This is a genomic window from Bradyrhizobium sp. OK095, assembly GCF_900109945.1.
GTDB lineage: Bacteria > Pseudomonadota > Alphaproteobacteria > Rhizobiales > Xanthobacteraceae > Bradyrhizobium.
In genome coordinates, this window is sequence record NZ_FOBX01000001.1 from 115,343 (window position 1) to 226,608 (window position 111,266).

Genomic DNA, 111,266 nt, shown 5'->3' on the forward strand with positions numbered 1-111,266 from the left:
ATCAGGATCGGGCGGAAGCGGGCGCGCGCCGCCTCGATCGCGGATTCCAGCACCGGCTTGCCGTCGCGGCCGTGCAGCTCGAGCCCGACCTCGACGATCAGGATGGCGTTCTTGGCCGACAGCGCGATCAGCAGGATCAGGCCGATCTGGCAATAGAGGTTGTTGTCGATCTTGAGGGCGGAGAGGATCAGCATCGGCCCGAGCAGCGACAGCGGCACTGCGAGGATCACCGAGATCGGCGCGTACCAGCTCTCGTACTGACCGGCCAACACCATGTAGACCAGCAGCATCGCGAGCCCGAACACCCAGTAGATCTGGTTACTGACTGCCTTCTCCTGATATGACATCGCCGTCCATTCGAAGCCGGTGCCCGGCGGCAGAGTCTTTGCCGCAATATCTTCCATCAGCGTCAGCGACTGGCCGGAGGAATAGCCCTGCGCCGGCAGGCCGATGATGGTCGAGGAGGGATAGAGGTTGTAGAGGCTGATCAGCGACGGGCCGGTGGCCGGCGTGATCTTGGCGACAGTGCCGATCGGGATCATGTCGCCGTTCGAGTTGCGTACCTGCATGTTGGCGATGTCGCGCTCGGTGATGCGGAACGCCGGATCGGCTTGTGTATAGACCTGGAACACGCGGCCGAATTTGTTGAACTGGTTGACATAGGACGAGCCGAGATAGGTCGACAGCGCCGAGAACACCTGATCCGTCGTCACATGCAGCGTCTGGGTCTTGATGCGGTCGATCTCGATGTCGAACTGCGGCACCGACGAGCGGAACGAGGACTGCACGCGCTGGAGCGCGCTCTGGCTCTGGCCGTTGGAGACCATCGCGCCGGTGATCGCCTGGAGTTTTGCGAAATCGCTGTTGCCGTCGCGCAGCTCGACCTGCATCGAGAAACCGGCGGCGTTGCCGATGCCTTGAATAGGCGGTGGCGGCAGCACGATGGTGCGCGCCTCCATGATGACAGCGAGCTTGTCGTTCAGTCCGTAGACCAGCGAGCGCAAATCCTCGCCGGGGCCCTTGCGCGCCTCCCAGTCTTTCAGGATGATGTAGGCGACGCCGGCATTGGCAAGGCTGGCGCTGCTGTCGAGCGCGGAGATGCCGGCGATGGTGATGACCTGCGCTACGCCCGGCGTTTCCTTGATGATGCCGCTGGCCCTGTCGAGCACCTTCTGGGTCCGCTCGAGCGAGGCGCCGTCGGGCAGCTGGATGGCGGCGATCAGATAGCCTTGATCTTCGATCGGCAGGAAGCCGGTCGGCACCCGCGACAGGCCGTAGCCGCTGAGCCCGATCACCACCAGCGCGAATGCGACCGAGACCGTCGCGTGCCTGCACAGGAAGGTGATCAGCCGGGTATAGCCACGCTCGACGCGGTTATAGACGTTGTTGAAACCGCGATAGAAGAAGTTGCGCTGCTCCGGCGGCACCGTCGGCCGCAGCCACAGCGCGCACTGCGTCGGTTTCAAGGTCGCCGCGTTGATGGCGGACAGCAACGCGGTCGCCGCGATCACCAGCGCGAATTGAGAATAGATGCGTCCCGTGAGGCCGGCGAGGAACGAGGCCGGCAGAAACACCGAGATCAGCACCAGGGTGATGCCGACGATCGGCGCGAACAGCTGGTCCATCGCCTTGATCGCGGCGTCGTGGCCGTTCATGCCCTGCTCGATGTTGTGCGCGGCACCTTCGACCACGACGATGGCGTCGTCGACGACGATGCCGATCGCCAGCACGATCGCGAACAGCGTCGACATGTTGATGGTGAAGCCGAGCGCCGCCATCGCCGCGAAGGCGCCGATGATGGTGACGGGCACGGTCGTCGCCGGCACCAGCATCGCGCGCCAGTCCTGCAAGAACACCAGGATCACGACCAGCACCAGCAGGCCGGCCTCGATCAGCGTCATATATACCTCGTGCACCGAGGCCTCGACGAATTTGGTGGTGTCGAACGGCGTGTCGTATTTGATGCCTTCGGGGAATCGCTTGGCGATCTCCACCATCTTCTTCTCGACGGCCTTCTCGACCTCAAGCGCATTGGCGCCGGGCGACTGGAACACGCCGATGCCGGTGGCGGGCTGCTTGTTCAGCGAGAAGATCTGGCTGTAGGTCTGCGCGCCCAGCTCGACCGAGCCGACGTCGCGCACGCGCGTGACGTCGCCGCTGGTGCCGGTCTTGACGATGATGTTGTCGAACTGGCTGGTGTCGTCGAGCCGGCCGTTGACGTTGAGCGTGTACTGGAACGCCTGGCCCGGCGGCGTCGGCGGCGCGCCGACCTGGCCGGCCGAGACCTGCTGGCTCTGCTGCTGGATCGCCTGGATGACGTCCTGCGGCATCAATCCGCGGGCCTGGAGCTTGTTCGGGTCGAGCCAGATGCGCATCGAATACTGACCGGCGCCGAACACGGTGACGTTGCCGACGCCGGGCAAACGCGAAAGCTCGTCGCGGATGTTGATGGTGGCGTAGTTGCTCAAATAGAGGCTGTCGAACCGGGAGTCCGGCGAGGTCAGCGTCACGAACAAAAGGATCGAGGTCGATTTCTTCTGGACGGTGACGCCCTGGTTCTGCACCGAGGACGGCAGTTGGGACAGCGCGCTGGAGACGCGGTTCTGCACCAGCACCTGCGCGAAATTGAGGTCGGTGCCGATCTTGAAGGTCACGGTCAGCGTATAGGTGCCGTCGGAGGCGCTGTAGGACTGCATGTAGAGCATGTCCTCGACGCCGTTGACCTGTTGCTCGATCGGCAAGGCAACCGTGTCGATCACGGTCTTGGCGCTGGCGCCGGGATAGCGCGTGGTGACCTGCACCGTCGGCGGCACCACGTCGGGATATTGCGCGATCGCGAGGTTGAACAGCGCGACGCCGCCGATCAGGATCATCAGCAGTGCGATGACGTTCGAGAGGACCGGCCGCTCGATGAAGAATTTTGAGATCATGGCGGCCGCTCCCTACTTCGCAGACGCCTGGGGCTGCTCGATCTTCGTCACCTGCGGGTCGATCTTCTGACCCGGGATCACGCGCAAGAGCCCGGCGGTCACCACGCGGTCTTCAGGCTTCAAGCCGCTTTCAATCACGCGCAGGCCGTTGTCGACGGGACCGATCTGCACTTTGCGCTGCTCGACGACATTGTCGGCGTTGGCGACGAGGAGATAGCGGCCGCCCTGATCGCTGCCGAGCGCGGTATCGGGGACGAGGAGGGCGTTCTTCTCCTGGCTGAAGGGCACGCGGACGCGGACGAAATAGCCGGGCAGCAGCACCCGCTTGTCGTTGGGTACGAGGCCGCGCACCGCGAGCGTGCCGGTCGACTGGGTAATGGTCGGCGCGACGTAGTCGAGCTTGCCCTCATGCGGATAGCCCGTCTCGGTCTGGAGACCCACCTCGATCGGGAATTGCTTGAGGTCAGCGGCCGTGAGACCGCGGCGGGCGGCCTCTGCGCGGATGCGCAGCACGTCCTGCTCGTTGACGGTGAAGTTCACATAGATCGGGTCCATTGCGACGATGGTCGCAAGCTGGGTCGGGGAAGAGACGCCGACGAGTTCGCCGATCGAGACCATGTGCGCGCTGACGATGCCGTCGAACGGCGCGCTCACCTTGGTGTAACCGTAGTTGACCTCGGCGAGCCTGGTGTTGGCCTGGGCCTGCTGGAGATTGGCCTGGGCGTTGTCGCGGGTCGATGTTGAGCTGTCGAGCGTGGCTTGCGAGACCGCCTGGCGCTGCACGAGATCGGACTGCCGCCTGAAATCCGCTTCCGCCTGCTTGAGCGACGCCTGCGCGCCGGCCTCGGCCGCCTGGGCCTGGTCGAGCTTGAGCTTGTAGGTCTCGGGCTCGATCGTGAACAGCTGGGTGCCCTGCTTGACGAAGGTGCCGTCCTGATAGTCGATCGATTGCAGAAAACCCTGCACGCGCGCGACCAGGTCGACATTCTTGATCGGCGCGGTGTTGCCGGTGGCTTCGACAAAGCGCGTCACCGGGCGCTGCACCGGCGTCGCCACGTCCACCTTGGGCGGCGGCGGGGCCACGAAGGTGTTCTTGTCCTCGCAGCCTGCGAGGACGGCCACGGCCGCCAAGGCGGTCAGCGCCCGCCCGATCTGTCTCCACTCTCCATTGCGATGTGCGAGAGATGCGGGATTCGCGCAGGTCATTCGATGGCCCCCGATTGCAGTCTGTCGGTGCGGCAGGCTATCAACAAACGCCCGGCCGTGGAACACCATAGCCATGGCAGTCTCTTGGCAGTCAACGGCCCTTGCACTGCAAACAACCCCGTGGCCTTTGGCAGGTTTGTCATGACAAACCGCTTTTCATCGGGCGCACGATCGACCAAGATTATGTCAAAGACCGTGTGACGGCGCGCGAAGCGGTCTGAAGAAGAAAAGGTGAGGAGAACATGACATGCCCACGTCCGTCCACTCGGCCCTTGTCGGTCTCGTTCTCGCAGCGGCCCTCGCCATGCCCGCGCTAGCCGATGGCCTGAAGGACGAGATCGCACCGACCGGCAAGCTGCGGGTCGCGATTGCGATCAGCCCCGCGGGCGGGGCGTTCTGGTCCACCAAGACCGAAGCCGGCTATGCCGGCGTGCCGGTCGATCTCGGCAAGGAGATGGCGGCGCAGCTCGGCGTGCCCGTCGACTATGTCGTGCACCAGAATTCCGGGCAGATCACCGACGCGGCCGGGAAGGGCACTCTTGAAAAAGGTGCTTGGGACGTCGCCTGGCTCCCGAAGGATCCCGAGCGCGAGGCCAAAATGATGTTCGGCCCGATCTACGAGGTCGCGGACGCCACTTACATCGTGAAGCCGGGCTCGAGCGTCACCAATTTCGCCACGCTCGACCAGGCCGGGATCAAGGTCGCAGCCGTCAACGCCACCACCACCATGCGCGGCGCGATCGCGCATCTGAAGAACGCGAAGGTCACGGGCTACCAGACCTATGACGAGATCTTCGGCCTGTTGAAGAGCGGCGAGATCGACGCCTTCGCACTGTCGCGCGACCAGCTCAACAAGATGGCGCAGAGGATTCCGGGGACAAAGGTGCTGGACGAGACCTTCAAGAAGACGGTGACCGCGGTCGCCGTGCCGCTCGGTCATCCCCAGGCGTTGACCTTCGTCACAAAGTTCATGACCGAGGCGGTGACGAACGGCACCTTGCGCAAGGCCTATGACGACAACGGCCTGAAGGACACGCCGATCCGCACCGAGTAAGACAGGCGGCGCAGCATGACCGCGCCGCGCGGTCGCCTCACGGCTCCGCGGTGCGAATACCCGCGGGGCTCACCTGCATCTTGAGCGTGGACGTCCTGGTCAGCGCCTTGCCGTCGAACGAGAAGGCGATCAGCTCGTTCTCGACCATGCACTGCGCCACGACGTGCTTGGAGTCCTTCGACCACACCATGCCCTGGCACCAATGGCCGATCCTGGCCTCCGCCACCGGCGCGAGCTCGGTGCCAGAAATCTTGTAGACCTTCAACAAGCCAAAGTCGTTGAAGAAGGGCGAGGCCGACGGCTTGTTCGAGCCGTTCATCACGGTCACGGCGACGTAATTTCCGTCCGGCGACATCTTCACGCCCTCGGGCGTCTGCCCGACGGTAACAGTCGTGACGATTCGGATCGGCTTTGCGGTCATGTCGATCAGGCTGATCGTATCGCCGTCGCCGCTGCTGGCGCCGACATTGCCGACGATCGCTACCGCACTGCCGGTGAGATCGATGTCGTAGGGGCGGATGCCTGCGGAGAGATCGCGCTTGGCGTATTCGACCTTGCTCCCGTCCACGGTCAGAAGCGAGATCTTGCTGTCACCGTCGCGGGTGACCAGGGCGGTTGCGCCGTCGCGCGAGAACACGGCGTGGCTCGGGCCCGACTTGGCATCACCAAGCTGGATCTTGCCGGCCGGCGTCAGCGTGCCCCCGCTGATCGCAAAGACCGAGACCGTGCCTTCGCTGCGGTTCGCGACAAGTGCCAGCGTGCCCGCACGGTTGATCGAGACGCCGGCCGCGCCCGCGCCGGCCTGATGGGTCGCAAGCACTTTTGGCGGAGACGATTTGAGATCGATGACCGAGAGCTTGTCGTCGGGCACAGCCTTGGTCGCATCCGCCGGATCGATCTTCATGGCGCCCGTGACCAGCGCAAACGCGCCGTCCGGCGCGATCGCCACGCTCGGCGGCGGCCCGACGACGCTGGCGGGCGCCGGCACCTCGCCGAGAAGTTTCAGCGCGCCGTCGGTGAGATCGATGACGCTGACCGTGTCCGGCAGCGGCTGCTTGCGCACGACCGCGTTGCCATTCTCCAGCACCATCTTGCCGTCATTGGCGGTGACGACGATCTCGGCACGGCTTGCTGAGGCAGCAAGGCCGGCCAGCGACGCTGCAATCAGCGTTGACACGACGTGACACACTCTCATTTGACCCTCCCATTGTGGCAGACCTCTTTCGGGCCTCGCCTGATCAGATTGTAACATCAGTTCGCGGGCTTCGCGCGGCTCCCCTCCAGGAAGGCACCAACCTCGCGGTTGAGAAATTCCACATCCGCTGGAATGAAGCCGCCAGCCGATGCGTGACCGGTGACGGTCCCCGGGCTGATCGTTTCCATCTTCACGTTGCGGATGTTCCTGCCCATCTCTGTCGGCTCGAACTCCGGATTGAGCAAATCCTTGGTGCCGGTCAGAATCAAGGTCTTCGCCTTGATCGAGGCCAGCGCCTTTGCGGTGTCGCCGTTGAACCCCGGCGACGTGCCGACGTCATGACGCTCATAGGCCCATGTCTGGTAGATCCAGTCGTTGGCGTCGAATGCCTTCAACGCGGCGTCTTCCTGCTCCTTCATCCAGGGCAGCGCATCCATGCCGTTCTTGAACTGCGCCTGATACATGTCCGGGGTGCGTGCTGCCAACAGGTTGAGGATATCGCGCCAGAGACGAACGCCTTTCTCGGGCGGCGCATCATAGTTGCCGCCGTTCCACGCGGCATCGTTCATGATTGCCTTGCGCGAGGCTTCGACCACGGCGACGCTCCAGGCTGGCGTCTTGGCCAGTGGCACCATCGCGACCAGCGCATCCATGTCGTCAGGATGACTAACGCCCCATTGCAACGTCTGCATTCCGCCCATTGACGGACCGATCACCGCCACCAGGTGATTGATGCCGAATTTCTCCTTCACGAGGCGATGTTGCGATTCGACCATGTCGCGCATCGTGAATTTCGGGAATTGCATCCGGGGCTGCATCTTGGAATTGCTTGGCGAGGTCGTCAGGCCATTCCCGATCGCGTCAGTGCAGATGATGAAATATTTGTCGGGGTCGAGGGCCTTGCCGGGACCGATCATGAAATCGATCCGGTGATGGTTGCCGCCGATCGCCGTCACCATCAGGACGGCGTTGGACTTGTCGGCGTTCAGCGTCCCGTGGGTCACATAGGAGATCGAGAAGTCCTTGATCGTCTCGCCACTCTCCAGCTTGAGGTCGCCTTCGCTGAAGAGCTGGTGAGGCGGCTGCTGCGGCGTGTGCGCCACGGCGGGTGCAGACATAAGAAGGCTCAGGATTGCAACACGCGTCAGTCTTTTCATTGCCGCTCCCATTGCGATGGCCGATTGATTTTATTGGTTGCTACTTGGCGAGATGCTTGTCGAAGAACAGCGCGATCTCTTCGAAAGCGTCCTTGGCTTCAGGCGACGTATCGTCCCGGTAATATTGCGCGTGCGATTGCGCCTCGAACACCTGAAGCTGGGCTTCGACATGCGCCGCACGGAGCTTGCGGTGGACACGTACGGTATTGCTCAGCAGCAGCGGGCACCGGGACGGATTTCGCTGGTACCTGAAGCATATCGCTTTGCGCGCGTGCTGACGTCGAGAACGAAATTGCTGCAAGTGCGATCAGGCCGAGCCATGCAAGACGGCGTGTGCCGCCGACACCGGATTCGATCATGGTATCTCCCTTCAACGGTCGTTTCTTGTTTGGTTCGTTCGTGTAGTCGCCAAGCGGAATTCAATAGGCAATTCAACGTGAGACGGCGCGCGCCGCGAGTCCGCATCTCTCCGGTCTCTGAATGATGCAGGTTGAGCGGCAAGTGACCGGTGCGGGCGCTGTCCGGACGATGCCGACAGGCTCAGCGCGCGCCGCAGCACGGCTTCTGTGTTTCTCCCCGTAACGCTTTTGCTTTGTTCTGCTTAGCTAAAAGCAATCAGAGAATTTCCGCAACGATCTGGAGGCTACGATTTTTTGCTCGGCGGCAGGGAATAAACGCCGTTGTCCCGGTCTGCTCAAATTGATCGCACCGCGAAGTCGCGCTCGGACGCCTGCGTAAAAAATTGCGTCTCAACCACTGCGCAGATTGCCTCGTGCGTCAAACTGACACAGCTCTGTCACCACCGGTGTTTAGAATATTTCTGATCGTAAACATCCTTACTTTCCGGGGCGTCAAAAAATGAAATCCAGACTGCTGACGACGGTGGCGATTTTCGCCGCCGCGAGTGCGCTCGCGTGCACGCTTCCCGTCCTCGCGGACGATTTCGGCCGCGACCGCGATCACGGGCATGATCAGGACGATCATCACCGTCATCCGCATGACATCCATACCGAGACGCCGATCAAGCATCTCGTGATCATCTTCAACGAGAACCGTTCGTTCGATCATTACTTCGCGACTTATCCGAACGCGGCCAATCCGTCCGGCTCGATCCCGTTCGTGCCAAAGCCGCATACGCCGAAGGTCAACAACCTCGCCAACGCGAATTTTCTGGTGAACAACCCGAACAACAGCGCGGCCAACGGCACCGGCGCAACTGACCCGTTCCGCCTCGACCGCACCCAGGCCAACACGCGCTCGCAAAACCACGCCTACACGCCCGAGCAGCAGGCCGTGGACAACGGCAAGGATGATCTGTTCCCGAAATTCACCGGCCGCGGCACCGCCGGCGGCGCCGGCGCGTTCGGCACCAATGGTCAGGTGATGGGCTATTTCGACGGCAACACCACCACCGCGCTCTGGAACTATGCCCAGCACTTCTCCATGAGCGACAATGCCTGGACCGATACTTTCGGTCCGTCGACGCCGGGCATGCTCGAAGTGATCTCCGGCCAGACCGACGGCGTGCAGAACATCGTCGGCACCTCGACCCAGACCGTCCCCAACGGCCAGGGCGGCCTGACGCTGATCGGCGACACCGATCCGGGCAACGATCCCTGCTCGAGCACGACCAGCACGATCCTGATGGATGGCAAGAACATCGGCGACCTGCTCAATGCCGAGCACATCAGCTGGGGCAGCTTCATGGGCGGCTTCGACCTGACGCTCAAGAACGCCAACGGCACCACTGGCTGCACCCGCAGCACGTTCTCGAGCAACGTCAACGGCACCATCGTGGACTACATCCCGCACCACGCCTGGTTCCAGTACTACAAGTCGACCGCCAACCCGACCCATGCGCGGCCGAGCTCGATCCGCGCGATCGGCCACACCCATGACTTCAACGGCAAGGTCGATCCGGCCAATCACGGCTACGATCTCGAAGACTTCTACGCCGCGGTGAAGGCCGGCAATTTCCCGGCCGTCTCCTATATCAAGATGCCGGCCTTCCAGGACGGTCATGCCGGCAACTCCGATCCGCTCGACGAGCAGGCCGGCAATGTCGAGCTGATCAACTTCCTCCAGAAGCAGCCGGAATGGCGCGAGACTGCCGTCATCATCACCTATGACGACTCCGACGGCTGGTACGATCACCAGTATGTCGCGCCGAAGAGCGCCTCGTATGATCCGACGGCCGACCAGGTCAACGGTCCGGGCCTGTGCGGCCCGGGCGCCAACAAGCAGCCTGCGCCGAAGGGTCTGGTCGGTAAGCCGGTGAACGGCCGCTGCGGTCCGGGCACGCGCGTGCCCTTCATCGTGGTCTCGCCCTACGCGAGGACCAACCACGTGAGCAGCACCTACATCTCGCAGGCATCCGTGGTGCGGTTCATCGAGGACAATTGGCTGCGCGGCCAGCGTCTCGGCGGCGGCTCGTTCGATGCGAGCTCCGGCTCGATCATGGACCTGTTCGACTTCGATCAGGATCATCGCCACGATCTCCGGGTCGATGCGCTGTTCCTCGACCCGACTGCCGGCACGGTCATCACCAGCCCGCCGGACGAGCATCACCACCACTAGTCCGACAAGGACGTCCTATGCACAGCCGCACTCTGTGGCTCCTCGGCGCCGGCCTGCTCTCGCTGGCCGGCGCTGTCTTTGCGGTCGAGACGCAAGGACTGGCCGAGGCGATCCCGTCGGGCCTCAACCCGAATCCAGTTCATCTCTATCGCCCGCCGGTCGCGCCGTTGTCGGCGATGGCGCAGCTCGGCAAAGCGATCTTCTTCGACGCGACGTTGTCCTCGTCCGGCGCGCTGTCGTGTGGGTCTTGCCACAGCCCGGATCATGCTTACGGTCCACCCAATGACGGGCCGGTCATGCTTGGCGGCGCCAACCTGTCGCGCCAGGGGGCGCGCGCGGTGCCGTCGCTGACCTATCTCGACCGCCACCCGAATTTCAGCATCGGCCCTGACAAGGGTGACGACGACAATATCATCGACCTCGCGCAGATGGCCGCGCTCGGTCAGCAGGCGGCGCGTACGACGAAGACCGCGGGCGGCACCGGCGCGTCGGCGAACATCGTGCCGCAGGGCGGCCTGTTCTGGGACGGCCGCGCCGACACCTTGCAGGATCAGGCGCTGTTTCCGCTGCTCGATCCCAACGAGATGGACGGCGGCAGCGCCGAGATCGTCGCGGACAAGCTGCGCCGCGCGCCCTATGTCAATCGTTTCGTCGAGCTGTTCGGTGCCGGCGTGCTGAGGAATCAGCGGCTGCTGATCGCGGAGGCGATGTTTGCGGTCGCGCGCTATCAGGTGGAGGACGTCAGCTTCCATCCCTACACCAGCAAGTACGATCACTGGCTCGAAGGCAAGGCGCGGCTGTCCGAGAGCGAATTGCGCGGGCTGCAATTGTTCAACGACCCTGATAAGGCCAATTGCGCCGGCTGCCACACCTCGGCGCCGACCCGCGACGGCCTGCCGCCGCTGTTCACCGATCACCAATACGAGGCGCTCGGCGCACCGCGCAATGCCGCGGTTGCGGACAATCGCGACCCCGATCATTTCGACCTCGGCGTCTGCGGTCCGCATCGCACCGACATCTCCGAGCAGACGCAATATTGCGGCATGTTCCTGACGCCGACGCTGCGCAACACCGCCACGCGCCACGCCTTCTTCCACAACGGTGTCTTCAGCACGCTCGAACAGGTGATGGATTTCTACAACTTTCGCGATACGAATCCGGAGAAGGTTTTTCCGCGCGCGGCCGACGGCACGGTGCTGAAGTACGACGACCTGCCGCAAAAATATCACGCCAATGTCGACGTCATCGATCCGCCGTTCGATCGTCACCCCGGTGACAAGCCGGCGATGACCGATCAGGACGAGGCCGACATCATCGCCTTCCTGAAGACGCTGACGGACGGCTACAAGGTGAAGAACTAGCGCGGTTTGAGTTCCGAATATTTCACCATCGCCTTCTCGAACTTCCGCTTGAACAGCCACATCGCAGCGAGAATCTCGCGGAAGCTCGCCGAGCTTCGCGCGCGGTCGGCCTGTCCGAACGCAAAAATGCTGTTGTTGCGCAAATGTTTCATGATGGTGGCACTGGACACCCTGTAGTTCAGGAGGTCGCCTGATTTGAGCGCGGACCGCGTCGGTGTCGGGATGATCTGAATCAGCTCGAACAGCTTCATCTGGTCGATCGGGTCGGGCAGCGTCTTCACGATTCCCGGGATTTCGCGGAAGACATCCGCATGCGCGTTCATCAGGCCGTCGCGCACATTGGTCCAGTGATTGAAGCGGCGATCGGTGCCGCGGGAGCGCGCCTCTTCCTTGTCGTCGCGCGCGCTCAATGCGGGATCAGCGGCCGCGATCGCGCCCTTGATCGCCTCCCATTTGCGTTGGCCGTTGCGGTCCTCGGACGCGCCGGTCTGCAGGCTGCCCATGTAGGTGTTCGAGCGCCCATTGCGGACGTTTTGCTTGCCGTTCGTCTCCGCAAAGAACAGTCCCAGGCTGATGCGACCGGCGGCGTTGGCGTCAGCCGGCGCAAGCCCCTTGGCGCGCGCAATCGCGGCGGCGAGATTGACGACGTCCTCGAACGGCGTCGCCGAATTCTGTGCGCTTGCGGGCGGCGCCTCCATGATCTCAAACAGGTTCGCATATTCGTCGACCAGCGGCTCGATCGCTGCGTCGAAATAGGCGGGTGGAATCCCGAACTTGTTCGGCTTGCCGATCCGCGACGGCACGGCGTCGGTAAGATCCTTGTAAGTGCTGATCATCGCGACGCGGGCAAGATAAAGCGCCTGGCCCGGCAGGTTCGGCAGCGGCTGCTTCGCCTCGATCTGGCTGCGCCGCTCGGCAAGGATGGATTTGAAATCGCCGAGCGCGCGATCGTAGGCCGCAACCGCATCCGATTGCTTCGCCGTGAGCGTTTGCGCGTGGCCCACAGCGAACGAGAGAATCAGTCCAAGCGCTGCAATGGCTGCGATGGCATGACGTCGTGCAGGCATGGTCAGTTCCCCCAAACGATTCGTCGTTCGGGGGATCGTAGCCTAGTCGTTGGCCTCCGGCGGCAGGAAGTCGACCTCGTGCAGGGCCGAGATGCGCACGACTTCGGCGGGGTCGGCAAGATTGTGGAGCTGATTGAACAGCGCCTCCAGCTTCTGCATCGGCGAGACCCAGAACAGTGCGCGGGCCGGCTTGTCGGACTTGTTGAAATAGCCGTGCGGGATGCCGCGAGGCAAGCGCACGAGATCGCCGGCATGGGCCTTGACCCATTTGCCGTCGAGCTTGAGGTCGAGCGTGCCTTCCTGCACCAGGATGAACTCGTCCTGGGTCGGGTGGATGTGCACCGGCACGAACTGGCCGGGATCGCTGTTGGTCTCGAATGCGAAGGTGGAGTCGGTGACGGCCTTGGGGAAATAGACCTGGCCCAGGATGTTCCAGGTCTTGCCGCCATAGCCGGTGCCGTTCGCGGTGATGCCCTTTTCGAGTGCAGTCATGGCTCGCCTCCAATGAATTCTGGCTGTGCCGGAGTTTTGCGCAAGCGGCGAGCGGAGTCCATCCGCCGCACCAGCACTAACGGTCGTCGCGCTCGGACTTGCGCAAAAAGCCTTCGACGTCGGCCTGGACCGAATAGGGCGTCGGGATCGGATCGCCGGCGGCGTCGACGGCGGTGTCGAGCGAGCGGCGCAGCATGCGCGCGAGCTCGGCCTTGCGGTAGGGTTTTGCCAGAAGCGGCGCGCCCATGGTGGCGTGTCCCGGCCCATGCGGGACGTCGTGGGCATAGCCCGACGTGAACAGCACCCGCAGCGAGGGACGCGCCGCCACCATCTCGTCGGCGAGCTCCCGCCCATTCAAGGCTCCGGCCATCACGATATCGGTGAAGAGCAGATCGAACGGCGTGCCCTCGGCCGCGATGGCGAGCGCCTCGGCCGCGTTGACGGCGGGAATGACCCTGTAGCCGAGGCTTTCGAGTTGGACCGTGACGTAGTGGCGGACGTCGCGATCATCCTCGACGCACAGGATGGTTTCCGTTCCGCCTACGACCTTACGCTCGTCAAAGCCGGTCGGGCGAAGCGTGCTGGTCTCGGCCTTCGGCAGGTAGATCGTGAACGTCGTGCCGCGGCCTTCGACGGAGTTGACCTTGATGCCGCCGCCGGACTGCTTGACGAAACCGAACACCATGCTGAGCCCGAGCCCCGTCCCCTTGCCGACATCCTTGGTCGAGAAGAACGGATCGAAGATGCGCTCGAGGATGGCCTGCGGGATGCCGGTGCCGCTGTCGGCGATCTCGATCTCGACATAGTCGCCGGCATAGCCGGCGCCGACCGCGACCGCCTCGCGCACGCCGAACACGACGTTGCGCGTCGTCAGCGTCAGCCTTCCGCCGTCGAGCAACGCATCGCGGGCGTTGATCGCGAGGTTGAGCAGCGCCGAGCTCAACTGGCCGCGATCGGCGAAGGCAAGCCAGGCGTTGCCGTCGAGCCTGGTCACGATCTCGATCTTCTTGTCGAAGGTCGCCAGCAGCAGCTTTGACAGTTCTTCGAGCAACTCGTTGACGTCGATCTCGGCCGGCTGGAGCGCCTGCTTGCGGGCAAAGGACAACAGGCTCGATGTCAGCGCGGCGCCGCGATCGGCGGCCTCGCTGATCAGCTTGGTGATGGTCGCAAGCGGCGGGTTGTCCTTCACCGCGTCGGCGAGGATCTCGATCGTGCCCGTGATCACGGTGAGCATGTTGTTGAATTCGTGCGCGATGCCGCCGGTGAGCTGCCCGACCGCCTCCATTTTCTGGGCCTGGATCAGCTGCTCCTCGGCGGCACGCTTCTGGGTGACGTCCTTGACGAAATTGTTGATGATGGTGCGGCCTTCGAGGTGGAGCGCCGTGCTCGACGCCTCGATCAGGATCTCGTCGCCTTCCCGGTGCAGCAGGGTCGCCTCGAACCGGATGCCGATCGGCGTGTTCGACAGTTCCGGCAGCAGTCGCATCATGCGTTGCCGAAAACCGTCGCGGAGCGGCTCGGCGATGAGGAGGTCGACGACGTCGACGCCCAGCGCTTCCTTGCGCGTCCATCCGGTCAGCGCCTCAGCCTGAACGCTCCACTCGAGGACGATACCCCTTTCGTCGGTCTGAACGAAGGCATCGAGCGCGGTCTTGATGACGGCTTGCGTGATCTGTGCGCTGGCCTGCGCCTGCTCGGCGAGTTGCGCGGCAACGCGCTTGTCTTGCGCCGTCTCGATCTCGCGCGTGCAGAACCGTGCGAGCAGCACCGCGACGGCGCCGCTCGCAAGCAGCGCGACGATCTGGGCCATGCCGAACCCGGCTCCGGCTACGGCATAGGAGGCGAGGAGGGCGGCCGCGGTCACGACGACCTGCGCGGTCATCGCCAGTGTCAGAAGCCCCCTGAGTTTCATGCTCTCATACCAAAGGCGCCGGCCGCGGATTGCCCCCGGCAGCCCTGTCGAGGAGTCCGGCATCATGTGAGCTACCGATTCCGCGCCACTCCGTCGAGGGGCAATTTCCGGAACGGATGGTCGGGGGCTTCAACCTGCCGGCGAATCGGTCTGGCTCAGCGTCGTCACCCAGATCACACGCGCCGCCTGCTGGGTCGGGTTGTCGAACATGTGCGGCACGGTGCTCGGGAAACGAAAACTGTCGCCGGCTTCCAGCACATGGGCCTGGTTGTCGAGCCATAGCCGCAGGCTGCCGGACAGGATGTAGCCGGCCTTCTCGCCGGTGTGCTGGAGGAAGTCGGTGCCCGAGGAGGCGCCGGGATTGAGCGTGAGCTCGTAGAGCTCGAGCTGGCCTTTGCCGTCCGGCGTGAGGGCTTCCTTGACGACGCCGCTGGCGGTCAGGCGCAGCAGGCGCCGGCTGTTCTTGCGCACGATGTAGCGCTGCAAATCGGTGGAATCGGTGGTCTCGAAGAAATAGGAGATGGGAACGTCGAGCGCGATGCTCAGCAGGCGCAGCGTCCGGATCGACGGCATCGCGCGGGCGCGCTCGAGCTGGCTGATCATGCCGTTGGAGAGGCCGGTCTTGGTGGCGACGTCCTGGATCGAGAGGCCGGCGCGCTGCCGCAGCAGCCGGACGGTCTCGCCGAGGCGCTGGTCGACCGCATCGTCGGTCCCGATCGGCGGGGCGTCCTTGGTGCCGTTCGTATCGCCGCGACCATCCATGTCGCTCTCCCATGCATCGTCTCAGCCCCGGACCACATCGGTTCGAGGCTCACTCAGAGTGAAAACGTCGCGCATCCTAGCAATGTGATTGACAGCTGTATTTAGTCATGATGAACTTTTGATCGAAAAATATAGAAGCACTAAAGCCCACTCCTGTCCCTTTGCCGGGGTCTCGGGGCGCGGGAGAGGTGCCGCGTGCGGGAACGGAGACTGGTCATGGCAGACAGCACCGGCAAGTTCGGCACTGGCGGACTGCATCACCTCGGCATTCCGAATCGCCGACAATTCTTCCAGCTCGGCGCCGGCGCTGCGGCGGGATGGAGCCTCGCAGGCAACGCCTTCGCGCAGACCGAACGTCCGGGTAATCCGCCGGACAAGCCGCGCGGGCAGGTGATCGCGGCGCTGTCGCAGGAGCCGACCGTCTTTCATCCGCTGATGCCCGGCATCGAGGTCGATCAGGGCATCTGGTGGCAGGTGTTCTCGCCGCTCTGGTTCATCGATCCCGACGGCAAGTTCATCCCCGATCTCGCCCGCGAAGTCCCGACCATCGAGAACGGCGGCTTGTCGGCCGACGGCCTGACCTGGAAGATCAAGCTGCGCAGCGACGTGAAGTGGCACGACGGTACGCCGTTCACGGCGGAGGACGTCAAGTTCTCGCTCGATCTGATCAACGATTCCAACTTCCGCGCGCGAAGCCGCGTCGGCCACAGCCTCGTCAAGGACATCAAGGTCGTCGCGGCGGACGAAATCCACTGGCGCATGGAAGCGCCCTATTCGCCGTACATGTCGATCCTGGGCTCGCTGACCTTCATCGTGCCAAAACATATCCTGGAGAAGGTGTCCGATCCGAACGCCTCGCCGTTCCACAACGCGCCTGTCGGCACCGGACCGTTCCGCTGGGGCGAGCGCGTGCCCGGCGACCACATCCTGCTCAATGCCCACACCGGCTATCACGGCAAGGGGCCGTACGTCGAACGCGTGGTCTTCAAATATATCCCCGACCTCACCGTGCTCTACACCCAGTTCCGCACCGGCCAGGTCGACTACACCGGCCTGCAAGGCATCCTGCCGAACTTCGTGCAGGAGGCGAAGACGCTGAAGGGGCGCAAGATCGTCGTCTCCTCGACGTCATCGGTCGAGCACATCGCGCCCAATCTGGACTTCGGTCCCTTCACCGACCGCACTGTACGGGAGGCGCTGTATCTCGCGATCAACAAGCAGGCAATCATCGATGCGCTCAACTACGGCCTGCCGGCGCAGACCGAGAGTTTTGTGCCGCAGCAGGCGTGGTCGTTCCAGCAGGGCCTGCCGCAGCACAAATACGATCCTGCCAAGGCCAATGCTCTGCTCGATGCCGCTGGGTGGACCCGCGGTGCGGGCGGCGTGCGCGAGAAGGGCGGCGTCAAGCTCGAATTCACCAATTCGACGACATCAGGCAACGCCGTGCGGGAGCAGACCCAGCAACTCCTGATCCAGGATTGGCGTGCGATCGGTGCGGCGATGCGCGTCAACAACATGCCGGCTGCGGTGATCTGGGGCGACTTCTGGCAGCAGTCGAAGTTCAACTCGGTGATCGTTGGGGTGAACTTCATGCTGGGCAGCGACCCCGATGTGACGCCGCGCTTCGGCTCCGGCGCCATTCCCGCCAAGGGCGGTCGCGGCTACAACACCTATCAATACCAGAGCGCGGAAGCCGACCGGCTGCTTGCCGAAGGCGCCAAGCAGTTCGATCTCGCGCAGCGCAAGACCACCTATGGCGATCTGCAAAAGCTCGTCCGCAACGACCTCGCGATCCTGCCGCTGTTCCAGGGCTTCATCGCCGAAGGCGTGAAGGAGGGGCTCCAGGGTTTCCGCCCCAACATCAATATGTCGATCAACTGCTGGAACATCCGCGAGTGGTATTGGGCCTGATGCATCCGGTCGGCTGGATCGCCTGACATGGCCCGTTACGTCGCCAATCGCCTGGCGCAGGCGATCATGCTGCTTGTGATCGTCTCTGCGATCGGCTTCGCCATCCTGCACATGGCGCCGGGCGGTCCGCTCTCGCAGTTTGCCGTCTCCGGGCAAATGACGCAGGAGGATCTCGATCGCGTCACCAGGCAGCTCGGCCTCGATCGTCCGCTGCCGATCCAGTATCTCGATTGGTTCGGCCGCATGTTGAAAGGCGATTGGGGCCGCTCCTATCGCGACGGTGAAGCGGTGCTGTCGGTGATCTCGTCGCATCTCGGCGCCACCTTGGAGCTGATGGCGACGGCGACCGTCATCGCGGTGCTGCTCGGCTGCTGGATCGGCGTGCTGGGTGCGTTGCGCCGCTATTCGCTGTTCGATTCGCTCGCGACCGTCGGCGCCATGATTGCGCTGTCGATCCCGACCTTCTGGTTCGGCCTCGTCACCATCTACGTGTTCTCGGTGAAGCTCGGCTGGCTGCCGGCCGGTAACCGCGAGACCATCGGCGACGGCTCCTTCCTCGATCTCTTGCATCATCTGATTGCGCCGTCGCTGGTGCTGGCGCTGGTCGAGACCGCGATGTGGGGCCGCTTCATGCGTTCCTCGATGCTCGAGGTGATCAACCAGGACTACATCCGCACCGCGCGCGCCAAGGGCATGCCGGAATGGCGCATTCTCACGGTGCACGCGCTGCGCAACGCGCTATTGCCGATGATCACGGTGGCCGGACTCCAGCTGCCGACGTTGCTCGGCGGTGCGCTGGTCGCCGAGACCGTGTTCACCTGGCCCGGCATGGGTCGGCTGTTCCTCGATTCCATCGGCTATCGCGACTATCCGGTTGTGATGGGCATCCTGATGTTCTCGGCGACCATTGTGCTGATCGGCTCGCTGCTTGCCGACATCCTCTATGCCGTCGTCGATCCGCGTATCCGGGTGGGCTAGGAATGGCAATCGCGGCTCTCTCCAATGTTCAGCTCGCGCCCGGCCAGGCTGCGTGGCGGCGTTTCCGCCGGCATCGCCTCGCGCTCGCGGGCGCTGTGATCATCCTCGTTCTCGTCCTCGGTTCGGCGTTCGGTCCTTATCTGCTGCCGTTCGACGACACCTATATCGACATCATGAAGCGGTTCGCGCCGCCGCTGTCGGGAGCGCATATCCTCGGCACCGACGAACTCGGCCGCGACGTGCTGGCGCGCCTGATGATGGGCGGGCGTGTCTCGCTCTCGATCGGCATCGTCGCGATGGTGATGGCGACGGTGGTCGGCATCGTCGTCGGCGCCTTTGCCGGCTTCTATGGCGGCGTGATCGGCGCTGTCCTGATGCGGCTCGTCGATGCCGTGCTTTGTTTTCCGACGATCTTCTTGCTGCTCACGCTGGCGGCGCTCACCGAGCCCGGTCTCGTCACCACCACCGTGCTGATTGCGGCGACCGCCTGGATGTGGGTGGCCCGCGTCGTCGAGGCCCAGGTCCGTTCGCTGCGTGAACGCGAGTTTGCGGTGGCCGCGCTCGCCTTCGGCTCGTCGAACCTGCGGATCATGTTCCACGAGCTCGTGCCCAATGCGATCGCGCCGATCGTGGTGGCCGCGACGCTGAACGTCGCCAAGGCGATCCTGCTGGAATCCTATCTCAGCTATCTCGGCTACGGCATCCAGCCGCCGGCCGCGAGCCTGGGCAACATGCTCAACAACGCGCAGATCTATCTGACCAGCGCGCCGTGGCTCGCGATCGCGCCGGGCGTCGCCATCACGCTGGCGGTGACGAGCTTCAACTTCCTCGGTGACGGCCTGCGCGACGCGCTCGATCCGCGAATGAACATCCCATGAAACGTCACATGACGAGCAAGCTCTCGATCGAACTGAAGTCCAACCTGACGTACAGGAGTGCATCATGTCCCCGCCGCTCACCCGTATAAACAGCGACGAACGCCTGCCGGCGCAGGTGGACGTCGTCGTCATCGGCGGCGGCGTGATCGGCGTCTCGGCGGCCTATCATCTCGCGAAGAAGGGTCTTTCCGTCGCGCTGGTCGAGAAGGGCCATGTCGGCGGCGAGCAGTCGAGCCGCAATTGGGGCTGGTGTCGTCAGCAGGGGCGCGCGCGCGAGGAGATCCCGCTCGCCCGTGAAGCTCTGAGGTTGTGGGAAGACATGCAGAACGATGCCGGCGTCGATGCCGGCTTCCGCCGCACCGGCGTCTTGTTTCTGACCAAGAACAAGGACGAGCTTGCCAGCTGGGAGCGATGGGCCGCGACGGCGCGCGAGATGCAAGTCCACTCGACCGTGCTGACGCCGGCAGAAGTCGCCGAGCGTCTGCCCGGCAATGCCGACAAATGGGTCGGCGGCCTGCACACGCCGAGCGACGGGCGCGCCGAGCCGTCGATGGCCGTTCCCGCGCTTGCGACCGCCGCGCGAAAACATGGCGTCACCATCCATCAGGGCTGCGCTGCGCGCGGGCTGGAGACTTCAGGCGGAAAGGTCAGCGCCGTCGTCACCGAGAAGGGCACCATTCGCACGCAAGCTGTGCTGCTGTCGGGCGGCGCGTGGTCGTCGCTGTTCTGCCGCCGCCACGGCATCGAGCTGCCGATCGGTCTCGTCAACGCCACCGCGTGCCGGACCACGCCGGCACCTGAGATCACCTCGGGCGCGCTTGGCACCGATTTCTACTGCATCCGCCGCCGCCTCGACGGCGGTTTCACGCTGGCGCTGCGCAACCGCGGCACGGTGGAATTGTCACCCGACCTGTTCCGCTACGCGTGGAGCTTCTGGCCGACCTATCTGCATCGCCGCAACGGTTTGAAGATGTCGTTCGGCAAGTCGTTCTTCGATCAGCTCACGCGCGGCACGAACTGGAGCTTTGACAAGCCGTCGCCGTTCGAGACCGAGCGCGTGCGCGATCCCGCGCCCGACATGTCGCTGGTCAATGCGGCGCTGGCCGCGTTGATCAAGTCTAACCCCGAGCTGAAGGACATCGAGGTCGCGGAGGCCTGGGGCGGCACGATCGACTGCACGCCGGACACCATCCCGGTGATCTCGCCGGTCGACGCTCTGCCAGGCTTCTTCCTCGCCACCGGTTTCTCCGGCCACGGTTTTGGCATCGGCCCCGCGGCGGGCAAGCTTGCGGCCGACCTCGTGACCGGCGCGACGCCGCTGGTCGATCCCGCCGCCTACAGCCACAAGCGCATGATCGACGGCCGCCGGCTCGCGCCGGTCAGCCCGTTCTAACCGCGGCGGCCCCGATGACATTCCTCTACAAGGCCAATCTGGTTCGCGGTGCCGAATGGGCGCGCCTCTTCGCCGAACGCGCGCCGGATCTGCCGTTCCGGCTCTGGCCCGATATCGGAGATCCCCACGCGGCGCGCTATCTGGTGGCCTGGCAACCGCCGGACGACATCGCAACGACCCTTCCCAATCTCGAACTCGTCTTCTCGGTCGGCGCCGGTGTCGATCAGTTCGACATCACAAAACTTCCGCCGCATGTGCCGCTGATCCGCATGCTGGAGCCTGGAATCACCGAGCGCATGGTCGAATATGCCTGCATGTCCGTGCTCGCGCTGCATCGGGATCTCGTGCAGTTCATCGCCCAGCAGCGCGAGCAGGTCTGGCGCGAGCTTCCCGCCACGTACACTGCGGAGCGGCGTGTCGGGGTGATGGGGCTCGGCCTGCTCGGGCAGGCCCTGCTCGAGCGACTCACATCATTCGGCTTTCCGCTGCTCGGCTGGAATCGTTCGCCGCGCAGCATCGAGGGCGTCACCTGCTATGCGGGCGCGGACGCCTTGCCGGATTTCCTCGGGCAGACCGACATTCTGGTCTGCCTGCTGCCGTTGACGTCGGAGACGCGCGGCATCCTCGATGCCAAGCTATTCGCAGGTCTGCCGCGCGGCGCGCGGCTGCTCAATGTCGGGCGGGGCGGGCATCTGGTCGAGGCCGACCTGATTGCGGCGCTCGATAGCGGTGTGCTCTCGGCTGCCGTGCTCGATGTCGCTGATCCCGAGCCGGTGCCTGCGGGCCATCCGTTCTGGAGTCATCCGCGGATTCTCCTGACGCCGCACATCGCGAGCACGACGAAGCCCGAGACGGCCGTCGACTACGTGCTCGACACCATCGCGCGCCACCGCCGTGGCGAGCCCCTGCCGGGGCGTGTCGACCGTGATCGCGGCTATTAGGGTCATCGTATGAGCATCGGCGCAAACGCATCCGACCAGATCGATGCCGAGGCGCAGGCGCCGGTGCTGTCGGTCGCGGGCCTGACAACGTCCTTCTTGCGCGAGCGGCAGTGGCTCCCCGTCGTTCGCAACGTCTCGTTCGATATCGCGCCACGCGAAACCGTGGCGATCGTCGGCGAGTCCGGGTCCGGCAAGAGCGTCACTGCCCTCTCGATCATGCGGCTGATTCCGAAGGAGAGCGGGCGTGTCGAGGGCCGCGTCATGCTCGCCGGCCGCGATCTGCTGGCGCTGCCCGAAGCCAGCATGACGGATATCCGTGGCAACGATGTCGCGATGATCTTCCAGGAACCGATGACGAGCCTCAATCCGGTGCTCACCATCGGTTTCCAGATCGCGGAGGCGCTGATCCAGCATCGCGGCCTGTCGCGTGCTGCGGCGGAGGCCGAAACCATCCGCCTGCTCGATCGCGTCCGCATCCCCGCGGCAAAAGCGCGTTTCCATGAGCACCCGCACCGCTTCTCCGGCGGCATGCGCCAGCGCGTGATGATCGCGATGGCGCTGGCCTGCAGGCCGAAGCTGCTGATCGCGGACGAGCCGACCACCGCGCTCGACGTCACCATTCAGGCCCAGATCCTGGAGCTGCTGAAGGAGCTTCAGAACGAAGAGGGGATGTCGATCCTCTTCATCACCCACGACATGGGCGTGGTCGCCGAAATCGCCGACCGCACCGTGGTGATGTATGGCGGGCAGGCGGTGGAAACCGATGCGACGTCGCGCATCTTCGCAACCCCCTCGCATCCCTACACAAGCGCGCTGCTCGCAGCGGTGCCGCGCCTCGGCTCCATGGACGGGCGCACCCGGCCGATGCGTTTCCCGATCGTCGACAAGGTGACGGGCACCTCGGACGAGCCGGCGGAGACGCCCGATACGGTCTCTCCCGCCGAGCGCCCGCTGCTCGAAGTGTCCAATCTCACGACGCGCTTTCCGATCCGCTCCGGCTTGTTCGGCAAGGTCTCGGGCCGCGTGCACGCCGTCGAAAACATCTCCTTCACCCTGCGCGCCGGCGAGACGCTGGCGCTGGTCGGCGAATCCGGCTGCGGCAAGTCGACGACGGGCCGGTCCATTCTCAAGCTGACGGAGCCGGATTCGGGGACGGTTCTCATCGACGGCAAGGATGTGCTGGCGATGAACGGGCGCACCTTGCGCGACTTTCGCAAGCACATGCAGATCGTGTTCCAGGACCCGTTCGCGAGCCTCAATCCGCGCATGTCGGTGGGAACGGCGATCGCGGCTCCCTTGCTTGCCAACGGCCTCGCCTCGGCGTCGCAGGCGCGCGACAAGGTCGCCGACCTGCTCGTCCGCGTCGGTCTGACTGCGGACATGGCTGCGCGCTTCCCGCACGAATTCTCCGGCGGCCAGCGCCAGCGCATCTGCATCGCGCGTGCGCTCGCGCTCGGACCAAAGCTGATCGTCGCGGATGAGGCGGTCTCCGCGCTCGACGTCTCGGTCAAGGCGCAGGTCGTCAATTTGATGCTCGACCTTCAGGCCAGCATGGGCCTTGCGTACCTCTTCATTTCTCACGACATCGCGGTGGTCGAACGCATGAGCCACCGCGTCGCGGTGATGTATCTCGGCGAGATCGTCGAGACCGGCCCGCGCGCGGCAGTGTTCGGAAATCCGCAGCATCCCTACACGAAGAAGCTGATGGCCGCCGTGCCGGTGCCCGATCCGTCGCGCCGCGGCACCAAGCGCGAGGTCGCCAACGACGAGATCAGAAGCCCGGTGCGAGCGCCGGACTACCAGCCGCCGGTCCGGCAATATCGCGAAGTGTCGCCGGGGCATGTCGTGCAGGTCTGGGGCGAGGAGTGGTCGGCCTGAGGCGGGCGCCCCTCACGAATTGACGTGCACGAAATCCCGCAGCAGCGGATAGATCTCGTTGTTCCAGCGCTTGCCCGAGAACACGCCGTAATGGCCGACGCCGGCCTGCATGTGATGGACGCGGCGATAGGCGCGGACGCCGGTGCATAGGTCTTGCGCGGCGAGCGTCTGGCCGATCGAGCAGATATCGTCCTTCTCGCCCTCGACCGTCATCAGTCCCATACGGCCGACGGCCTTGGTGTCCACGGGACGTCCGCGGTGCATCAGCTTGCCCTGCGGCAGCAGATGTTCCTGGAACACGTCGCGCACGGTCTCGATGTAGAACTCGGCCGGAAGGTCCATCACCGCGAAATATTCGTCGTAGAAGGTCTTGATGCTCGCGGCCTTCTCCTTCTCGCCCTTGGCGAGGTGGTTGGCGAGATCCATGTGCTGCTTGATGTGGCGCTCGAGATTCATCGAGACGAACGCCGTGAGCTGCACGAAGCCCGGATAGACTTTGCGCAACGCGCCGCGGCACTGCATCGGCACGTAGTTGATCAGATTGCTTTCGAACCAGTCGATCGGCTTGCTCTTGGCGAAGTCGTTGACCCTGGTCGGGAGGATCCGCGTGTCGATCGGACCCGCCATCAGCGTCAGCGTCGCAGGTCGCGAGGGATGGTTGCCCTCGCACATGACAGCCGCGGCCGCGAGCGCGGAGACCGACGGCTGGCAGATCGCGACCATGTGCGGACGCGGGCCGAGCTGTCCGAGGAAGTCGATGAGGTGATCGGTGTAGTCTTCGAGCCCGAAGCGGCCCTCGCTGAGGGGAATGTCGCGCGGATTGTGCCAGTCGGTGATGTAGACATCGTGGTCCTGGAGCAGCGTCTTGGCGGTGCCGCGCAGCAGTGTCGCGAAATGGCCGGACATCGGCGCCACCAGCAGCATGCGCGGCTGCTCAGCCACGCCTTCCTTCTTGAAATGCAGCAGCGAGCCGAACGGCGTCGCGTAGGCGATCTCCTCGGTGACGGCGACCTCGCGATTGCCCACCATGACGCTGTCGATGCCATAGGCCGGGCGGTGATGGGTGAGGGTGGAGCGCGAGATCATCTCCAGCGCGGCCGAGAGCCGGCCAACCACCTGATCCGACATCCCCTGCGGCACGAGATTCATGAATCTGAGCGCGGACGAGGCTCCCGCCCGAAATGGTGCCGTCAAATCCATGTGGTTCTGAAAGGCCTGATAATTCATCGACATCATACTAAGCGCCCACCTGTCCCGTGCTGCTATGCAATATCGAAGCCAAACGAGAGTCAAATCGCCCTGAAAATTGGCACGTTGCTTGCTGTTGAAGCGGGTGAATGAACGGGTGAATCTGGGAAGCACAGGGTGTGGGCACCTCCGTCGGACCGGGGCGGGGTGCCAGTATCGGGCGTGAGGGAAGGGCCATATGGCAAAGGCGACACTGACCATCAGCAGCAAGAACTATTCGTCCTGGTCGCTGCGTGGCTGGCTGCTGACGAAATTTTCCGGGCTCGATTTCGACGAGCTCGTGACCGCGCCCGACGACGCGTCGGCGCGCGCGGAAATCCTGCTGCTGTCGTCGTCGATCCTGGTGCCATGCCTGCGGCACGACGGCGCCACCGTCTGGGATACGCTGGCGATCGCCGAATATCTCAACGAGGCGATGCCGGACGCAGGCCTGTTGCCTGCGGACCGCGTCCAGCGCGCCCATTGCCGCTCGATTTGCGGCGAAATCCATTCCGGCTTCACCACGCTGCGCGCTTCGCTGCCGGTCAATCTGAAGGGGCACTTCCCCGGCTTCAAGATCTGGTCGCGGGCGCAGGCCGACATCGACCGCGTCTGGGCGATCTGGAGCGACTGCCTGGAGAAGTCGGGCGGACCCTTCCTGTTCGGCGAGAAGCGCACCATGGCGGACGCAATGTACGCGCCGGTGGTGACGCGCTTCGTGACCTACAATGTCAAGCTCGAGCCGCGGCTGCAGGCCTATGCCGATACCATCATGGCCATGCCAGAGATGAAGGAATGGGTCGCGGCGGCCAAGGACGAGCCGGCCGAGATTGAGGAGCTCGAGGTCGAATATTAGGCAGGCCTGCCTCCGCCCTGCCTGTTTCGGGGGCGGGGATCGCCTGGGGCGGCGGTGAGAGCCATGCCTTTTCCGGCCATGACTTTTCCAACCAGGCCTTTCCGCCGTTAACTTTTGGCGCCGGCTCCAGGGCCGGGCCGGCCCGCCGCTCTCGTAGATATTGTGCGGGCCAGAGGGCGCGCGCCGACATCTAGCCGTGAACAACCGCGTACAGGGCCACGCCGCTGATTCGGACGCGATTCGTTCGGGCCGCGTTCCCAAGGTTAAGGCGGAGCGCGGCCCCGTTGCATTTTGAGACAGAAACGGCCGTCAGCTCAGGCGACGCTGGTGTGCTTCAGGCGCGGCAGGCGCCAGCCGATCACGGTCGCTTCGACTGCGACGCCGGCTGCGTCGTTCTGCCAGCGTCCCCCGACATAGCGGCAGGCGAACGGCAGCTGATACGTTCCGCTGTGGTCCTCGCACAAAACTTCGACCGGCAGGCCGGGTGGCGGCTCTCCGGCGCCATCGAATTCCGCCAGACGTCTATCGCGCGTTGCCATTCCAAAAATCTCCCCTAAACAAAGCCGCGGAAAGAGCGCCCATTTCTCCCGCGTGCGGATCATCGTTCCCCGTCCGAGGGAACACGCCAAGCTCAACGCGAGAATGCGGTGCGAGTGTGGTAGCCTTTGGCGGCTGCGCGCAAACAGCGCACTTTGCCGTGATTGATTTGGTGAGGAACCTGCATGCAAGTTCGAAGCGTGGGCGGTTGTGTCGTGATGTTGCTGCTCGCGACGCTGGCGCCGGTCCGTGCGCAGGACGTGCCCGGCATCGAGATATGCACCGTCGAGAAGACTATGGAGCGGCGCACGAGCTGTCTCCAGAGCAATGTCGACTTCCTGCAAAAGACGATCACCAAGCTGAACCTCGATCACCAGCAGAAGCTGGATGCCGCGGCTCGCCAGATCGACGCGCTGAAGGTGACGCTTGTCGGCTTGCAGAAGACAATCGGCGATCTCCAGACCGCGCAGACGAAGATCGCGGAGGATGTGAAGAAGAAGCAGGGCGCGCCGCCGCCGAAGGATGCGAAGTAGGTTTCGTAGGGTGGGCAAAGCGAAGCGTGCCCACCATCCTTAGCGACGCATGCGGATCGATGGTGGGCACGGCGCAAGCGCGCCTTTGCCCACCCTACGGATTTTGTCGTGTCGCGAAGACCGGTGCGGCAGCAGCGCGCAACGCTGGCATACCTGCCCGCTTGCTTGGCAAGCCCCGGTGACTTTGTCATAACCACAGGCAAATCTTGCGTGTGGGGCCCGTGCCGGACATCCCGTGCAAGCCATAACAAGCAGCCGGGAGGGTCTCACATGTCCAACGTCCGCGTTCTCGCCACCGACCTCGAATTTCCCGAAGGACCTGTGGTGATGCCGGACGGCTCGGTCGTGCTGGTGGAGATCCGCGGCCAACGGCTGACCCGAATCTATCCCGACGGCCGCAAGGAGATCGTGGCCAAGGTCCCCGGCGGCCCGAATGGCGCAGCGCTGGGCCCTGACGGCAAGATCTACATCTGCAACAATGGCGGCTTCTCCTGGATCCCGACCGGCCAGATGATCATGCCGGGCCCGCAGCCGGACGATTATCTCGGCGGCTCGATCCAGCGCATCGACCTGCAATCCGGCAAGATCGAGACCGTCGTCACGACATGCGGCGAGCACGATCTGCGCGGGCCGAACGACCTCGTCTTCGACAAGCATGGCGGCCTCTGGTTCTCCGATCTCGGCAAACGCCGCCCCCGCGAGATGGATGTCGGGGGCATGTACTATCTCAAGCCCGGCATGAAGGAGATCGTGGAGGTCGTGCACGGCGTGCTGCCGGCCAACGGCATTGGTCTGTCGCCGGACGAGAGCATTGTCTACATCGCGGAGACGCCGACGGGACGGCTCTGGGCCTATGAGCTGTCCGCGCCGGGCACGCTCAAGCCGCGCGAAGTGATCTATCGCGGCGAGCGGGGCAAGCCGATCTGCGGCCTCGGCGGCTACCAGATGTTCGACTCGCTCGCGGTCGAAGCCAACGGCAATGTCTGCGTCGCCACCCTCGTCTCCGGCTGCATCTCGGTGATCGCGCCCGACGGCACCCTGGTCGAGCAGGTCCCGACCGGCGACCGCGTCACCACCAACATCGCCTTCGGCGGCCCCGAACTGAAAACCGCCTACATCACTCTGTCGGGCAAGGGCGAGCTGATCGCCATGGACTGGCCGCGCGGCGGTTTGCCGCTCAATTTCCTAAACAAGTAAACGGTGCTAGTTACGGTCCTAACGAGCGAGGCAAAGCAACCAGCAGACCCTCACCCTGAGGAGCGCGCATCTCGCGCGCGTCTCGAAGGGCGAGGCCACCAGCCGGGCCTTCATCCTTCGAGACGCGCGTTCCGCGCTCCTCAGGATGAGGAGTTGGCGGTCTGGATTGCTTCGTCGCTTCGCTCCTCGCAATGACAAAAGAGAGATGCTCAAATGCCCTGGCCTGATCCCATCACCCTGCGCGGACAGCACGCCCGTCTCGAGCCGCTGTCGCACCAGCATCGCGAGGGGCTGACGGAGGCCGTGAAGGACGGCGAGCTGTCAAAGCTCTGGTACACCGCGATCCCGCTGCCGGAAAACATGGGCAAGGAGATCGACCGCCGCCTCGGCTTGCAGAGCGCGGGCTCGATGCTGCCGTTCACCGTGTTCGATGCCGGCGGCGCGATCGTCGGCATGACCACCTACATGAACATCGATGCCGCCAACCGCCGCGTCGAGATCGGCTCGACCTGGTATGGCAAGGGCGCCCAGCGCGGGCCGCTCAACACCCAGTGCAAGCTGTTGCTGCTCCGGCATGCCTTCGAGACGCTGAATTGCATCGCGGTCGAGTTCCGCACGCATTTCTTCAATCACCAGAGCCGCCGCGCCATCGAGCGCCTCGGCGCCAAGCAGGACGGTATCCTGCGCAGCCACCAGGTCACGCCGAACGGCACGTTGCGCGACACGGTGGTGTACAGCATCACCGCGGCCGAATGGCCGACGGTGCAGACGCATCTCGAATATCAACTCAACGACAAGCCGCGCTAAAGGCGGCCGAGGCACCATGGACAGATTTGATTATGTGATCGTCGGCGCGGGTTCGGCGGGTTGCGTGCTCACCAGCCGGCTCAGCGAAGATCCCAACACCAGCGTCTGCGTGCTTGAGGCAGGGCCCAGCGACTGGCATCCCTACATCCATCTGCCGGCGGGTTTCATCAAAACCTTCCACATGAAGAGCATCAACTGGGCCTACCAGCAGGAGGTGGGACCTTACACCGGCGGACGCAGCATCTACGCGCCGCGCGGCAAAACACTCGGCGGCTCGTCCTCGATCAACGGCCACATCTACAACCGTGGCCAGCGGATGGATTTCGACACCTGGGCGCAGATGGGTAATCGCGGCTGGGGCTACGCCGACGTGCTGCCCTACTTCAAGCGGCTGGAGAAGCGGGTCGGCGAGGGCGAGGACACGTTCCGCGGCCGCGACGGCAACCTGACCGTCACCACGATGAACTGGCGCGACCCACTCTGCGAAGCCTTCATGGAAGGGGCGGTCTCGCTCGGCATTCCCCGCAACCCAGACTACAACGGCAGGATCCAGGAGGGCGTCTCCTACTGCCAGCGCACCATCGACAAGGGTTTGCGCGTCTCCGGCTCGACCGCATTCCTGAAACCGGCGATGAAGCGACCGAACGTGCATGTGCAAACGCACGCGCACGCGACCGAGATCATCTTCGAAGGCAAGCGCGCCGTCGGCGTGCGCTACACCAAGGGCGGCAAGGGTGGCACGCCAGTGGAGATTCGCGCCAACAAGGAAGTGATCCTGTCCGGCGGCACTTACAATTCGCCGCAGCTGCTCCAGTTGTCCGGAATCGGCTCTCCTGAGCTGTTGCAGGCTCACGGCATCGCGGTGCGCCAAGCGCTACCCGTTGGCGAGGGCTTGCAAGACCATTACGCCCCCCGCACGGTGGCGCGCGTCAAAGACATCAGGACCATCAACGAGCTTCGCCGCGGCGTCTCGCTCTGGATCGAGGCGTTGAAATGGGCGACAACGCGCGGCGGCCTGCTGTCGCTGTCGCCGACCATGGTCTATTGCTTCTGGCATTCCGGCGAGAGCGCCGATAGTTCCGACCTCCAGCTCACCTTCACGCCCGCGTCCTACAAGGAAGGCGTGCAGGGCCAGCTCGAAGACGAGCCCGGCATGACCGTCGCCTCCTGGCAGCAGCGCCCCGAAAGCCGCGGCTATGTCCGCATCCGCTCATCTGATCCGTTCGCGCCGCCGATCATCCAGACCAACTATCTCGACGCCGAGCTCGACCGCCGCGTCATCGTCGGCGGCATGAAGCTCGCGCGCAACCTGCTGAAGTCCGCGCCGCTCTCGCCCTACTACGCCTACGAGGATTTCCCGGGCCCCAACATCAACACCGACGACGAGTTTCTGGCCTCGGCGACCGAGCGCGGCACCACCACCTTCCACCCCGGCTGCACCTGCCGCATGGGCCCGGCGGACAGCACGTGGGCCGTCGTCGACGATCAGCTCCGCGTCCATGGGTTGGAGGGCCTGCGCGTCATCGATGCCTCCGTCATGCCGCGCATGATCTCGGCGAATTTGAATGCGTCCACCATGATGATCGCCGACCGCGCCTCGGACCTGATCCGCGGCAAGCAGCCGATGGAAGCCGCGCGGATACCGGACGCGGCGGTGGCGTGATCTGCGTAGGGTGGGTTAGCGGAGCGGCGGCGCGAAGCGCAGTCCGCTCGGCGTAACCCACCATTTCTCTCGACGCGGAATCAGAAGAGGTGGGTTACGCTGACGCTAACCCGAACCCACCCTATGGTTTTTCCGGAGATTCGACGCCATGCAAACGAGGTCCGAACTGATCGACCGATGCCAGGAAATGGTCGTCGCCGGGAATGGCAAAGAAGACCTGATAGCCTATCTTCGAGCCGAGGGAGGCGACAAGATTGAGAGCATCGCGGTTCTGCGCGAAGCCTTGAACGTCAATCTGGGTGAGGCAAAACGCCTGGTGCATTGCAGTCCAACATGGGCCGATGTTCGGCAGCGAGATGACGAGTTTCATGATCAGTTCTCGACGATTCCTGGGACACAGGAAGGGCAGTGAGATGAGCAGGAAGTGGAGGCTTTCGGCTTACGAGGCAAACGAGAAGATCGAGTTCGAGAACCAGGGAAGCTTCGATGAACTCGTCGTCGGCGACTGGCTGCACGTCGAGCAGATGGACGATAAGGTCTGGTGGCTTCGCCTCGGGGATGCTCGTGTTTTTGTGACGTTGCGGGGCGGCGAAGAGCCGAGGGTCGACGTCGAGCGCGGGTTCTATGGACCGGCGAACGGAATTACCAAAGTTCCGTAGCCCGGATGGAGCGAAGCGCAGTCCGCCTGGCGTAACCCACCACGTCTCTCGACGCGGAGACAGAAGAGGTGGGTTACGCTGACGCTAACCCACCCTACGATTTTCGCTCATCGTACGAGTCACAATCCATGGAAGATCATCCGCTTCTTGACACTGTGACGAAATGGCCCGGCAGAGGGCCGACGCAACGCGCGTTCGAGGCGCTTGGGTTCTCGCTTCACAGAGCGAGGCAGGACGAGCTCATTCAATTCTGTGGAACGGAGTGCTCGGACCTGCTCCACCGATATTGGGACGAAGTCGCTCTTGAAACGATGCAGTCGCTTGGACAGGGCAATCCCGACGGACGAACCTTCGTCATCATGCCGAAATATCGCTCCGTCTTGCTGGACGAGCTCTTCGCCGCCAGAGATTTTGTTGAGCCGCCATTCGTCGCTCCGCCACTCGTGAGATGCGTGTTCGAGCACCTTCGGAAAGTTTATGGGGACCAGGAGTTCCGCGAGAACCGGATGGCCTTTCTAAGTGGGTTGCAGAGGACGGAAGCCGAGCGTCTGCGCATCGACCCTGGCGGTGGAATTCAAAGCAAGAAGGACGTCATTCCCTTCCTGGAACAATTCTGCGGTGGTTTGGGATTTGAAGGCCGTTCCCGGAATCGATGGCAGAAGAAGATCGGGGGCTGCCTTGTCTTCGAGATCGGCGTGTGGCTCGGCGGAAATGTTTTTCGCATGTGGTCTCCGCTCAAGTTTCGCATCTTCCATGTGCAAGAGCCAAAATATGCATTCGAGACTGAGGGAGACGCTGTGTTGGACCGGCTCGTCCCCGGAGTGCATTTGTATAGGCGATGGGGCAGCGATCTTGAATATCTCCTCGGTGTTAGGGCTCTCATCGAGCTGTTCAATGCAATCGCAGGCACATTCGAGACTGCCTTAGCGAGCAGTTCATGAAACTTCGCAAGAAGAGGAGTGGAGAGTCCCTGATCGCGGTATCCCACGTTTGGCTCTTCTCGTGATTCCGGACGCGGCGTGAGGACGATTTGCGTAGGGTGGGTTAGCGTCAGCGTAACCCACCACGTCTCTCGACGCGGAGACAGAAGAGGTGGGTTACGCTAACGCTAACCCACCCTACGAGCTTCCACTTCCGAGCCGTAGTCGTCGAAGTCCGCCGGCAATTCTAGATACGAGCTTCGCACCTCGCCTCCCGGATCGTTTGCACGGACTATGAGATCGTCCGTCGTTAGGCTACAAGGTGCTATTCTAAGTTGTCAAAGGACGCGAATGGACTTTCTTGCGACCAACGGAAGCATAGGGAGATGACCATCTCAGCCCGTGAGCGACAATCCGTTGGCCAGATTGCCTTGTGCGGCATCGTCTTTCTCTGCACCGCCATTCCGGTCGGTCTGCTGTTGCGCGTGGGCTGGCGGGATTGGCCTCTCTTTGCCGGCCTCTGGGCGATCATGTATTTCATGGGCGGAATAGCATGGTTTCCTCGGGGTACACCGGTTCAAAAGGCCTTTTCATATGGTCTGCTCGTCGGCACGGTGCTGTCGGCTCTGGAGTGGGCGTCGACCTTGAATCGTTGAGCTCTTGAAATGGATTTTGAATAACCGTGCCGATCCTGGCGCGACGCGTTACCGTCACGAGCCACCATCATCCGGACGACTTTCATTTGAGTACAGAGCAAAATCGCCCTCTCACGGATGCCGAGCGTGATCTTGCCCGCTGGATGCTCGAGCACGGCAACCAAGAGGCAAGGCAGTATCTCGATCAACTCGAGTTGGCCGAGGTCACGCCTTGGAAATGCCTGTGCGGGTGCGCCTGCATCAATTTCCAGATCAGGGGACATGCTGAACCGCCGCCCGGTGTCCGTATTCTCGGCGACTTCCTGATCAATCCAGCCGACCGTCCAAGCGGTATCTTCATCTTTTCGAGCGGCGGCTTGCTGAGGGGGATCGAAGTCTACGGCATGGCGGGCGATGCGCCGTCTGTGCTGCCGCGACCTGAAAGCTTGTCTCCGTGGGAATCCGATGTTCGTAGCCCGGATGGAGCGCAGCATAATCCGGGATAGCTGCATCGGTTTGCACGACTTCCCCGGATTGCGTTGCGCTCATCCGGACTACGTGAGCCGTCGGGCAAAACACCCGCCGCCCCGTCAATCCCTCCTCGCAAAAATATTCCACTTTACCGAAATTCGGAATTGCAGCATAACCCGCAACAGCCCGGCCCGACGAAGAGGGGCGGTTCGCGAGTCGTTCGAAACGCGGGCCGGGTTGCGGTGGACGCGGCAGCGTCGTGCGCGAGAGGCGCGGGCAGGGCGGGTAGTCCCTGTGAGCCCGAGGCTTCGTGCGGACGAGCGGCGCCGAAGTCCGGCGAAGCCACTTGGCGAAGCCGGATGAGCTGCGTACGGCAAAACCGTGTGGTCCTGGCCGTCGTTGCTACGGTCAAGCCTTTGCGGAGATGTGCGCGAGCCCAACCGGGTGGACGGCATCGTCAATTCGCGGGGCGAGGGAGGCCAGAAGGAAAGTTCGGCTCCCGGGAGAGCGCGGCATAAGCCGTCCGACCACTGCGCAGGGAAGGCCGAGTGTTCGGCGACACCTGTATGCTGCTGTGCGGTTTTCTGCGTGCACTTTTCGCGCAGCGGACCGCGGGTGCCAGTCGGCACCCGGTCTTCCCTGCGCCCTCTTTCATCGGAGGACGAGGAATGAAGCAAAAGCTCGGGCGAGATGCGCCGCGAGGGCGCGAAGGTATGTCTGCGATTGAGAAGCGAGTTGGAAGAGGCGATGCGGCCCCTTGCTCCGTCATTTTTGCGAGCGCCAGACTCGGCTCTCGTGCACCGGACGCAGCGCAGCGTCTCTTCGACGGTGCGCTGCAGAGCCGGGGCCCATGTCGCCAAGCAATCCGTGTCGCCTTCTGGGTCCCGGCTCTGCGCAGCAGCGTTTCACGCTGCAGCGCGTCCGGGACACGAGAAACTCACACTTCCCTTCGGCTCAAAAACGCCAGCCGCTCGAACAAATGCACATCCTGCTCGTTCTTCAGCAGCGCGCCGTGCAGCGGCGGGATCAGCTTTCGCGGGTCACGCTCGCGCAACTGCTCGACGCTCATGTCTTCGTTGAGCAGCAGCTTGAGCCAGTCGAGCAGCTCCGACGTCGACGGCTTCTTCTTCAGGCCGGGCACCTCGCGCACCTCGAAGAAGATCCGTAGCGCTTCCTCGACCAGGCGCTTCTTGATGCCGGGGAAGTGGACGTCGACGATCTGGTTCATCGTGTCGACGTCGGGGAACTTGATGTAGTGGAAGAAGCAGCGGCGGAGAAACGCGTCCGGAAGCTCCTTCTCGTTGTTGGAGGTGATCATCATGATCGGGCGCTGCTTGGCCTTGATCGTCTCGCCGGTCTCGTAGACATGGAATTCCATGCGGTCGAGCTCGAGCAGCAGATCGTTCGGGAATTCGATGTCGGCCTTGTCGATCTCGTCGATCAGCAGCACCGGGCGCTGCTCGGCGGTGAAGGCATCCCACAGCTTGCCGCGCTTGATGTAGTTCTTGATGTCGGACACCCTGCTATCGCCGAGCTGGCTGTCGCGCAGGCGCGATACCGCGTCGTATTCGTAGAGGCCCTGCTGCGCCTTGGTGGTGGACTTGATGTGCCAGGTCAGAAGCGGCGCGTTCAACGCCTTCGCGACTTCCTCCGCCAGCACCGTCTTGCCGGTGCCGGGCTCGCCCTTGATGAGGAGCGGGCGCTCCAGCACGATCGAGGCATTGACGGCGACCTTGAGATCGTCGGTCGCAACATAGTCCTTGGTGCCGGTAAATTTCATTGCGCGTCCTTGTTGGTCGTCGTCCGAGGCATCGCCGATTTCGTTGCCCCGGTCGCGACATGGGAACGGCCGCGCATGGCGGCCGTTCCTGGTTCGGTCAGGCTTTCAGACCCGTTTTATCAGCGAAAGGATGACCAGCACAATCACCGCGCCGATCGTGGCGTCGACGATGGCGCCGACCGTGCCGGTGGCGAGCTCGATGTGGAGCTGAGGCAGCACCCAGCTCGCGACCAGTGCGCCGATGATGCCGACAACCATGTTGCCGAGCAGTCCAAATCCCGCCCCGTGGACAATCTTGCCGGCAAGCCAGCCGGCGATGGCGCCGATGATGAGTGCTGCGAGAATTCCCATTGCAAACGTCCCCAAAACAACTCCGTGAAGAGGTCAATTCTAGAGCAAAAAGCCTCCCGGTCCAGCGCAGAGCGGCCGCCTCCGCCCCTTGACGTTCGTCCCCCGACGGGCAATCTGTCATCCATGTTCCTGCAATTCTTTACGTCTCTGCGCGATGCGCAGGTCCCCGTGACGCTGCGCGAATACCTCACGCTGGTGGAGGCGCTCGACGCCGATCTGGCGGACTATTCGGTCGAGAATTTCTACTATCTGTCGCGCACCGCGCTGGTGAAGGACGAGCGCAACCTCGACAAGTTCGACCGCGTCTTCGGCACGGTGTTCAAGGGGCTTGAAAGCCTGCTCGATGCCATGGAAGGCGCCGAGATCCCCGAGGAGTGGCTGAAGAAGCTCGCCGAAAAATACCTCTCCGAGGACGAGAAGAAGCAGATCGAGGCCGTGGGCTGGGACAAGCTTATGGAGACCCTGAAGAAGCGCCTCGAGGAGCAGAAGGGCCGGCACCAGGGCGGCTCGAAGTGGATCGGCACGGCAGGAACCTCGCCGTTCGGCGCCCACGGCTACAATCCCGAAGGCGTCCGCATCGGCCAGGCGAAGAACCGCAACAACCGCGCCGTGAAGGTGTGGGACAAGCGCGAGTTCAAAGACCTTGACGGCAATGTCGAGCTCGGCATCCGCAACATCAAGGTGGCGCTGCGCCGCCTGCGCAAATTCGCGCGCACCGGCGCGCCTGATGAGCTCGATCTCGACACCACCATTCGCGAGACCGCCAATCACGGCTATCTCGATGTGCACATGCGTCCCGAGCGGCGCAATGCGGTGAAGCTGCTGGTGTTCTTCGACATCGGCGGCTCGATGGACGCGCATATCGAGCAGGTCGAGGAGCTGTTCTCGGCGGCGAAGAGCGAGTTCAAGCACATGGAGTATTTCTACTTCCACAACTGCCTCTATGAAGGCGTCTGGAAGCAGAACAAGCGCCGCTTCACCGACCGGACGCCGACCTGGGACGTGCTGCATAAATATCCGCACGACTACAAGATCGTGTTCGTCGGCGACGCCTCGATGAGCCCCTACGAGATCATGGTGCCGGGCGGCTCGGTCGAGCATGTCAACGAGGAGCCGGGCTCGGTCTGGCTCGACCGCATCATCCACACCTACCCGCATTCGGTGTGGCTGAACCCGGTCGCACAGAAGCACTGGGACTATTCGGAATCGACCACGATCATCAAACGCATCTTCGCCAACCGCATGTACCCGATCACGATCGAGGGGCTGGAAGGCGCGATGAAGGAATTGACGCACTAGCTGCGCGCGCCCGGGAATGACGAGAACAGGGAGAGCCATATGCCCCAGACCATCACGCGCGGCATCAAGGCGCTGATCGACGAGGCCAATGCCGAGATCGAGACGCTCAACGCCAAGGACGCCATCGAGATCTCCAAGAACGGCGACGTCGTCATCGTCGACATTCGCGACCCCCGCGAGATCGAGCGCGACGGCCGCATCCCCGGCGCATTCGCCTGCACCCGCGGCATGCTCGAATTCTGGATCGATCCGCAGAGCCCCTACGCAAAGCCGATCTTCCAGGAGGACAAGAAGTTCGTGTTCCACTGCGCCGGTGGCCTGCGCTCCGCGCTCGCGGCCAAGACCGCGAAGGACATGGGCCTGAAGCCCGTCGCCCACATCGCCGGCGGCTACGCCGCCTGGCGCGATGCGGGTGGTCCGACGGAGGCGTGGGAGCCGAAGAAGAAGGGGTGAGGGTGCTTCGCCGTTGCTCCAATCTCCGCTGTCATTCCCCGCGAAAGCGGGGAATCCAGTACGCCGCAGCCCATCGGTTGAATCACAGCCGTCTCGGAGTACTGGATCGCCCGGTCGAGCCGGGCGATGACAGCAGAGTTTGACGCGCGCTGCTTCAATTTCACTCGCGCTGTGCGCGTCCCGGAATGACTGCAAGGAAAGACCAATGACCACTGCCACCGACCCCCTCGTCTCCACCGAATGGCTCGCCGCCCACATCAACGATTCCAACGTCAAAGTGCTCGACGCCAGCTTCAAGCTGCCGGGTGTGCTGCCGCTGCCGAAGGACGACTATCTCGCCGCGCATCTGCCGGGTGCGGTGTTCTTCGACGTCGATGCTGTCTCGGATCATTCCAACCCGCTGCCGCACATGTATCCGAGCGCCGAGCAGTTCGGGCGCGACGCAGGCCAACTCGGCATCTCCAATGCCGACACCGTCGTGCTTTATGACTCAGGCGGCTGGGTCGCAGCTCCCCGCGCGTGGTGGATGTTCCTGGCCTTCGGCCACAGCAATGTGCGTATCCTCAATGGCGGCCTGAAGAAGTGGCGCGCGGAAGGGCGCAGCGTCGAGAGCGGCGACGTGAAGCCGAAGCCTGCGAGCTTCAAGGCGAGCTACGATGCAAAGCGCGTGCGCAGCATGCAGCAGCTCATCGCCAACGTCGAAAGCCGCGCCGAGCAGGTGGTCGACGCGCGCGCTGCCGAACGCTTCGAGGGCCGCGCGCCCGAACCGCGCGCGGGCATCCGCTCCGGCCACATCCCCGGCGCGCGCAACGTGCCTTATAACCAGCTGTTCGATGCCGCGACCGGCACGATGAAGCCGCTCGACGAACTCCGCGCCGCCTTCGTGAACGCAGGCGTCAAGCTCGATGCGCCGATCGTGACGAGCTGCGGCTCCGGCGTCTCGGCCGGCGTGCTGACGCTCGCGCTCTATCGCCTCGGGATCACCGACACCGCGCTCTATGACGGCTCGTGGTCGGAATGGGGCCAGGAAAAAGGCCCGACGATCGCGACCGGGCCGGCTTGAGCGAGGGCCGCGGAAATGGTGCGCTCCCTCGCCCCGTTCTTACGGGGAGAGGGTTGGGGTGAGGGGCCTCTCTCCCCCTGCGAGATGGTCGAGGGACCTGTACCCCCTCACCCGGATCGTATCTTGCGATGCGATCCGACCTCTCCCCGCAAGCGGGGAGAGGTGAAGGAAACTCAGCGCGTGCGCGTGGCTGTTGCGGCGAGGGTTTGCTGCTGCTGGCCGAACGGATCGAGCGCCTGGTTGATCTGCTGAGGCGGCGGGCGCCGCACGATGCGGTGACGCTTCTTCGGCTTGTGCGCACGCGGCTTGCTGCCGGCTTTGGTCGTTGCCGGCGCAAGCTCGTTCAGCGCAGCCATCCTGGCCGCTGCAATGTCGGTCACGCGCGATGCCGGCGCCAGCGTTGCGGTTCGCGGCACTTCCGGAGCGGTCGCTGCTGGTGCGGGCGTCTTCGTGGCGATGGAAGCCATCGTGTCGGCCGGGGTGAGCGTGTCCGCAGGCGCGGGAGGTGCAGCCTCGTTCTCGGCTGGCTCCGCGATTGGCGTTTCGGCGGCGGGTGGAGCCGGCTCCACAGTCGGCGTGATCGCGGCAACCTGAGGCTGGGCTTCAGTTTCGAGCGTCACCGCGGCCATCTGCTCGGGGCTTGTTTCGACCGCGGGCAGCCCAATGCTCGGGACCTGGTCCTGCATCGCAGGCGTCGCCTCGTTGGCGACAGGCTCCACGCGGAGCGCCGCGAGCACCGGCTGGGCCGGCTCGGCGGCTTGCGCGAACACCCGCTCCTGCGGGCCGTTCCGCCAGGACGGGTTGCTGGCATATTGTTCGTGGCTCGCCCGCAGCAGCGAGGCAGCCCCTAAGCCGAACACCAGGATGGAGGTAGACAGCAGGATCGCGGCAAGCAGGAAGCGAAAGCCGGGAAGCATTGACGGATTACGAATTTCCGCCCCGGCGGGGTGTGGCCAGGGCCCATGAGCCATCTGAACGCGGTGACGGTACTGCTAGCCGCGTTCGCCACGCGGGAATTCGAGCTCAAAGCGGTGGCGAATCAGGCTGATTCGACCATATCGCAACGCTTCTGCGCCGTTCCGTAAAAAACGGGGTGGCGACTCCGGCAATATACGGCGTGATGCGATTTCCGCCCCGTGATGCAACGGAGCAACTGTGTGCGATTGCATCACAAATCGCACAACCGGGCACAAATCAGCCTGTTATGTCTTGAATGTGCCGCTATCTTCGGTCATCTGGCCGTTAACGGCTCGGACGGGGCCGGGGGACTATACAAGAGCGATGATGATCAAACATTTTCTGACGATATGCGCTGCCGCAACAGTCGCTGCGGCGGGAACCTCGCTCGCACAGGCCCAGAGCTATCCGGTCCAGCAGGCGCCGAGCTATGGCGCGCCGGCCGAATATCGCCCCGGCGACCGCGCGCCGAATTTCGACTCGCTGGACGACGAAGACGACGCGATGCCGCAGGCCTCGCTACCGCCGCCCGGCCCGGACCCGCGCTATGGCCGCCCCGTTGGCCCGCCGGTCTATTCCGCTGCCCCGCCGCAGGGCCCGGTGATGTCGCCCGATGATCCCCGTTATGGCCGTCCCGCCGGCGCCCCCGTCTACTCTGCTGCGCCGCCGCAGGGTCCCGTGATGTCGCCCGACGATCCCCGCTATGGCCGCCCGGCTGGCGCGCCGCAGGTGATCTATGCTGACCGTCCGGGCCAGGCGCCCGCCAGTGACGGCATGCGTCCGCCGGAGGCCGTCGGTGGCCCTTCCGCGACCGGAGCCGTCTCGCAGCAGCCCAATATTGGCGCCGATGGCCGGCCGATGTCGGTCGCCTTGTTGCCGCCAGAGGAGCAGCCTGACGCGGCACCGGCGCAGCTGGCGCCGAACCTGCGCCGCCAGGAAGTGTCGCTGGCGACCAAGGAGCCGGCCGGCACGATCATCGTGGATACCCCGAACACCTATCTCTATTACGTCCTCGGCAATGGCCGCGCGATCCGTTATGGCGTCCGCGTCGGCCGCGACGGTTTCACCTGGACCGGCGTGCAGAAGATCACGCGCAAGGCCGAGTGGCCGGATTGGCATCCGCCGACAGAAATGATCGAGCGCCAGCCCTATCTGCCGCGCTTCATGGCCGGCGGCCCCGGCAATCCGCTCGGCGCCCGCGCGATGTATCTCGGCTCGACGGTGTACCGCATCCACGGCACCAACCAGCCCTCGACGATCGGCAAGTTCGTCTCCTCCGGCTGCATCGGCATGCTGAACGACGACGTCTCCGATCTGTTCGAGCGCACCAAGGTCGGCACCCGCGTGGTGGTGATGCCGGGCGGTCCGGCGCCGGGAACGGCGACGGCCTCGGCTGCGCCCGCTCCGATGGCGGCCCAGGCAGGCCCCGTCCCGGGCACCCAGCCGACGGTGGTGCCGCCGCTGCCCGCGCCGGTCACCGTGCGTTAAGCGCTTCGAGACAAGTCAGATTTGCAAAAGGGCGTGCCAACGGCACGCCCTTTTCGTTTCAGGCCAGCCGCCGCGGCAGCTCATTGCCCTTGGTGAAGGCGTCGATCGCCTCGACCATCTGGCCGTAATGGATGCGCAAGCCGTCCTCGGTGGCGTAGCCGAGATGCGGCGTCAGCACGAGATTGTCGAGCTTGCGGAAGGGATGGTCGACCGGCAGCGGCTCGACCGAGAACACGTCGATGCCGGCACCCGCGATCTTCTTCTGCTGCAACGCCTCGAGCAGCGCCTGCTCGTCCACGATCGGCCCGCGCGCGGTGTTGACGAGGAACGCCGTCGGCTTCATCCGCGCGAGGTCGGCAGCTCCGACGAGGCCGCGCGAACGCTCGCTCAGCACCACATGGATGGTGATGATATCGGCCTTGGCGAACAGCTCCTCCTTGGTGGCGTAGCCGACGCCGGCCGCCGCGCACTTCTCCGGCGTCAGGTTCGGGCTCCAGGCGATCACGTTCATGCCGAACGCTTTCGCAATGCCCGCCATCTTGCTGCCGAGCTTGCCGAGCCCGACCACGCCGAGCGTCATCCCCTCGATCTCGACGCCGGCAAAGGTCTGCCAGGGCTCGCCGGCATGCATCCTTGCATTCTCGCGGCCGATGCCGCGGGTCAGTTCCAGGATCAGGCCCATCGTCAGAGGAGCGGTCGGATCGCGCGAATATTGCGTGCCGCCGAGGACGACGCTTTTCGCCTTCGCGGCCTCCATATCGATCGAGGCGTTGCGCATGCCGGAGGTCAGCAGCAGCTTCAGCTTCGGCAAACTATCGAACAGGCTCTTCGGGAACGCCGTGCGCTCACGCATCGCGCAGACGATCTCGAAATCGGCCAGCGCGCTGGCCGCGGCGGCTTCCGAGGCGAAGGGATGGCTGAACACGGTGACATCGACGCGGTCGGACAGTTTCTGCCAGTCGGCGACGTCGAGGGCGAGGTCAAAATAGTCGTCGAGAATTGCACAGCGCAGCCGCGTCATCAGCGTTCATCCAGGGCCAGAGTTTACGGCGAGAGGTGACGGCGCGAGGCGGGGGCGCCATCGTCGGAACCGGGCCATGGTTGCGCGCAATCAGAGGCGCGCGCAAGCAGTCTGGGTCTTCAAAAATTCGACAGGAGAGCGGGCGTTCAGAGGTCGCGGGGCTTCAGCCGGAGCGGCGCATTCATGCCGTGCTTGGCGCGCCAGGCGGGGCCGGGGCCGCGCATGTAGTGCAGCTCGGGCCGGTAGGGGTTGAAGGCGGTGGCGAAGAAGCGCTTCCAGAAGCCTTTGACCTCGGACACGAGTCCGGCCGCGTTCCCGGCGTCGGCCGGAACGGGAAAAGAGTGGGTCTCGATCAGAGCCATGATGGGCCTCGCTGTGCTCCCGTTCATTCTGAGCGGGCGGCGCTGTTTCCGCGCGAAACCGAGCTTTGGCCTGATTTATTAAAAGATGGTTTCAATTGTCCGGATCGGGGTCCGGATGGTGTCCGCCCAGTATTCATCCGTGGTGAACGGAGGGAAAACATTGCCCTTTGGGGGCGGGATCGCTACATCGGCGGCAAGCAAATTTCCTCAAATCGAAGGTATTCGGGACCCATGGCGCGCCAGTTCGTCTATTTCATGCAGGGCCTGACCAAGAGCTACCCGACCCGCAAGGTGCTCGATAACGTTCATCTGTCGTTCTACCCGGACGCCAAGATCGGCGTGCTCGGCGTCAACGGCTCGGGCAAGTCGACGCTGCTCAAGATCATGGCCGGCCTCGACAAGGAGTATAACGGCGAGGCCTGGGTCGCCCAGGGCGCCCGCGTCGGTTATCTCGAGCAGGAACCGCATCTCGATGCGACGCTCTCGGTGCGCGAGAACGTCATGCTGGGCGTCGCCAAGCAGAAGGCCATCCTCGATCGCTACAATGAGTTGGCGATGAACTACTCTGAGGAAACCGCCGACGAGATGACCAAGCTGCAGGACGAGATCGAGGCGCAGGGCCTCTGGGATCTCGACAGCAAGGTCGACCAGGCCATGGACGCGCTGCGCTGCCCGCCCGACGATGCCGACGTGACGAAACTCTCCGGCGGTGAGCGTCGCCGCGTCGCGCTGTGCAAGCTGCTGCTCGACCAGCCCGAGCTCTTGCTGCTCGACGAACCGACCAACCATCTCGATGCCGAGTCGGTGTCATGGCTGGAAGGTCATCTGCGCAGCTATCCCGGTGCGATCCTGATCGTCACCCATGACCGCTACTTCCTCGACAACGTCACAAGCTGGATCCTCGAGCTCGATCGCGGCAAGGGCATTCCCTACGAGGGCAACTATTCGTCCTGGCTGGTGCAGAAGCAGAAACGTCTCGAGCAGGAAGGCCGCGAGGACGCCGCGCATCAGAAGACGATCGCCCGCGAGCAGGAATGGGTCGCGTCCTCGCCGAAGGCGCGTCAGGCCAAGTCCAAGGCGCGCTACCAGCGCTACGAGGATTTGCTCAAGCAGGCGAGCGACAAGCAGAGCCAGACCGCGCAGATCGTCATTCCGGTCGCCGAGCGTCTCGGCGACAACGTGGTCGATTTCGAGGCCCTCAGCAAAGGCTATGGCGATCGCCTCCTGATCGACGATCTCACCTTCAAGCTGCCGCCCGGCGGCATCGTCGGCGTCATCGGCGCCAACGGCGCTGGCAAGACCACGCTGTTCAAGATGATCACCAAGCAGGAAACACCGGACAAGGGCACGATCACGGTCGGCGAGACCGTGCATCTCGGCTATGTCGACCAGTCCCGGGATGCGCTCGACGGCAACAAGAACGTGTGGGAGGAGATCTCCGGCGGCAACGAGCTGATCCTGCTCGGCAAGAGGGAAGTGAACTCGCGCGGCTATTGCTCGTCGTTCAACTTCAAGGGCGCCGACCAGCAGAAGAAAGTTGGAGCGCTCTCCGGCGGTGAACGCAACCGCGTGCATCTCGCCAAGATGCTGAAGTCCGGGGCCAACGTCCTGCTGCTCGACGAACCGACCAACGACCTCGACGTCGACACGCTGCGCGCGCTCGAAGAGGCGCTGGAGGACTTTGCGGGTTGCGCCGTCATCATCAGCCATGATCGCTGGTTCCTCGACCGCATCGCGACCCACATCCTGGCGTTCGAAGGCGAGAGCCACGTCGAATGGTTCGAAGGCAACTTCCAGGACTACGAAAAGGACAAGATGCGCCGCCTCGGCCAGGACAGCATCATTCCGCATCGCGTGAAGTACAAGAAGCTGACGCGGTGATCGCGGCATGATGCGGCGGGCGCTCATTGCCGCGGTGATCGTCGTCACCTGCGGCTGGTCGCCCGCTCGCGCCGCCGATGCCGCCTTCACCCAGTTCATCGCCTCGCTCTGGCCGGAGGCGCAGGCCGCCGGCGTGTCGCGGGCGACGTTCGACCAGCAGACGCGCGGGCTCGAGCCCGATTACAAGCTGCCCGACCTGATCCTGCCCGGGCGGCCCGCGACCGGCGCGCCGTCGCAGGCCGAGTTCGTGCAGGTGCCCGCCGACTACGTCAGGGAAGCCTCGATCGCGCGGCTTGCGGGCGAGGGGCAGCGGCTGCTGCAGAAATATCGTGCGGCGCTGAGCGAGATCGAGAAAAAATCCGGCGTGCCGGCCACAATCATGCTGGCGATCTGGGGCCGCGAGACCGATTACGGCCGCTATACGCTTCCCTACGATCTCGTGCGCGTGCTGGCGACACAGGCCTATGTCGGACGCCGCAAGGACACGTATCGCAACGAGTTCATTCTCTCGCTGAAGATTCTCGGCGACGGCGTGGTGACGCGCAAGGACATGCGCTCGTCCTGGGCCGGCGCCACCGGGCTCACCCAGTTCCTGCCGTCGGAATATTACAAGCATGGCGTCGATTTCGACGGCGACGGCCGCATCGACATCTGGCACTCGGTGCCGGATGCGCTGGCCTCTGCCGCGCAGCAGCTCGTCAACAAGGGCTGGCAGAGCGGCGTGCGCTGGGCCTACGAGGTGCAGGCGCCCGCGAAGGTCGATTGCACCGCCGGTGTGCCCGACGTGACGAAGCCGATCAGCCAGTGGCTGCGCGAAGGTTTTGTGCCGGTGCGCGGACAAAAGCTCAGCGCCGCCGAGCAGGCGCAGCCGGCGTCGTTGCTACAGCCGGAGGGTATTTACGGTCCGGCGTTCCTGACCACGAAGAATTACTTCGTCATCAAGGAATATAATTTCTCCGACCTCTATGTGCTGTTCGTCGGCCATCTCAGCGATCGCATGACGAGCCCACTGCCGTTTGCAACGTCGTGGGCGACCTCGAAGCAGTTGCGTACGAAGGACGTGGAGACCATGCAGCGCGGGCTCACGCGCGTCGGGCTCTACAAGGACAAGATCGACGGCAAGGCCGGCATGCAGACGCGCGCGGCACTCGGCGCCTATCAGAAGTCGGCAGGCCTCAAGGTCGATTGCTGGCCGAGCGAAGAGGTGCTGCGCTCGATCCAGGCGGCGCGTTAGCGCGAGACCCAAAGAAAAAGCCCGGCCGATGCTCTCGGCCGGGCTTCGATCGCGGCGCTCACGAGCGCCCCACGATCAGATATTGCGATCAGATCAGTAGCAGACGCGAACCGGACGAACGGCCCAGCCGTAGCCGTCCCAATAGCGCTGGCGCTGCCAGTAGCAGGGCGGGGGCGGCGGGCCGGGTTCGGCCACATAAACCGGTCCGCCGTAGGCCGGACGGCTCGAGGCGATGGCGCCGCCGATGATTGCGCCGCCGAGTAGGCCGGCCGCGATGCCCACGCCGACGCCGTCATGGGCTTGGGCGGACGGAGTGACGGTCAGCAGCGAACCGGCGACCGTCGCAACCGTGAGGGCGGCAACTAGAATCTTCTTCATGCTCTTGGCTCTCCTGAGAGATAGGTCCTCTTGTCAGAGGCGCCCGGGTTTCAAAGGTTCACGCAGTCTTTGATGGAATTGGCCTTGCAGCTAGGAAGCGCGCAAATGGTCAATCCGCGGTAAACGCGCGCGAAGCTGTGACGAGAAAAAGCGTTCTTTTTCAGGCCCCAAAATGAACAGCGCATCCGTAGTGAACCGGCCCAGCTGAATCGCTTCAAGCGAACGGGTCTAACGCGCCTCAGCCACAGACACGGACGCGGCGGACGCGCCAGGCATAGCCGTCCCAGAAGCGCTGCTTCTGCCAGACGCAGCCATCGCCATAATAGTCGTCGGCGACGTAGCCCGGACCCGGCGCATAGTAGCGGGGCGGGTAGTAGCCGGGGCCGTAACCCGGACCATAGCCGTAGGCCGGACCCGGGCCGTAATAGGGGGAGGCCAGCGCGCCACCAACAATGGCCCCACCGATGATCCCGGCGGCCACGCCGGCAGCGACACCGCGCTGTGCATGGGCCGGCGTTCCGGCGGTCAGGACCAGGGTGGCGGCGGCAGCGACTGCGATAAGCGTCTTCTTCATGGATCGACCTTTCACACACGAATACGGAACTGTTGCGGCCAAAGTTCCATACTTCGTTTGAATGATCAATGAACGGCAATCTGCCCGGTGCGACCAATAAGTGGAAAATGGCGGCTTTTGGCCCCGGGAGACGATGATGAACATCCTGACCAATGCCCTGATCGCCGTCGCGGCTGTCGGCGTGATCGGTTATGCCCTGATGACCCTTATCCAGAACCGCGGCCAGCGCCGCTCGCGCGCAGGTGCTGGCGGCGATGCCGGTGGGGGCGATAGCTATTCGGATACGACGAATGACGGCTTCTCGCTGGGCAGCTGGTTTTCCAGCGACAGTTCCGGGAGTTCGACCGACAGCGGCAGCTGCTCCACGAGCGATAGTGGCGGCGGTGGAGATTGCGGAGGTGGCGGCGATGGGGGCGGAGGCGGGGGCGGCGACTAGGTTCCGATCCGGCTCCATCTTGATCCAGCGCAACACCCTATTTTAGAGCCGTCCTAGGCTGTTATCCGGCCAGTTTGGAATAGCTTCAAATACCGGTTTTTCCCTTTGCATCCGGACGGCCCCTTAAATATCGATGATGGCGCATCACCGAAGGGCCTGTCGCTTCCATGATCGTTTGTTCCTGTAACGTGCTGAGCGATGACGACGTCCGCGCCGCCGTCGCCGAGTCAGACGGCGTTCGCCATCCCAAGCAGGTCTATGGATGCCTCGGCTGTAGCGCCGAATGCGGCCGCTGCGCCCGGACGATCAAGACCATCATCGATGAAGCGCTTGGCCCCTGCGCCAAGTCCTGCTGCTCTGGCTGCCCCCACAGCCACACCGTGGCCGCCAATGACGAGACGGCCGAGCCCGTCCAGTTCGCCCTGGCTGCCTGCTGAAACTTTCCCCATCGTCGGCTGAGCTTTTCCCCGGCTGCGCCCCTGTAGCCGGTTGCCCTCGTGTTTAAACTGACTTAGAAGCGTTCTAAAGTCGGTTAGGTCCGATTTGGACGCAAGATTTGGAGTGCATCATGCAGGGCGACGCAAAAGTTATCGACTACCTCAACAAGGCGCTGCGCCACGAGCTGACTGCAATCAATCAATACTGGCTGCACTACCGCTTCCTCGACAATTGGGGCCTGCGGGACATGGCCAAGGTCTGGCGCAAGGAGTCCATCGAGGAGATGGAGCACGCCGACAAGCTCACCGAGCGGATCCTGTTCTTTGACGGCTTCCCGAACATGCAGGTGCTCGATCCATTGCGCATCGGCCAGAACGTCAAGGAAATCATCGAGTGCGATCTCGCCGCCGAGATGAGCGCGCGGGCGCTCTACCAGGAGGCCGCCGGCTATTGCAACAGCGCCAAGGACTACGTCACGCGTGACCTGTTTGAGAAGCTGATGAGCGACGAGGAGCATCACATCGACTTCCTCGAAACCCAGCTCGATTTGATCGGCCGCATCGGGCTCGAGCTCTACACCCAGAAGCACGTCGGCGGCCTCGAGGGCGAGGGGCACTAAGCTCCGGCTCGTCTCTCTCCATTCGTCATGGCCGGGCTTGGCCCGGCCATCCACGCTTCTCTTGAGCGGCGAACGCGCCAGCTCTACAGCTGGGTCTTGTAGCGCTCTTCCACGATCTCCTGGCTCTCCGGTTCGCCCAGGCCGGTCTGGTCGTGAATGACCTGGCCGATGCTTGGCATCACCGAGCGCTGCACCTTCTCCGGCGACCACAGTTTTGAGCGCATCAGCGCCTTGCCGCAGTGGAAATAGACTTCGCTGACCGCGACGTTCAGCACCGCGCGCGGCGGCTTGCCGTACTCCACCATCGACGCCAGCAGACCCGGATCGACCGACAGCGTGCCGCGGCCGCCGACGCGCAGCGTCTCGTCGATCCCCGGCACGAAGAACAGCATGTGCACGAAGCCCGAGCCCTCGACGACGTTGCGAAAACTGTCGATGCGGTTGTTGCCGGAACGGTCGGGCATCAGCAATTGGTTGGGGCTGGCGACGTGGACGAAGCCGATGCCGCCGCCGCGCGGGGAGGCATCGACGCTGCCGTCAGTCCCCGACGTCGCGAGCACGCAGAACGGCGACATCTCGATGAACTTCTTCGCATGCGCGTCGATCGCGGGACGCGCCTTGGCGATGACGCGCGGGCTCGGCTTGGCATAGATGGTGGCGAGGTCTTCGGCGCAAAGGTCAGTCACGAAGGTCTCCCTGTTTGAAGGCTTGAGGATATCATCCTCCGGCCCAATCGCTATCCGCTTTTGTCACGCCGCCACGGCCAGTCGATCACGCCGGCGCAATAAAGCGCCCACCAGATCAGAACCGGCTGAAGCGCCAGCCGTGGCCCGTGATAGAGCCAGCTGTTGGGAATGGGTGGGACGTCGATGCCCTCGATGGCGTGCTTGATGTTCGCCGGCCACACGCAGAGCGCATAGAGCGCCAGCGCGACGCCTGCCCACCAGCGTAGCGGCTTCGTCACCAGCGCGATTGCGCCGGCGATCTCGCAGAGGCCGGTCAGGAGGATGACCTGCGCAGCGAACGGCACCCAGGACGGCATCATCGCGAGCAGTTTGTCTGGAACCCAGAGATGCGCGATGCCGGCTGCGAGATAAAACGCCGCCAGAACGAAGCGCATCACGGCGCGCGCGAGATCGCTTGCAGGAGCCATCAGCCGAACTAGCATGCGTGGCGCCAGGGCGCCATCGCGGAACGGGCCTACACCGCGTCCGCCGGGACGAAGCAGCTAATGATGATGGCGCCGCGGTGATGGACATACCACACCACGGCCTGGCCGACCGGATTGCCGCGATCGCGGATGAGGGCGCGCTCCGGCACCTCCATCCATTGCCCCTCGATCGGCACCCAATAGGTGCCGCCGCGCACGTCGTAGTCGGTGCGGTGACCGTCGGAGATGTCGCAGCAGGGCACGCCGTTCGGCGCCATCACGCTCTTGAACCAGGCGCGGATGTCGGGCGGGACGTTGTCGTATTGCCCGTTGTCGAACGCAAACGCGGCGCTCGTGAGCGCCGTCGTTGCAGCGAGCCAAACGCACAGCGCGAGCCGGTGCATGCGGTCCTCCTCACTGCGTCTCGCGCCAACGGCGCGTGATCGCAGCGCGTGCCGATTCTCGTTGCGATGATTAAGCCCGAGCTGTCAGCGCATTGCATGCTCAAATAATATGCGGCGCGAGGGGCGCCGCACATGATGCGTTGCGATATGGGTGGTCTGCTGTTGTTACATCGTTCGCTGCGGCGCGGTTTGCAGCAATTGCCTGACTTGCTCGACGTAGAATTTCGCGTTGCCGGTCGTGCCGTGGCCGCGCGTCTCGGTGCTTGCGGGGATGAGATACAGTTTGCTGTTCTTGATTTGCTTCATCGCAGCGTCCGTGACGCCGGTCTCCGGCGGGTTGCGCTCGTCGTCGGCGGAATTGATCAGCAGCAGCGAGGCTTCGATGCCCTCGATCTTCTCGGCGGCATTGTAGTCGTGCGAGGCTTCCCATTGGTAGATGAAGTCGTTGGCATCCGCCGTGATCGGCGTCGCGAGCCGCTCGTCGACGATCTTGTCGGCCTTGGCCGCCGTCGGCGCTTGCGATTGATAGGCCAGCGTTCCGCCGATGCTCGCGATGCCGTAGGCGGTGATGGCGTATTTCATCATGCGCGGCTGGCTGGTGTAATTGCCGCCATTGTAGTCGGGATCACTGCGGATGGTGTCGAGCATGATCCGCCGCAGCATCCAGTTGCGCGACGCCATCTCGGTCGGCTGCGAGGCCATCGGGATCAGCGTGTCCATCGCCTTCGGATATTTCTCGCCCCACAGCCAGGTGTGCATTCCGCCCATCGAATTGCCGATGACGAGCCGCAGATGCTTGACGCCGAGCCCCTCCGTCACGAGGCGATACTGCGCCTCGACCATGTCGTCGTAATCGTATTTCGGAAAGGCGGTCTTCATGCCGTCGGACGGCTTTGACGATTTGCCGTGGCCGATGCCGTCGGGGATGATGATGTAATATTTGGCGGCGTCGAGCGGCTGTCCCGCGCCGAACAGCTCGCCAGCGAAAGCAGGCGTCAACATGCTTGTAGCCGAACCGCCGGTGCCGTGCAGCACCAGCACGGGCTGGCCTGAGGGCTCGCCAACGGTGGTGTAATGCAGCCGCAGCTCCGGCATCGTCTCGCCGGTGTGGAACTTGAAGTCTTTGGCGATCCAGTCGCCTTGCTTGGGCGCCGGATAATCGGCCGCCAAGACTGACGTCGAGATGGCCAGCGTCGAGACGCACAGCAGAACGGCCGATAGTGCCGCGCAAGAAGCCTTCATGTTTCTCTCCCCATGCGGCTCATCATTGGCGGCCGCGTTGCGGCGGACCTTAGCAGAAGCGTGCGGAAGGATGTAGGATTTCGCCGCCGCCGATCGTCTTCAAGAAAACCGGAGAGACTGCATGTGCCGCAACATCAAGACGCTGTTCAATTTCGAGCCGCCGGCGACGGAGGACGAGATCCATGCCAGCGCGATCCAGTTCGTGCGAAAGCTCTCGGGCTTCAACAAGCCGTCGCAGGCCAACGAGGCGGCGTTCGACCGCGCCGTGGCCGAGGTCTCGGAGGTCGCGCGAAAACTCCTGACCTCGCTGCACACCCATGCGCCGGCGCGCGACCGTGAGGTCGAGGCGGAGAAGGCGAAAGAGCGTTCGCGGCTGCGCTTTGGCTAGCGGCTCCAGCGGGCAGTTCCGTGATCTGGCTCACGGTGAGAGCGGCCTCGACTTGCAATGATGTCTGCCGGGGTTTTGACAGCCCGGAGCACGACCATGAGCCGCCCCCTTCTTCCGCTGAAAGCAGGTGCCATCGTCTTCACGCTGATATGGACCGCGTGGATGATGTGGTGGAGCGGCTCGTTCTCGAGCGCTAACGTCGTCATCCTGGCGCTGTGCGGCGCTGCGGTCGGCTATCTCTGGTATCGCGCCATGCGCTGGCAATTCGAGCGCATGGGCATGTTGCCGCGACGCGAGGACCAGGCGAAGTAATCGCTAATCCTTGTGGCCGTGCTTCTTCTTTCTCTTCTTTTTCTTGTGCTCGTCGTCTTCGTCGTCGTTGTCCTCGACGTCTGTCTCGTCGGCCTCCTGCACGGCGGCCTCCAGCGCAGCGTGCTCGGCGGCTTCCTGTGCGTCTCGCTCGGCGGCTTCGCGGTCACGCTGGCGGCGGCGTTCGTCCCAGGCGTCGAAGAGCTGATCCAGCCACGGCAGCACCTGCTCGATCGAGGGCAGCTGGCCGGGCGGTCCGGCCTCGCCGCGCGGGCCCTGCGACCCCACTGGGCCCTGCGATCCGGCGGCACCCCGCGCACCGGCTTCACCGAGCTTGCCCGGCAGCCCGGCCTTGCCCTGCGCTCCGGCCTTTCCGGCCGCGCCGGGCTTGCCTTGAGGCCCCGGCTTGCCGCGCGTGCCGTCCGGCCCGCGCTTGCCCGGATGCCCCTGCGGACCCGGCCGTCCTGGCTCGCCCTGCCGCCCACGCGGCCCCTGCCGTCCCTGATCGTCTGCCACGCCACTTCTCCCTGTGCGGAAGCAAGCTACTTAGCGGCGTTTGACGACGGCAGCAATTCCGCCGCCGGATGGCGCGGGGCATGATCAACATCAATCGGCCGCACGTCACGCGCTAGTCGTGATAGGCGGGCACCTCGATGCCCGAGGCGGCATAGATCCTGATCTTGTTGCGCAACGTGCGCACCGACAGGCCGAGCACGCGCGATGCGCGGGTGCGGTTGCCGTCGCAGCGCGCCAGCGTCTGGAGCACGAGCTCGCGCTCGACTTCATCGACGGTTGCGCCGATCAGCAGCGGAACGATCTGGTTGGGAGCGAGGAATTGTGCGTCCTGCGGCGCCGCGACATGAACAGTGGTCATCAATACACCCCGATCAACGCCCGCTTCCTTCGCTGGAAGCGGATCGAGAACAACGACCCCCAGGCCGTAGATCTACGGTGGGCGGGTTTGGTTAATGAAAGGTTAATCGCGGGCGATCGCACGAGATGACCTTGGGAATGCCGCGCCGCCGCCGCGATTGGCACGAGATGCATAGCGAAGCGGACGTATTGTGCGCCTCGCGCCTCGCTCACACCGTCCTGTACCCGCCATCCACCATCACGATCGTTCCGGTGACGTAAGCCGACAGGTCCGACGCCAGGAAGACCGCGGGTCCCACGATGTCCTCGGGCTTGCCGGTGCGCGCCAGCGGCGTGTGATCGACGAAGGCCTGCACCAGCGCCGGATTGGTCGCGCGCACATTGGCGTTGATGTTGGTTTCGATGAAGCCCGGCCCGATCGCGTTGACGCGCACGCCTTCCTTGCCGAGCTCGACCGCGAGCGCCTTGGTGAAGCCGAGCACGCCGTGTTTCGAGGTCGTATACGCCGCCGAGCTCGGCGTGCGCAGGTGCACGAAGGACTGGATCGAGGCGATGTTGACGATACGGCCCTTGGTTGCGCGGAGCGGCGGGAGAAACGCCTGCGTCGTGTTGAAGACGCCGTTGAGGTTGAGCGAGATGATGTCGTTCCAGTCCTTTGCCACCGTCTCCGTCTCGGCGGTGAAGGCGTTGCGGCGGGTGATGCCGGCATTGTTGACGAGGATTGAGACCTGCCCGACCTTGTCGGCGACTTGCTTTGCCAGTGCAAAGCAATCATCGCGCTTGGTGACGTCGAGCGCAAAGCTCTCGGCCTTGCCGCCGGCGTCGCGGATCTCCTTCGCGGCCTCAGCGACGGTGTCGGCGTTGACGTCGAGCAGCACCACTTGCGCGCCCTCGCGTGCATAGCCTGCCGCGATCGCCCGGCCGATGCCGGAACCGGCGCCCGTGACGACGGCGATGTGGTTTTGGAGAAGGGGCATGGGGTTTCCTCGGCTGCTTGTTTTTGAATGTTGGTGGCGAGACTAGTTGAAAATAGACACGGCGGAAACGTCGTGCAGCGCTCGTGCCTCATGCAATCGCGACGCCGCGGCCCGGCGTATGTGGCAAAGATGCCACGGCGCGGCAGGAAGATCGTCGGTTCGTATCTGTCCAATCCGCGGTCACTTGTGTCCAAGAAATCTGGAGCCGCTGGCCTCAGATCTTGTCTCGCAGACGTGGGGCAGCGGCGCGCCCGCGCGCCGGCGGGGACATTGGGTATGAAGAAAGTCAGATGCGGAAGTGCGGCGCTGATAGCGTTCGCGGTGGCGGGGCCTGCCTTGGCGGCGGATATCGGGGCCGCGCCGGCCTACAAGGTCCCGGCGGCGACCGCGTCGACCTGGAGCGGATTCTACGCCGGTCTCGGGCTTGGCTTCCGTGCCGCGCGCACCGACGCCGTGACGACGTCAGAGACCATTGCCGGCATCCCGCAGAATCTGGCGGACGGACGGCCGACCGGCGCGTCCTTCGACGGGCTGGGCTTCCGCACCAATCCCTTCATCGGATTCAACTGGCAAATTGCGCCGCAATGGGTCGCAGGCCTTGAAGGCGATGTCGGCTTTGCCGACCAGTCCACCACGCGCCAATCGCTGGCTTTCTCGCCCGGCTTCGTTCGCTTTGCCTTGCCGCCCGATAGCCTGACGGTGAAGACCGATTGGGACGCCAGTCTGCGCGCCCGTCTCGGCTTCCTGCTCACACCCGCCACGCTGGCCTATGCGACCGGTGGCGTCGCCTGGCAGCGCAGCGAGATCAGTTCGTCCTGCGCCAGCATCGGCTGTCTCGGCTCTGTCCTTTCGCCTGCGGTCATCTCCGCCTCACGCATCCAGGCCGGTTGGACCGTCGGTGGCGGCATCGAGACCGCGCTCGGCGGCAACTGGTTTGCGCGCGCCGAATATCGCTACGCCGATTTTGGCGCCGCACCGTTCACCATTGCTCGCTCCGCGTTGTCCAATCCGGCCCTCAATCCGACCGTGGACAATTTTGATCTCAAGATGCAGACTCACAACGCCTCGTTCGGCGTGGCCTACAAATTTGGCGATCCGATCGCGGCCGGAGCGCAGACGGCGTTGATTGCCAAGGCAGCTCCGATCGCGATGTCATGGACCGGCCCCTATCTCGGTTTTGGTCTCGGCGCCCGCGCGCTGCAGGCGGACTCGGCGGCAACATCGGAACTGTTTGGCGGCGCTCCGTTGCCGATCTTGAAGAATACCGTGCCGTTCAACGGTACTGCCTTCCGCGCCAACCCCTATGCCGGCGTCAACTGGCAATTCGCTCCCAAATGGGTCGCCGGGATCGAGGGCGACGCCGGCTTCGCCGACCGGACAACCACGCTTTCCGGATATCCGGTGTCACCCGCCTTCGGCACCTTCCACGATGCGGCCGATTCCCTTGTGTTGAAGACGACATGGGACGCGAGCCTGCGCGCGCGTCTCGGCTTTCTGGTGACGCCGGCGACGCTGCTGTTCGCGAGCGGCGGCGCTGCGTGGCAGCATGACGAGGTGATCTCGACCTGTGGGAGCGCTCCCTGCCGGCGCACGTTCAGTGTCTCTCCGTCCGTGATCACGAACTCCACGACGAAGCTTGGCTGGACCATCGGCGGCGGCCTGGAGACGGCGCTCGGCCATCACTGGCTGGCGCGCGCCGAATACCGCTTCGCCGATTTCGGCACGTCGAGCTATACGATCAGCCGAACGTCGGCCTTCGCGCCGAGTAACACCATCGACACTTTCGACGTCACGCTGCGCACCCACACCGCGACGTTCGGTCTTGCGTATCAGTTCAACTGACCAGCGCTGGGTCTGGCAGCACATCCTGCGGGTGGTGCGACCACGGCGATGAGGATTGCAAGCAATTTCCTTCTGATTTCGTTTCGAAGTTTCATGAAAGGCTAACCCGAAATTAAGGGGTCGGAAACGGCGGCCTTGGCATACTGGTCTTCATTGCTAAACGTTGCGCGCATGATGGAACGGCTTGAATCCTGGAAAATGGCGCTCGAGCGCCTGCGGTCGGCGGAGCCGGCTGATTGGGCCGACGCGGGCCGGCTCGTGGCCGAGATCGCGCGCATGAGCACCGAGACCATGCTGCGGCAGGCGGCCGAGCAGGCGCTTCCGGTGCTGCGCCAGGCCGCGGACAATGACGATCACGGCGTCACGCTGGCGGCCCGGCGCCGGATCGGTGTGGTCCTCGACGTCGTTCACGATCTGACCGCGCCGCGCTTCGGCCGCCGCAACGCCGCGCCGAAGAAGCTCTCCAGCGAGGATCGCGCCCGCAAGATGCTCGGCCTGCCGCTCGCGGTGCAGCTCACTTGCGAGGACATCAACCAGGCCTACCGCCGCGCCGCCAAGGGCAAGCATCCCGACCAGGGCGGCAGCGCACAGGCCTTCATCGACCTCGCCGCCGCGCGCGACATCCTGATCCATCCCGGCGCGCACAAGGACGCGTGAGAGCGCCTCAGCTCTTGTTCACGCAGCTCGGATAGGGGGCGGCTTCGCCTGCTACGATCGGGCAGAGCTCGATCGGGCTCAGTTCGAGCAGTCGCTTCTGCCAGCGTTCGTCGTTGACCGGCGGCTCGTCGCTTTCGGGGCCGCGTTCGGCCCATTGGATGGTGTAGTAATCGCTCGCGCCCTTCAGCGTGATCAGCAGCGCGGTCTCGCTGTGGCGGGTCGCGCCGCTGTCGACGCGGCCGCAGCCGATCACGGCGCCAAAACCCTCGAAGCGGCCGAACTTCAGGGCGCCGAAGGGCCGCGCCGCAAAGCTGTCGGGGCAGGCCGATCTGAAGCCGCCGGCGATGGTGCCTGCGAACATCTCGGGCGAGGCGCCCGGCGTCAGCGTCATGCCCTTCTCGCCGGTGACCGTGATCATCTGCGTCCAGAGCTCGGGCGTCTCGTCCTTGAGCACGGCTTCGCGGATGTAGTGGCCGTCCTTGGTGTTCTCGAGCACCGCAGAAAAATTCGACGGCATCGCGAAGGAGACGAGCTGGCCGAAGATCGGCGAGATCACGCGGAAAGATTGCGGTGCCTGCGCCTGCGCGGTTGCGGCGAGCAGTAGCGATGCGGCGAGAATTGTTGCTGTCGTCGTTGCACGCATCGATCTGCTCCAAAGTCGCGAGGCAAGAATGAGAGCGGGCAAGGACGCTAGCATCGCATCCTTGCCCGGCCCTTGTCGTCCGCCGATCGAATTCTTGACCTGCTGCGCCCCGGTCAAAATGTGAGTAGTTCCGCATGCGGGTCAGGTTCAAGGCGTGCACGCGGGTTTGCGGCTGAAACCGAGGCGATGCCTGCAAAGAAAAAGGGCGGATCGCTTGCGCGACCCGCCCTCGAAATCCGTTTCGTCGCGCGACGCCTAGAGCGTGCACTTGCGCTCCGCGCGCAGCTTGATCTGGAGGTCGGAGGCGGCGGTGAAGGTCGGGAGCGGCTTGCTGACGACCTTGTAGGTCGAGACGCCCCACTGGAACGGCTTGTAGCGAAGGTCTTCGTTCCAGACCTGGCAGATGCCGGTGTTTTCCCAGCGGATCACGTAATAGCCGGCTGCGGACGCGGGCGCGGCAAACACGGTGGTGGCGATGCCGGCAAAGGCACAGAGGGCGAGAACGCGACGCATGAAATATCTCCTGATGGGAACGTGAAGGAAACTGGTGCGGCAAAACGGCGCTTCTGGCAAGCCGGGCGGCGGTCGATCACGGATATGTCAGGTGGGGTCCCCCTTGCGGGCTATGCTTTGGCCAGCGACGCCACCGCCTCGATCTCGATCAGCATCTTCGGATCGGGCAGCGCCTGCACCACACAAGTCGTCCGTGCCGGATAGGGCGGCGGGCCGAAGGCGCCGGCGTAGAGCGCGTTCATCGCGGCAACGTCGGCGGCCCGGGTCAGGAGCACGTTGACCTTGACGAGGTCGCGGACGGTTGCGTCGGCCTCGTCCAGCACGCGCTTGATGTTGACGACGACATTGGCGAACTGCGCCTCAAAACCGTCGGGCAGCGCGCCCTTGGCGTCGAAGCCGGGAATGCCGGAGACGAACAGGAGGTCACCGACGCGCGTCGCAAATGACAGCGGCGGCGCCTTCACATGCGGCGGGGGCGCGAAATGCTGGATCGGCATGGGAACACCTCGGAAGGGCTGAGAGGCGTGAGGGTAGCGGCAAAAACAAAAATGCGAAACAACCCCATGCACAGTAGAAACCGGATGGAAATCATTGGTGTTTTCGAAATTCGGGAAGATCGAAATAATCGATTGCGCCGTCGGGCAAAACAGGAGCAGTATGGCAGGGTGGCGATGGGTGCCGGGGAGTGGCCCCAAGCTCCGCTGTCATGCCACGGCTTGACCGGGGCATCCAGTACGCCGCGCCCTTTCGGGTCAATCACAAGCGTCTCTGGAATACTGGATCGCCCGGTTTAACCGGGCGATGACAGCTGAGTGCGTGGCGAAGAGCACGACTGAAGTTCATTGCGCTGCCATCATGTTGCCGCCCCGATCCATCGGATAGATTCAGCCCGTCTGATTCGCTTCCCTTCCCAAAAAATAGCCCCCGGAGATTGTTCATGAAGATCGCATCCACCCTTCGCGCCGCGCTGGTCGGCCTTGCCGCGCTTGCCGGCCTCTCGACCTCGGCGATGGCTGACGGCGGCACCGTGGTGCTGACGATCTACAAGGCGGGCTGGATCATCGGCGGTTCCGGCGGCTCGGGCATGCTGAACTTCCGTGGCCGCTCCTATTCGCTGTCGACCGGCGGGCTCGATTACGGCCTCGTCTTCGGCGGTTCCAAGACCGTGCTGCGCGGTCGCGTCTCCAACATCAACCGGCCTTCCGATGTCGCCGGCGTCTACGGTGCCGCCGGTGCCGGCATTGCGGTTGGCCGCGGTGCCCGCGCCATCGTGCTCACCAACCAGAAGGGCGCGGTACTGGAGCTCAGCGGCACGCAGGTAGGCTTGATGGCGAACGCGGATCTCAGCGGGCTTGCGATCACGATGCGGTAGGAAGGTCTCACTTCACTTGTAGCCCGCATGAGCGGCAGCGACATGCGTGTCAACTCTCGGCCCCGGATGTCGCTATCGCTCATCCGGGCTACGGCCCTGTAACGATCCACTCACCATCGCATGTACCCTCTCGCAATGCGCGACGAGATTTGTGTGCGCATCGACGAACGCCTTCAGCGGTGTCGGGATCGGGAAGTAATGGATGTTGGCGACAAAACCGTAGATGCCGGCATCGATGCTACCAGGTGCCGCGCCGTGCACGAAGCCAGCGGCGGGGACGATCTCCGCCAGCGCCTGCAAATCAGCGAGGCCTCGCGCGTAGGCCTGCTCGGGCGTGTAGCGGCCGATGCCCTGGTATTGATAGCGCAGTGCGTTATACGCTTTCGCCTTCTCAAATCCTTCGGCATTGATCTGCGGATGCTGCGCGATGAAGCCGTCGCGGAACGCCGGATAGAAGCGCTCGTCCTTCCAGCGCGAATACGACATTACCCAGTAGAGGTCGTCGAGCATGCGGGTGACCAGATGATTGGTCCGGCGCTGTTCGGCTGACAGCGCGGCGTCGATGGCGAGGTGATATTTCGCGATGGCATGCGCGATGATCGTCTCGCTGTCGCCGACGGTCTCGCCGTCGTCGACGATATAGGGCAGCTGCCCGCGTGGCGCGGCGGAGGCATCGAAGACATGCTCATGCACGAATGGCACGCCCGCGAGTTTCAGGAAGGCGAAAACCTTGAGGCCGTAACCGTTGTTGTCGGCGACGCCGAACAATTCCGGATAGGAATAGAGCGTCAGCATGATGGCCTCCTTCAGCGCGATGGCACCTTGGCTCGTTGCTCAGTCGTGACAGCTTTCGCAACCTTGCCGGCGCGGATCATCAGGAACGCGCCGGAGAAACCCGGCAGCCGCCAGCGCCCGTCGATCTCGGTCGCCTCGGCATTGACAGTGCCTTCGTAATGCACCGTGTCGAAGCCGTAGCCGGGCGGCTCGTAACGTTTGACGAAAGAGACCGCACTGCCGGAGCGATTGCCCGTGATCGCGGCGTTGTGGGTGCGCAGCGGGCAGTGCGGGTTCGAGCATGGCTCGGTGACGTCGCCGCTGAGCGCGCCATGGGACTCGACCAGGGTCGCGGTGAACGTGACCATTCCGGTGCCCGGTTGAATGTAGCTGCCGTCCCAGACACCGGTCAGATCCTCGCTCATGGCGGTGCCTTCCCTGGATGATGCGGCCCGGTTGATATCAGGCTCTTCCATCTCAAGTCGTATCGCCGGCGTGACACGCTTGCAACAGTCGGGACGCCAATGCGCGCTGTCATTCGATCGGAGGACGCGCGAGATCACCCGATCGACGTATGGATTCGCCAAGAAATTCCTGCGTGAAGGGCCGCCATGCGACGTTCATTGATCCGCCCGAACATGCCGGGATTGCTTGGTGGCGCAGCACTTCTCGCCGGGTTCGCGCTCGCAGCACCCGCGCAGGCCGCGGACCTTGCCCCGTTCAACAAGGCGCCGCTGCTGGTGGCTCCGTCATGGACCGGTTTCTACGCCGGCCTCGGCCTCGGCTTTCGATCGACGCAAGCTGATCTCACCACCACGTCCGTGTTGCAAGACGGCGTTCCGCGTGACCTGAACGGGGCTGTGCTGACCCAGCCGTTCGACGGCACGGGTTTCCGCGTCAATCCCTATGCCGGCTTCAACTGGCAGGTCGCTCCCAGCTGGGTCGTCGGCATCGAAGGCGATGTCGGCTTCGGTGACCAGACCACGGCCCTGCCAGGGTTTCGCGCTTCGCCGCGGGCGGGCTCGTCCACCTTCGCGGTCGACAGCCTGTCGGTGAAAGCCGGTTGGGATGCGAGCCTGCGCGGTCGCGCCGGCTATCTGCTGACGCCGACGACATTAGTCTATGCCACCGGCGGCCTCGCCTGGCAGCATTTTGACGTGACCTCGGTCTGCGTCGGCGCCACCTGCAACAATGCGACGCCCACCACGGTGTCGAACTCGGCCACCAAGACCGGCTGGACGCTCGGTGGCGGCCTCGAGACCGTGCTGTGGGGCAACTGGCTGTTGCGTGCCGAATATCGCTACGCGGATTTCGGCACCACGCCGTTCGCCATCGCGCGCACGCAGACCGGCGCGGGGCCCGCGCTCACGGTCGACAATTTCGATACGAAACTCGCAACACATACGGCGAATGTCGGCCTCGCTTACAAGTTTGGCGAGCCCGTCATCGGCGGCCGCTCGCATCCGCTGCAAGCGCAGGCCGCAATGCCGGCGTCCTGGACCGGCGCTTATGTCGGCATGGGCCTCGGGGCGCGCGCCACGCGTACCGATCTCACGACGACGTCGGAATCGGTCGGCGGCTCCCCGCGCGATCTCGACGGCCGCGCCAACAATCGCCCGATGGACAACACCGCGTTCCGCGCCAGCCCCTATGCCGGCTATCTCTGGCAGCTCGCCTCGCAATGGACCGCAGGTGTCGAAGGTGATTTCGGCTTTGCCGACCGCACCACCACGCGCGAAGGTTTCACCAGCATCTTCCTCGCCGACTCCCAGTCGCCCGGCGAGAGCCTGTCGATCCGCAGCCGCTGGGATGCCTCCTTGCGACTGCGCGGTGGCTATCTCGTCAATCCACAGACCATGCTCTACGCCACCGGCGGCGTCGCCTGGCAGAACTTTGAGTTGACCTCGACCTGCACCAGCGGCCCCTGCACCGGCTTCTTCGCGCTGTCGCCGGGGATCATCAGCCAGTCCACAACGAAGACGGGATGGACGCTCGGTGGCGGCCTCGAAACCGTGTTGTGGGGCAACTGGCTGGCGCGCGCCGAATATCGCTACGCCGATTACGGCAAGGCCGGCTTCACCGTCGCAAGATCGAGCGGCGATGCCGACCACAATCCGTCCGTCAACACATACGACGTGGCGATGCGCGCGCATCTAGCGACGTTCGGGGTGACGTACCGGTTTCAGTGAGGGGGCACGCGGCCGTAGGGTGGGTTTTAGCGCAGCGTAACCCACCGCTTTGGCATCCGCGGCAATGAAGCCAGACCCTCATGGTGAGGAGGCGCGCAGCGCCGTCTCGAACCATGAAGGCCCGCATCTCGCCAGCCGCCATCCTTCGAGACGACCGCTTCGCGGTCTCCTCAGGATGAGGTCGGTGGGTGTGGTGTCGTAGCCCGCATGAGCGCCGCGACATGCGGGTCAACCGCCAATCCCGGATATCGCTTGCGCTCATCCGGGCTACGTTACCTCACCCCGCGAACCGATCCACGCCGCAAGCTCCCGCCACGGCTCCAGTGTCCAATGCCCGGACGCAGCGCCTGATGGTGATGGCAGCACGAATATCTCCGGCAAACTTCCATCGCGCGGCTGCCGCCCCAGTGTAATCTCGCTCGACGGCCTGCCATAAAACAAGCTCGCCGCCTTCTTGCTCGTGAACGCAATCGTCCTCGGCCGATACTTCTCGATCTTCGCCTTGAACCCCGGCACGTCGATCGTTTCAGCCGCGATCTGGTGATCCATCCCGGCGCCCGATTTGGAGAGATCGGTGAAGCCGATCCCGAGCGCGAGCAGCGCTCCGAATTCGCTCGGCTGATAGCGCCGGGGCGTGATGCCGGCCTCATGGATCGCGCGCCAGAAGCGGTTGCCGGGATGGGCGTAGTAGTGCCCGAGTTCAGCCGAGCGCGTGCTGGCCGCGGTGCCGACGAAGACGAGGCGGAGGTTGGGACGGAGTTGGTCGGGGAGGCGGTGGGGAGTGCTGTCGGGCAATGAAACATCCGCAAGCTTGTCTATTTCGCGCGCTAGCTCGCTCCAAGACGACCAATAAATCCCTGGCGCTTACGAATGGGTCTAAAGCAGCACAACTTGCCAGAGACCGTTCCAACCAAGATCTTGTCGTTCCAAATTGTGGGCGTTGAGCAAATGCCGGCAACGATTGTTTGACTAGGATCGGGGCCAGATTTGAACTCAGCGGCATTGGTTGGCCAAGGGTCCTCTCCGTAATCACTTACTGTACTGTCAGATGAGAAATTGAACACTTCCACGGAATACGAGGCGACTATCTTCCTCGTTTTGATATCCAGAACGGACAAGACACCATTTATTCGAGCAACGTACAGAAGCCCTCTATATTCAACAGGCGATGACCAATTCTGAAAGTAACTATCGTCCAGTCGTTGGCGCCAAATCCACTTTCCGCTCTCAATCGAGAAAGCATGGACCGCATCATTATACGAAAACGTGGAAATGACTTGGCCGTTGTATATTGATGGCGTGACTCTTGAATTGCCGAACTCGACCGAGTCATTTTTCAGCGCCGTCTGAATGCGCCCCGCATCCCACAGTTTCTTCTGCGTTTTGAGCGAGAAGCAAGCCATTGGAGGTCGCCGATCAAACGTGTCTCGCGAGTAGGAAATGACTGCGCGATCGCCAACCACGACGATGCTCGAGATGCCGCGAATCTGCAGAGTAAAGTCAAACTCACCAGATGCTTTGTGAGGCTCAATTTTGAAGAGTGAGGTGACTAGAATCTGATCATTGCAAACCTCTATTCGCGATACGAGCCCAATTTCCGATCCTACGAGAAAAGAATTGTGCTCGATCTTTGCGGGATTTGCTCTGATTCCATAGGGCGTCTTGCCGATCGACTTGAATACGTTCGAGCCCGGCTCGTATTGAATAACCTCCCCCCCGTACGAGACGAGGATTAAACTCGGTCCATTCGGCGTTTCCAGCTCAACTGCGCGACCATAGAAAGGTGTTTCCGTCTGGAATTGATTTAGAACGCGCCCTCCATCTGCATCTATTACAAAAGCAGTCCCGTTGTCGGTCCCGACGAGAAGAATTTTATTGATAAGTGATATTTCATTCGCGTCTGATTGAGTCGGAGTAAACCAATCAATTGTGCCTGATCGGAGATCTATACAGTAGACCCCATCTTTAGCGTCCGAGATGTTCCAGGCCCCCCCCGACGAGCTTAGGAATGCTTTATCGTCAGAGACAATGATGTTGTTGCGTGAGTGCATGCGTCCAACGTCTACGGCCCACAGCAGCGCGTTAGTCCGCTTCAATTCCGAGAGTGGTTGCCCGATCATGGCCGGACTCCTTGAGCGGCGAGCGCAAGTCGACTGACAAAGGTTGGGATGTCAGCTTGCCTTACTTCTTCCCACTGAAGGTCAAGTAGATCAATTTGTCCTACCCTCAGTGAAGGGACGTCACATTTTTCCGAGACAACGGGCAAAACAAAAACTTGATCGTCTGGCATTTCATTCATGAGGCGCAGCGCCATTCTGAATTCAGTTTGGACATATCCCCTCTTTCGAACCGAGCGGGGGGACAGCAAGAGCAATACGTGGTCCGCAGCCCTGATCTTTGCATTCAGGACTGCCTCCCATCGTTGTCCGACTTGAAGTCCGTTTATTTGATGCGGAGGGGGCGGTTTGTCCATCCATGGATCGAGGCCAACGCTGAAAAGCCCAAGATACAGCTCGCACGCGAAGGCATGGTCTTCCTTTGCGTACGAGATGAATATCATTGTCGATCCAGTCGGCTGGATGTCACAGCACCCTATTACTCTCCTTCACCTTATCCGCATCCAGATACAAGCTCTCGCCCATCTCCTTGAACTTCGCGCTCATCTGCTTCATGCCGTCCTCGGCGGTCCCGCTCATCGACATGCCGATCGAGTTCGGGTCGTTCAGCGTCGCGGCATAATCCCGCACGTCCTGCGTGATCTTCATCGAGCAGAATTTCGGGCCGCACATCGAACAGAAGTGCGCGACCTTGTGGGCTTCCTTCGGCAGGGTCTCGTCGTGGAAGTTCTTGGCGGTCTCGGGGTCGAGGCCGAGGTTGAACTGGTCGGTCCAACGGAAGTCGAAACGGGCGCGGGAGAGCGCGTCGTCGCGGAGCTGTGCTGCCGGGTGACCCTTGGCGAGATCGGACGCGTGCGCGGCGATCTTGTAGGTGATGACGCCGACCTTGACGTCGTTACGGTCGGGGAGGCCGAGATGCTCCTTCGGCGTGACGTAGCAGAGCATGGCGCAGCCGAACCAGCCGATCATGGCCGCACCGATGCCGGACGTGATGTGGTCATAGCCCGGCGCGATGTCGGTGGTCAGGGGCCCGAGGGTGTAGAACGGCGCTTCGCCGCACTCCTTGAGCTGCTTGTCCATGTTGATCTTGATCTTGTGCATCGGCACGTGGCCGGGGCCTTCGATCATGACCTGGCAGCCCTTGGCCCACGCGATTTTCGTCAGCTCGCCGAGCGTCTCCAGCTCCGCGAACTGCGCGCGGTCGTTGGCGTCGGCGATCGAGCCCGGGCGCAGGCCGTCGCCGAGCGAGAACGAGACGTCATATTTGCGCATGAGGTCGCAGATCTCGTCGAAATGCGTATAGAGGAAGCTCTCCTTGTGATGCGCCAGGCACCACTTCGCCATGATCGAGCCGCCGCGGCTGACGATGCCGGTGACGCGGTTGGCGGTGAGGTGGATGTAGGGCAGGCGCACGCCGGCGTGGATGGTGAAATAGTCGACGCCCTGCTCGCACTGCTCGATCAGGGTGTCCTTGTAGAGCTCCCAGGTCAGCTTGACCGGATCGCCGTCGCACTTCTCCAGCGCCTGATAGATGGGAACGGTGCCGATCGGCACCGGCGCATTGCGCAGAATCCATTCGCGGGTGGTGTGGATGTTGCGGCCGGTGGAGAGGTCCATCACGGTGTCGGCGCCCCAGCGGATCGCCCACACCATCTTCTCGACCTCTTCCTCGACCGACGAGGTCACGGCCGAGTTGCCGATATTGGCGTTGATCTTGGTCAGGAAGTTGCGGCCGATGATCATCGGCTCGAGTTCGCTGTGGTTGATGTTGCAGGGGATGATGGCGCGGCCGCGGGCGATCTCGCTGCGGACGAACTCCGGCGTGATGAAGGCGGGGACCTCGGCGCCAAAGCTTTCGCCGTCGGCGAGCGCTGCTTCCGCGCGCGCGAGCTGCTCTTTGCGGCCGAGATTTTCGCGGGCGGCGACGTAGATCATCTCCTTGGTGACGATGCCGGCGCGGGCGAATTCGAGCTGCGTGATCATGTGGCCGTCGAGGCCGCGCAGTGGCTGGTGATAGGCGGCGAAGGAGCGCGCGGCCTTGTCCGCGGAGACGCTGCCATTGTCCTCCGGCTTGATCTGGCGTCCGTCATATTGCTCGACGCCGCCGCGCTCGAGCACCCATGATTTGCGACCGCGCGCGAGGCCGGCGTTGACGTCGATGGTCACGGACGGATCGGTATAGGGGCCGGAGGTGTCGTAGACCGGCAGGTTCGGCTCGCCGGCGCCTTCGGAGAGAATGATCTCGCGCAAGGGCACACGGATGTCGGGCGCGGCGTCAGGCGAGGCGAAGATTTTTCGCGACGACGGCAGCGGGCCGGTGGTGACGGCGGGGACGGTTTTTTCGGGGTTGGAGCGGATGTTCATGGGATCCTCCGGTTTAATTTGTGTGTGTGTGCGTCAGAGCGACGCTGGTGAGGTCTTGCTCCGTCATTGCGAGCGCAGCGAAGCAATCCAGAATCTCTCTGCGGAGACAGTCTGGATTGCTTCGTCGCAAGTGCTCCTCGCAATGACGGGTGGAGAGAACGCGCATCACGCGGCCTCCGCCGACTGGCCGAGCCACTGCCGCACCCGCGCTTCCGGGTCGGCGTTCTGGGTGACGTCGCTGACGACAGCAATCGAATCCGCGCCTGCCGCAAAGATCTCCGCGGCGTGCTCGAACTTGATGCCGCCGATCGCGACCAGCGGGATGTCGCCGATGCGCTTCTTCCATTCCGTGATTTTTGGAATGCCCTGCGGCTCGAAGCGCATCGATTTCAGCGTGGTGAAGAAGATCGGGCCCAGCGCGACGTAATCGGGTTTCGCGGCGAGTGCGGTTTCGAGCTCCGCCTCGTCATGGGTGGAAACGCCGAGCGACAGGCCGGCCTCGCGGATCGCGTTGAGGTCCGCGTCGGCAAGATCCTCCTGGCCGAGATGCAGATATTTTGCGCCCGCGACGACGGCCGCGCGCCAATAGTCGTTCACGACCAGCTTGGCTTGCGTGCCGTTTGTGATCGCCAGCGCATCGGTGACGATCTGCAGGGCCTGCGAGTCGTCGAGGTCTTTCGCGCGCAATTGAATCGTGCCGACGCCGAGCCTGGTCAGGCGCTCGACCCAGGCCAGGCTGTCGACGACGGGATAGAACGGATCAGGATACGGCATGCCAGAACGGGGTCCCAACGACAGGGGTGGAGGGGGAGGCGAAGTCGCGGGCGTTCATCAGCCCGGCTTCGTAGGCGGTACGTCCGGCATCACAGCCGAGACGGAAGGCGTTGGCCATCGCAACGGGATCGGCGGCTTTTGCGATGGCCGTGTTGAGCAGCACGGCGTCATAGCCGAGCTCGAGCGCCTCGGCCGCATGCGAGGGCGCACCGATGCCGGCATCGACCACCAGCGTGATGTCGGGCAGGCGCTCGCGCATCAGTTTGAGCGCGTCGCGGTTGGTGATGCCACGGGCCGAGCCGATCGGCGCTGCCCACGGCATCACCACCTTGCAGCCGGCATCGACCAGGCGGTTGGCGACCGAGAGGTCTTCCGTGCAATAGGGGAACACTTCAAAGCCGTCCTTGATCAGGAGGCTTGCTGCTTCGACCAGGCCGATGACGTCGGGCTGCAGCGTGTCGTTGTCGGCGATGACTTCGAGCTTGATCCAGGACGTGCCGAACAATTCGCGCGCAAGCTTTGCGGTGGTCACCGCCTCGCGGACGCTGCGGCAGCCGGCGGTGTTCGGCAGCACTGTCACGTCGAGCTCGCGGATCAGCTTCCAGAACGCATCGCCCGACTTGCCGCCGGCGGATTCGCGCCGCAGCGACACCGTGACGATGTTCGAGCCGGAGGCACGGATCGCGGACTGCATGATCGCAGGCGAGGGATAGAGCGCGCTGCCGATGAGCAGGCGGGAGGCGAAGGTTTTGCCGTAGAAGGTCACCATGTCCTCACCCTCCCTGCCGCGGCGTGATGATCTCGATCTCGTCGCCGGCCTTCAGGCTGGTCTCGGCCCAGCGGCTTTTCGGCACGACATCGTAGTTCAGCGCGATCGCGAAATGGGTGCCCTCGTAGTCGAGCTCGGAGAGCAGCGCGTCGACGCTGGCCGAGTTCACCTCGCGCTGCTCGCCGTTCACCATCACCCGCATTGCATCACCTCATTGTCGATCTGGCCGCGCTCGACATAGGCCAGCGTCAGCTCGGCGAGCGCGGGCGCGATCAGGAAGCCGTGGCGGTAGAGCCCGTTGACGCTGATCTGGCCGCCGCGAATGCCGATGCGCGGGAGATTGTCGGGGAAAGCGGGACGAAGGCCCGAGCCGAATTCGATGATGCGGGCCTCGCCGAAGGCCGGGTGCACGGCATAGGCCGCGCCCAACAGCTCCAGCGCGGAGCGGACGCTGACGCCGGTGTCCTCGGCCTCGATCGAGGTCGCGCCCAGCATGAACAGATTGTCCTCGCGCGGGATCACGTAGAGCGGCCAGCGCGGATGGATCAAGCGCACCGGGCGGGCCAGCTGCACCTCGCTGGTCTCGATCAAAATCATCTCGCCCTTGACGCCGCGCAACTCCTTCTGCTCGTCGCGCGCGCCAAGGCCGCGGCAGTCGATCACGATGCCGTCGAGGTCTTTGGCGGAAACGTCACTTGAGAACTTGATGGTGCCGCCGGCAGCAACGATGCGCTCGTGCAGTTTCGGCAGCACGCGGCGCGGCTCGACATGGCCCTCGGTCGGAAAGAACAACGCATCGCGAAAACGGCCCTCCAGCGACGGCTCGAGCTCGGCGAGGCCTCCGGCATCGAGCCGGCGGTGGCCTTCGGTCATCCGGGCAAAGCGCTCAAAGTCGTTGCGCTCGCGCGGATGGGCGACGACCAGCGAGCCGTTGAAGGGCGTGTCCGGCAGCTCGCGGCGCCAGATGTCGAGGGAGCGCTGGCCGAGCCTGGAGATGATGGGTTCGGCGACCTCCGCCTCGCAGTAAGGGGCCAGCATGCCACCGGCCCAATGGCTGGTGGCGTCGGTCATGGCGGCGTCACCGCGCTCGTGGAGCGTCACGGAATGGCCGGCCTGCGCGAACAACAGCGCCTGCCAGGCGCCTGCAACGCCTGCGCCGATGATGGATACCGGAGAATCCGGTCGTCTAGTCGTCTGCAACATCCCTGTCCCTTCGCCGGCATGACCCGGATCAGGTTCAAAGGGTCACCGCGGTCCTGGGAAGGCTTGCTGATTTGCAAGCTTTGCCCATTTAGCGGTATCTCAGCTCCTCCTCGGAGCACCCCTCGGAACGGCTCTAATGTAGGACAGTGGGGGCTGGTGTCAACGCATGTTCCCGGGAACCTGCGCCCGCGCATTGCGGACGCGCTGGGCCAGCTTCCTGTGCGGGACGTTGCCGAACACCGGCTGCGGGTTGCCGTTCGGCTCCAGCCAGGTCTCAGTGCTGGCCTCTCGCACCAACTGCTGCCGCTGCTGCTTTGCGACGTAGTAATAGCCGCCGGCGAAATAACGCACGGCTCGCGTGTGGTCGCCATTGGCGGCGTGATAGGCGCCGGCGAGGTATTTGACCGCGTAGGTGAGGTTGGTGTTGGGGTCACGGAGCCCGGCGGCATCGCCGGTGTAGCCGAGCCCGCGGGCGGTCGCGAGCTTGATCTGCATCAGCCCGATGGTACCGCCATGGCCGACCAGGCCAGGCTGGTAGCGGCTCTCGCGCATGATGACGCGATGCACCAGTGCCTCCGGCACGCCGTTGGCGCGCGCATGGGCCGCGACCATCTCGGAATATTCGGCTTCGCCCGCAAAGGCTGTCTGCGGCGCCATCAGTCCGGCCGCGACAAGCGCAGCAATGTGTAAAATTTTCATCAGATATCCCAGACATTCCTGAGTGACCTGCGCCGGCCGCCCTTAGGCATCCCGAACGCGGCGATGATGTGACCAAACGCCGCCGTTAACGATTTCGCGGCGCAGAGCCGTGATGACGACTCAAAGCTGGAGCTGGAGTTCCCTCAGGCGGACAACTCGCGACAGCACGCCTGTCTATTCGCGCAAGGATGCGAAAGCGAGTAGGTAGGCGCGGCGAATCGGGAGAGGTGCCATGACAAAAACAACCATGGTCGAAGCCCAGGCCGGCGATATCCCAAAAGAAATTCCAAGGCAGAATCCGTGCGCCCAATGTGGCGCGCCGATCGCGCAGCCCGACTGGATCGAGCCGGGCGAGGGGCGCGTCTCCTATCTCTGGAATTGCCAAGCCTGCAACTATCGTTTCGAGGCGGTGGCAATCTTCGACGAGATGCCCATAGCGCACCCGCCGCTCGCGGCCTGAAGTTACGCCGCCAGCCGCGGCTGTTGCCAAATCGGCAGTTGCATCCGCACGATCAGCCCGTGCGGCTCGCGGTCGTGCAACGACAGCTCGCCACCATGGGCGATCGCGATCGCGCGCGCGATCGACAGGCCGAGGCCGAAGCCGGTGGAATCGTCCATGGTGCGGGCGTCGTCGCCGCGCACGAACGGCTCCAGCATCTCCTGCTTGCGCGCGTCCGAAATGCCGGGACCGTCGTCCTCGACGTCGATGACGAGTTTCGTGCCTGATATGTCGAGGCGGACCGTGACCTCGGCGCCGAAGCGCACCGCGTTCTCGACGAGGTTGGTGACGCCGCGATGCAGATCGTCGGGACGCGCGACAGCGGTTGCAGATAGCGGGCCTTCGTAATGCACGACGTGGCCCATGTCGCCGAACTGGTCGGCGATCAGCTGCAGCGTGCTGGCGATGTCGACCAGCGTCACCGCCTCGACCTTGCGGTCGTTGCGCAACAGCGACAGCACGCTTTCCAGCATCGAGCGCATCTGGTCGAGATCGATCAGCATGCGCTTGCGGTTGCCTTCGTCCTCGATGAACTCGGCGCGCAGGCGCAACCGCGTGATCGGCGTGCGCAGATCGTGGCTGATCGCAGCCAGCATCCGCGTGCGATCCGACATCAGCCGCGCGATCCGCTCGTGCATGCGGTTGAGCGCGCGCGCCACCGAGCGGATCTCCTCCGGGCCACGCTCGGGCAGCGGCTTGGCGGTGCCGTCCAGACTGAAATTCTCGGCCGCCTTGGCGAAGGACGACAGCGGCGCCGCCAGCGCGCGCGCCGCCCACAGGCCGAGCACGCTGATGGAGATGAAGGCGGTCATCAGCGTCACCAGCCACGGCGCGCCCCAGAACCAGGGACGCGGACCGCCGTCGATATGGCCGGCGATGATGGCGCCGTCTGGCAATTGCACGCCGATGCGCCGCGGGCCGCCATCGGGGGCGAGCTGCACCACCTTGTAGGCGTGGCCGAGGTGGCGGAGCATTCCGTGCACGTGCATGCCTTCGCTGTCATCGACGGTCGTCGCCGTGCCGGGCGCGATCGTCTCGAGGCCGAGCTTGGGGAAGGCACGGCTGAGATCGGCGATGAGGCGCGGCCGCTCGCCGGCATCGGCCGAGCCGAGCAGCAGCGCGGCATCGGTCAATTGATGCGCCCCGTCCGGCGGCGCGTCAGGTCGATCCGGCCGGTTGATCAGGAAGACGGTGGTGACGACGAGATGGAGCGTGACGGTGGAAGCCAGCACCAGCGCGGTGATCTGCCCGCCGATACCCTTGAGATGGAAGAACCCGAACGGTCTCATCGTAGGCGGTCCGTCAGCTGCTCAGGGGCGCAGTGACTGCTTCCGTCCTGGGCGTAAACAGGTAACCGCCGGAGCGCACCGTCTTGATGATGGTGGGGTCGGCCGGGTTGGGTTCGATCTTGCGGCGGATGCGGCTGACCAGCACGTCGATCGAGCGCTCGAACGAGCCGGTGTTGCGGCCTTGCGTGAGGTCGAGCAGGCTGTCGCGCGACAGCACGCGGCCGGGCCGTTCACAGAACGTCCTGAGCAGATCGAACTCGGCGCTGGTCACAGCGACGCGCGCGCCTTCCGGATTGCGCAGCTCGCGCAGGCGCAGATCAATGCGCCAGCCTTCGAAGGCGAGCGTGCTTGCGCCTTCGATCGAGCTTGCCGCCTGTGCGGCGGCCTGGCGGCGCAGCACCGCGTTGATACGCGCGAGCAGCTCGCGCGGGTTGAAGGGCTTTGGCAAATAGTCGTCCGCGCCCATCTCGAGGCCGACGATGCGGTCGACGTCCTCGCCACGCGCGGTCAGCATGATGATCGGCGTCTGCGCCTCCGCGCGCACCTTGCGGCACAGGCTGAGACCGTCCTCGCCGGGCAGCATGACGTCGAGAATGATGAGGTCCACGCGATGATCGGACATGGCGCGCGACATTTCGCGGCCATCGCTCACGGCGGTGACATTGCAGGCGTTGTTGCGCAGGTACTTCGCAATCAACGTCCGCGTTTCGCGGTCGTCCTCGACGACCAGGATGTTGGGATTGGTGATGGCCATGCGCTTTGTTTGTCCAAGATTCGGGCCAAAAGGCGAAGATTTTTGTTTCAGATTGTTTCTGAGTGTCTCTGCGCAACACCCCGTAACCACCGGGCAGGGGAACGGCAAGGTCTCGTTAAGGCCGTTAACCATATCGTGGCGCAGTCGCGTACGAAACCCCGCAAAAACCACGGTGCCATCATGACCTCGATTTCGGCGGCCTCCGCCGGTAATTACCAGTCTCCGCTGCAAAAGCTGCAGCAGGAATTGCAATCGGAAGTGTCCGACGGCACGGTTTCGTCGTCGGACCAGTCCGCCCTCACGACCGCCCTGCAAGACATCGATACGGCGCTCCAGCAGAGCCGCTCCAGCGATCAGTCGAGCGGCACCAAGCCGTCCAAGGACGGCCTGAAGTCGAAGATCGACGACCTCATCGCCGGCGAGGTCTCGAACGGGACGCTGACGTCGGACCAGGCCACCGAGCTGAAGGGCGTGTTTCAGTCGGCCTTCGCCAAGGGGCCCGGCGGCCCAGGCGGTGCAGGCGGCCCCCCGCCCGGTCCACCGCCGTCGGATGGCAGCTCCGCTTCGGACTCGTCGTCGACATCGACCACGGATTCGACAAGCAGCAGCTCGACCGATAGCAGCACGGCCAAGCTCCTCGAGCAGTTCCTCCAGGCATTGCAGCAGTCGCAATCGTCGAGCTCGTCCTACGGGGCCAATGGCAACTCGACGAGCGCATCGAGCAGCTCGGATTTCTCCGCACTTCTGATCGACTACCAGAGCTGACTTCAAGATCTGACTTTGAGAGCTGACTTCTAGAGTTGACCTGGCGACGCAGGTCGGCGCGTTCCCCGCCACGCTCGTGCTTCACCCAGGGCGCACAGCGTCGGCGGGGAATGTGCATCTGGAACGTTCCCGCGCGCGGGAACTCCCGTCGCAATGCAGCGCCATTGTCGCGCGACGAAATTGCCGCATCTTAGGAACTGGGCGTGATCAGCGCTGTTCTCTCAGCACAAGCTTTCTGCTGAAGGAGAGGACAACAATGTTGATGAAATCGATCGCCGCCGGCCTGGCCGGCACCGCACTGCTTGCCACCGTTGCGTTCGCGCAATCGCCGACCGTCACCACCGATAAGGCCGCGCCCGCGGCCACCGCGACAACCACCACCACGACCGCGTCGGGTGAGTGGCGGACGTCCAAGATGGACGGAATCAAGGTCTACAACGACGCCAACGAGAACATCGGCTCGATCAGCGATCTCTTGATGGACAAGAGTGGCACTGTGAAGATCGCTGTGATCGGTGTCGGCGGCTTCCTCGGCATGGGTGAGCATCTGGTCGCCGTGCCCTATGAGAAGCTCAAATTCGTGAACCAGGCGGTCGCCTCCACCACCGCGACCAGGCCGGCCACGACGACCACCACGGGCGCGGCGACCGGAACCGAGAAGACCACGACAACGACGGCTACGACCACGTCGTCCACGTCGAAGTGGTATCCGGACCACGCCGTGTTCAATGCGAGCAAGGACGAGCTGAAGAACATGCCCGAGTTCAAGTACTCGGAGTAATGCGGCTCAGCCGATAAACGAAGCGCGCCCGGTTTTCACCGGGCGCGCTGGCGTGTCTCTCGTCATTGCGCGATGTTGCCCCTCACCCTGAGGAGCGCGCACTTGGCGCGCGTCTCGAAGGGCGAGGCGACCAGCCGGGCCTTCATCCTTCGAGACGCTTGCTTCGCAAGCTCCTCAGGATGAGGGAATGGCCGTGTGGGAGACGGAGACGAATCTTACTTCACCAGCGGGCAACCGCCCTTGTCGAGCGGACGGAAGGCTTCGTCGCCGGGCACGGTGGCAATCAGCTTATAGAGGTCCCACTCGCCCTTGGATTCCTCGGGCTTCTTGACCTCGAACAGATACATGTCGTGGACCATGCGGCCGTCGATGCGGATCTTGCCGTTCTTGGCGAAGAAGTCGTTGACCGGCGTTTTGCGCATCTGCTCCATCACCTTCGGCGCCTCGTCGGTCTTGATCTCTTCGATCGCCTTCAGATAGTGCATGGTCGCGGAATAGAGACCTGCCTGGATCATGGTCGGCATGTGGCCGACCTTCTCGTTGAAGCGTTTCGAGAAGGCGCGCGTTTCCTCGTTCATGTCCCAATAGAACGCGTCAGTGATGATCAGGCCCTGCGTCGACTTGGCGCCGAGCGAATGAACGTCGGTGATCTCCATGAGCAGCGCGATCATCTTCTGGCCGCCTTCCGTGAGCCCGAACTCGGCCGCCTGCTTCAGCGCGTTGGTGGTGTCGCCACCGGCGTTGGCCAGTGCGACCACCTTGGCCTTCGAGGCCTGGGCCTGGAGCAGGAAGGAGGAGAAGTCCGACGAGTTGAGCGGATGGCGGACCTCGCCGAGCACCTTGCCGCCGCTCTCCTTGACCACGTTGGCCGCGTCGCGCTGCAGCGCCATGCCGAAGGCGTAGTCGGCGGTGACGAAGAACCAGGTGTCCTCGCCGCGCTTCACCATCGCTCGGCCTGCGACGTTCGACAGCGCATAGGTGTCGTAGGTCCAGTGCACCGTGTTGGGCGAGCAAGCGGGGCCCGTGATGTCGGAGGAGCCGCCGCCGGAATTGATGTGGATCTTGTTCTTTTCGCGCGTCAATGCCGAGACCGGCAGCGCCACCGAGGACGTCGGCACGTCGAAGATCGCATCGACCTTGTCGTTGTCGTACCAGTTGCGGGCGATGTTGACGCCGACATCAGGCTTGTTCTGATGGTCGGCAGCGACCACCTGCACGGGCTTGCCGGCGACCTTGGCGCCGTAATCGGCAACCGCCATCTCGACGGCGGCGAGCGAGCCCTTGCCGGTCGCGTCCGCATAGAGGCTCGACATGTCCGTGAGCACGCCGATCTTGACGACGTCGTCAGAAATCTGCGCCTGCGCGGCGCCGGACGTGGCGACGAGTGCGAAGCTGGCCGCGACTGCGGCGAATAGTTTTTGCATGTAGTTTTCTCCCTCAGCGTTGTTATTGGGGCGTTGTTGCGGGGCCTGTTCTAGCGACAAACGGTCGCGGGGGCAAAGCCCGGGACGCGTGAGAAGGGCTGAGAAATAAGCAGGGGAGTGCGGTGTTTTTACCCTCTCCCCTTGCGGGAGAGGGTGGCTCGCCGCGCAGCGGCGAGACGGGTGAGGGGTCTCTATCCGCGAGCCCAACTCTCAATTGAGTGCGCGGACAGATACCCCTCATCCGGCGCTTCGCGCCACCTTCTCCCACAAGGGGAGAAGGAAGAAGAACGCCCGCCGGTCATGCGCTGCTGCCCTTGAGCCGTTCGTTGCGTCGGCGCAGGCCTTCCAGGGTGGCGAGGAGGATGATCGATACCGTCGTCAGAATCACCGCCGCTGCCGTGATGGTCGGGCTGATATTTTCGCGGATGCCGCTGAACATTTCGCGCGGCAGGGTGCGTTGTTCCGGCCCTGCCATGAACAGCACGATCACCACCTCATCAAAACTGGTCGCGAAGGCGAACAGCGCGCCCGACGCCATGCCGGGCAGGATCAGCGGCAGGATCACGCGGCGGAACGCTTGAAGCGGCGAGGCGCCGAGCGAGGCGGCCGCGCGTGCCAGATTGGTGTCGAAGCTTTGCAGCGTCGCGCCGACCGTGATCACCACAAAGGGCGTCGCCAGCGCGGTGTGGGCCAGGATCAAGCCGAGATAAGTACCGGTCAGCCCGATCGGCGCGAAGAAGAAATACAGACCGACCGCGGTGATGACACCGGGGACGACGACCGGCGACAGCACGAAAGCCAGCACCAGCGGTTTGAACGGGCTCTTCCATTGCGCGAGCCCGAGTGCTGCCAGCGTGCCGAGAACCATGGACAGCGCGGTCGAGGCGACGCCGATGATCATGCTGTTCTTCAGTGCATTCATCCAGCGCGGCGAATTGATGAAGTCGTCGTACCAGCGCAAGGAGAGGCCCGGCAGCGGATAGGTGAGGTACGAGCCCGAGCTGAAGGACAGCGGCATGATCGCAAGGATCGGCGCGATCAGGAAGATGAACACCAGTGTGGAGATGAATATGGTCGCGGTCCATGCGATGCACTGGCTGGGCGTGCGGAGGGAGGAATTGTCGCTCAATTCTTCATGCCTCCCGTGACCTGCTGGCCCTGTACCAGTCTCCCGTAGACGAGAGCGAGCAGGAGTGTGGCGAGCAGCAGCACCGCACCCAATGCCGAAGCAAGGCCCCAATTGGCCGTCTCGGTCGTGTAGAGCGCGATGAAGTAGCTGATCATCTGGTCGGCGGCGCCGCCGACGAGTGCCGGCGTGATGTAGTAGCCGAGCGCCAGGATGAAGACGAGCAGGCTTCCCGCGCCGATGCCGGGCAGTGTTTGGGGCAGATAGATGCGCAGGAATGCGGTGAGGGGCGGCGCACCGAGCGAGGCGGCGGCACGCATGTAGGCCGGCGAGATCGCCTTCATGCTGCTGTACAGCGGCAGGATCATGAACGGCAGCAGCACGTGGGTCATGGCCACGCAGACGCCGAAGCGGTTGTAGATCATGCGCAACGGCTCGTCGATGATGCCAAGCCAGTGCAGGCTGTCGTTGACGACGCCTTTGCTCTGCAACAGCACGATCCAGGCGCAGGTGCGGACCAGAAGCGACGTCCAGAACGGCAGCAGGACGAAGATCATCAGCAGATTGGAGCGGCCCGGCGGCAGCGTCGCCAGCAAGTAAGCGACCGGGAAGCCAAGCAACAGGCACAGTGCCGTGACGCTGAGGCCGATGAGGAAGGTGCGGGTGAAAATGTCGCGGTAGATGGCCTGATCCGGCGAAGCCGCGGCGATCGCGCCGTCCACGTTTCGCGTCAGGTCGAGTGCCGCCAGAAGGTAGAAGCCGGTCATCGGGCCACCGGCGTCCTTGATCGTCGTCCAGGTGGTGCGCTCGCGCCAGGCCGCGTTGATCTTGCCGAGCGTCTCCCTCGCCATGCCGGGCTCCGGCACCGCCTTCAGATTCCGTGCCGTGCTGGTCAGGATCGTGCGAAAGCCGTTCAGTGCGTAATTGAGCCGCTTGGCCGCGATGGCGATGGTGCCGGCGCCGCGCCCCGCCAGGATGTCGTTCGCCAGCGCCGCATAGGCCTTTTCGTCCGGCAGGTCCTTGCCGTCCCAATTGGCGAGAGCCGCGACCGTTTGCGGCAGAGCCTGACGCACCTCCCGGTCGTCGACCGCGCGCCACAGCATGCCGGCGATCGGGCCTGCGAAGGTGAAGAGCAGAAAGACGAGAAGCGGCAGCACCAGCGCCAATGCCTTGACCTGGCGTGCCCGCTCCGCACGCCTCAATCGGCGCTTGAGCGGCACCTCGGTCTGGGTATCGGCGTCGGTCAGGGACGCTGCCGTCATCGGGCGAGCCTCTTTGACCGGACGTCTGAGCAAGCGCCTCGTCCTTCGAGACGACCGCTTTGCGGTCTCCTCAGGATGAGGCTCATCGACATCGGTGCTTGTAGAGTCGCTGCCAAAAACTCAGACCTCATCCTGAGGGCCCGCCGTAGGCGGGCGTCTCGAAGGATGCGCCGCGGACGAGCTATTCGCCATGCCATCCCTCAACCTGCGCCGCACGTCGGCGCTGCCACGCGCTATTTCGCGGCCCATTTGTTGAAGCGCTCGGTCAGGCGGTCGATGTTCTCGAGCCAGAAGGCAACGTTGATCTCGACTGCGTTCTTGATGTTGTCAGGCGCTGTCGGCAGGTTCTTCAGGACGGCCGGCTGGATCAGGGCGGCGGCGTCCTTGTTCGAGGTGCCGTAAGCAATGTTCTCCGACAGCTTTGACTGGTTCTCCGCCTTGCCTGCGAAGTCCAGGAACTTGTAGGCGGCGTCCTTGTTCGGGCTCCCCTTCAGGATGACCCAGCTGTCGAGCGTGTAAAGCGCTCCGTCCCACACTATGCCGAAATTCTTCTTCTCGTTCTTGTTCGCGGTGTCGATACGGCCATTGTAGACCGAGGTCATGGCGACCTCGCCGGAGGCGAGCAATTGCGGCGGCTGGGCGCCGGCCTTCCACCAGACGATGTCACCCTTGATGGTGTCGAGCTTCCTGAACGCGCGCTCGATACCCTCGTCGGTCGCCAGCACCTTGTAGACGTCCTTCGGCGCGACGCCGTCGGCCATCAGGGCTATCTCCAGCGTGGTCTTCGGGCCCTGGCGCAGGGCGCGCTTGCCCGGAATCTTTTTGGTGTCGAAGAAGTCGGCCCAGCCGCTCGGGGCTTCCTTCAGCTTGTCCTTGTCGTAGCCGAGAACGAAATCGTAAAGGATGGCGCCAACGCCGCAAGCGTTGACCGACGGCGGGATATAGGCGGCCTCGCCGCCGATCTTCGAATAATCCATCTTCTCGAACAGGCCTTCCTCGCAGCCCACCGCGAGTTCGTCACTCTCGACCTGGACGACGTCCCAGGTGGCGGCGCCACCCTGCACCTTGGCGCGCAGCACGCCGACGCCGCCGTCCCAGGACTCGTCATTCATGGGAATGCCGGCGGCCTTCTTGAACGGTTCGAAATAGACCTTCTTCTGGGCATCCTGATAGGCGCCGCCCCACGACACGACAGTAAGGTCACGCGCCTGCGCGACCGTGGCCAGCGCCGCGCTGGCGCTGAACGCCGCGGCGAACCCCAGAGCAATCTTGCGAATTTTGCGCTTCAGCATGGTCCTTGTTCCTTCTTCATGTCCGTTGCGTTGAGGTTGATCGCTGGATCAGACGGGATCGAGGGCGAGGCAGTCCTCGGGGCGGAAACTGATGAAGACGTTCTCGCCATGCCTCAGGCTGCCATGCATCCCCGGCTGAAGCTTGACCATGAACTCCGCGTTGCCGGCGACATCCAGCACGGCCAGAGCGTGGTCGCCGAGATAGATGGTGTTCTGCACCGTGGCTTGTAGCCGGTTCGGTCCGTCGCTGGAGGTGCCCTCCGGGATGATGGCGATCCGCTCCGGCCGCACCGACAAGGAGGTCGATGCGCCCGCGCCTGATACGTTGGCCATTCGTGCGGTCACGGTGCCGCCACGGGCCAGCGCGACGCGGCAATAGTCCTTGTCGACCGTCTCGACGGTGCCGGCGAGCACATTGTTCTCGCCGATGAAGTGGGCGACGAAACTGTTCACCGGATGCTCGTACAGCGCGTCGGGCCTGTCGATCTGCTGCACGATGCCGTCGTTGAACACGGCGATGCGGTCCGACATGGTCAGCGCTTCACTCTGATCGTGGGTGACGTAGACGATTGTGATGCCCATCGTCTCGTGCAGCTGCTTGATCTCCAGCTGCATCTGCTCGCGCAGGCGCTTGTCGAGGGCACCAAGGGGCTCGTCCATCAGCACGAGCTGCGGGTTGAAGACCAGTGCGCGGGCGAGTGCCACGCGCTGCTGCTGTCCGCCGGACAGTTGCCCGGGCCGCCGCTGCGCCAGGGTTTCCATCTTGATCATGCGCAACGCCGCGCTGACGCGCTCCTGCACCTCCGCCTTGTTCGTGTTGCGAACGGAGAGCGGGAAAGCGATATTCTCCGCGATCGTCAGGTGCGGAAACAGGGCATAGTTCTGGAACACCATGCCGATGTCGCGCTTATGCGGCGGCACGTTCTTGATCGGCCGTTCGCTCAGGTAGATATCGCCCTGGGTCGGAACCTCGAAGCCGGCCAGCATCATCAACGTCGTCGTTTTGCCCGAGCCCGACGGGCCGAGCAGGGTGATGAACTCGCCCTTCCTGATGTCGAGATCGAGGTTCTTCACCACGAGGTGCTCGCCATCATAGGTCTTCTGAATGCCGGAAAATCGCACCAGCACCGGCGCGGGTGTGACCTTGCCGGCTTCCATGTTGTCCCCGCGTTATCTGCACCAGCGCCGTCAGCACCTCGTCCGAGGTCGCGAAGAACAGCTTAGCATCCTGCGACGAGAATGCCAGCGGCGCAAGCGACGCGGGCGGTGCGTGAGGGCGCGCTACATCCCCGACAGCTTGGTCACATATACATTCAGCGAGCCGCCGGCCTCGGCGACGATGCGCAACGTCTTGGAATCGAAGGCGACGTCGGCGAGCGTCAGGCTGCTGATGTTGGCCTCGACCTTGACACCGTCCTCGCTTTTCTGGAAGTCGGCGATGACGGCTGCGATCTTCTCGCGCGCATTGGCGGCGATCGGCTTCAAATCGAGCGTTGCCTTCTGCACCAGCGCCTGCTGCATCTGCGGAACCACCGCGCGCGCCGCCGCGCCAAGCAGGCCGAAGGCTGCTTCGGACTCGACCGCGAGCTGGATATCGGCGAGCCGCAGCGTCTGCTGCGCCTGGTCGAGCATCGGCCGGCCCCAGATGTGCACGGTCGCCTCGGCGCCGAGACCGAGCCAGCTCTTCTTTTCCTTGGCGCGCACCAGCAGCGAGATCAGCAGCCGCTCGCCCGACGGGACCACGTTGACGCTCTTCACGGTGACGTCGACGGGACCCGAGCCGTCCTCGGGATAGGTGTGGCCGACCATTTGCGCTGCGATCAGCTTGTTGATCTCGGTGAAGGGGACGTCGATGGGCACGCCGATATTCACGCCGGTGCCGGTCGGCGGCACGATCGAGATTTTTTCGGGGAACGGGCAGTCCGGCTTGGTCGGCGTCGAGGACACGCGCGTCTCGAGCTCGAGGCCGAGCAGCAGCGTCACGTTCTGCGCGTCCACCCGCGGCTGCGCCGCGATGGCGCGGGTCGGTTTCATTTCGAGCCAGAGCGGCGGCAACCCGGCGGAGGACCCCGCGCCTTGCAGCGGGATCGAGCGGCAGGCCTTGGCCCATTGCGCTTGTGCGTTGTTCCGCAAGCTCGGATCGTTGCGGATGCGCTCGGAGACGATGTTGATCTGCTCGCCGACATTCTTGTCGATCAGCGGCTTGACCTGCGCCGGCACATTGACCTTGGCGCCTGCCATGTTGAGGTTGGTATCGCCGAGATTGACCTGGGCGGCGAGATTGGGCTCGAGATGCCAGTTGGCCGCGAGTTTTGGGCGCGAGGTGACGACCACGTTGCCCTTGATCTCGGCGCTGGCGTTCAAATTCTTGATGTTGACGGCGCCGATCCGTTTCGCCGCGTCGCCGCCGAGCACGCTGCCGAGCGCTTCACCGAGCGCGCCGGTGGCCTTCGATGACAGCGATCCCGTCACGTTCAGCTTGCCATTGAGCGGCGTCGAGATCGTCAGCACATCCTTGTCGCCGGCAGCCGCCATCGGTCCGCGCACGGCGGACCAGCCGATGTCGGCGTCCTGCAGGATCTGCGAGATCGGGTTCTCGGCCTTGCCGGCGAAATTGCGCGGCGCGGCCTTCTCGGCCTGCTCGCGGATCGCCGATATCGCAATCGCAACCGGCGCGACCACGATCGAGCTCTTCGCGACCTGCGGCAGCGGCGGCAATTGCACGACCGGGGGTGCCGAATTGCTCGCGCGCGGCGCCAGCCAGTCCATCGCCTTCAGGCTGACGAAAAACGACGCCGCGAGCACCACGACGGCAATCAGGACAGTCTTCAAATCTAGCGTTAGTCGCATCAATCCCCCAGGCCGCCCGGGCAAAAGTCTACAGGGCAGGCGAGGAGGGCGCTAGAGCGCACCGATGGGGTGGAATTGGGGCGAACAGGTTAACGATTGCGAACGCGCGGTTGCCGCGTAATCAGCCTGGGCTAGCCGCGCCGGGGGCGGCGGACCGCTCTCACATTGCCGCGATCTCCTCCACCGCAGAAGAACCGATCGCCGCCGTCGGACTCCAGGCCTGAGACCATGGTCCCCGAGGGCAGGTCGAGCTGCTCCAGCACCTTGCCGGTCTCAGGATCGATCCGCCTGATGTCGCTATCCTCGCCCTCCCAGGTGCCGTGCCAGAGCTCGCCGTCGACCCATGTGACCCCGGTGACGAACCGTTTGCTCTCGATGGTGCGGAGCATCGCCCCGGTCTCCGGATCGATCTGGTGGATCTTGCGCTCGCGGTATTGTCCGACCCACAGCGAGCCTTCGGCCCATGCAAGCCCGGAATCGCCACCACCGCCGGGCGCGGGAATGGTGGCGATCACTTTGCCGGTCGCGGCGTCGATCTTCTGGATGCGGTCCTCGGCGATCTGGAACAGGTGCCGGCCGTCGAACGCCGTCCCCGCATGCGCGGCGACGTCTATGGAGCGCGCGATCCTGCCGTTATCGGGGTCGACCGCATTCAGTCTATCGCCGGATGCGAACCAGAGATGGGCGCCGTCATAGGTGACGCCGTGCACGTTCTCGACGCCCGGAAACGGTCCGTACTCCCTGACGATCTCGGCGGCTGAACGCTTCATGTGTCTGTTCCTGTGAGGCACTCCACCTTACGTGTTCAGGAGCGGTCCGGGGAGTAACAAGCCTGTCGGGAAACCCGGGACGGGCGGGGTCATCCAGCGGCGCGCGCGGCCGTGTCCGAAGGACTGCACCTTGTTTGATCGCGCCAGCTCTTCGAGGGCGCGCTGCACGGTGCGCGCACTCGTTCCCAGCGCCAGAGCGAGCGCCGAGCTCGACCATGGCTCGCCGTCGGAGAGGAAGGCGAGGACCGCGGCGTGCTTCTCCTCGACCGGCCGCGCCAGCACGAGAACGTCGCGCGTTCTGCGCGGCGCCAGCACAAAACCCAGCCTGGTCGCGCTGATCTCGGCCAGCGGTTTGAGTTTTGTGCGCAGCCGCCCGATCTCGACGCGCAGCCGCGCGCGGTGGGATTCATCGACGTGCCTTGCCTGAAATGCACCTGAGATCAGCGCCTCTCGCGAGACATCCGCGGGCCATGCCTGCGCCAGCAGACGCGCCAGCGCAAACAGCACCGGCCGCGTTCCGAGTGAGGCGACAACGCCCTGCCTGCGCACGACATGATGGAAGGTGTCCACGACGAGCGCTGTCGAGGTCGCCAGTCTTTCGACCTCCCCGAGCAGCAACGGGTGTTCGCTGCCGCGCGCGATCAGGCGCGCCGCCGGCGTGTCGAGGATGAGCTTTGCACTGTCGACCTCGGCCGAGAGTGCCGGGATTTTCGCCAGCCGCGCTGCTTTTGCCGCGAGGTCGAGCGCCGCGCGCGCATCTTTCGTTTTCAGCCGCCGGATGGCGATGCCCGCGACCACGAGCTCGCGGACGACTTGAGATGCCGGCGGGAGTGGGGAGGTGCCGAGTTCGGCCAGCGTGCGCTCGGCGTCGTCGGGGCGTCCGACGAGGAGCAGGCGGCGCGCCTCGATATGGCCTGCATGCGCCGCATTGGCGAGATCGCCGTGTCTATCGAGTGTGGCGCGCGCGGCCGCGAGCGTCTTCACCGGCCAGTTCAGGTCGCGCGAAACCAGCGCGATCTCGGCCTCGGCCACGACGCATCTTGCGCGCGCCACCGCCTCTCTCGGGCCGAAGGCGCGTGCGGCGCTCCGCAGCAGCGTCTTGGCTTTCGCGAGATCGCCGAGCTGCGCCATCGCGATGCCGCGCAGCGCCAGCGACGGCGCATCGTTGCGCAGCGCCACACGGTTCAGCGCGCCGAGCGGATCGCCGGCCTCCAACGCGCGTGCGGCGGCCGTGATCAGCGACTCCATGTCAATCCCGCCACACTTGTTACTCCCACCGCGCGACCGCTTGGTGCGAGAGATTGTCGACGGCCGACAAGGTACGGTGAGCAAGAGGTTTGGAGAGCCATGATGACATCAGCAGAAAAAGCAGGAACTAACGCCGCCATGCAAACACCGCCATTGGTGTCGCCGCAGGACTGGGAGGCAGCCCGTCAGCAACTGCTCGTGAAGGAAAAGGCGCATACCCGTGCCCGCGACGCGCTCGCCGCCGAGCGCCGCCGCATGCCGTGGATGGACGTCACCAAAACCTATGCGTTCGAGGGGCCCGGCGGCAAGGTCAGTTTGTCCGACCTGTTCCAGGGCCGGCGGCAGCTGATCGTCTACCGCGCCTTCTTCGAGCCCGGCGTGTTCGGCTGGCCCGATCATGCCTGCCGGGGCTGCTCGATGGTGGCCGACCAGGTCGCCCATGTCTCGCATCTGAATGCCCGCGACACCACGCTGGTGTTCGTCTCGCGCGCGCCGCAGGCCGACATCATCAGGCTGAAGCAGCGGATGGGCTGGACCGTGCCATGGGTGACGATCACCGACAGTTTCGACGCCGATTTCGGCGTCGACGAATGGCACGGCACCAACGTGTTCTACCGCGATGGCGGCCGTATCTTCCGCACCTACTTCATCAAGAGCCGCGGCGACGAGCAGATGGGTGGCACCTGGAACTATCTCGACATCACGCCGCTCGGCCGACAGGAGGTCTGGGAGGATTCGCCAAAAGGCTATCCGCAGACGCCGACCTATAAATGGTGGAATTGGCACGACAGCTACACGGAAGGTGCTGCGCCCGACAAAAAATGGGTCGAGGTGTCCGACGCCGGGGAAACGGCGATCCGCGAGGCGGGCGCGTGACCGAGGCCTATCCCGCCGGCGCCAGCCGTGACGGCGTCGTGGCCGCGCGCCATCTCGCGAGGTGGCTGGCGTTGGCGGCCACGCCAACCTTCGCGATCATGGCCCTGCTGACAGTCGTGCTCGGCGGCCCGGCGGACATGCTGTGTGCTGCCGGACATGGCTCGGTGCTCGGCGGGATGGTGCCGATGTATCTGCTGATGAGCGGGTTTCATTCAGCGGCGTGGCTGAAGCTGATTTCAGAGCGGCTGCGCTGGTGACATCGCTAAACCGGCCCCGGCATCACCGGGGCCGCGTCGCGTCGCTTTTGTCGAAGAACATGACCATCAGAACCTCGTCGTAATACCGGCCGCCATGCTTCAGCGCCTTCACCCCGCGTCCGTATTCGACGAAACCGGCTGCCGTGTAGAGCCGCAAAGCGGCCTGGTTGTCGCTGACCACGACGAGATGAAGCTGCTCGACGCGTTGTGCGGCGTGCGCTGCGACCGCGTCGACGAGGAGGCGTCCCGTACCCGATTTTCGCGCCTGTGGCCGCACATACATGCCCCAGAGCACCGCCTTGTGCGCAGTCTTTGCGCCATCCTCCGGGCGGAAACCGGCAGTCCCCACCAGCTCGCCCGCGTCGAAGGCGCCGAACACGTCAGATGTCGTCAGGCGTTCCTCGAACCAGGCGAGGGGTTTTTCCTGTTCGCGTTCAAACGTGCTGACAAAGGCTTCGGGATGCGCCGCGAGCGCTTCCAGGCGAACAGCGCGATAGAGAGCGGCATCGGCGGGCGTGAGCATCCGGATTGCTGAGGTGGCGGCGTGAGCAACGGGCGTCATATCGGTTGGTGTCCATCGGGATCGTCGGAAGGTCGCGAAGGTCGGCGATGCCAGCGCGATAGCGGAGGCTCGTGCGGTTCACGACGGCGCACTTCGTGCTCTGGCCGCGAACTCAGTATCCTCATCCTGAGGAGCCCGCCATAGGCGGGCGTCTCGAAGGATGGGGAGTGGTGCGCTCCGCTGGCGCGGCATCTCGGCCCTACCTCGTGCGCTGTCCGCAATTCGGCCATCGCGCCCGCCCCCTCCTTCGAGACGCCGCTGACGCGGCTCCTCAGGATGAGGCTCAACGGTCGTCTTGCCAGTCGTGGCAGGCGCCGCGAGGTGCCGTCTTCGTTGAAAAACCGCGAGCCGCGCATTCAGCCCTCATCCTGAGGGCCCGCCAACGGCGGGCGTCTCGAAGGATGACGAGATCCGCGCTTGGCCAATTCATGGAGCTCGGAAAAATCGCCGCGCATGAAGGCTTCCTTCTTGGCGCGGCTCCACTTCTTGAGCTTGCGTTCGCATTCGATCGCGTCGGTGATCCTGTCGAACCATTGTGAGAAGACCAGAGTCACGGGCCTGCGCGACTTTGTATAGCCGGCAAAAGTGCCAGCGTTGTGCTGTGCGACTCTGATCTCGAGCTCGGTTCGCGTCGTGCCGATGTAATAACTGCCATCGGCACACCTGAGAATGTAGAGGTACGCGCCATCGGTCATCGTGCCCGCCCCATCCTTCGAGACGCGCGCAAGGGCGCGCTCCTCAGGATGAGGCTAACTGGCGGTCGCGGACTGGTGCAAGAGAGATGGTTCATTATCGGAGGCCGACCGGGTTGCCCTCATCCTGAGGACCCGCCGCAGGCGGGCGTCTCGAAGGATGCGCCACGGGCTCGAACGAAAACGGCCCCGGTGGGTCCGGGGCCGTTTGTGTCACAATGTCCTGTCGCTTTACCGCGTCGCGGCGCCGAGATCCGCCCTGCGCTCGCTCATCGGCATCACGATCACCTTGGTGCCGACGTTGACGCGGGAGTAGAGGTCGGAGACGTCGTCATTGGTCAGGCGGATGCAGCCGGAGGAGACGTGCTTGCCGATCGTATCGGGCGCGTTGGTGCCGTGGATGCGGTAGACGGTGCCGCCGAGATACATGGCGCGGGCGCCGAGCGGGTTGCCGGGGCCGCCGGCCATGTGGCGCGGCAAATAGGGCTGGCGGGCGATCATTTCCGGTGGCGGGGTCCAATCCGGCCACTCGGCCTTCTTGGTCACCGACTGGGTGCCGGACCAGGTGAAGCCGTCGCGGCCGACGCCGATGCCGTAGCGGACGGCCTGACCGTTGCCGAGCACGTAATAGAGATAGGTGTTGGGGGTATCGATGATGATGGTGCCCGGCGCCTCACGCGTCGCGTAGGAGACGGTCTGGCGGCGGAAGCGGGCCGGCATCTCGACCGCGTCCTGATCCTCGGACGGTGCAACCTGGGAGGGAGCAGCCTGGTAAGGCTGGTACGGCTGCGGCGCGGCCATCGGCGGCAGCGGCTGGAAGAAGGGGAAGAGCTGCACCGGCGCGGCCTTGGCCGGGCCTGCGAGTGCGATTGCGGAGATCGCGACTGCGCCAAAAGCAACGGCGCGCGAATACGTTTTGAACGTGCCCAGATTGAACATTGGTCGCCCCTGTTTGCGCGGTGTTTCTTAGGTCCACCCGGCACCGTTTCGGTGCTCCGTTGCCTAATTCACTAACGACAAAAAGTTTCGGGACGTTTGCGCGGAAAACCGAAAACGGTTTCGTCGCGGAAAGGATTGTTTCATGACAGTTTCGTGGCCGCGCGGGTTTGTTAACGAACAAAACAGCGGGCCGACACTTCCATGACGTCACACGCCTGAAATATCCGTGGTTGATGGTCCTAAGCCGAGAATCATCAAAATCTCGGGATTTCCCCATGCGGGTATTAATCGCGACTGACGCCTGGCATCCGCAGGTTAACGGTGTGGTCCGGACGCTGACCTCGCTGGCGAATGCGGCCAAGACGCTCGACGTCGAGATCGACTTTCTGACGCCGGAGGGCTTTCCGTCGTGGCCGCTGCCGACCTATCCGGGCCTGCGCATCGCGCTGCCGAGCCGCAAAGAGATCGCGCGGCGAATCGAGAAGGCGGCGCCGGAAGCGCTGCACATCGCCACCGAAGGTCCGATCGGCTGGGCCGCGCGGGCCTATTGCCGCCGCAACCGGCTTGCCTTCACCACCTCCTATACGACGCGCTTTCCGGAATACGTGTCGGTGCGGACCGGCATCCCTGATGCCGTCGGCTATGCCGTGCTGCGCCACTTCCACGATGCCGCCGCCATGACCATGGTGGCGACGCCCTCGCTGCGGCAGGAGCTGTCCGAGCGCGGCTTCAAGCGGCTCGGCTTCTGGGGGCGCGGCGTCAACACCGAGCTGTTTCATCCCGATCATCCTGCCAAGCTCGACCTGCCGGGCCCGATCTTCATGACCATGGGCCGCGTCGCGGTGGAGAAGAATCTCGAAGCATTCCTCTCGCTCGATCTGCCCGGCACCAAGGTGGTCGTTGGCGACGGCCCGCAAAAGGCGCAGCTCGAGAAGAAGTATCCAGATGCCGTCTTCCTCGGCGAGAGGAAGGGCGCGGATCTCACCGCGCATCTCGCCGCCGCGGACGTCTTCGTCTTCCCGAGCCTCACCGACACTTTTGGCGTGGTGCAGCTCGAAGCGCTCGCCTGCGGTACGCCGGTTGCTGCGTTCCCGGTCACGGGCCCGAAGGACGTCATCGCCGATCATCCGATCGGCGCGATCGACCATGATTTGCGCACTGCGTGCCTGCGCGCGCTGACCATGTCGCGCGAGACCTGCCGCAATTTTGCGCTGGAGAGCTCCTGGGAAAACAGCGCGCGCCAGTTCGTCGGAAATCTCACCTCACTTCAGCCCAGCCGTTCCCTGCGCGCTTCGCCCGTCATGGCGCGGCGGCCGGTGCGCGGTTGACCCTTACGTCTTGAACCACAGCGAGAACCTCATCGATGGCTAAGATCATGAACCTTGACGGCACCCAGCAGCTCGACCTCACCCGTGGCACGGTCGAGCAGGCCTATGATCGCTGGGCGCCCGTCTATGACCTCGTGTTCGGCGGCGTGTTCGCCAAGGGCCGTGCAGCGGCAATCGCAGCCACCAACAAGATCGGCGGCCGGGTGCTCGAGGTCGGCGTCGGCACCGGCATTTCGCTGCCGCTGTACGCCCCGCACCTGCGCATCTTCGGCACCGACATCTCGGAAGCGATGCTCGACAAGGCGCGCCAGCGCGTCACCGAGGGCAATCTGAAGAACGTCGAGGGCCTCGCGGTGATGGATGCCGAGAAGCTCGAATTCCCCGACAATTCCTTCGATGTCGTGATGGCGCAATATGTCGTCACCGCCGTGCCGAATCCGGAAGTCGCGCTGGACGAATTCGCCCGCGTGCTGCGCCCTGGTGGCGAGCTCATCATCCTCACCCGCGTCAGCGCCGATGCCGGCATGCGCCGCTTCATCGAGCAGAAGCTGCAGCCGGTGGTGCGTCCGCTCGGCTTCCGCACCGCCGAGTTCGCCTGGTCGCGCTACGCGAAGTGGCTGGCCGGCGCCAAGGGGATCGAGCTCGCCGAGCGCCGTTTGATTCCGCCGCTTGGCCATTTCTCGCTGGTGCGCTTCCGCAAGGTCGACGTCGCCAAGGCGGCGTAACTGCTGCTCCTCATGGTGAGGAGGCGCGTAGCGCCGTCTCGAACCATGAAGGCCCGTGCCGCGGCACCTCGGCCTTCATCCTTCGAGACGCGCGTTCCGCGCTCCTCAGGATGAGGAGAGAGAGTAACCGTGCGTCATCGCGTCGCTGCACATCGTCATATGACAAAATGATGATGTCACATGACCTACATCGAATCCCTGTAAATCCTGAACCCGAAAGCATTTTGGGGGAGAGCATGATCAAGAATTATCTCGAGCAGCTGCGGATCCAGCGCTGGGACGACCATCGCTACTATCACCACAGCCGTATCAATCAGGCCCTGCACTTCGTCAGCGCGGCGAGCTTCCTCTTCGCCTATGTCTGGCTGTTCATCGACCCCATGCTCTCGGCGCTGGTCGGCTGGCTGGTCTCGATGACCTCGCGCCAGGCCGGTCATTTCTTCTTCGAGCCGCACGATTTCGACCACATCAACCAGGCGACCCACGAGTACAAGGAAGACATCAAGGTCGGCTACAACCTTCAGCGCAAGGTGGTGCTGATGGTGATCTGGGCGCTGTCGCCGCTGGTGCTGGTCGTCGATCCGACGCTGTTCGGCCTGTTCACGCCCTGGGCGAGCGCGACCGATTTCATGCGGCAGGTGGCCAAGATCTGGCTCGTGATCGGCGGCGGTGGCCTTCTGTTCCGCACCGTGCACCTGTTCTTCATCCGCGACGTCGAGACCGGCCTCGTCTGGATGACCAAGATCCTGACCGACCCTTTCCACGATCTGATGCTCTATCGCACCGCGCCGCTGGCTCTGATGCGCGGCGAGCTGATGGATCCCGGCCTGCACCTCAACCCCGAGCACACGCTGGGCCTGATCTCCGAGCCCTCGCTCGAAGAGCAGCACGCCTGAGCGCGCCACGCATATCCAACACTCCGATGTCTGATGATTACGTCATGCCCGGCCTCGTGCCGGGCATCCACGTCTTGGGCGTGGCCGCTGCGGCTTTTTCGCCTCGCCCCGCTTGCGGGGAGAGGTCGGCGCGCGCAGCGCGACGGGTGAAGGGGAGTCTCCGCGGGGGGACTGCTAGCGAGTTATCCGCCAACTCTCACCTCCCCCGCGGAGAGTCCCCCTCACCCCAACCCTCTCCCCGCAGGCGGGGAGAGGGGGAGGAGAGACCTCGCCCCGGAATGACAGTGAATGTAGTTGGAGCGTTAGCCTCAGCGCCCAAGACGCTTGGCCAGCATCTCTTTCAAAATCTGGCGCTTGATGGTCTTGTTGGTGAGCACACCGTCGTGCCACCAGAAGCCGTCGGCCTTCATCTTCCCGGCCGCGCGGACGAAGCGGTCAGCGACCTCGGTGAAGTCGGCGTCGGTATAGTTCAGACTGAAGATCAGCCGGCCGGTGCCGACCCAGCTCAGCGACAGTCCCTCCGCGCGCAGATAGTATTGCAGCATCCAGTTGTAGCGGGATGGGGTGGTGTATTTCACCGTCCAGATCGACGAGAAGTTTGCGAACCGCACCGGCAGGTCGGCATCGGTCATCATCTGGTTGAGCTTTTGCGCACGGTCGTTCCAGGTGGCGTCCAGTCCGTCATAGATGGCGCGGAAGTTCGGGCTGGCGAGGCGGCTCAGGAACTCGTCCATCGCCGTCATGACGTAGGGATGCGAGTTGAAGGTGCCGCGGGCGAAGCAGATGTCGGCAGGACGGTCGTCGTTGAAGCGGCGCATCAGCTCGCGCTTGCCGCAGACCACGCCAACCGGCAGGCCGCCGGCAAGGCTCTTGCCGTAGGTCACCATGTCGGCCTTGACGCCAAAGTATTCCTGGGCGCCGCCGGCAGCGAGACGGAAGCCGACGAAGACCTCGTCGAAAATCAAGACGATGCCGCGCTCGGTGCAGACCTCGCGCAGCTGCTTCAGCCACTCTGTGTAGGCCGCGCGATCGAAATTGCCGCCGCGGGAGGAATCGACCAGCGAGGAATCGCCGGGCGCATTGCCATTCGGGTGCAGGCCCTGCAGCGGATTGACCAGCACGCAGGCGATGTCCTTGCGCGTGCGCAGGACATGCAGCGTCTTCTCCGACATCTCGGCGAGGGTGTAGGTCTCGTGCGCGGCGATCGGATTGCCGACGCCGGGCTGCACGTCACCCCACCAGCCGTGATAGGCGCCGGCGAAACGAACCAGATGCGTGCGCTTGGTGTGGTAGCGCGCCAGCCGCACGGCCTGCATCACGGCTTCGGTGCCGGACATGTGGAACGAGACTTCGTCGAGGCCCGAGATTTGGCAGAGCCGCTGCACGTTCTCGAGGATGACGGGATGGTAGGGGCCGAGCACCGGGCCGAGCGCATGCGCCCGCTTCTCGGAGCCCTCGATGCACTCCTTGTAGAAATCGTTGCCGAAGATGTTGACGCCGTAGGACCCCGTGAGGTCGTAGGAGGTGTTGCCGTCGACATCCGTGACGGTGACGCCGCTGGACGATTCCATGAAGCTCGAGGTGCCCAGATGCTCGCGGACGAGACGCGAGAACGGGAACGGCACGCGGTAGCTCTCGGTGAAGTTCAGGTCGGAGATCGTCTCAGCCGCTTCCTTCGTCATCGCGCGGCCCTTGGGGTAGCGCTCGGCGTAGAGGTTGGCGAGGCGGAAGAAGGCGTCCTTGCGCTGTGCCACGATGTTCGCGGGCGCGCCGTCGCAACCAAAATACTGATCGCCCTCGAATTCGTAGAACGGGAGCAGCTTTGCCACCCGGCGCGACATCTTGGAGTGTCCGGCGAGCGAGCGGTGCTTGGCGCGGGACAGTGCGAGCCGCGCCTTGAGCTTCGGGAAGGCGGCGGCAGCGGACGCTGCGGCGGCCACGGACAAAGAAAGAATCGGGAGTGTCGTTTCCATGACAACAAGCGCTAATACTGCGAGCTGACAGATTCATGACAGTCAAAGCCCTCATCGCCTCTTTCACCCAGCAGGAAGACCTCAACTTCCTGTTGACCAACCGCATCCCCCGCGCGGCCCTGACCCGCTTCATGGGCTGGTTCTCCAAGATCGAGAACCCGCTCATTCGGGACGGCTCCATCGCCCTGTGGAAGCTGTTTTCCGACCTCGATCTGTCGGAGGCGAAAAAGGACCATTTTAGGAGTCTGCACGATTGCTTCACCCGGGAGCTGAAGCCCGGCCTGCGGCCGTTCGATCCGGACCCGGCGGTGGTCGCCAGCCCCTCGGACGGCATCGTCGGCGCCCATGGCCGGATCGCCGACACCGAGCTGTTCCAGGTCAAGGGCGCGCCCTATTCGCTGCTCGACCTGCTCGGCGATTCCGCGCTGGTCGATCAGCACCGCAACGGCTCGTTCGTGACGCTGCGGCTGACCTCGAGCATGTATCACCGCTTTCATGCGCCCTATGACGCGCATATCGAGCGGGTGACGCTGATCCATGGCGACGTCTGGAACGTCAACCCGATCGCGCTGAAGCGGGTCGAGCGTCTGTTCTGCAAGAACGAGCGCGCGGTGATCCGGACGCATTTGTCGACCGGCGAGGCGGTGACGCTGGTGCCGGTGGCGGCGATCCTGGTCGCGAGCATCCGGTTGCACTTCCTCGACATGGTGCTGAATGCGCAAACGCACGGCCCGGTCAATTTTCCCTGCGACGTCAACGTCAGCAAGGGCGAGGAGCTCGGCTGGTTCGAGCACGGCTCGACCATCATCATCCTGGCACCCGGCGATTTTACCTTCTGCGACGGCATCGCCGAGGGCACGCGCATCCTCGCAGGTCAAGCGCTGTTGAAGAGAAACTAGCCTTCAATCTGCCGTCCCCGCCGCCTATATCGTCGGCGGGGACGATTTGACGATACGGATTTGATGATGGCGCGGGCGCCGGTCATGGCGGCGGGTGGGATTGTGCTGCGGCGTGGTTCGCCGCCGCTGATCGCAATCGTGCGCCAGCGCAAGCGCAACGAATGGGTTTTGCCCAAGGGCAAGCTTGACGACGGCGAGACGCCGAAGGAAGCCGCGCACCGCGAGGTGCTGGAAGAGACCGGCCACGAGGTCGCCATCCACGAATTCCTGGGCACGCTCGTCTACCAGTCGGGCGGGCGCTCAAAAGTCGTGCATTTCTGGCGCATGGAGGTCAGTGGCGGTCCCGTCCGCAAGCTGATGAACGACATCAAGGCGGTCGACTGGGTGACGCTGGACGAGGCGCTCGCGCGGCTGTCGCGCGAATATGAGCGCACGTTCCTCACGCAAATCGGTCCGATCGCGCTTGCGGCGGCGGGGCTTGCGCCTGCGTCCGCGCCGACGCCGGTTTCCGAGCCGGCGTTGCCATTGGCGAGCGACGATATCGATGCAGCCTTGCAGACGCTGACACCCGCCGAAGCCGCCTCCGTCGACGAGTCACGGCACGGCTTGTTGCAGAAGGTGAAGGCGTGGCTGCGCGGCGAGGCGTGAGCTGTAACGAGAGAATTATAGCACCGCGTTGACGGTGCACCCTCGCCCCTTGTGGGAGAGGGTGGCTCGCCGCGAAGCGGCGAGGCGGGTGAGGGGTTTCTCTCCGCGCGCGCATCTCTCGATGAGTGTTCGCGGTTAGAACCCCTCATCCGGCGCTTCGCGCCACCTTCTCCCACAAGGGGAGAAGGAAGAAAGTCACCGCCTCTTCTTCTCCTTCGGAGCCGGCGCGGGCTTGCGCGGTGCGGCGGGACGCTGTGCGCCGGGCAGGCGCTGTTGCAAGCCGGGCTGGCGTTGGAGGCCACCTTGTTGCGGTTGGGCCGCCGGCTGTGCGCCGGGCTGCAATCCGGTGCGCGGGGTCTGCAGCTGTGGCGTCGTGCCCGGCTGAGGCGTGACTGCTCCGGGCTGCTGCGGGGTTTGTCCACTGCGCTGTGGCTGCGTCTGCGGCGTACCGCCGGGCTGCGCGCCTTGTCCGGTGCGCGGCTGGCCTGTCGGCTGTCCCGCACCTTGTTGCTGCTGACCCTGGCCCGCGCGCGGCGTGCCCGGCTGCCCGGCGCCGCCTTGTCCTTGGCGTTGCGGCGGCTGGGTGCCTTGGCGACCCGGTGTACCCGGCTGCTGCTGACCCGGACGGTTGTTCTGACCGGGCTGGCCGTTCGGCCGTTGCGGCTGCTGACCGGGCGGCGTGTTCGGCCGCAATTGCCGCTGCTGTGGCGGCTGGGCCGGCCGCGGAATCCGGCTGATCGCGGCCGGATTGGCGCGGCGGAAGTCGCGCTGCTCGGTGACGATCTGCCGGCCCGTGGTCTGCGCCAGATGCACCTGGCTGACGAAGCCGCGGTCGCGTGCGATCTGCTGCGCGGGAATCGTGATCGGCACGGCCGCAAAGCGCATGCCGCCTGTGCCGCCCGCGCCGGGGCGGATCGCAAAGCCGCTCGACCCTTGCGTCAGCGCGCCGAGCCGCGTGCCGCTGGTGCGGTCGTTGACGTCGATATGACCGACCCGGCCGTCGGCGTCGGGATAGAGTTTTATGTTGACGTTGTTGGCGCTGCTCGCAGCCGCGCCCTCGGGCACGTCGACGACGCCCGTGGTGCCGCGGATGCCGAGTGTCGCGGTCGGCGTCGCGATCTTCATGTCGCCGGTCTTCGCCACCGCCGCCGCAACGAAGGCGACGGTGCCCTTGCCGATGTCGAAGATCGCCGAATTCTGCTTGCCGCCGTCCTCATAGACGTAATTGTCGATGGTGATCCTGGCGCCGGCGGAGAGGTTGAACGTGGTCGCATCATTGAAGGTGATGCCGAGCGAGGAGTTCGACGAGGTCTGCACCACGTCGTTGAGATAGATGTCGTCGCGCACTTTCAGCGGATAGGAGTTCTTTTCGCGGATCACGGTGGCGATCCCCGTGACGGTTGCGACGTTACCGATCGGCTCGACGGCGGCAGGTTGTGCGTCTGTCGCGGGAGCAGGCGAAGCTGATGGCGTCGGGGAGGGCGCGGGCGTTGGCTGCGCTTGTGGCTGTGCCTGCGCAAGCTCGATTGTCTCGGAGGCGCACGCATTACCCGCGCCGGCCAGCGGCAACGCCAGCAGCGGAACAGCAAACACGAAGCGGCGCCAAGCCACCATCAAAGCCACGAATGAGGTCCCGGTGAAAACGCAAGGCAGGGTCTGCTGATATCAGACTGAACTGGCTGAACGGCGGATGAACATCTGTCGCATGGGAGGGGCGAATGTTCAAACGCCACGTCCCGGTGTCGGGACGTGGCGCCATCATAAGAACAAGAAGGCTTGTCAGCCGGGATGCCTCCAGTGTCAGCTCACGCGCTTCCAGGTCTGGCCGCCGCAGAACATGCCGCCGAAGGCGCAACCCTGCACGCGCATTGCGTTCGGGCCCTTCATGGCGATCGTGGAGTCGTAGTTGCGGCCGGAGTCGGGATCGTGGATGCGGCCGCTCCACTTCGCGCCGTCGGGCTTCATGTTGATCAGGATCCGCTCGTTGGACTTCTCGGCGAAGCCGCAGAGATTGGTGCCGCACTGCTCGACGCGGACATTGCCCTTGTTCTCTTCGGTCGCCCAGACGCCGATCGGCGTGTTGGCGGCTTGCACGGGCGCGGCGGCAATTGGAGCCGGAGCGGGCACATAAGCAGGCGCTGCCGCGACCGGAGCAGGAGCCGCAACAGGTGCGGGCTGCGTCGTCGTATCGACGGACGGTGCGGCGGCCATTGTCGTCGCCGGCGCGGCGGGGGCGGCCGGCGCGGTCGCTTGCACCGGAGCCTGCTGCACGGGCTGCTGCTGCACCGGAGCCGGCGCAGGCTGCGCGGTGGTGGCCGGAGCCGGCGTGGTGTCGACGTCGTCGTCCTTGGAGCCAAGGCCCTTGAGGTTGATGTTGTTCAGCTTGATCGGCTTGTCCGACAAGCCCGGCGCCACGATGGTCACGCAATTCAGCGAGGCGCAGTTGCGCGGCGTCTCGATGCGGATGTGCTGGCCTTCGATCTGGAACGAGAGCGAATTGCCGGCATGGGCTGCGGCAGTCGAAGCGAGGAAGAGCGCGGTGGCGGCGATGGTGAGCTTGTTCATGACAACCTCCGAAAAATGTGTGGTCCCGATATGGACGAAGTCGCTGGTGGATGAAGCGTGGTTCGACCCTACGCCGGGCCTCTCCGGCATTCTGTGATGGGCGTCACAACGGTCCGCGGTCCCTGGGTGAGCCAGCGCACATTCAACTGGGGTGCACCTTTCGTAGTCTCGTTGCGACACACAGGGAGGCGCCGATGACGCGGCTTGTGACTTCGCTTGGCATCGTGATCGCACTGACGGCGATGGCGCCCGCAGCCCAGGCCGGTTCCTATTCCTTCTCGATCGGCGGCCACCGGTTCCACGTCGAAGCGCCGCGCAACTGCCGATCCACCTCCTGTGTTTCGGTGTCCGGCGGCAGCCTGCGGACGACGGAAGGTGTCAGCACGGCCCCGTCGCCTGTGCCTGCACCCGTGGTCCAGCCGCCGCAGCCGGTTTATCCGGTCGCCCCAGTCAGGCCTGCGCAAGCGACGGTCGTCGCCCCGCCACCGGCCCCGCCGGCCCCCGTCCTCGCCGCCACGACGCTACAGCCTGCCGTGCCGCCTGCGCCAAAACGCGAGGCGCCGAGCCCGAATCCGCCGCGGGTCGAGCTGTCTCGCCTGGATCCGCCGAAGACGATCATACCCGCCCCGTCGCGGATCGAGTCGCCGGTCGCCAATCCGGACCCCAGGATCGAGCCGGCCAAAACGACCGCGAAGCCCAGCGACGATGAGCCTGACTATCTGCCGCTTGGACAATGGGAGAGCGACGGTGCCAAGGGCATCGTCCACATCGAACGTTGCGGCCCCGCGCTGTGTGGCTATTTACTGACCGAGACGTCGAGCCGGGGCGAGAGCGTGCTCGTCAACATGAAGCCGAAATCGCATGATGCCTGGACCGGCAGCATCTACAGCCGCTCGAGCGGCAACACCTATTATGGGACGATGACGCTGAAGAGTTCCGGCAAGCTCTACGTCGAAGCCTGCGCGTTCGGCCGCTTCTGGTGCTCCGGCAACGACTGGACGCGGGTCGATGGGCAGCCGGAAAAGGTGATCACGACCTCGCGGCAGTGGGGCGCGCGGTCGTAGATTTTCTTACCCTCTCCCCTTGTGGGAGAGGGTGCCGAGCGAAGCTCGGCGGGTGAGGGGTCTCTCTCCGCGAGTCATCTTTCGCGTTGAGCTCGCTGAAGCAACCCCTCATCCGGCGCTTCGCGCCACCTTCTCCCACAAGGGGAGAAGGAAGATCAGCGCGCCCCTGTCCAATTTGTAATCGTCCCGCACCGAACCCGCTTCTCCCTTGCATGCGACCGATGGTTGACGACGCAAGCAGGAGAGCCAGCATGAAACGCCTCAGCCTCATCGCCGCGCTGCTGATCGGCAGCGCGCTACAGGCACACGCCGACACCGACATCTGGAACAACGTCCTCAAGCAGCAGCGCGGCGACGATGCGCTGCATGCCGATAGCGCATCCTGCGAAATGCAGTTCGGCGCGCCGCAGAACGGCACGGCGACATCGGCGCAATACAAGCGCTGCATGCGCGCGCGGGGCTGGCGCTTTGGCCATACGCGGCGCGAGAAGGATGATGGCTATCCCGACCCTGATAATCCCGGTCTCGTCTGTCACGATTTCAAGATCGGCGGCGTTACGGGATCGTCGTGCTCGAATTTCTGATCGCAGCAAAACGCCCGGCCGCCGGGCGATCCGGTGCGGCGAGGCAAGCCCGCGGTGCCGTCGGTGAAGTCTCTAGATCATGCCGAGCACGATGGCGCCGACAAAGGCCATGGCGAGGTACGCGGTGACTACGCTCAGTCTCCCGGCGAACGTCATGAACTCGCTCCCTCCATGCGCGCCGCTTCGCGCGCAGCGTCATGGTTAACAGAAAGTTCGCTTTCGAAAAAGTCAGCCCTGCTGTCGCTCATCTTCGGCGGCAACCGCGCCGCCGCGCCCGGTATGGTTAAAGAAGACTGAAATCAACGTGTTGAAGAGTCTTTAAGTAAATTCACCGAACGTGCGTGCATGACGCGCGGAGTTCGTTTGTATCTCGTCGGCTCCATCGTCCTTGTTTCGCTAGCGGGTTGCGGACGCGGCTTCTTCCAGGCCGAACGTGAACCGTGGCGGGCCGAGGCCGAAGCCGCATGCCTGAAATCGGGCGCGGTCAAGGAGAGCGCGGACATCGTCCGCATCGACCCGATCTCCGGCCCGGGCATGTGCGGCGCCGAGTATCCGCTGAAGGTCGCCGCCATCGGTGAAGCCTCCAGCAGCTACGGCTTTGCCGATGAGGAATTGCGCCCGCCGGGGAGCGTCGGCAACCAGCCGCGCTGGCCGGCGACGCAGCCGCGACCGAATTACCCGCAGCGCTCGAGCTATCCCGAGAGCGCGGTGCGCCAGCCCTCCGGCTACGGCGCGTCGTCCGGGCCGATGCAACTGAATGCACCCGGCGTGGCGCCGCAGGAGGACGAGATCGACCTGCCGCCCGAGGGCACCGATGCTGCGGGTGCGGCGCGCTATATGAATGCGCCGAGCTATCCGGCGCGGTCGGCGGCGCCTTACGCGCAGCCGCCGGCACAGCAGGTGCCGCCGCGTCTCGGTCCCCCACAGGGCAACCCTGTCACCGCCGTCGGCCCGGTTGTTGTGAAGCCGACCGCGACGCTCGCCTGTCCGATCGTCTCCGAGCTCGACCGCTGGCTGTCCGACACCGTGCAGCCCTCGGCCATGCGCTGGTTCGGCGCCCGCGTCGCCGAGATCAAGCAGATCTCCGCCTATTCCTGCCGCGGCATGAACGGCAATTCCCACGCCCACATCTCCGAGCATGCCTTCGGCAACGCGCTCGACATCGCCGCCTTCGTGCTCGCCGACGGCCGCCGCATCAGCGTGAAGGACGGCTGGCGCGGCATGCCGGAAGAGCAGGGATTTTTGCGCGACGTGCAGTCGGGTGCGTGCGCGCATTTCACCACGGTGCTGGCGCCGGGCTCCAACGTCTATCACTACGATCACATCCATGTGGATTTGATGCGCCGCGCCAGCCGCCGCCTGATCTGCCAGCCCGCCGCGGTCTCCGGCGAGGAAGTCGCCGCGCGTGCGGGCGGGCGCTCTCCTTACGCGAGCACGCGCGATCCGTCCGTGACGGGGTCGCTCGGTGCGCGCAAGAGTAACAAGCGCGAGAAGATCAACGAGGAAGACGAGTTCGCGGACGATTGAGATGCCCACCGACATCGTCCGCTATCTCACCCATCCGCAGGTGCAAATCGACCCTGATGTCCCCGTGCCGCAATGGGGTCTCAGTCCGGTCGGTCGAACGCGCACCGAGGGTCATGCGCATGCGGGCTCGCTCGCGAACACCACACAGATCATCTCGAGCGGCGAGCGCAAAGCGATCGAGACCGCCGAGATCATTGCTATCAGGCTCGGCATCATGATCGAGATCCGCGAGGCGATGCACGAGAACGACCGCTCGGCGACCGGCTTCCTGAAGCCGGTCGAATTCGAAGCGGTCGCCGACCAGTTTTTTGCTCAACCTCATCTCAGCGTCCGCGGCTGGGAGCGGGCCATCGACGCGCAGGCGCGCATCGTGCGCGAGACCGAGGCGGTGCTGGCGCGCAATCGTCCCGGCGATGTTCTCTTCGTCGGCCACGGTGCGGTCGGCACGCTGTTGTTCTGCCACACGGCCGGTCATCCGATCGATCGCGTCCACGATCAGCCGGCCGGCGGCGGCAATTGCTTCGCGTTCACGCGGGACGGGCGCGATGTCCTGCACGGCTGGCGCAGCATGGAAGAGATCGGGCGGTAGCTCTACGAGGTCATTTCGAGGTGGGCTTCGACGGTGCGGGGATCGGCCCCATGCACAATTGCACTTCGCCCGGGACGTTGTAGGTCCTCATGATATGCCGGCTGTCGCGCAAGCCGGACGCCTCACGTTGCACCACGAACATCCAGAGCGCCTCGCCGGCTTCCATCACCAGCTTGCGCCGGGCCGGTGGCATCGCGGCCGGCAACTCCGAGGCCGCGTGCGCGGCGTCGAATTCGCGCAGACGCGCGAGCGCCCGTTCGAGCGTGTGGCCCATCCGGCCAAGCGCCGAGGCCTGTTCTTGGACGATCTCATAATAGAGGATATCGACGGGCGGGCGAAGATCACGAGACATGACCCTAACATAATGCCGTCAGGCCAGCATCCGCAACGCGTCGCCGTTACGTCGCCCGGTACGCCGCCAGAAACATCCGCGTCGCGCTGTCGACCACTTCGCTCATGCGCCCTTCCGATGGCGGAGGCGCGGCCTGGAAAACGAAGGGCAGGAAGAGTGAGGCCTTACACAGTTCCATGAACTGCGACGCCGCAAGGTCGCAATCGTCGATTGTGAGATCGCCGGATGCGACATGGGCTTTGAGATAATCGGAGAGCCGGTTGATGGTCTTGTCCAGCACGCGCAGGTAATAGCGGCGGCCGACATCGGGCATGCGCTCGGCGATCGCCATCACGGTGCGGATCGCCGATCCGCCGCCGGGCCGGCAGAGCAGATGGATGTAGGCCTGGCCGAAATCCTTCAGCGTGGTCTCGGCATCGCGGGCGGGGTCGAAATTGAACACGACCTGACCGTGCTGGAGCGCTTCCTGCTCGAGGATGGCTTCGAACAGCGCGCATTTGTCGGCGAAGTAAACGTAGAGCGTGCCCTTCGAGACCTGCGCCGCGCGCGCGATCTCGCCCATGCTGGAGCCGTCAAAACCCAGATCCATGAAGACCTTACGGGCGCCGTCCAGGATCTGGCGGCGCTTCGAGCTGTCCTCCTCTTGGAGGACGTGCAGTTGTTGGCTGGCAGCTACAACCATTGGTTCAGGGTCTCGGAAGGTTTCTGGACAGGGTGCCGAACTATGAAACGCAAATAAAGGATTCGGGCCAGTAGGGTCCACGCTTGGGAATATTATGTATATTGACCGAACCGTTCGGTCAATGATATTTGGGATCAGCGAGAGGAGCGGGCCGCAGGGCGGCCGTCCTTGATCGCGCTTTTTTTGGGGAGGCCTTTATGGCCGTATCGAGAGACCAGGCTGCGCGCGTCCTTCGCCAGGAAGCGGTGGAGACGAATTCGGCGAACGGCGACGCTGCGGCCGAGACGCCGGGTGCCCTCGCCGAGCAGTTGCGCTCTCATGTGGCCGAGGAAACCAAGCGCCGCACCGGCGAGGCTCCGGAGAAGCCCGTGACCGACAAGCCGGCCGCACCCGCGCCCGCCGCCAGCGCGCCCAAATCCGGCAAGCGCAAATTCGTCATGATGGGGATCGGCCTCGTGCTGGCGCTCGCGGCAGCCGGCTATACCGGCTATTACATGCTGGTCGGCCGCTTCTATGTCGCCACCGACGACGCCTATGTCCGCGCCAACAACACCATGCTGGGTGCGCGCGTTGCCGGCCACATCTCCTCGATCCTTGCCGGCGACAACACGACGGTTCGTGCCGGCGACATCATCTTCCGCATCGACGACGGCGACTACAAGATCGCGGTCGATGCCGCCGCGACCAGGATCGCGACCCAGCAGGCCACCATCGATCGCATCGGCCGCCAGATCGCCGCGCTGGAGAGCCAGGTGGTGCAGGCCAAGGCGCAGCTCGTCTCGGCTGAAGCCGGCCTCAAGCGCGCCGATCTCGACTATGAGCGCCAGCAGGCGCTGAGCAGCAAGGGCTTTGCCTCGCGCGCCACTTTCGAAAGCTCGGAAGCCGGGCGTGACCAGGGCGCCGCCGCAGTCAAGGCTGGACAGGCCGCCTACGACGTCGCGGTCAGCAATGTCGACGTCACCAGGGCGCAGAAGGCCGAGGCGCAAGCCCAGCTCGCCGAGCTCAAGACCACGCTCGCCAAGGCCGAGCGCGACCTCGCCTTCACGGCGGTGCGCGCGCCGGTCGACGGCACGTTCTCGAACCGCCTCGTCAACGCCGGCGACTTCATCGCGGTCGGGCAGCGCCTCGGCAATGTCGTGCCGCTCGACGACGTCTATATCGACGCCAATTTCAAGGAAACGCAGCTCAAGCGCATCCGTCCCGGCCAGCCCGTGACGATCAAGGTCGATGCCTATGGCATGCGCAAGTTCTCTGGCGTCGTCGACAGCATCGCGGCGGGCTCCGGCTCGGTGTTCACGCTGCTGCCGCCCGACAACGCCACCGGCAACTTCACCAAGATCGTGCAGCGCGTGCCGGTCCGCATCCGCGTTCCGAAATCGGTGGCGAAGCAGAACCTGCTCCGTGCCGGCATGTCGGTCTATGCGAGCGTCGACACCAACAAGGGTGCCGCCGACGCCGACAGCGAGATCGATCTCGACGATCCCACCATGATCCATCCGCAGTAAGCGCGCGTCCTTAAGCGCTACGAGGTCAGACCATGGCGAACGCCACGACTGCTTCACCTGCCATGATGGCGAACCCTGCTTCGGAGCGCATCGCGCCGAAGCGGCTGTTCGCGTTCATCATCATGGTGTTCGGGATGTTCATGTCGATCCTGGACATCCAGATCGTCTCGGCGTCCTTAAGCGAAATCCAGGCCGGCCTGTCGGCGAGCTCCAGCGAAGTCTCCTGGGTGCAGACCGCCTATTTGATCGCCGAAGTCATTGCGATCCCGCTATCAGGGTTTTTGTCGCGCGCCCTCGGCACGCGGCTGCTGTTCGCGATCTCGGCCGCCGGCTTCACGGTCTCGAGCCTGCTCTGCGGCTTCGCCACGACCATCGAGGAGATGATCGTCTGGCGCGTGCTGCAAGGCTTTCTCGGCGCCGGGATGATCCCGACGGTGTTCGCCTCGGCCTATACGGTTTTCCCGCGCTCGAAATTCCACATCGTCGGCCCCATCATCGGGCTTGTTGCGACCTTGGCCCCCACGATCGGCCCGACGGTCGGCGGCTATATCACCGATCTGATGTCGTGGAACTGGCTGTTCTTCATCAACGTCGTGCCGGGCATCGCCATCACGCTCGGGGTGATCGCGCTGGTCGATTTCGACGAGCCGCATTTCGAATTGCTCGACCGCTTCGACTGGTGGGGCCTGCTGTTCATGGCCGGCTTCCTCGGCACGCTGGAATATGTGCTGGAGGAAGGTCCGCAGCATGAGTGGATGCAGGACACCTCCGTTGCGATCTGCGCCTGGATCTGCGCGGTCTCGGCGATCGCCTTTTTCTGGCGCGTGTTCACGGCGGCCGAGCCGATCGTCAATTTGCGCACCTTCTCCAATCGCAATTTCGCGATCGGCTGCGTCCTCCAGTTCTGCATCGGCATCGGTCTGTACGGCCTGACCTATATCTATCCGCGCTACCTCGCGGAAGTGCGCGGCTACAGCGCACTGATGATTGGCGAGACCCTGTTTGTTTCCGGCATCACCATGTTCCTGGTCGCACCGCTGGTCGGCCGGCTCATGTTGAAGGTCGACATGCGCTACATGATTGCGTTCGGCCTCATCGTGTTCGCGATCGGCTCCTACCAGATGACCTGGATAACCCGCGACTACGATTTCTACGAGCTGCTAATGCCGCAGATCCTGCGCGGCGTCGGCATGATGTTCGCGATGGTGCCGACCAACAACATCGCGCTCGGCACGCTGGCGCCTGACAGGGTGAAGAACGCGAGCGGCCTGTTCAACCTGATGCGCAATCTCGGCGGCGCCGTCGGCCTTGCCGTCATCAACACCGTGCTCAACGACCGCACTGACCTCCACATCACCCGCCTCCAGGAGCGCGTGACCTGGGGCAATGCGACCGCGACCGAAACCCTGACCATGCTGACGCAGAAGTTTCAGGGGCTCGGCGATTCCACGCTGATGGCAATGAAGCAGCTCAGCCAGATCGTACATCGGCAGGCCGCGGTGATGGGTTATGGCGACGCCTTCTTCGTGCTGACGCTGTTCTATCTCGGCCTCAGCCTGCTGGTGATGCTGCTGAAGAAACCGGCCTCGCTGGCCGGCGGCGGCGACGCGCATTGAGCGAGCCACATACGAGCTGTCATCGCCCGGCTTGACCGGGGTACCCAGTACGCCGAGACAGCAGCGGTTGAGCCGAGAAGCCGCGGCGTACGGGATTCCCCGCCTTCGCGGGGAATGACAGCGGAGATTGAGGCGGCGGCGACGCTCCCCAACGCGCAGCACACCAAATTGCAACACTCGCGCGTGATCTCGCGCGGGCCCCGTTGCAAATCACCCGCGCCGCATCTATAAAGCGCACCTCATTCAATCGAACCGGGAGGGATTTGCATGATTTCGTCGCATTCGCAGATCGTACCTCCGCGCTCGATGATGTCCTGGCTCGGTATGTGCTCGACCTCCTAGAGGTCCTTTCCGCCAGCTTCGATTGGGTTTTGCGTCCCGATCGCTCCGCTTCCCAAGTCAAAATCAGTCTCAAGTGACGCCGTCTCGGCCCTCGCGGCCGGCCTGCGTCCATCGATGGAGCCGGCCTGCGCCAAAAGCGGCCGGATGATGCCATGACCGCTCTGTCAAAAAAGCCCGCGGCGATACGCGTGGTGCTGCCCTTCGTGTTCCGGCACTGGCTGAAGCAGCCGGGGCGCATCTTCGCCATCGCCGTCGGTCTGCTGGGTGCGACCGTCGCCGACCTGTTCATGCCGGTGTTCTCCGGCCATTTGGTCGATGCGCTGACGCGCGGGCCGTCCGATCCCGAGGCGCGCCACGCGGCATTGGTGGCGTTGGGCGGCATCGTGGCGCTGGGCGCGGCCTCGATGGTGCTGCGCCTGGCCGGGCTGCAGGTAATCGTGCCGTTCACGCTGAAGATCATGTCCGAGGTGGCGCAAGACGCGTTCCTGCGCGTGCAGCGCTTCTCGACCGACTGGCACGCCAACTCCTTTGCCGGCTCGACCGTGCGCAAGATCACGCGCGGCATGTGGGCGCTCGATCTGTTGAACGACACCATCCTGCTGGCGCTGCTGCCGTCGCTGGCCGTGCTGATCGGCTCGATGATCCTGCTCGGCGTGCACTGGGCTTCGCTCGGCGCGGTGATCGCGCTCGGGGCGGCTATCTATGTCACGATGACCGTGCTGTTCTCGACGCGCTATATCGCGCCGGCCGCGCGCATCTCCAACGCCTGGGACACCAAGGTCGGCGGCACGCTGGCGGATTCGCTGACCTGCAATGCGGTGGTGAAATCCTTCGGCGCCGAGATGCGCGAGGATGCGCGGCTTGCCCGTGTCATCAGCCGTTGGCGCGTGCGCGTGCGGCGGACCTGGTTCCGCTACAACTACACGGCCATGTCGCAGCTCTCGCTGCTGCTGTGCCTGCGTGCGTCCGTGATCGGCGGATCGGTGCTGCTGTGGATGTCCGGGCATGCCTCGCCCGGCGACGTCACCTATGTGCTGACGAGCTATTACGTGATCCATGCCTATCTGCGCGACGTCGGCATGCACATCAACAACCTCCAGCGCTCGGTCAACGACATGGAGGAGCTGGTGGCGATCCATGACGAGCCGATCGGCATTGCCGATGCCGCCGGTGCGCGGCCGATCGTGATCGAAGGCGGCGAGATCGTGTTCGACGACGTCACGTTCCACTATGGCGGCCATCCTGCGCCGCTGTACGACGGACTGTCGCTGACGATCCGCGCCGGCGAACGCGTTGGCCTCGTCGGCCGTTCCGGCTCCGGCAAGACCACCTTCGTCAAGCTGGTGCAGCGGCTCTACGACGTCTCGGATGGCCGCGTGCTGATCGACGGGCAGGACATCGCACTGGCGACGCAGCAATCGCTGCGCAGCCAGATCGCGATCGTGCAGCAGGACCCGATCCTGTTTCATCGTTCGCTCGCCGAGAACATCGCCTATGGCCGGCCCGGCGCCGGCCTCGAGGCGATCGAGCAGGCGGCGCGGCTGGCGAACGCGCATGACTTCATCCTGCGCCTGCCGAAGGGCTACGGCACGCTGGTCGGCGAACGCGGCGTGAAGCTCTCGGGCGGCGAGCGGCAGCGCGTGGCGCTGGCGCGCGCGTTCCTCGCGGATGCGCCGGTGCTGATTCTGGACGAGGCGACGTCGAGCCTCGATTCGGAATCGGAGGCGCTGATCCAGCAGGCGATGGAGCGGCTGATGAAGGGGCGCACCTCGATCGTGATCGCGCACCGGCTGTCGACGGTGAGGAGTCTCGATCGGATCCTGGTGTTCGACCGCGGCGAGATCGTCGAGCAAGGCACCCATGCCATGCTCGCGGGCAAGCCAGGTGGCCTCTATCGCGGTCTGTTCGAGCGCCAGGTGGTGGATCTCGGACAGATCGCAGCAGCGGAATGAGGCGCGCGGCAGCGGGACGCAAGTCCCGCCGTCCCGCGACCTAAGGATGGAATGAGATGAAAGACCTGACGCACGGCTCCATCGTGAGACACATCCTGGTCATGACGCCGCCGATCATGGCCGGCATGGTCTCGATCATGGTCTGCCAGCTGGTCGATCTGTACTTCGTGTCGGGCCTGGGCGATGCGGCCGTTGCCGGTGTCGCCGCGGCCGGCAATGCCGGCTTCCTCGTCAACGCGCTGATCCAGGTGCTCGGCGTCGGTACGGTGGCGCTGATCGCTCATGCCGTGGGACGCAAGGATCGGCCGGACGCCAATCTGGTCTTCAACCAGGCGGTCGCGCTGTCGATGCTGTTCGGCCTGTTGACGGTGGTTATGACTGCAGCGCTGTCGCGCCTCTACATGGGTTCGGTCGCCGCGGACCAGGCCACGATCGAGGCTGGAACCATCTATCTGTTGTGGCTCATGCCGGCGCTCGCGCTGGAATTCGTCATGCAGGTGACGGGATCCGCGCTGCGCGCGACCGGCATCGTGCGTCCCGCCATGCTGGTGCGGGTCGTCGCTGTTATCATCAACATCGCGCTGGCGCCGGTGCTGATCTCGGGCTGGGGCACGGGCTATCCGCTCGGCGTCGCCGGCGCGGGACTGGCGACCTCGATCGCGGTCACCATCGGCACACTGATGCTGCTTGTCTATTTCCGCAAGGTCGAGCGCTATGTCGCCTTCAATCCGGCGCAGTGGCGACCGCAGCCGCGCCATCTGATGCGCATCCTCAATGTCGGCCTGCCGGCCGGCGGTGAGTTCGTGATGATGTTCATCTTCATGGGGGTGGTCTATTACGTGCTGAGTGATTTCGGCGCGGCGGCGCAGGCGGGATTCGGCATCGGGCAGCGGATGCTCGGCCTGATCCAGATGCCGGGGCTTGCCATTGCGCTCGCGGCAGGGCCGATCGCCGGCCAGAATTTCGGCGCGGGCAACGGCGCGCGCGTGCGCGACACCTTCGTCCAGTCGGTGCTGATCACCACTGTGGTGATGGTCGGCTTCACGATCCTCGCGCAGGTGAAGCCGGAGTGGCTACTCGCCGGATTCTCGAACGACCGCGAGACAATGGCGATCGCCTATTTGTTCCTGCGGATCATCTCGCTCAACATGGTGGCGCAGGGCCTGATCTTCACCTGCTCGAGCATGTTCCAGGGTCTCGGCAACACCAAGCCGGTGCTCGTGAGCTCGGCGACGCGCGTGCTCACCTACTCGCTGCCGGCGATCTGGCTCTCGACGCGGCCGGGTTTCCACATGGAGTACGTCTGGTATCTGTCGATCGCGGCGACCACGTTCCAGGCGGGCTTGAGTCTGTGGCTGCTGCGCCGCGAGTTCGGGAAGCGCCTTGGAGCGCCGCCAAAGGAGAAGGCTGCGGAGCCGGCAGGCCCTGAGCCGATCGCGCCTCGCGCACGCGAGCCCGCATAGTGACAGCTTGTTCGATCCCCGCGGCTCCGGCTAATTTGCCGGGCGGCGGGGATGGTGGGCTGCAGAAGGGCCGAATGACCGGAGTGACGAACGAGCCGCAGCCAGCGTCCTGGCTCTCCGCGATCTGGGCGGCGCGCTATCGCACGCCGGCCCGCTTCGTCGCGCTGATCGCGCTGCTGTTGCCGTGGACCACGACCGGGGTGACCTTTGCGCTGGTGCCCTGGCTGATCGCTTTTGCGTTCGTCGATCTCCGCGAATTCCCGCGTTCGCTGCTTCGCCCGATCTGCCTGCTGCCGATCGCGCTGGTCGTCCTCGCCGCTGTCGGGGCGCTCTGGTCGGATGCGGCCTGGCCGGAGCGGATCCATGCGATCGGGCCCGTGGCAAAGCTGCTGGTGATCCCGCTGCTGATCTACCAGTTCGAGCGCTGGCCCTACGGCAACTGGGTGGTCGCGGCGTTCCTGGTCTCCTGCGCGCTGCTCATGCTGTACTCGTTCGCTGTTGCGATCGACCCCGATGTCTCGCTGAAGCTCTACCTCTCGCGCGGGCCTTACAAGGTCGAGAGCGGGATCGCCGTGCGCAACTATATCGACCAGAGCCAGGAATTCGGGCTCTGCGCAATCGCGCTGGTCTATCCGATCGTGACGCTGTTCCGTGAGGGCCGCGTTCGCATCGCCGCGCTGTTCGCCGCGCTCGCGATCGGCTTTCTCGCCAACATGATGTTCGTCGTGGTGTCGCGCACGGCGCTGGTGACGCTTCCGGTCCTGGTCGTGGTGTTTGCGTTGCTGCACCTGCAGTGGCGTGCGGCGCTCATCGCCGCCGGCGCGATGGCGCTGCTCGCGGTGTCGCTCTGGACCGTCTCGCCGCATCTGCAGGCGACCGTCACAAAGTTCCAGACCGACTATGAAAGGAGCATGGAGGGCAACAGCACGTCGATCAGCGGCATGGGATCACGTCTGGAATACTGGCGGAAGTCCCTGCGGTTCATCGCGGACGCGCCGCTGATGGGGCACGGCACCGGCTCGATCCGCGGGTTGTTCGCAAGCGTGGCTGTTGACGCGGACGTCGATCCCTTGCACGGCGAGATCGTCAGCAACCCTCACAATCAGACCCTCAGCGTTGCCGTGCAGTGGGGCGTCGTCGGAATCCTGGTGCTCTACGCGCTGTGGTTTGCGCATCTCCTGATGTTTCGCGGCGAGGGGCTGGCCTGCTGGATCGGCTTGCTGGTCGTGGTGCAGAACATGCTGTCCTCGCTGCTGAACACACACCTGTTCGATTTCACCTCGGGCTGGATCTACGTGCTCGGTGTCGGCGTCGCCGGCGGCATGGCGCTCGCCGCGAAGACGACGCAGAGCTAGGCCAGTCATCCGACCGCGGTCGTTCGCGCGCAGGACCGATATCAGTCGCCACAGATTGATCGGAATGAGAGTGCAGTGGAGAAGAAGGATCGGCGTCAAGTGAAGGCTCGCGGCATAGACGATGAACACAACATTACTGCACAGTGCGACGGTTCGCAGGGCAATCATGTCGTTCATGTAAAAGGTCAGAAGAACGAGACCTGACGCAATGCAGCCGATGAGGTCGGTCGAGGGCATGACAACCTCGCTCTCAATCGTGATTGTGCAATTCGGTTAGCCCGGGCAGCGACTTTCCTGGCGCGGGAGGACCAGGTGCACGACATGACAGCGCAGACATGCGCAAATTGCGATATTCGATGCCGGGCGCCTGCTACTGGATCGGCGCAATCCCCACCTGCTTGATCAGTTTGGCCCATACCGGAGCTTCGTTCCGGATCAATGTTGCGAACTCGTCCGGCGTGCGCGTCACCACCTCCATACCGAGCGCTGCGAATTTTTCCCTTGCCGCGGGGGCTGTAACGGCCTTCAGCGCCTCATCGTGCAGCATCCCGACGATCTCGGCCGGCGTCCCGGCAGGAGCCATCAAGCCAAACCAGGCGCTGGCATCAAAGCCGCTGAAGCCGAGTTCGTCGAGCGTCGGCAGATCGGGCATGGCCGGCGAGCGCCGCAGCGAGGTGACCGCCAACGCGTGCAATTGACCGTCGCGGACCAGCGGCAGCACCGAGGCGATACTGCCGAAGAACATGGTGACGCGACCAGCAACGAGATCGCTCAACAATGCCGTGCTGTCGCGATACGGCACGTGCTGCATCTTGATGCCGGCCATGGTCTGGAACAGCTCGCCGGCGAGATGGGTCGAGGTGCCGATTCCGGCCGAGGCAAATGTCAGCGCGGTGGGGCTGCGCCGTGCCAACTCGACCAGATCCCGCACGCTTCCGGCCGGAACGTCCTTGTTCAGCACCAGAACGTTCGGCGCAATCGTCACCTGCGCCACCGGGACGAGATCGTGCGCCGGATCATACGGCAGCTTCGCGTAGAGGGAGGGGTTGATGACGATCGCCGCATTGCCCGCCATCAGCAGAGTGGCGCCGTCCGGCGCCGCCTTGGCAACGTGATCTGCCGCGATGTTGCCGCCCGCTCCCAGCATGTTCTCAACCACGACCGGTTTTCCCCACGCCGCTGTAAAACGTTCGGCCAGGATGCGCGCAGCCACGTCGGGCGCGCTTCCCGGACTGAAGCCCAGCACGATGCGGATCGTGGCTTGCGGATAGGCGGGTTCCGCGCGCAACGGGTGCACCAGAAACAAAAGCGTCGCCAAAGTGAATGCCAGCCGTGTCATGATCCGTCTCCTGTCAGCGCGAGGGATTGTCCGCGCTGACAGGCCGTTCGTCGTCACCCCACGGGGTGACGACGACACCAGCCCGCAATGAGGACGGCCGCCTCAGATCGCCGGGCCGAGCGTACCGGCGATCTGAGCGATGGCTCGCACCAGCTCAGTGTGGCCGCGGATTCCGACCTTGGCGTAAATCCGCTTGGCGTGGGTTTTCAGTGTATTCCGGCTGATGCCGAGCATCGCGGCAACCGCCGACATGTCGTTCGCTTGTGCAAGCGCGGTCGCCACCCGCATTTCGGCTGCGGTCAGGCCGTGGCGTGCGGCCAACAATGCGCTCGCCGCATCGTGGGTGCGCGACACGTCGACCAGGAGCGCGATCGCGACAGGGCGCGCCATCGCGTGGTGCGACGGGCGATCGAGCGCACGGCCCCTGACCGGTGCCACAGTTACGTCGATGTCCCCGCCGTCGCCCCGCGGCAGGCGGATCGCCCCTCCGGCGCCACCGCGTACAACGTCGCCGACCAGCGCGCGGAACGCGTTCGTGACGGACGGTGGACCGGTCACGTCAGTGCCGGTGTTGAGGTGAAGCGACAGGTCCTCGGCGTGTACCCGAGCCGTGGCATTGGCGAACAGCACCCGGTGCCCGGCATCGAAAGTGATGATGCCGGTCGACAGCGCGTCGAGCGCATCGCGCTCAGCCTGCGCGGCCGCCCGATAATCGAGCATACGTAATCGCAGTTCGGAGGCCCGCCGCAAATGCGGAAGCAGCGAATTCAAGACGGCGATGTCTCGTTCGCTGAATGGCCCCTTGGTCTCGCTACGCTCGACGTTGATCGAGACCTTGAAGTCCGGACGGCTGATCACGTTGACGATTGTTCCGTGCGCGATGTTCTGCGGCCGGAGCACATCGTCGTAAAACGACGTGCGCTTGAGCTGCGCCAGCGCAATCAGGTCGTCGGAGCGCACCAAATGGCCGGCCCTGAATCGGCTCGAGCGCATCCATGGATTGGCGACATGATAGAGTTCGTGGCGGCGTTTGCAGTCTGGATCGATCCGGCCAAGTTCGTGGAACGTGTACGTCTCACGATTGACGCTGAAGCCGTGGATCAGCGCGCCCGCGCTGTCGGTCAGATCAGCAATGCCTTCCAGCACCGCGCTCCAGAGCGATGCGTCAAGCACGGCATCGTACATCGATCCGATAAGCGCTTCTCGCCTATGTTCGAAATCCGTCGACATCGCCAGGCCCTCTGCGGCGGGATCAGGATCGCCGATAAGCAATCAGTGCGCAAGCATGCCGGCGAACCCGGAGTTCCGCATATCGATCTGAATTTGGTTGCGCGCAAATGGGCCCGCGCCTAGAGCGCGCCGATACTGTTCCAGACGAGAGTTAGGCCCGACAGGAACAACAGGCCGAGCACGACGTCGCCAAAATGCTTGTCGTTCAGCACGTGATAGACGCGCGCGCCGGCCCATGCTCCGATCAGCGTGCCCGGGAAGGCGACAGCTGCGAGCCAGACCACTTTCATTTCGACGAGGCCTGACGCGGTCTGCAACACCAGTGCAGTGGCGAGCACGGTGAAATTGAACAGCTGGAAGATGCCGCGCCGCTCGTGCTTGTTCCAGCCGCGGATGTTGGCCCACAGGATCGGCAGCGGCCCGGAGAGGCCCGCAAGCCCGCCCAAGATGCCGCCG

The 111,266-nt window shown here is 64.2% G+C and carries 114 protein-coding genes, 1 pseudogene and 1 riboswitch (2 of these 116 running past the window's edge); of the genes and pseudogenes, 54 read left to right on the forward strand and 61 right to left on the reverse strand.

Annotation, left to right across the window (positions count from 1 at the left end):
- Positions 1-2,930: the 5' portion of an efflux RND transporter permease subunit gene (locus tag BMW89_RS00515; protein ID WP_092021586.1), read on the reverse strand. Its footprint begins 229 nt before the window's first position; only the first 2,930 of its 3,159 coding nucleotides appear in the window; it begins with the start codon at positions 2,928-2,930; its stop codon lies off the left edge, out of view.
- Between the two features lie 12 nt (positions 2,931-2,942).
- On the reverse strand, positions 2,943-4,136 hold the full coding sequence (locus BMW89_RS00520) for an efflux RND transporter periplasmic adaptor subunit (RefSeq protein WP_177195750.1): 1,194 nt from the start codon (positions 4,134-4,136) through the stop codon (positions 2,943-2,945).
- A 247-nt stretch (positions 4,137-4,383) separates the two neighbouring features.
- On the opposite strand from BMW89_RS00520, the gene BMW89_RS00525 reads away from it, so the two are divergent.
- Positions 4,384-5,190 carry an ABC transporter substrate-binding protein gene (locus BMW89_RS00525; protein ID WP_092021588.1) on the forward strand — a complete coding sequence of 269 codons (807 nt, stop codon included), beginning with the start codon at positions 4,384-4,386 and terminating at the stop codon, positions 5,188-5,190.
- Positions 5,191-5,227: 37 nt separating this feature from the next.
- On the opposite strand, the gene BMW89_RS00530 is transcribed toward BMW89_RS00525, so the two are convergent.
- The 3 genes and pseudogenes from BMW89_RS00530 to BMW89_RS00540 all read right to left on the reverse strand — a co-directional run.
- Complete coding sequence (locus tag BMW89_RS00530) at positions 5,228-6,385, reverse strand: YncE family protein (RefSeq protein WP_092021590.1); 1,158 nt, start codon at positions 6,383-6,385, stop codon at positions 5,228-5,230.
- Between the two features lie 56 nt (positions 6,386-6,441).
- Complete coding sequence (locus tag BMW89_RS00535) at positions 6,442-7,503, reverse strand: alpha/beta fold hydrolase (RefSeq protein ID WP_244547474.1); 1,062 nt, start codon at positions 7,501-7,503, stop codon at positions 6,442-6,444.
- Positions 7,504-7,582: 79 nt separating this feature from the next.
- Positions 7,583-7,762 (reverse strand): annotated as a pseudogene (locus BMW89_RS00540) (alpha/beta hydrolase); the annotation flags it as partial.
- 638 nt (positions 7,763-8,400) lie between these two features.
- Between BMW89_RS00540 and BMW89_RS00545 the strand changes: the two are divergent.
- Entirely contained in the window at positions 8,401-10,119 is a 1,719-nt protein-coding gene (locus BMW89_RS00545; protein WP_092021594.1) for a phospholipase C, read from the forward strand.
- A gap of 17 nt (positions 10,120-10,136) precedes the next feature.
- The gene (locus BMW89_RS00550; protein ID WP_092021596.1) at positions 10,137-11,480 is read left to right on the forward strand and encodes a cytochrome-c peroxidase; all 1,344 of its coding nucleotides are present in this window, start codon (positions 10,137-10,139) and stop codon (positions 11,478-11,480) included.
- On the opposite strand, the gene BMW89_RS00555 is transcribed toward BMW89_RS00550, so the two are convergent.
- The 4 genes from BMW89_RS00555 to BMW89_RS00570 all read right to left on the reverse strand — a co-directional run bounded on the left by BMW89_RS00555 (position 11,477) and on the right by BMW89_RS00570 (position 15,713).
- Positions 11,477-12,547, reverse strand: a complete 1,071-nt coding sequence (locus BMW89_RS00555) for a hypothetical protein (protein ID WP_092021598.1) — start codon at positions 12,545-12,547, stop codon at positions 11,477-11,479. The genes BMW89_RS00550 and BMW89_RS00555 overlap by 4 nt on opposite strands.
- Before the next feature lie 42 nt (positions 12,548-12,589).
- Positions 12,590-13,039 (reverse strand): cupin domain-containing protein, encoded by a 450-nt coding sequence (locus tag BMW89_RS00560; RefSeq protein ID WP_092021600.1) that lies wholly within the window; start codon positions 13,037-13,039, stop codon positions 12,590-12,592.
- A 76-nt stretch (positions 13,040-13,115) separates the two neighbouring features.
- Positions 13,116-14,951 carry an ATP-binding protein gene (locus BMW89_RS00565; RefSeq protein WP_092021602.1) on the reverse strand — a complete coding sequence of 612 codons (1,836 nt, stop codon included), beginning with the start codon at positions 14,949-14,951 and terminating at the stop codon, positions 13,116-13,118.
- A gap of 129 nt (positions 14,952-15,080) precedes the next feature.
- A complete protein-coding gene (locus BMW89_RS00570; RefSeq protein ID WP_092021604.1) occupies positions 15,081-15,713 on the reverse strand; it encodes a cupin domain-containing protein in 633 nt (210 codons plus the stop codon).
- Positions 15,714-15,929: 216 nt separating this feature from the next.
- On the opposite strand from BMW89_RS00570, the gene BMW89_RS00575 reads away from it, so the two are divergent.
- The 6 genes from BMW89_RS00575 (at position 15,930) to BMW89_RS00600 (ending at position 23,692) form a co-directional block, all read left to right on the forward strand.
- Positions 15,930-17,624, forward strand: a complete 1,695-nt coding sequence (locus BMW89_RS00575) for a peptide ABC transporter substrate-binding protein (RefSeq protein ID WP_092021606.1) — start codon at positions 15,930-15,932, stop codon at positions 17,622-17,624.
- Positions 17,625-17,651: 27 nt separating this feature from the next.
- A complete protein-coding gene (locus BMW89_RS00580; protein WP_092021609.1) occupies positions 17,652-18,602 on the forward strand; it encodes an ABC transporter permease in 951 nt (316 codons plus the stop codon).
- Positions 18,603-18,604: 2 nt separating this feature from the next.
- The gene (locus BMW89_RS00585) at positions 18,605-19,480 is read left to right on the forward strand and encodes an ABC transporter permease (RefSeq protein ID WP_092021611.1); all 876 of its coding nucleotides are present in this window, start codon (positions 18,605-18,607) and stop codon (positions 19,478-19,480) included.
- Between the two features lie 64 nt (positions 19,481-19,544).
- Positions 19,545-20,873, forward strand: a complete 1,329-nt coding sequence (locus tag BMW89_RS00590) for an NAD(P)/FAD-dependent oxidoreductase (RefSeq protein WP_092021614.1) — start codon at positions 19,545-19,547, stop codon at positions 20,871-20,873.
- 14 nt (positions 20,874-20,887) lie between these two features.
- Positions 20,888-21,814: a 2-hydroxyacid dehydrogenase gene (locus BMW89_RS00595; RefSeq protein ID WP_092021616.1), complete on the forward strand. Its 927-nt coding sequence runs from the start codon at positions 20,888-20,890 to the stop codon at positions 21,812-21,814.
- A 9-nt stretch (positions 21,815-21,823) separates the two neighbouring features.
- Positions 21,824-23,692, forward strand: coding sequence for an ABC transporter ATP-binding protein (locus BMW89_RS00600; protein ID WP_092021618.1), 1,869 nt, complete (start codon positions 21,824-21,826; stop codon positions 23,690-23,692).
- 12 nt (positions 23,693-23,704) lie between these two features.
- On the opposite strand, the gene BMW89_RS00605 is transcribed toward BMW89_RS00600, so the two are convergent.
- Positions 23,705-24,928 (reverse strand): polyhydroxyalkanoate depolymerase, encoded by a 1,224-nt coding sequence (locus BMW89_RS00605; protein ID WP_092021620.1) that lies wholly within the window; start codon positions 24,926-24,928, stop codon positions 23,705-23,707.
- Between the two features lie 190 nt (positions 24,929-25,118).
- Here BMW89_RS00605 and BMW89_RS00610 point away from each other — a divergent pair, with 190 nt between their 5' ends.
- Positions 25,119-25,775: a glutathione S-transferase family protein gene (locus BMW89_RS00610; protein ID WP_092021622.1), complete on the forward strand. Its 657-nt coding sequence runs from the start codon at positions 25,119-25,121 to the stop codon at positions 25,773-25,775.
- A 314-nt stretch (positions 25,776-26,089) separates the two neighbouring features.
- Here BMW89_RS00610 and BMW89_RS00615 read toward each other — a convergent pair whose 3' ends face one another.
- A complete protein-coding gene (locus BMW89_RS00615) occupies positions 26,090-26,314 on the reverse strand; it encodes a hypothetical protein (RefSeq protein WP_092021624.1) in 225 nt (74 codons plus the stop codon).
- 183 nt (positions 26,315-26,497) lie between these two features.
- On the opposite strand from BMW89_RS00615, the gene BMW89_RS00620 reads away from it, so the two are divergent.
- The 4 genes from BMW89_RS00620 (at position 26,498) to BMW89_RS00635 (ending at position 30,512) form a co-directional block, all read left to right on the forward strand.
- Positions 26,498-26,845: a hypothetical protein gene (locus tag BMW89_RS00620; RefSeq protein WP_092021626.1), complete on the forward strand. Its 348-nt coding sequence runs from the start codon at positions 26,498-26,500 to the stop codon at positions 26,843-26,845.
- A gap of 270 nt (positions 26,846-27,115) precedes the next feature.
- The gene (locus BMW89_RS00625) at positions 27,116-28,042 is read left to right on the forward strand and encodes an SMP-30/gluconolactonase/LRE family protein (protein ID WP_092021628.1); all 927 of its coding nucleotides are present in this window, start codon (positions 27,116-27,118) and stop codon (positions 28,040-28,042) included.
- Positions 28,043-28,255: 213 nt separating this feature from the next.
- The gene (locus tag BMW89_RS00630; protein WP_092021631.1) at positions 28,256-28,849 is read left to right on the forward strand and encodes a GNAT family N-acetyltransferase; all 594 of its coding nucleotides are present in this window, start codon (positions 28,256-28,258) and stop codon (positions 28,847-28,849) included.
- 16 nt (positions 28,850-28,865) lie between these two features.
- Positions 28,866-30,512, forward strand: a complete 1,647-nt coding sequence (locus tag BMW89_RS00635) for a GMC family oxidoreductase (protein WP_092021633.1) — start codon at positions 28,866-28,868, stop codon at positions 30,510-30,512.
- 121 nt (positions 30,513-30,633) lie between these two features.
- On the opposite strand, the gene BMW89_RS00640 is transcribed toward BMW89_RS00635, so the two are convergent.
- Positions 30,634-30,882 (reverse strand): hypothetical protein, encoded by a 249-nt coding sequence (locus BMW89_RS00640; protein ID WP_143062679.1) that lies wholly within the window; start codon positions 30,880-30,882, stop codon positions 30,634-30,636.
- Positions 30,883-30,925: 43 nt separating this feature from the next.
- Here BMW89_RS00640 and BMW89_RS00645 point away from each other — a divergent pair, with 43 nt between their 5' ends.
- The 4 genes from BMW89_RS00645 to BMW89_RS37670 all read left to right on the forward strand — a co-directional run bounded on the left by BMW89_RS00645 (position 30,926) and on the right by BMW89_RS37670 (position 33,232).
- A complete protein-coding gene (locus tag BMW89_RS00645) occupies positions 30,926-31,171 on the forward strand; it encodes a hypothetical protein (protein WP_143062680.1) in 246 nt (81 codons plus the stop codon).
- Positions 31,172-31,299: 128 nt separating this feature from the next.
- Positions 31,300-32,112: a hypothetical protein gene (locus tag BMW89_RS00650; RefSeq protein WP_092021640.1), complete on the forward strand. Its 813-nt coding sequence runs from the start codon at positions 31,300-31,302 to the stop codon at positions 32,110-32,112.
- A 365-nt stretch (positions 32,113-32,477) separates the two neighbouring features.
- Positions 32,478-32,747, forward strand: coding sequence for a hypothetical protein (locus tag BMW89_RS00655; protein WP_092021641.1), 270 nt, complete (start codon positions 32,478-32,480; stop codon positions 32,745-32,747).
- Positions 32,748-32,773: 26 nt separating this feature from the next.
- Positions 32,774-33,232, forward strand: coding sequence for a hypothetical protein (locus BMW89_RS37670; protein ID WP_177195751.1), 459 nt, complete (start codon positions 32,774-32,776; stop codon positions 33,230-33,232).
- 902 nt (positions 33,233-34,134) lie between these two features.
- Here the strand turns inward: BMW89_RS37670 and BMW89_RS00670 are convergent.
- Both BMW89_RS00670 and BMW89_RS00675 read right to left on the reverse strand, forming a co-directional pair.
- Positions 34,135-34,977: an AAA family ATPase gene (locus BMW89_RS00670; RefSeq protein WP_092021643.1), complete on the reverse strand. Its 843-nt coding sequence runs from the start codon at positions 34,975-34,977 to the stop codon at positions 34,135-34,137.
- Positions 34,978-35,082: 105 nt separating this feature from the next.
- Positions 35,083-35,328, reverse strand: coding sequence for a GlsB/YeaQ/YmgE family stress response membrane protein (locus tag BMW89_RS00675; protein ID WP_092021645.1), 246 nt, complete (start codon positions 35,326-35,328; stop codon positions 35,083-35,085).
- Between the two features lie 123 nt (positions 35,329-35,451).
- Between BMW89_RS00675 and BMW89_RS00680 the strand changes: the two genes are divergently transcribed.
- The 3 genes from BMW89_RS00680 (at position 35,452) to sseA (ending at position 38,143) form a co-directional block, all read left to right on the forward strand.
- Positions 35,452-36,627 carry a vWA domain-containing protein gene (locus BMW89_RS00680; protein ID WP_092021647.1) on the forward strand — a complete coding sequence of 392 codons (1,176 nt, stop codon included), beginning with the start codon at positions 35,452-35,454 and terminating at the stop codon, positions 36,625-36,627.
- A gap of 39 nt (positions 36,628-36,666) precedes the next feature.
- Complete coding sequence (locus BMW89_RS00685; RefSeq protein WP_092021649.1) at positions 36,667-37,080, forward strand: rhodanese-like domain-containing protein; 414 nt, start codon at positions 36,667-36,669, stop codon at positions 37,078-37,080.
- Positions 37,081-37,285: 205 nt separating this feature from the next.
- A complete protein-coding gene (gene sseA, locus BMW89_RS00690; protein ID WP_092021651.1) occupies positions 37,286-38,143 on the forward strand; it encodes a 3-mercaptopyruvate sulfurtransferase in 858 nt (285 codons plus the stop codon).
- 173 nt (positions 38,144-38,316) lie between these two features.
- Here sseA and BMW89_RS00695 read toward each other — a convergent pair whose 3' ends face one another.
- Positions 38,317-39,060, reverse strand: coding sequence for a hypothetical protein (locus tag BMW89_RS00695; protein ID WP_092021653.1), 744 nt, complete (start codon positions 39,058-39,060; stop codon positions 38,317-38,319).
- Positions 39,061-39,105: 45 nt separating this feature from the next.
- Here BMW89_RS00695 and BMW89_RS38535 point away from each other — a divergent pair, with 45 nt between their 5' ends.
- Positions 39,106-39,228, forward strand: a complete 123-nt coding sequence (locus BMW89_RS38535) for a hypothetical protein (RefSeq protein WP_283805318.1) — start codon at positions 39,106-39,108, stop codon at positions 39,226-39,228.
- A gap of 199 nt (positions 39,229-39,427) precedes the next feature.
- Positions 39,428-40,588, forward strand: a complete 1,161-nt coding sequence (locus BMW89_RS00700) for a L,D-transpeptidase (protein WP_177195752.1) — start codon at positions 39,428-39,430, stop codon at positions 40,586-40,588.
- Between the two features lie 58 nt (positions 40,589-40,646).
- On the opposite strand, the gene BMW89_RS00705 is transcribed toward BMW89_RS00700, so the two are convergent.
- The gene (locus tag BMW89_RS00705; protein ID WP_092021657.1) at positions 40,647-41,609 is read right to left on the reverse strand and encodes a D-2-hydroxyacid dehydrogenase family protein; all 963 of its coding nucleotides are present in this window, start codon (positions 41,607-41,609) and stop codon (positions 40,647-40,649) included.
- A gap of 146 nt (positions 41,610-41,755) precedes the next feature.
- Positions 41,756-41,971: a hypothetical protein gene (locus BMW89_RS00710; RefSeq protein WP_092021659.1), complete on the reverse strand. Its 216-nt coding sequence runs from the start codon at positions 41,969-41,971 to the stop codon at positions 41,756-41,758.
- A 231-nt stretch (positions 41,972-42,202) separates the two neighbouring features.
- Between BMW89_RS00710 and ettA the strand changes: the two genes are divergently transcribed.
- Both ettA and BMW89_RS00720 read left to right on the forward strand, forming a co-directional pair.
- Positions 42,203-43,852, forward strand: a complete 1,650-nt coding sequence (ettA, locus tag BMW89_RS00715) for an energy-dependent translational throttle protein EttA (protein WP_092021662.1) — start codon at positions 42,203-42,205, stop codon at positions 43,850-43,852.
- A 7-nt stretch (positions 43,853-43,859) separates the two neighbouring features.
- Positions 43,860-45,086 (forward strand): lytic murein transglycosylase, encoded by a 1,227-nt coding sequence (locus tag BMW89_RS00720; RefSeq protein WP_092021664.1) that lies wholly within the window; start codon positions 43,860-43,862, stop codon positions 45,084-45,086.
- 93 nt (positions 45,087-45,179) lie between these two features.
- On the opposite strand, the gene BMW89_RS00725 is transcribed toward BMW89_RS00720, so the two are convergent.
- Positions 45,180-45,464 carry a hypothetical protein gene (locus BMW89_RS00725; RefSeq protein ID WP_092021667.1) on the reverse strand — a complete coding sequence of 95 codons (285 nt, stop codon included), beginning with the start codon at positions 45,462-45,464 and terminating at the stop codon, positions 45,180-45,182.
- 238 nt (positions 45,465-45,702) lie between these two features.
- Complete coding sequence (locus tag BMW89_RS00730) at positions 45,703-46,038, reverse strand: hypothetical protein (RefSeq protein ID WP_177195753.1); 336 nt, start codon at positions 46,036-46,038, stop codon at positions 45,703-45,705.
- A 133-nt stretch (positions 46,039-46,171) separates the two neighbouring features.
- On the opposite strand from BMW89_RS00730, the gene BMW89_RS00735 reads away from it, so the two are divergent.
- The 3 genes from BMW89_RS00735 (at position 46,172) to bfr (ending at position 47,531) form a co-directional block, all read left to right on the forward strand.
- Complete coding sequence (locus BMW89_RS00735; RefSeq protein WP_092023280.1) at positions 46,172-46,474, forward strand: hypothetical protein; 303 nt, start codon at positions 46,172-46,174, stop codon at positions 46,472-46,474.
- Between the two features lie 167 nt (positions 46,475-46,641).
- On the forward strand, positions 46,642-46,911 hold the full coding sequence (locus BMW89_RS00740) for a (2Fe-2S)-binding protein (RefSeq protein ID WP_092021669.1): 270 nt from the start codon (positions 46,642-46,644) through the stop codon (positions 46,909-46,911).
- 131 nt (positions 46,912-47,042) lie between these two features.
- Entirely contained in the window at positions 47,043-47,531 is a 489-nt protein-coding gene (gene bfr, locus BMW89_RS00745; protein ID WP_092021671.1) for a bacterioferritin, read from the forward strand.
- Between the two features lie 83 nt (positions 47,532-47,614).
- Here the strand turns inward: bfr and BMW89_RS00750 are convergent, their stop codons facing one another.
- The 4 genes from BMW89_RS00750 to BMW89_RS00765 all read right to left on the reverse strand — a co-directional run bounded on the left by BMW89_RS00750 (position 47,615) and on the right by BMW89_RS00765 (position 50,327).
- On the reverse strand, positions 47,615-48,217 hold the full coding sequence (locus tag BMW89_RS00750) for a pyridoxamine 5'-phosphate oxidase family protein (RefSeq protein WP_092021673.1): 603 nt from the start codon (positions 48,215-48,217) through the stop codon (positions 47,615-47,617).
- Between the two features lie 50 nt (positions 48,218-48,267).
- On the reverse strand, positions 48,268-48,699 hold the full coding sequence (locus tag BMW89_RS00755) for a DoxX family protein (protein WP_244547475.1): 432 nt from the start codon (positions 48,697-48,699) through the stop codon (positions 48,268-48,270).
- A 32-nt stretch (positions 48,700-48,731) separates the two neighbouring features.
- On the reverse strand, positions 48,732-49,085 hold the full coding sequence (locus tag BMW89_RS00760) for a hypothetical protein (protein ID WP_092021677.1): 354 nt from the start codon (positions 49,083-49,085) through the stop codon (positions 48,732-48,734).
- A gap of 165 nt (positions 49,086-49,250) precedes the next feature.
- Positions 49,251-50,327 (reverse strand): alpha/beta fold hydrolase, encoded by a 1,077-nt coding sequence (locus BMW89_RS00765; RefSeq protein WP_092021681.1) that lies wholly within the window; start codon positions 50,325-50,327, stop codon positions 49,251-49,253.
- A gap of 121 nt (positions 50,328-50,448) precedes the next feature.
- Between BMW89_RS00765 and BMW89_RS00770 the strand changes: the two genes are divergently transcribed.
- A complete protein-coding gene (locus tag BMW89_RS00770; RefSeq protein WP_092021683.1) occupies positions 50,449-50,715 on the forward strand; it encodes a DUF2277 domain-containing protein in 267 nt (88 codons plus the stop codon).
- A gap of 96 nt (positions 50,716-50,811) precedes the next feature.
- Complete coding sequence (locus BMW89_RS00775) at positions 50,812-51,027, forward strand: hypothetical protein (protein WP_092021685.1); 216 nt, start codon at positions 50,812-50,814, stop codon at positions 51,025-51,027.
- A gap of 3 nt (positions 51,028-51,030) precedes the next feature.
- Here the strand turns inward: BMW89_RS00775 and BMW89_RS00780 are convergent, their stop codons facing one another.
- The 3 genes from BMW89_RS00780 to BMW89_RS00790 form a co-directional block, all read right to left on the reverse strand.
- A complete protein-coding gene (locus BMW89_RS00780) occupies positions 51,031-51,540 on the reverse strand; it encodes a collagen-like protein (protein ID WP_092021687.1) in 510 nt (169 codons plus the stop codon).
- Positions 51,541-51,652: 112 nt separating this feature from the next.
- A complete protein-coding gene (locus tag BMW89_RS00785; RefSeq protein WP_092021689.1) occupies positions 51,653-51,898 on the reverse strand; it encodes a helix-turn-helix domain-containing protein in 246 nt (81 codons plus the stop codon).
- A gap of 208 nt (positions 51,899-52,106) precedes the next feature.
- The gene (locus BMW89_RS00790) at positions 52,107-52,874 is read right to left on the reverse strand and encodes an SDR family NAD(P)-dependent oxidoreductase (protein WP_092021690.1); all 768 of its coding nucleotides are present in this window, start codon (positions 52,872-52,874) and stop codon (positions 52,107-52,109) included.
- Positions 52,875-53,150: 276 nt separating this feature from the next.
- On the opposite strand from BMW89_RS00790, the gene BMW89_RS00795 reads away from it, so the two are divergent.
- Both BMW89_RS00795 and BMW89_RS00800 read left to right on the forward strand, forming a co-directional pair.
- Positions 53,151-54,716, forward strand: coding sequence for an outer membrane protein (locus tag BMW89_RS00795; protein ID WP_092021691.1), 1,566 nt, complete (start codon positions 53,151-53,153; stop codon positions 54,714-54,716).
- 171 nt (positions 54,717-54,887) lie between these two features.
- Positions 54,888-55,373 carry a molecular chaperone DnaJ gene (locus BMW89_RS00800; RefSeq protein ID WP_092021692.1) on the forward strand — a complete coding sequence of 162 codons (486 nt, stop codon included), beginning with the start codon at positions 54,888-54,890 and terminating at the stop codon, positions 55,371-55,373.
- A gap of 7 nt (positions 55,374-55,380) precedes the next feature.
- On the opposite strand, the gene BMW89_RS00805 is transcribed toward BMW89_RS00800, so the two are convergent.
- From BMW89_RS00805 to BMW89_RS00815, 3 genes are all read right to left on the reverse strand, one after another.
- Positions 55,381-56,016 (reverse strand): hypothetical protein, encoded by a 636-nt coding sequence (locus BMW89_RS00805; RefSeq protein WP_092021693.1) that lies wholly within the window; start codon positions 56,014-56,016, stop codon positions 55,381-55,383.
- 255 nt (positions 56,017-56,271) lie between these two features.
- Positions 56,272-56,529, reverse strand: a complete 258-nt coding sequence (locus BMW89_RS37675) for a hypothetical protein (RefSeq protein ID WP_177195754.1) — start codon at positions 56,527-56,529, stop codon at positions 56,272-56,274.
- 110 nt (positions 56,530-56,639) lie between these two features.
- The gene (locus tag BMW89_RS00815) at positions 56,640-57,026 is read right to left on the reverse strand and encodes a RidA family protein (protein WP_092021706.1); all 387 of its coding nucleotides are present in this window, start codon (positions 57,024-57,026) and stop codon (positions 56,640-56,642) included.
- A 440-nt stretch (positions 57,027-57,466) separates the two neighbouring features.
- Here BMW89_RS00815 and BMW89_RS00820 point away from each other — a divergent pair, with 440 nt between their 5' ends.
- Entirely contained in the window at positions 57,467-57,901 is a 435-nt protein-coding gene (locus BMW89_RS00820) for a hypothetical protein (RefSeq protein ID WP_092021708.1), read from the forward strand.
- 72 nt (positions 57,902-57,973) lie between these two features.
- On the opposite strand, the gene BMW89_RS00825 is transcribed toward BMW89_RS00820, so the two are convergent.
- Together BMW89_RS00825 and BMW89_RS00830 are read right to left on the reverse strand one after the other, a co-directional pair.
- The gene (locus tag BMW89_RS00825) at positions 57,974-58,696 is read right to left on the reverse strand and encodes a glutathione S-transferase family protein (RefSeq protein WP_092021710.1); all 723 of its coding nucleotides are present in this window, start codon (positions 58,694-58,696) and stop codon (positions 57,974-57,976) included.
- Between the two features lie 11 nt (positions 58,697-58,707).
- Complete coding sequence (locus BMW89_RS00830) at positions 58,708-59,100, reverse strand: hypothetical protein (protein ID WP_092021712.1); 393 nt, start codon at positions 59,098-59,100, stop codon at positions 58,708-58,710.
- A gap of 186 nt (positions 59,101-59,286) precedes the next feature.
- Here BMW89_RS00830 and BMW89_RS00835 point away from each other — a divergent pair, with 186 nt between their 5' ends.
- Positions 59,287-60,864 (forward strand): outer membrane protein, encoded by a 1,578-nt coding sequence (locus tag BMW89_RS00835; protein ID WP_244547476.1) that lies wholly within the window; start codon positions 59,287-59,289, stop codon positions 60,862-60,864.
- A gap of 267 nt (positions 60,865-61,131) precedes the next feature.
- Here the strand turns inward: BMW89_RS00835 and BMW89_RS00840 are convergent, their stop codons facing one another.
- The 9 genes from BMW89_RS00840 to BMW89_RS00885 all read right to left on the reverse strand — a co-directional run bounded on the left by BMW89_RS00840 (position 61,132) and on the right by BMW89_RS00885 (position 68,790).
- The gene (locus BMW89_RS00840; RefSeq protein ID WP_177195755.1) at positions 61,132-61,659 is read right to left on the reverse strand and encodes a mismatch-specific DNA-glycosylase; all 528 of its coding nucleotides are present in this window, start codon (positions 61,657-61,659) and stop codon (positions 61,132-61,134) included.
- A gap of 32 nt (positions 61,660-61,691) precedes the next feature.
- Positions 61,692-62,984 (reverse strand): outer membrane protein assembly factor BamB family protein, encoded by a 1,293-nt coding sequence (locus BMW89_RS00845; protein WP_092021716.1) that lies wholly within the window; start codon positions 62,982-62,984, stop codon positions 61,692-61,694.
- Positions 62,981-63,424, reverse strand: coding sequence for a toll/interleukin-1 receptor domain-containing protein (locus tag BMW89_RS00850; RefSeq protein WP_092021718.1), 444 nt, complete (start codon positions 63,422-63,424; stop codon positions 62,981-62,983). Before BMW89_RS00850 ends, BMW89_RS00845 begins: the two co-directional genes overlap by 4 nt.
- 22 nt (positions 63,425-63,446) lie before the next feature.
- Positions 63,447-65,345, reverse strand: coding sequence for a phosphomethylpyrimidine synthase ThiC (thiC, locus tag BMW89_RS00855; RefSeq protein ID WP_092021720.1), 1,899 nt, complete (start codon positions 65,343-65,345; stop codon positions 63,447-63,449).
- Positions 65,346-65,510: 165 nt separating this feature from the next.
- Positions 65,511-66,119 (reverse strand): thiamine phosphate synthase, encoded by a 609-nt coding sequence (locus tag BMW89_RS00865; protein ID WP_092021724.1) that lies wholly within the window; start codon positions 66,117-66,119, stop codon positions 65,511-65,513.
- A complete protein-coding gene (locus BMW89_RS00870; protein WP_092021726.1) occupies positions 66,106-66,888 on the reverse strand; it encodes a thiazole synthase in 783 nt (260 codons plus the stop codon). Before BMW89_RS00870 ends, BMW89_RS00865 begins: the two co-directional genes overlap by 14 nt.
- 4 nt (positions 66,889-66,892) lie before the next feature.
- Positions 66,893-67,090, reverse strand: coding sequence for a sulfur carrier protein ThiS (gene thiS / locus BMW89_RS00875; RefSeq protein ID WP_092021728.1), 198 nt, complete (start codon positions 67,088-67,090; stop codon positions 66,893-66,895).
- Positions 67,081-68,091, reverse strand: a complete 1,011-nt coding sequence (locus tag BMW89_RS00880) for an FAD-dependent oxidoreductase (protein WP_092021730.1) — start codon at positions 68,089-68,091, stop codon at positions 67,081-67,083. The genes thiS and BMW89_RS00880 overlap by 10 nt, the downstream gene beginning before the upstream one ends.
- Positions 68,079-68,224, reverse strand: a riboswitch (TPP riboswitch). Its footprint overlaps the gene before it by 13 nt.
- 26 nt (positions 68,225-68,250) lie before the next feature.
- Complete coding sequence (locus BMW89_RS00885; RefSeq protein WP_092021732.1) at positions 68,251-68,790, reverse strand: lytic transglycosylase domain-containing protein; 540 nt, start codon at positions 68,788-68,790, stop codon at positions 68,251-68,253.
- Between the two features lie 232 nt (positions 68,791-69,022).
- On the opposite strand from BMW89_RS00885, the gene BMW89_RS00890 reads away from it, so the two are divergent.
- A complete protein-coding gene (locus BMW89_RS00890; RefSeq protein ID WP_092021734.1) occupies positions 69,023-69,250 on the forward strand; it encodes a hypothetical protein in 228 nt (75 codons plus the stop codon).
- Positions 69,251-69,252: 2 nt separating this feature from the next.
- Here the strand turns inward: BMW89_RS00890 and BMW89_RS00895 are convergent, their stop codons facing one another.
- Both BMW89_RS00895 and BMW89_RS00900 read right to left on the reverse strand, forming a co-directional pair.
- On the reverse strand, positions 69,253-70,578 hold the full coding sequence (locus BMW89_RS00895; RefSeq protein WP_092021736.1) for an ATP-binding protein: 1,326 nt from the start codon (positions 70,576-70,578) through the stop codon (positions 69,253-69,255).
- 13 nt (positions 70,579-70,591) lie between these two features.
- Positions 70,592-71,332, reverse strand: coding sequence for a response regulator (locus tag BMW89_RS00900; protein WP_092021738.1), 741 nt, complete (start codon positions 71,330-71,332; stop codon positions 70,592-70,594).
- 180 nt (positions 71,333-71,512) lie between these two features.
- On the opposite strand from BMW89_RS00900, the gene BMW89_RS00905 reads away from it, so the two are divergent.
- Together BMW89_RS00905 and BMW89_RS00910 are read left to right on the forward strand one after the other, a co-directional pair.
- Positions 71,513-72,097 (forward strand): hypothetical protein, encoded by a 585-nt coding sequence (locus BMW89_RS00905; RefSeq protein ID WP_177195756.1) that lies wholly within the window; start codon positions 71,513-71,515, stop codon positions 72,095-72,097.
- A gap of 256 nt (positions 72,098-72,353) precedes the next feature.
- Positions 72,354-72,878 (forward strand): PRC-barrel domain-containing protein, encoded by a 525-nt coding sequence (locus tag BMW89_RS00910; protein ID WP_092021740.1) that lies wholly within the window; start codon positions 72,354-72,356, stop codon positions 72,876-72,878.
- A 215-nt stretch (positions 72,879-73,093) separates the two neighbouring features.
- On the opposite strand, the gene BMW89_RS00915 is transcribed toward BMW89_RS00910, so the two are convergent.
- From BMW89_RS00915 to BMW89_RS00950, 8 genes are all read right to left on the reverse strand, one after another.
- Entirely contained in the window at positions 73,094-74,302 is a 1,209-nt protein-coding gene (locus BMW89_RS00915; protein WP_092021746.1) for an ABC transporter substrate-binding protein, read from the reverse strand.
- Positions 74,303-74,600: 298 nt separating this feature from the next.
- A complete protein-coding gene (locus BMW89_RS00920) occupies positions 74,601-75,431 on the reverse strand; it encodes an ABC transporter permease (RefSeq protein ID WP_177195757.1) in 831 nt (276 codons plus the stop codon).
- The gene (locus tag BMW89_RS00925) at positions 75,428-76,690 is read right to left on the reverse strand and encodes an ABC transporter permease (RefSeq protein WP_092021748.1); all 1,263 of its coding nucleotides are present in this window, start codon (positions 76,688-76,690) and stop codon (positions 75,428-75,430) included. Before BMW89_RS00925 ends, BMW89_RS00920 begins: the two co-directional genes overlap by 4 nt.
- Positions 76,691-76,923: 233 nt before the next feature.
- A complete protein-coding gene (locus BMW89_RS00930; RefSeq protein ID WP_092021750.1) occupies positions 76,924-77,982 on the reverse strand; it encodes an ABC transporter substrate-binding protein in 1,059 nt (352 codons plus the stop codon).
- Positions 77,983-78,030: 48 nt separating this feature from the next.
- Positions 78,031-79,140, reverse strand: a complete 1,110-nt coding sequence (locus BMW89_RS00935) for an ABC transporter ATP-binding protein (protein ID WP_092021752.1) — start codon at positions 79,138-79,140, stop codon at positions 78,031-78,033.
- A 123-nt stretch (positions 79,141-79,263) separates the two neighbouring features.
- Positions 79,264-80,832, reverse strand: coding sequence for a DUF4403 family protein (locus BMW89_RS00940; RefSeq protein ID WP_092021754.1), 1,569 nt, complete (start codon positions 80,830-80,832; stop codon positions 79,264-79,266).
- 131 nt (positions 80,833-80,963) lie between these two features.
- A complete protein-coding gene (locus BMW89_RS00945) occupies positions 80,964-81,602 on the reverse strand; it encodes a Vgb family protein (RefSeq protein WP_092021756.1) in 639 nt (212 codons plus the stop codon).
- Between the two features lie 27 nt (positions 81,603-81,629).
- Positions 81,630-82,850 (reverse strand): winged helix-turn-helix domain-containing protein, encoded by a 1,221-nt coding sequence (locus BMW89_RS00950; protein ID WP_092021758.1) that lies wholly within the window; start codon positions 82,848-82,850, stop codon positions 81,630-81,632.
- Positions 82,851-82,949: 99 nt separating this feature from the next.
- On the opposite strand from BMW89_RS00950, the gene BMW89_RS00955 reads away from it, so the two are divergent.
- Complete coding sequence (locus BMW89_RS00955; protein ID WP_092021760.1) at positions 82,950-83,726, forward strand: DUF899 domain-containing protein; 777 nt, start codon at positions 82,950-82,952, stop codon at positions 83,724-83,726.
- The gene (locus tag BMW89_RS00960; RefSeq protein ID WP_092021762.1) at positions 83,723-83,983 is read left to right on the forward strand and encodes a hypothetical protein; all 261 of its coding nucleotides are present in this window, start codon (positions 83,723-83,725) and stop codon (positions 83,981-83,983) included. The genes BMW89_RS00955 and BMW89_RS00960 overlap by 4 nt, the downstream gene beginning before the upstream one ends.
- Before the next feature lie 22 nt (positions 83,984-84,005).
- Here the strand turns inward: BMW89_RS00960 and BMW89_RS00965 are convergent, their stop codons facing one another.
- The 3 genes from BMW89_RS00965 to BMW89_RS00975 form a co-directional block, all read right to left on the reverse strand.
- Positions 84,006-84,545, reverse strand: a complete 540-nt coding sequence (locus tag BMW89_RS00965) for a GNAT family N-acetyltransferase (protein ID WP_092021792.1) — start codon at positions 84,543-84,545, stop codon at positions 84,006-84,008.
- A gap of 356 nt (positions 84,546-84,901) precedes the next feature.
- The gene (locus BMW89_RS00970; protein WP_092021794.1) at positions 84,902-85,240 is read right to left on the reverse strand and encodes a GIY-YIG nuclease family protein; all 339 of its coding nucleotides are present in this window, start codon (positions 85,238-85,240) and stop codon (positions 84,902-84,904) included.
- A 228-nt stretch (positions 85,241-85,468) separates the two neighbouring features.
- The gene (locus BMW89_RS00975; protein ID WP_092021796.1) at positions 85,469-86,176 is read right to left on the reverse strand and encodes a L,D-transpeptidase; all 708 of its coding nucleotides are present in this window, start codon (positions 86,174-86,176) and stop codon (positions 85,469-85,471) included.
- 275 nt (positions 86,177-86,451) lie between these two features.
- Between BMW89_RS00975 and BMW89_RS00980 the strand changes: the two genes are divergently transcribed.
- From BMW89_RS00980 to BMW89_RS00990, 3 genes are all read left to right on the forward strand, one after another.
- Positions 86,452-87,504 carry a glycosyltransferase family 4 protein gene (locus tag BMW89_RS00980; RefSeq protein WP_177195758.1) on the forward strand — a complete coding sequence of 351 codons (1,053 nt, stop codon included), beginning with the start codon at positions 86,452-86,454 and terminating at the stop codon, positions 87,502-87,504.
- 35 nt (positions 87,505-87,539) lie between these two features.
- Positions 87,540-88,229 (forward strand): class I SAM-dependent methyltransferase, encoded by a 690-nt coding sequence (locus tag BMW89_RS00985; protein WP_092021800.1) that lies wholly within the window; start codon positions 87,540-87,542, stop codon positions 88,227-88,229.
- Positions 88,230-88,465: 236 nt separating this feature from the next.
- Entirely contained in the window at positions 88,466-89,125 is a 660-nt protein-coding gene (locus BMW89_RS00990; protein ID WP_092021802.1) for a hypothetical protein, read from the forward strand.
- A 308-nt stretch (positions 89,126-89,433) separates the two neighbouring features.
- Here BMW89_RS00990 and BMW89_RS00995 read toward each other — a convergent pair whose 3' ends face one another.
- The gene (locus BMW89_RS00995) at positions 89,434-91,098 is read right to left on the reverse strand and encodes an aminotransferase class III-fold pyridoxal phosphate-dependent enzyme (RefSeq protein ID WP_092021804.1); all 1,665 of its coding nucleotides are present in this window, start codon (positions 91,096-91,098) and stop codon (positions 89,434-89,436) included.
- A gap of 35 nt (positions 91,099-91,133) precedes the next feature.
- Between BMW89_RS00995 and asd the strand changes: the two genes are divergently transcribed.
- Both asd and BMW89_RS01005 read left to right on the forward strand, forming a co-directional pair.
- The gene (gene asd / locus BMW89_RS01000; RefSeq protein WP_092021806.1) at positions 91,134-91,997 is read left to right on the forward strand and encodes an archaetidylserine decarboxylase; all 864 of its coding nucleotides are present in this window, start codon (positions 91,134-91,136) and stop codon (positions 91,995-91,997) included.
- 66 nt (positions 91,998-92,063) lie between these two features.
- On the forward strand, positions 92,064-92,645 hold the full coding sequence (locus tag BMW89_RS01005) for an NUDIX hydrolase (RefSeq protein WP_092023288.1): 582 nt from the start codon (positions 92,064-92,066) through the stop codon (positions 92,643-92,645).
- 195 nt (positions 92,646-92,840) lie between these two features.
- Here BMW89_RS01005 and BMW89_RS01010 read toward each other — a convergent pair whose 3' ends face one another.
- Positions 92,841-94,259, reverse strand: a complete 1,419-nt coding sequence (locus BMW89_RS01010) for a FecR family protein (protein WP_177195829.1) — start codon at positions 94,257-94,259, stop codon at positions 92,841-92,843.
- Positions 94,260-94,445: 186 nt separating this feature from the next.
- Complete coding sequence (locus tag BMW89_RS01015) at positions 94,446-95,210, reverse strand: DUF2147 domain-containing protein (RefSeq protein WP_092021810.1); 765 nt, start codon at positions 95,208-95,210, stop codon at positions 94,446-94,448.
- A 194-nt stretch (positions 95,211-95,404) separates the two neighbouring features.
- Here BMW89_RS01015 and BMW89_RS01020 point away from each other — a divergent pair, with 194 nt between their 5' ends.
- From BMW89_RS01020 to BMW89_RS01035, 5 genes are all read left to right on the forward strand, one after another.
- A complete protein-coding gene (locus tag BMW89_RS01020; RefSeq protein ID WP_092021813.1) occupies positions 95,405-96,274 on the forward strand; it encodes a DUF2147 domain-containing protein in 870 nt (289 codons plus the stop codon).
- 251 nt (positions 96,275-96,525) lie between these two features.
- Positions 96,526-96,858 (forward strand): hypothetical protein, encoded by a 333-nt coding sequence (locus BMW89_RS01025; protein ID WP_092021815.1) that lies wholly within the window; start codon positions 96,526-96,528, stop codon positions 96,856-96,858.
- Positions 96,859-96,921: 63 nt separating this feature from the next.
- Positions 96,922-97,155, forward strand: coding sequence for a hypothetical protein (locus tag BMW89_RS37170; protein ID WP_143062681.1), 234 nt, complete (start codon positions 96,922-96,924; stop codon positions 97,153-97,155).
- A gap of 48 nt (positions 97,156-97,203) precedes the next feature.
- Entirely contained in the window at positions 97,204-98,385 is a 1,182-nt protein-coding gene (locus BMW89_RS01030) for an extensin family protein (RefSeq protein ID WP_092021817.1), read from the forward strand.
- A 1-nt stretch (position 98,386) separates the two neighbouring features.
- Complete coding sequence (locus BMW89_RS01035; protein WP_092021820.1) at positions 98,387-98,974, forward strand: histidine phosphatase family protein; 588 nt, start codon at positions 98,387-98,389, stop codon at positions 98,972-98,974.
- Between the two features lie 10 nt (positions 98,975-98,984).
- Here BMW89_RS01035 and BMW89_RS01040 read toward each other — a convergent pair whose 3' ends face one another.
- Positions 98,985-99,326: a DUF6665 family protein gene (locus BMW89_RS01040; protein WP_092021822.1), complete on the reverse strand. Its 342-nt coding sequence runs from the start codon at positions 99,324-99,326 to the stop codon at positions 98,985-98,987.
- A 46-nt stretch (positions 99,327-99,372) separates the two neighbouring features.
- Complete coding sequence (locus BMW89_RS01045) at positions 99,373-100,008, reverse strand: TetR/AcrR family transcriptional regulator (protein WP_092021824.1); 636 nt, start codon at positions 100,006-100,008, stop codon at positions 99,373-99,375.
- 197 nt (positions 100,009-100,205) lie between these two features.
- Between BMW89_RS01045 and BMW89_RS01050 the strand changes: the two genes are divergently transcribed.
- From BMW89_RS01050 to BMW89_RS01070, 5 genes are all read left to right on the forward strand, one after another.
- Positions 100,206-101,513: an HlyD family secretion protein gene (locus BMW89_RS01050; protein ID WP_092021825.1), complete on the forward strand. Its 1,308-nt coding sequence runs from the start codon at positions 100,206-100,208 to the stop codon at positions 101,511-101,513.
- A 32-nt stretch (positions 101,514-101,545) separates the two neighbouring features.
- A complete protein-coding gene (locus BMW89_RS01055) occupies positions 101,546-103,129 on the forward strand; it encodes a DHA2 family efflux MFS transporter permease subunit (protein WP_092021827.1) in 1,584 nt (527 codons plus the stop codon).
- Between the two features lie 494 nt (positions 103,130-103,623).
- Entirely contained in the window at positions 103,624-105,423 is a 1,800-nt protein-coding gene (locus BMW89_RS01060; protein ID WP_177195759.1) for an ABC transporter ATP-binding protein, read from the forward strand.
- Positions 105,424-105,479: 56 nt separating this feature from the next.
- Complete coding sequence (locus tag BMW89_RS01065) at positions 105,480-106,886, forward strand: MATE family efflux transporter (protein ID WP_092021831.1); 1,407 nt, start codon at positions 105,480-105,482, stop codon at positions 106,884-106,886.
- Between the two features lie 74 nt (positions 106,887-106,960).
- A complete protein-coding gene (locus tag BMW89_RS01070; RefSeq protein WP_092021833.1) occupies positions 106,961-108,241 on the forward strand; it encodes an O-antigen ligase family protein in 1,281 nt (426 codons plus the stop codon).
- 370 nt (positions 108,242-108,611) lie between these two features.
- On the opposite strand, the gene BMW89_RS01075 is transcribed toward BMW89_RS01070, so the two are convergent.
- The 3 genes from BMW89_RS01075 to BMW89_RS01085 all read right to left on the reverse strand — a co-directional run.
- Entirely contained in the window at positions 108,612-109,637 is a 1,026-nt protein-coding gene (locus BMW89_RS01075; protein ID WP_143062682.1) for a Bug family tripartite tricarboxylate transporter substrate binding protein, read from the reverse strand.
- 45 nt (positions 109,638-109,682) lie between these two features.
- On the reverse strand, positions 109,683-110,810 hold the full coding sequence (locus BMW89_RS01080) for a helix-turn-helix domain-containing protein (RefSeq protein WP_143062683.1): 1,128 nt from the start codon (positions 110,808-110,810) through the stop codon (positions 109,683-109,685).
- Between the two features lie 119 nt (positions 110,811-110,929).
- On the reverse strand, positions 110,930-111,266 hold the 3' portion of the coding sequence (locus BMW89_RS01085; protein WP_092021839.1) for a sulfite exporter TauE/SafE family protein. It continues 407 nt past the right edge of the window; the window shows 337 of its 744 coding nt (coding positions 408-744); the start codon falls outside the window, past its right edge; it ends in the stop codon at positions 110,930-110,932.

Coding starts and splice junctions, on each gene's coding strand:
- BMW89_RS00755 (WP_244547475.1), bottom strand. CDS start 48,699: ATGCTAGTTCGGCTGATGGCTCCTGCAAGCGATCTCGCGCGCGCCGTG.
- BMW89_RS00550 (WP_092021596.1), top strand. CDS start 10,137: ATGCACAGCCGCACTCTGTGGCTCCTCGGCGCCGGCCTGCTCTCGCTG.
- BMW89_RS01020 (WP_092021813.1), top strand. CDS start 95,405: ATGACGCGGCTTGTGACTTCGCTTGGCATCGTGATCGCACTGACGGCG.
- BMW89_RS00805 (WP_092021693.1), bottom strand. CDS start 56,016: ATGCGTGCAACGACGACAGCAACAATTCTCGCCGCATCGCTACTGCTC.
- BMW89_RS00910 (WP_092021740.1), top strand. CDS start 72,354: ATGTTGATGAAATCGATCGCCGCCGGCCTGGCCGGCACCGCACTGCTT.
- BMW89_RS00815 (WP_092021706.1), bottom strand. CDS start 57,026: ATGCCGATCCAGCATTTCGCGCCCCCGCCGCATGTGAAGGCGCCGCCG.
- BMW89_RS00950 (WP_092021758.1), bottom strand. CDS start 82,850: ATGGAGTCGCTGATCACGGCCGCCGCACGCGCGTTGGAGGCCGGCGAT.
- BMW89_RS00680 (WP_092021647.1), top strand. CDS start 35,452: ATGTTCCTGCAATTCTTTACGTCTCTGCGCGATGCGCAGGTCCCCGTG.
- thiS (WP_092021728.1), bottom strand. CDS start 67,090: ATGCGGGTGATGGTGAACGGCGAGCAGCGCGAGGTGAACTCGGCCAGC.
- BMW89_RS00700 (WP_177195752.1), top strand. CDS start 39,428: ATGATCAAACATTTTCTGACGATATGCGCTGCCGCAACAGTCGCTGCG.
- BMW89_RS00965 (WP_092021792.1), bottom strand. CDS start 84,545: ATGACGCCCGTTGCTCACGCCGCCACCTCAGCAATCCGGATGCTCACG.
- BMW89_RS01070 (WP_092021833.1), top strand. CDS start 106,961: ATGACCGGAGTGACGAACGAGCCGCAGCCAGCGTCCTGGCTCTCCGCG.
- BMW89_RS00970 (WP_092021794.1), bottom strand. CDS start 85,240: ATGACCGATGGCGCGTACCTCTACATTCTCAGGTGTGCCGATGGCAGT.
- BMW89_RS00645 (WP_143062680.1), top strand. CDS start 30,926: ATGAGCAGGAAGTGGAGGCTTTCGGCTTACGAGGCAAACGAGAAGATC.
- BMW89_RS00785 (WP_092021689.1), bottom strand. CDS start 51,898: ATGACCACTGTTCATGTCGCGGCGCCGCAGGACGCACAATTCCTCGCT.
- BMW89_RS00635 (WP_092021633.1), top strand. CDS start 28,866: ATGGACAGATTTGATTATGTGATCGTCGGCGCGGGTTCGGCGGGTTGC.
- BMW89_RS00795 (WP_092021691.1), top strand. CDS start 53,151: ATGAAGAAAGTCAGATGCGGAAGTGCGGCGCTGATAGCGTTCGCGGTG.
- BMW89_RS01060 (WP_177195759.1), top strand. CDS start 103,624: ATGACCGCTCTGTCAAAAAAGCCCGCGGCGATACGCGTGGTGCTGCCC.
- BMW89_RS00980 (WP_177195758.1), top strand. CDS start 86,452: ATGCGGGTATTAATCGCGACTGACGCCTGGCATCCGCAGGTTAACGGT.
- BMW89_RS00770 (WP_092021683.1), top strand. CDS start 50,449: ATGTGCCGCAACATCAAGACGCTGTTCAATTTCGAGCCGCCGGCGACG.
- BMW89_RS00610 (WP_092021622.1), top strand. CDS start 25,119: ATGGCAAAGGCGACACTGACCATCAGCAGCAAGAACTATTCGTCCTGG.
- BMW89_RS00850 (WP_092021718.1), bottom strand. CDS start 63,424: ATGATATTCATCTCGTACGCAAAGGAAGACCATGCCTTCGCGTGCGAG.
- BMW89_RS00820 (WP_092021708.1), top strand. CDS start 57,467: ATGAAGATCGCATCCACCCTTCGCGCCGCGCTGGTCGGCCTTGCCGCG.
- BMW89_RS01065 (WP_092021831.1), top strand. CDS start 105,480: ATGAAAGACCTGACGCACGGCTCCATCGTGAGACACATCCTGGTCATG.
- BMW89_RS00525 (WP_092021588.1), top strand. CDS start 4,384: ATGCCCACGTCCGTCCACTCGGCCCTTGTCGGTCTCGTTCTCGCAGCG.
- BMW89_RS00585 (WP_092021611.1), top strand. CDS start 18,605: ATGGCAATCGCGGCTCTCTCCAATGTTCAGCTCGCGCCCGGCCAGGCT.
- BMW89_RS00590 (WP_092021614.1), top strand. CDS start 19,545: ATGTCCCCGCCGCTCACCCGTATAAACAGCGACGAACGCCTGCCGGCG.
- BMW89_RS00760 (WP_092021677.1), bottom strand. CDS start 49,085: ATGCACCGGCTCGCGCTGTGCGTTTGGCTCGCTGCAACGACGGCGCTC.
- BMW89_RS00520 (WP_177195750.1), bottom strand. CDS start 4,136: ATGACCTGCGCGAATCCCGCATCTCTCGCACATCGCAATGGAGAGTGG.
- BMW89_RS00990 (WP_092021802.1), top strand. CDS start 88,466: ATGATCAAGAATTATCTCGAGCAGCTGCGGATCCAGCGCTGGGACGAC.
- BMW89_RS01080 (WP_143062683.1), bottom strand. CDS start 110,810: ATGTCGACGGATTTCGAACATAGGCGAGAAGCGCTTATCGGATCGATG.
- BMW89_RS00545 (WP_092021594.1), top strand. CDS start 8,401: ATGAAATCCAGACTGCTGACGACGGTGGCGATTTTCGCCGCCGCGAGT.
- BMW89_RS00935 (WP_092021752.1), bottom strand. CDS start 79,140: ATGGAAGCCGGCAAGGTCACACCCGCGCCGGTGCTGGTGCGATTTTCC.
- BMW89_RS00620 (WP_092021626.1), top strand. CDS start 26,498: ATGCAAGTTCGAAGCGTGGGCGGTTGTGTCGTGATGTTGCTGCTCGCG.
- asd (WP_092021806.1), top strand. CDS start 91,134: ATGACAGTCAAAGCCCTCATCGCCTCTTTCACCCAGCAGGAAGACCTC.
- BMW89_RS00885 (WP_092021732.1), bottom strand. CDS start 68,790: ATGAAAATTTTACACATTGCTGCGCTTGTCGCGGCCGGACTGATGGCG.
- BMW89_RS00985 (WP_092021800.1), top strand. CDS start 87,540: ATGGCTAAGATCATGAACCTTGACGGCACCCAGCAGCTCGACCTCACC.
- BMW89_RS00740 (WP_092021669.1), top strand. CDS start 46,642: ATGATCGTTTGTTCCTGTAACGTGCTGAGCGATGACGACGTCCGCGCC.
- BMW89_RS00630 (WP_092021631.1), top strand. CDS start 28,256: ATGCCCTGGCCTGATCCCATCACCCTGCGCGGACAGCACGCCCGTCTC.
- BMW89_RS01035 (WP_092021820.1), top strand. CDS start 98,387: ATGCCCACCGACATCGTCCGCTATCTCACCCATCCGCAGGTGCAAATC.
- BMW89_RS00765 (WP_092021681.1), bottom strand. CDS start 50,327: ATGAAGGCTTCTTGCGCGGCACTATCGGCCGTTCTGCTGTGCGTCTCG.
- BMW89_RS00605 (WP_092021620.1), bottom strand. CDS start 24,928: ATGATGTCGATGAATTATCAGGCCTTTCAGAACCACATGGATTTGACG.
- BMW89_RS01040 (WP_092021822.1), bottom strand. CDS start 99,326: ATGTCTCGTGATCTTCGCCCGCCCGTCGATATCCTCTATTATGAGATC.
- BMW89_RS00575 (WP_092021606.1), top strand. CDS start 15,930: ATGGCAGACAGCACCGGCAAGTTCGGCACTGGCGGACTGCATCACCTC.
- BMW89_RS00720 (WP_092021664.1), top strand. CDS start 43,860: ATGATGCGGCGGGCGCTCATTGCCGCGGTGATCGTCGTCACCTGCGGC.
- BMW89_RS01025 (WP_092021815.1), top strand. CDS start 96,526: ATGAAACGCCTCAGCCTCATCGCCGCGCTGCTGATCGGCAGCGCGCTA.
- BMW89_RS00900 (WP_092021738.1), bottom strand. CDS start 71,332: ATGGCCATCACCAATCCCAACATCCTGGTCGTCGAGGACGACCGCGAA.
- BMW89_RS00895 (WP_092021736.1), bottom strand. CDS start 70,578: ATGAGACCGTTCGGGTTCTTCCATCTCAAGGGTATCGGCGGGCAGATC.
- thiC (WP_092021720.1), bottom strand. CDS start 65,345: ATGAACATCCGCTCCAACCCCGAAAAAACCGTCCCCGCCGTCACCACC.
- BMW89_RS00845 (WP_092021716.1), bottom strand. CDS start 62,984: ATGATCGGGCAACCACTCTCGGAATTGAAGCGGACTAACGCGCTGCTG.
- BMW89_RS01050 (WP_092021825.1), top strand. CDS start 100,206: ATGGCCGTATCGAGAGACCAGGCTGCGCGCGTCCTTCGCCAGGAAGCG.
- BMW89_RS00560 (WP_092021600.1), bottom strand. CDS start 13,039: ATGACTGCACTCGAAAAGGGCATCACCGCGAACGGCACCGGCTATGGC.
- BMW89_RS00930 (WP_092021750.1), bottom strand. CDS start 77,982: ATGCTGAAGCGCAAAATTCGCAAGATTGCTCTGGGGTTCGCCGCGGCG.
- BMW89_RS00945 (WP_092021756.1), bottom strand. CDS start 81,602: ATGAAGCGTTCAGCCGCCGAGATCGTCAGGGAGTACGGACCGTTTCCG.
- BMW89_RS01030 (WP_092021817.1), top strand. CDS start 97,204: ATGACGCGCGGAGTTCGTTTGTATCTCGTCGGCTCCATCGTCCTTGTT.
- BMW89_RS00730 (WP_177195753.1), bottom strand. CDS start 46,038: ATGAAGAAGACGCTTATCGCAGTCGCTGCCGCCGCCACCCTGGTCCTG.
- BMW89_RS00880 (WP_092021730.1), bottom strand. CDS start 68,091: ATGTTGCAGACGACTAGACGACCGGATTCTCCGGTATCCATCATCGGC.
- BMW89_RS00555 (WP_092021598.1), bottom strand. CDS start 12,547: ATGCCTGCACGACGTCATGCCATCGCAGCCATTGCAGCGCTTGGACTG.
- BMW89_RS00650 (WP_092021640.1), top strand. CDS start 31,300: ATGGAAGATCATCCGCTTCTTGACACTGTGACGAAATGGCCCGGCAGA.
- BMW89_RS01015 (WP_092021810.1), bottom strand. CDS start 95,210: ATGAACAAGCTCACCATCGCCGCCACCGCGCTCTTCCTCGCTTCGACT.
- BMW89_RS00710 (WP_092021659.1), bottom strand. CDS start 41,971: ATGGCTCTGATCGAGACCCACTCTTTTCCCGTTCCGGCCGACGCCGGG.
- BMW89_RS00940 (WP_092021754.1), bottom strand. CDS start 80,832: ATGCGACTAACGCTAGATTTGAAGACTGTCCTGATTGCCGTCGTGGTG.
- BMW89_RS00830 (WP_092021712.1), bottom strand. CDS start 59,100: ATGAGCGAGGATCTGACCGGTGTCTGGGACGGCAGCTACATTCAACCG.
- ettA (WP_092021662.1), top strand. CDS start 42,203: ATGGCGCGCCAGTTCGTCTATTTCATGCAGGGCCTGACCAAGAGCTAC.
- BMW89_RS00825 (WP_092021710.1), bottom strand. CDS start 58,696: ATGCTGACGCTCTATTCCTATCCGGAATTGTTCGGCGTCGCCGACAAC.
- BMW89_RS00800 (WP_092021692.1), top strand. CDS start 54,888: ATGATGGAACGGCTTGAATCCTGGAAAATGGCGCTCGAGCGCCTGCGG.
- BMW89_RS38535 (WP_283805318.1), top strand. CDS start 39,106: ATGAGCCATCTGAACGCGGTGACGGTACTGCTAGCCGCGTTCGCCACG.
- sseA (WP_092021651.1), top strand. CDS start 37,286: ATGACCACTGCCACCGACCCCCTCGTCTCCACCGAATGGCTCGCCGCC.
- BMW89_RS37675 (WP_177195754.1), bottom strand. CDS start 56,529: ATGCGTCGCGTTCTCGCCCTCTGTGCCTTTGCCGGCATCGCCACCACC.
- BMW89_RS00915 (WP_092021746.1), bottom strand. CDS start 74,302: ATGCAAAAACTATTCGCCGCAGTCGCGGCCAGCTTCGCACTCGTCGCC.
- BMW89_RS00595 (WP_092021616.1), top strand. CDS start 20,888: ATGACATTCCTCTACAAGGCCAATCTGGTTCGCGGTGCCGAATGGGCG.
- BMW89_RS00580 (WP_092021609.1), top strand. CDS start 17,652: ATGGCCCGTTACGTCGCCAATCGCCTGGCGCAGGCGATCATGCTGCTT.
- BMW89_RS00955 (WP_092021760.1), top strand. CDS start 82,950: ATGATGACATCAGCAGAAAAAGCAGGAACTAACGCCGCCATGCAAACA.
- BMW89_RS00925 (WP_092021748.1), bottom strand. CDS start 76,690: ATGACGGCAGCGTCCCTGACCGACGCCGATACCCAGACCGAGGTGCCG.
- BMW89_RS00890 (WP_092021734.1), top strand. CDS start 69,023: ATGACAAAAACAACCATGGTCGAAGCCCAGGCCGGCGATATCCCAAAA.
- BMW89_RS00995 (WP_092021804.1), bottom strand. CDS start 91,098: ATGGAAACGACACTCCCGATTCTTTCTTTGTCCGTGGCCGCCGCAGCG.
- BMW89_RS00790 (WP_092021690.1), bottom strand. CDS start 52,874: ATGCCCCTTCTCCAAAACCACATCGCCGTCGTCACGGGCGCCGGTTCC.
- BMW89_RS00565 (WP_092021602.1), bottom strand. CDS start 14,951: ATGAAACTCAGGGGGCTTCTGACACTGGCGATGACCGCGCAGGTCGTC.
- BMW89_RS00535 (WP_244547474.1), bottom strand. CDS start 7,503: ATGTCTGCACCCGCCGTGGCGCACACGCCGCAGCAGCCGCCTCACCAG.
- BMW89_RS00675 (WP_092021645.1), bottom strand. CDS start 35,328: ATGGGAATTCTCGCAGCACTCATCATCGGCGCCATCGCCGGCTGGCTT.
- BMW89_RS00530 (WP_092021590.1), bottom strand. CDS start 6,385: ATGAGAGTGTGTCACGTCGTGTCAACGCTGATTGCAGCGTCGCTGGCC.
- BMW89_RS00625 (WP_092021628.1), top strand. CDS start 27,116: ATGTCCAACGTCCGCGTTCTCGCCACCGACCTCGAATTTCCCGAAGGA.
- BMW89_RS00655 (WP_092021641.1), top strand. CDS start 32,478: ATGACCATCTCAGCCCGTGAGCGACAATCCGTTGGCCAGATTGCCTTG.
- BMW89_RS00835 (WP_244547476.1), top strand. CDS start 59,287: ATGCGACGTTCATTGATCCGCCCGAACATGCCGGGATTGCTTGGTGGC.
- BMW89_RS01055 (WP_092021827.1), top strand. CDS start 101,546: ATGGCGAACGCCACGACTGCTTCACCTGCCATGATGGCGAACCCTGCT.
- BMW89_RS00975 (WP_092021796.1), bottom strand. CDS start 86,176: ATGTTCAATCTGGGCACGTTCAAAACGTATTCGCGCGCCGTTGCTTTT.
- BMW89_RS00570 (WP_092021604.1), bottom strand. CDS start 15,713: ATGGATGGTCGCGGCGATACGAACGGCACCAAGGACGCCCCGCCGATC.
- BMW89_RS00705 (WP_092021657.1), bottom strand. CDS start 41,609: ATGACGCGGCTGCGCTGTGCAATTCTCGACGACTATTTTGACCTCGCC.
- BMW89_RS00725 (WP_092021667.1), bottom strand. CDS start 45,464: ATGAAGAAGATTCTAGTTGCCGCCCTCACGGTTGCGACGGTCGCCGGT.
- BMW89_RS00695 (WP_092021653.1), bottom strand. CDS start 39,060: ATGCTTCCCGGCTTTCGCTTCCTGCTTGCCGCGATCCTGCTGTCTACC.
- BMW89_RS00735 (WP_092023280.1), top strand. CDS start 46,172: ATGATGAACATCCTGACCAATGCCCTGATCGCCGTCGCGGCTGTCGGC.
- BMW89_RS00600 (WP_092021618.1), top strand. CDS start 21,824: ATGAGCATCGGCGCAAACGCATCCGACCAGATCGATGCCGAGGCGCAG.
- BMW89_RS00640 (WP_143062679.1), bottom strand. CDS start 30,882: ATGAAACTCGTCATCTCGCTGCCGAACATCGGCCCATGTTGGACTGCA.
- BMW89_RS01045 (WP_092021824.1), bottom strand. CDS start 100,008: ATGGTTGTAGCTGCCAGCCAACAACTGCACGTCCTCCAAGAGGAGGAC.
- BMW89_RS01010 (WP_177195829.1), bottom strand. CDS start 94,259: ATGGTGGCTTGGCGCCGCTTCGTGTTTGCTGTTCCGCTGCTGGCGTTG.
- BMW89_RS00670 (WP_092021643.1), bottom strand. CDS start 34,977: ATGAAATTTACCGGCACCAAGGACTATGTTGCGACCGACGATCTCAAG.
- BMW89_RS00775 (WP_092021685.1), top strand. CDS start 50,812: ATGAGCCGCCCCCTTCTTCCGCTGAAAGCAGGTGCCATCGTCTTCACG.
- BMW89_RS00685 (WP_092021649.1), top strand. CDS start 36,667: ATGCCCCAGACCATCACGCGCGGCATCAAGGCGCTGATCGACGAGGCC.
- BMW89_RS00870 (WP_092021726.1), bottom strand. CDS start 66,888: ATGGTGACCTTCTACGGCAAAACCTTCGCCTCCCGCCTGCTCATCGGC.
- bfr (WP_092021671.1), top strand. CDS start 47,043: ATGCAGGGCGACGCAAAAGTTATCGACTACCTCAACAAGGCGCTGCGC.
- BMW89_RS00865 (WP_092021724.1), bottom strand. CDS start 66,119: ATGCCGTATCCTGATCCGTTCTATCCCGTCGTCGACAGCCTGGCCTGG.
- BMW89_RS00905 (WP_177195756.1), top strand. CDS start 71,513: ATGACCTCGATTTCGGCGGCCTCCGCCGGTAATTACCAGTCTCCGCTG.
- BMW89_RS01005 (WP_092023288.1), top strand. CDS start 92,064: ATGGCGCGGGCGCCGGTCATGGCGGCGGGTGGGATTGTGCTGCGGCGT.
- BMW89_RS00615 (WP_092021624.1), bottom strand. CDS start 26,314: ATGGCAACGCGCGATAGACGTCTGGCGGAATTCGATGGCGCCGGAGAG.